Origin of the sequence: Mesorhizobium sp. WSM3859 (assembly GCF_002295065.1) — a bacterium.
GTDB lineage: Bacteria > Pseudomonadota > Alphaproteobacteria > Rhizobiales > Rhizobiaceae > Mesorhizobium.
Genome location: NZ_NSGG01000015.1, coordinates 1 through 115343, shown reverse-complemented (window position 1 = coordinate 115343; position 115343 = coordinate 1). Strand labels below are relative to the sequence as shown.

General features: G+C 59.2%; 94 protein-coding genes, 17 pseudogenes and 1 riboswitch. Of the genes and pseudogenes, 54 read left to right on the top strand and 57 right to left on the bottom strand.

Annotated elements, in window-relative coordinates:
* Nucleotides 1–261: 261 nt before the first annotated feature.
* Both CK230_RS26205 and CK230_RS26200 read right to left on the bottom strand, forming a co-directional pair.
* Nucleotides 262–390: pseudogene (locus tag CK230_RS26205) on the bottom strand (VapC toxin family PIN domain ribonuclease); the annotation flags it as partial.
* A complete protein-coding gene (locus CK230_RS26200; protein ID WP_095796071.1) occupies nt 387–686 on the bottom strand; it encodes a hypothetical protein in 300 nt (99 codons plus the stop codon). The pseudogene CK230_RS26205 and the gene CK230_RS26200, both read right to left, overlap by 4 nt.
* A gap of 441 nt (nt 687–1127) precedes the next feature.
* Here CK230_RS26200 and CK230_RS26195 point away from each other — a divergent pair.
* Nucleotides 1128–1385: pseudogene (locus tag CK230_RS26195) on the top strand (IS630 family transposase); the annotation flags it as partial.
* A gap of 75 nt (nt 1386–1460) precedes the next feature.
* On the opposite strand, the gene CK230_RS26190 reads toward CK230_RS26195, so the two are convergent.
* The 5 genes from CK230_RS26190 to CK230_RS26170 form a co-directional block, all read right to left on the bottom strand.
* A complete protein-coding gene (locus CK230_RS26190; protein ID WP_176480219.1) occupies nt 1461–2783 on the bottom strand; it encodes a CapA family protein in 1323 nt (440 codons plus the stop codon).
* Nucleotides 2784–2838: 55 nt separating this feature from the next.
* Nucleotides 2839–4275 (bottom strand): M20 family metallopeptidase, encoded by a 1437-nt coding sequence (locus CK230_RS26185; RefSeq protein ID WP_095796073.1) that lies wholly within the window; start codon nt 4273–4275, stop codon nt 2839–2841.
* A gap of 137 nt (nt 4276–4412) precedes the next feature.
* Entirely contained in the window at nt 4413–5156 is a 744-nt protein-coding gene (locus CK230_RS26180; protein ID WP_095796074.1) for an amino acid ABC transporter ATP-binding protein, read from the bottom strand.
* On the bottom strand, nt 5153–6127 hold the full coding sequence (locus CK230_RS26175) for an amino acid ABC transporter permease (protein WP_095796075.1): 975 nt from the start codon (nt 6125–6127) through the stop codon (nt 5153–5155). The genes CK230_RS26180 and CK230_RS26175 overlap by 4 nt, the downstream gene beginning before the upstream one ends.
* Nucleotides 6128–6182: 55 nt before the next feature.
* A complete protein-coding gene (locus CK230_RS26170; RefSeq protein ID WP_095796076.1) occupies nt 6183–7019 on the bottom strand; it encodes a transporter substrate-binding domain-containing protein in 837 nt (278 codons plus the stop codon).
* Between the two features lie 184 nt (nt 7020–7203).
* Between CK230_RS26170 and CK230_RS26165 the strand changes: the two genes are divergently transcribed.
* Both CK230_RS26165 and CK230_RS26160 read left to right on the top strand, forming a co-directional pair.
* On the top strand, nt 7204–8256 hold the full coding sequence (locus CK230_RS26165; protein ID WP_176480218.1) for a MurR/RpiR family transcriptional regulator: 1053 nt from the start codon (nt 7204–7206) through the stop codon (nt 8254–8256).
* Between the two features lie 107 nt (nt 8257–8363).
* Nucleotides 8364–9635, top strand: coding sequence for an ArgE/DapE family deacylase (locus CK230_RS26160; protein WP_095796078.1), 1272 nt, complete (start codon nt 8364–8366; stop codon nt 9633–9635).
* A gap of 109 nt (nt 9636–9744) precedes the next feature.
* Here the strand turns inward: CK230_RS26160 and CK230_RS26155 are convergent.
* Nucleotides 9745–10624, bottom strand: a pseudogene (locus tag CK230_RS26155) (IS481 family transposase); the annotation flags it as partial.
* A gap of 91 nt (nt 10625–10715) precedes the next feature.
* Between CK230_RS26155 and CK230_RS26150 the strand changes: the two are divergent.
* Together CK230_RS26150 and CK230_RS33460 are read left to right on the top strand one after the other, a co-directional pair.
* Nucleotides 10716–11756 (top strand): annotated as a pseudogene (locus CK230_RS26150) (IS110 family transposase).
* A gap of 608 nt (nt 11757–12364) precedes the next feature.
* Nucleotides 12365–12532, top strand: a pseudogene (locus tag CK230_RS33460) (CapA family protein); the annotation flags it as partial.
* A gap of 269 nt (nt 12533–12801) precedes the next feature.
* On the opposite strand, the gene CK230_RS26135 reads toward CK230_RS33460, so the two are convergent.
* A complete protein-coding gene (locus tag CK230_RS26135) occupies nt 12802–14220 on the bottom strand; it encodes an MATE family efflux transporter (RefSeq protein ID WP_095796080.1) in 1419 nt (472 codons plus the stop codon).
* Between the two features lie 474 nt (nt 14221–14694).
* Here CK230_RS26135 and CK230_RS26130 point away from each other — a divergent pair, with 474 nt between their 5' ends.
* Together CK230_RS26130 and CK230_RS26125 are read left to right on the top strand one after the other, a co-directional pair.
* A complete protein-coding gene (locus CK230_RS26130) occupies nt 14695–15918 on the top strand; it encodes an acetyl-CoA carboxylase biotin carboxylase subunit family protein (protein WP_095796081.1) in 1224 nt (407 codons plus the stop codon).
* Nucleotides 15919–16154: 236 nt separating this feature from the next.
* Nucleotides 16155–17030 carry a MurR/RpiR family transcriptional regulator gene (locus CK230_RS26125; protein WP_095796082.1) on the top strand — a complete coding sequence of 292 codons (876 nt, stop codon included), beginning with the start codon at nt 16155–16157 and terminating at the stop codon, nt 17028–17030.
* Nucleotides 17031–17160: 130 nt separating this feature from the next.
* Here the strand turns inward: CK230_RS26125 and argG are convergent, their stop codons facing one another.
* From argG to CK230_RS33695, 6 genes and pseudogenes are all read right to left on the bottom strand, one after another.
* Nucleotides 17161–18456 (bottom strand): argininosuccinate synthase, encoded by a 1296-nt coding sequence (gene argG, locus CK230_RS26120; RefSeq protein WP_095796083.1) that lies wholly within the window; start codon nt 18454–18456, stop codon nt 17161–17163.
* A 421-nt stretch (nt 18457–18877) separates the two neighbouring features.
* A pseudogene (locus CK230_RS34045) lies at nt 18878–19789 on the bottom strand (IS66 family transposase); the annotation flags it as partial.
* 67 nt (nt 19790–19856) lie between these two features.
* Nucleotides 19857–20165, bottom strand: coding sequence for an IS66 family insertion sequence element accessory protein TnpB (tnpB, locus tag CK230_RS26110; protein ID WP_095796084.1), 309 nt, complete (start codon nt 20163–20165; stop codon nt 19857–19859).
* A 46-nt stretch (nt 20166–20211) separates the two neighbouring features.
* Nucleotides 20212–20555 (bottom strand): annotated as a pseudogene (locus tag CK230_RS26105) (LLM class flavin-dependent oxidoreductase); the annotation flags it as partial.
* A 172-nt stretch (nt 20556–20727) separates the two neighbouring features.
* Complete coding sequence (locus CK230_RS33700; RefSeq protein WP_245330186.1) at nt 20728–20916, bottom strand: hypothetical protein; 189 nt, start codon at nt 20914–20916, stop codon at nt 20728–20730.
* Between the two features lie 178 nt (nt 20917–21094).
* Nucleotides 21095–21608 (bottom strand): annotated as a pseudogene (locus tag CK230_RS33695) (SDR family oxidoreductase).
* 93 nt (nt 21609–21701) lie between these two features.
* Between CK230_RS33695 and CK230_RS33690 the strand changes: the two are divergent.
* Entirely contained in the window at nt 21702–21899 is a 198-nt protein-coding gene (locus CK230_RS33690) for a hypothetical protein (RefSeq protein WP_245430068.1), read from the top strand.
* Nucleotides 21900–22149: 250 nt separating this feature from the next.
* Here the strand turns inward: CK230_RS33690 and CK230_RS26095 are convergent.
* The 5 genes and pseudogenes from CK230_RS26095 to CK230_RS33225 all read right to left on the bottom strand — a co-directional run bounded on the left by CK230_RS26095 (nt 22150) and on the right by CK230_RS33225 (nt 25888).
* Nucleotides 22150–22674: pseudogene (locus tag CK230_RS26095) on the bottom strand (nuclear transport factor 2 family protein).
* A 221-nt stretch (nt 22675–22895) separates the two neighbouring features.
* Complete coding sequence (locus tag CK230_RS26090; protein WP_095796085.1) at nt 22896–23141, bottom strand: ferredoxin; 246 nt, start codon at nt 23139–23141, stop codon at nt 22896–22898.
* A 43-nt stretch (nt 23142–23184) separates the two neighbouring features.
* Entirely contained in the window at nt 23185–24402 is a 1218-nt protein-coding gene (locus CK230_RS26085) for a cytochrome P450 (protein WP_095796086.1), read from the bottom strand.
* Between the two features lie 102 nt (nt 24403–24504).
* Nucleotides 24505–24885 (bottom strand): hypothetical protein, encoded by a 381-nt coding sequence (locus CK230_RS32690; protein ID WP_141246100.1) that lies wholly within the window; start codon nt 24883–24885, stop codon nt 24505–24507.
* 853 nt (nt 24886–25738) lie between these two features.
* A complete protein-coding gene (locus tag CK230_RS33225; RefSeq protein ID WP_176480215.1) occupies nt 25739–25888 on the bottom strand; it encodes a hypothetical protein in 150 nt (49 codons plus the stop codon).
* Between CK230_RS33225 and CK230_RS26075 the strand changes: the two genes are divergently transcribed.
* On the top strand, nt 25878–26423 hold the full coding sequence (locus tag CK230_RS26075; RefSeq protein WP_095796150.1) for a peroxiredoxin: 546 nt from the start codon (nt 25878–25880) through the stop codon (nt 26421–26423). The two genes, CK230_RS33225 and CK230_RS26075, sit on opposite strands and share 11 nt — an antisense overlap.
* Nucleotides 26424–26497: 74 nt before the next feature.
* Entirely contained in the window at nt 26498–27952 is a 1455-nt protein-coding gene (rpoN, locus tag CK230_RS26070) for an RNA polymerase factor sigma-54 (protein ID WP_095796087.1), read from the top strand.
* Here rpoN and CK230_RS26065 read toward each other — a convergent pair.
* From CK230_RS26065 to CK230_RS26050, 4 genes are all read right to left on the bottom strand, one after another.
* The gene (locus CK230_RS26065) at nt 27949–28602 is read right to left on the bottom strand and encodes a nitrogen fixation protein NifQ (RefSeq protein WP_095796088.1); all 654 of its coding nucleotides are present in this window, start codon (nt 28600–28602) and stop codon (nt 27949–27951) included. The two genes, rpoN and CK230_RS26065, sit on opposite strands and share 4 nt — an antisense overlap.
* A complete protein-coding gene (fdxB, locus tag CK230_RS26060) occupies nt 28599–28910 on the bottom strand; it encodes a ferredoxin III, nif-specific (RefSeq protein ID WP_095796089.1) in 312 nt (103 codons plus the stop codon). Before fdxB ends, CK230_RS26065 begins: the two co-directional genes overlap by 4 nt.
* Nucleotides 28907–29086: a CCE_0567 family metalloprotein gene (locus tag CK230_RS26055; protein ID WP_095796090.1), complete on the bottom strand. Its 180-nt coding sequence runs from the start codon at nt 29084–29086 to the stop codon at nt 28907–28909. Before CK230_RS26055 ends, fdxB begins: the two co-directional genes overlap by 4 nt.
* Nucleotides 29087–29638: 552 nt before the next feature.
* Entirely contained in the window at nt 29639–31534 is a 1896-nt protein-coding gene (locus CK230_RS26050; RefSeq protein ID WP_245330192.1) for an ABC transporter ATP-binding protein, read from the bottom strand.
* A 695-nt stretch (nt 31535–32229) separates the two neighbouring features.
* Between CK230_RS26050 and nifS the strand changes: the two are divergent.
* The 12 genes and pseudogenes from nifS to CK230_RS25990 all read left to right on the top strand — a co-directional run.
* Nucleotides 32230–33363, top strand: a pseudogene (gene nifS, locus CK230_RS26045) (cysteine desulfurase NifS); the annotation flags it as partial.
* Nucleotides 33340–33816, top strand: a complete 477-nt coding sequence (gene nifW, locus CK230_RS33685; protein WP_348629171.1) for a nitrogenase stabilizing/protective protein NifW — start codon at nt 33340–33342, stop codon at nt 33814–33816. The pseudogene nifS and the gene nifW, both read left to right, overlap by 24 nt.
* Before the next feature lie 182 nt (nt 33817–33998).
* Entirely contained in the window at nt 33999–34850 is an 852-nt protein-coding gene (locus tag CK230_RS26035) for an electron transfer flavoprotein subunit beta/FixA family protein (RefSeq protein ID WP_095796093.1), read from the top strand.
* Nucleotides 34851–34869: 19 nt separating this feature from the next.
* Nucleotides 34870–35976 (top strand): electron transfer flavoprotein subunit alpha/FixB family protein, encoded by a 1107-nt coding sequence (locus tag CK230_RS26030; RefSeq protein ID WP_095796094.1) that lies wholly within the window; start codon nt 34870–34872, stop codon nt 35974–35976.
* A gap of 11 nt (nt 35977–35987) precedes the next feature.
* Nucleotides 35988–37295: an FAD-dependent oxidoreductase gene (locus tag CK230_RS26025; protein WP_095783665.1), complete on the top strand. Its 1308-nt coding sequence runs from the start codon at nt 35988–35990 to the stop codon at nt 37293–37295.
* A 12-nt stretch (nt 37296–37307) separates the two neighbouring features.
* The gene (locus tag CK230_RS26020) at nt 37308–37607 is read left to right on the top strand and encodes a ferredoxin family protein (protein ID WP_067318654.1); all 300 of its coding nucleotides are present in this window, start codon (nt 37308–37310) and stop codon (nt 37605–37607) included.
* A gap of 143 nt (nt 37608–37750) precedes the next feature.
* On the top strand, nt 37751–39511 hold the full coding sequence (gene nifA, locus CK230_RS26015) for a nif-specific transcriptional activator NifA (RefSeq protein ID WP_095796095.1): 1761 nt from the start codon (nt 37751–37753) through the stop codon (nt 39509–39511).
* A gap of 256 nt (nt 39512–39767) precedes the next feature.
* Nucleotides 39768–41249, top strand: coding sequence for a nitrogenase cofactor biosynthesis protein NifB (gene nifB / locus CK230_RS26010; protein WP_095796096.1), 1482 nt, complete (start codon nt 39768–39770; stop codon nt 41247–41249).
* A gap of 32 nt (nt 41250–41281) precedes the next feature.
* On the top strand, nt 41282–41476 hold the full coding sequence (locus tag CK230_RS26005) for a 4Fe-4S binding protein (RefSeq protein ID WP_095783662.1): 195 nt from the start codon (nt 41282–41284) through the stop codon (nt 41474–41476).
* 90 nt (nt 41477–41566) lie between these two features.
* On the top strand, nt 41567–41893 hold the full coding sequence (locus CK230_RS26000; protein WP_095796097.1) for a nitrogen fixation protein NifZ: 327 nt from the start codon (nt 41567–41569) through the stop codon (nt 41891–41893).
* Nucleotides 41890–42102: a putative nitrogen fixation protein NifT gene (gene nifT / locus CK230_RS25995; RefSeq protein ID WP_067318665.1), complete on the top strand. Its 213-nt coding sequence runs from the start codon at nt 41890–41892 to the stop codon at nt 42100–42102. The genes CK230_RS26000 and nifT overlap by 4 nt, the downstream gene beginning before the upstream one ends.
* Nucleotides 42103–42142: 40 nt before the next feature.
* Entirely contained in the window at nt 42143–43054 is a 912-nt protein-coding gene (locus tag CK230_RS25990) for an SIR2 family protein (RefSeq protein WP_095796098.1), read from the top strand.
* Nucleotides 43055–43512: 458 nt separating this feature from the next.
* Here CK230_RS25990 and CK230_RS25985 read toward each other — a convergent pair whose 3' ends face one another.
* The 5 genes and pseudogenes from CK230_RS25985 to CK230_RS25965 form a co-directional block, all read right to left on the bottom strand.
* The gene (locus CK230_RS25985) at nt 43513–44466 is read right to left on the bottom strand and encodes a GDP-L-fucose synthase (protein ID WP_280952413.1); all 954 of its coding nucleotides are present in this window, start codon (nt 44464–44466) and stop codon (nt 43513–43515) included.
* Between the two features lie 86 nt (nt 44467–44552).
* Complete coding sequence (gmd, locus tag CK230_RS25980) at nt 44553–45653, bottom strand: GDP-mannose 4,6-dehydratase (RefSeq protein ID WP_095796099.1); 1101 nt, start codon at nt 45651–45653, stop codon at nt 44553–44555.
* 131 nt (nt 45654–45784) lie between these two features.
* The gene (locus tag CK230_RS25975) at nt 45785–46774 is read right to left on the bottom strand and encodes a nodulation protein NodZ (protein WP_095796100.1); all 990 of its coding nucleotides are present in this window, start codon (nt 46772–46774) and stop codon (nt 45785–45787) included.
* Between the two features lie 295 nt (nt 46775–47069).
* Nucleotides 47070–47212: pseudogene (locus tag CK230_RS25970) on the bottom strand (acyltransferase); the annotation flags it as partial.
* A gap of 191 nt (nt 47213–47403) precedes the next feature.
* Nucleotides 47404–47722: pseudogene (locus CK230_RS25965) on the bottom strand (transposase); the annotation flags it as partial.
* Between the two features lie 494 nt (nt 47723–48216).
* Between CK230_RS25965 and CK230_RS25960 the strand changes: the two are divergent.
* The 4 genes from CK230_RS25960 (at nt 48217) to CK230_RS25940 (ending at nt 52604) form a co-directional block, all read left to right on the top strand.
* Nucleotides 48217–48561, top strand: a complete 345-nt coding sequence (locus CK230_RS25960; protein ID WP_095796102.1) for a hypothetical protein — start codon at nt 48217–48219, stop codon at nt 48559–48561.
* Nucleotide 48562: 1 nt separating this feature from the next.
* Nucleotides 48563–49129, top strand: a complete 567-nt coding sequence (locus CK230_RS25955) for a DNA-binding protein (protein WP_095796103.1) — start codon at nt 48563–48565, stop codon at nt 49127–49129.
* A 586-nt stretch (nt 49130–49715) separates the two neighbouring features.
* Nucleotides 49716–51149, top strand: a complete 1434-nt coding sequence (locus tag CK230_RS25950; protein ID WP_095796104.1) for a dicarboxylate/amino acid:cation symporter — start codon at nt 49716–49718, stop codon at nt 51147–51149.
* A 423-nt stretch (nt 51150–51572) separates the two neighbouring features.
* Complete coding sequence (locus CK230_RS25940; RefSeq protein WP_095796105.1) at nt 51573–52604, top strand: LacI family DNA-binding transcriptional regulator; 1032 nt, start codon at nt 51573–51575, stop codon at nt 52602–52604.
* Here the strand turns inward: CK230_RS25940 and CK230_RS32685 are convergent.
* Entirely contained in the window at nt 52583–52909 is a 327-nt protein-coding gene (locus CK230_RS32685) for a hypothetical protein (RefSeq protein WP_141246098.1), read from the bottom strand. The two genes, CK230_RS25940 and CK230_RS32685, sit on opposite strands and share 22 nt — an antisense overlap.
* Nucleotides 52910–53163: 254 nt before the next feature.
* Here CK230_RS32685 and nifA (CK230_RS25935) point away from each other — a divergent pair, with 254 nt between their 5' ends.
* From nifA (CK230_RS25935) to panD, 6 genes and pseudogenes are all read left to right on the top strand, one after another.
* Nucleotides 53164–54978 (top strand): nif-specific transcriptional activator NifA, encoded by a 1815-nt coding sequence (gene nifA / locus CK230_RS25935; protein WP_245330188.1) that lies wholly within the window; start codon nt 53164–53166, stop codon nt 54976–54978.
* Nucleotides 54979–55364: 386 nt separating this feature from the next.
* On the top strand, nt 55365–56321 hold the full coding sequence (locus tag CK230_RS25930; protein ID WP_095796107.1) for a hypothetical protein: 957 nt from the start codon (nt 55365–55367) through the stop codon (nt 56319–56321).
* 62 nt (nt 56322–56383) lie between these two features.
* Entirely contained in the window at nt 56384–57358 is a 975-nt protein-coding gene (gene nadA / locus CK230_RS25925; RefSeq protein ID WP_095796108.1) for a quinolinate synthase NadA, read from the top strand.
* The gene (locus CK230_RS25920) at nt 57355–58896 is read left to right on the top strand and encodes an L-aspartate oxidase (protein WP_095796109.1); all 1542 of its coding nucleotides are present in this window, start codon (nt 57355–57357) and stop codon (nt 58894–58896) included. The genes nadA and CK230_RS25920 overlap by 4 nt, the downstream gene beginning before the upstream one ends.
* A gap of 24 nt (nt 58897–58920) precedes the next feature.
* Nucleotides 58921–59162: pseudogene (locus CK230_RS25915) on the top strand (3-oxoacyl-[acyl-carrier-protein] synthase III C-terminal domain-containing protein); the annotation flags it as partial.
* 44 nt (nt 59163–59206) lie between these two features.
* Nucleotides 59207–59659 carry an aspartate 1-decarboxylase gene (panD, locus tag CK230_RS25910; RefSeq protein WP_095796152.1) on the top strand — a complete coding sequence of 151 codons (453 nt, stop codon included), beginning with the start codon at nt 59207–59209 and terminating at the stop codon, nt 59657–59659.
* Nucleotides 59660–60019: 360 nt separating this feature from the next.
* Here panD and CK230_RS25905 read toward each other — a convergent pair whose 3' ends face one another.
* The 12 genes and pseudogenes from CK230_RS25905 to CK230_RS25855 form a co-directional block, all read right to left on the bottom strand.
* The gene (locus tag CK230_RS25905; RefSeq protein WP_095796110.1) at nt 60020–60610 is read right to left on the bottom strand and encodes a NodA family N-acyltransferase; all 591 of its coding nucleotides are present in this window, start codon (nt 60608–60610) and stop codon (nt 60020–60022) included.
* A 478-nt stretch (nt 60611–61088) separates the two neighbouring features.
* Nucleotides 61089–61826: a 3-oxoacyl-[acyl-carrier-protein] reductase gene (gene fabG, locus CK230_RS25900; protein WP_095783647.1), complete on the bottom strand. Its 738-nt coding sequence runs from the start codon at nt 61824–61826 to the stop codon at nt 61089–61091.
* Nucleotides 61827–62142: 316 nt separating this feature from the next.
* Nucleotides 62143–63351: a beta-ketoacyl-[acyl-carrier-protein] synthase family protein gene (locus CK230_RS25895; RefSeq protein WP_095796111.1), complete on the bottom strand. Its 1209-nt coding sequence runs from the start codon at nt 63349–63351 to the stop codon at nt 62143–62145.
* Nucleotides 63352–63630, bottom strand: coding sequence for an acyl carrier protein (locus CK230_RS25890; RefSeq protein ID WP_095796112.1), 279 nt, complete (start codon nt 63628–63630; stop codon nt 63352–63354). It abuts the gene before it with no gap.
* A gap of 1422 nt (nt 63631–65052) precedes the next feature.
* A complete protein-coding gene (gene queE / locus CK230_RS25885) occupies nt 65053–65787 on the bottom strand; it encodes a 7-carboxy-7-deazaguanine synthase QueE (protein WP_095796113.1) in 735 nt (244 codons plus the stop codon).
* Entirely contained in the window at nt 65784–66140 is a 357-nt protein-coding gene (gene queD, locus CK230_RS25880) for a 6-carboxytetrahydropterin synthase QueD (protein WP_067318701.1), read from the bottom strand. The genes queE and queD overlap by 4 nt, the downstream gene beginning before the upstream one ends.
* Nucleotides 66140–66838, bottom strand: a complete 699-nt coding sequence (queC, locus tag CK230_RS25875; RefSeq protein WP_095796114.1) for a 7-cyano-7-deazaguanine synthase QueC — start codon at nt 66836–66838, stop codon at nt 66140–66142. Before queC ends, queD begins: the two co-directional genes overlap by 1 nt.
* Nucleotides 66839–67364: 526 nt before the next feature.
* The gene (locus tag CK230_RS25870) at nt 67365–67613 is read right to left on the bottom strand and encodes a helix-turn-helix transcriptional regulator (RefSeq protein WP_095783641.1); all 249 of its coding nucleotides are present in this window, start codon (nt 67611–67613) and stop codon (nt 67365–67367) included.
* Nucleotides 67614–68070: 457 nt separating this feature from the next.
* Nucleotides 68071–68700: an acyl-homoserine-lactone synthase gene (locus CK230_RS25865; protein ID WP_095796115.1), complete on the bottom strand. Its 630-nt coding sequence runs from the start codon at nt 68698–68700 to the stop codon at nt 68071–68073.
* Between the two features lie 118 nt (nt 68701–68818).
* Nucleotides 68819–68989: a LuxR C-terminal-related transcriptional regulator gene (locus tag CK230_RS33680; RefSeq protein ID WP_245430067.1), complete on the bottom strand. Its 171-nt coding sequence runs from the start codon at nt 68987–68989 to the stop codon at nt 68819–68821.
* Nucleotides 68955–69509, bottom strand: a complete 555-nt coding sequence (locus CK230_RS25860) for an autoinducer binding domain-containing protein (RefSeq protein ID WP_245330189.1) — start codon at nt 69507–69509, stop codon at nt 68955–68957. The genes CK230_RS33680 and CK230_RS25860 overlap by 35 nt, the downstream gene beginning before the upstream one ends.
* A 163-nt stretch (nt 69510–69672) precedes the next feature.
* Nucleotides 69673–70067, bottom strand: a pseudogene (locus CK230_RS25855) (3-methyl-2-oxobutanoate hydroxymethyltransferase); the annotation flags it as partial.
* Nucleotides 70068–70244: 177 nt separating this feature from the next.
* Here CK230_RS25855 and CK230_RS25850 point away from each other — a divergent pair.
* From CK230_RS25850 to CK230_RS25765, 17 genes and pseudogenes are all read left to right on the top strand, one after another.
* Complete coding sequence (locus CK230_RS25850) at nt 70245–71213, top strand: hypothetical protein (RefSeq protein ID WP_095796116.1); 969 nt, start codon at nt 70245–70247, stop codon at nt 71211–71213.
* A gap of 168 nt (nt 71214–71381) precedes the next feature.
* Nucleotides 71382–72923 (top strand): L-aspartate oxidase, encoded by a 1542-nt coding sequence (locus CK230_RS25840; RefSeq protein WP_095796117.1) that lies wholly within the window; start codon nt 71382–71384, stop codon nt 72921–72923.
* 1 nt (nt 72924) lies between these two features.
* Nucleotides 72925–73803 carry a carboxylating nicotinate-nucleotide diphosphorylase gene (gene nadC, locus CK230_RS25835; protein WP_095783637.1) on the top strand — a complete coding sequence of 293 codons (879 nt, stop codon included), beginning with the start codon at nt 72925–72927 and terminating at the stop codon, nt 73801–73803.
* 204 nt (nt 73804–74007) lie between these two features.
* Complete coding sequence (gene bioB / locus CK230_RS25830) at nt 74008–74988, top strand: biotin synthase BioB (protein WP_095796118.1); 981 nt, start codon at nt 74008–74010, stop codon at nt 74986–74988.
* Nucleotides 74985–76124: an 8-amino-7-oxononanoate synthase gene (locus CK230_RS25825; RefSeq protein WP_095796119.1), complete on the top strand. Its 1140-nt coding sequence runs from the start codon at nt 74985–74987 to the stop codon at nt 76122–76124. Before bioB ends, CK230_RS25825 begins: the two co-directional genes overlap by 4 nt.
* A complete protein-coding gene (bioD, locus tag CK230_RS25820) occupies nt 76121–76756 on the top strand; it encodes a dethiobiotin synthase (RefSeq protein WP_095796120.1) in 636 nt (211 codons plus the stop codon). The genes CK230_RS25825 and bioD overlap by 4 nt, the downstream gene beginning before the upstream one ends.
* The gene (locus CK230_RS25815; RefSeq protein WP_095796153.1) at nt 76756–78021 is read left to right on the top strand and encodes an adenosylmethionine--8-amino-7-oxononanoate transaminase; all 1266 of its coding nucleotides are present in this window, start codon (nt 76756–76758) and stop codon (nt 78019–78021) included. The genes bioD and CK230_RS25815 overlap by 1 nt, the downstream gene beginning before the upstream one ends.
* Complete coding sequence (locus CK230_RS25810) at nt 78018–79001, top strand: beta-ketoacyl-ACP synthase III (RefSeq protein WP_095796121.1); 984 nt, start codon at nt 78018–78020, stop codon at nt 78999–79001. The genes CK230_RS25815 and CK230_RS25810 overlap by 4 nt, the downstream gene beginning before the upstream one ends.
* A 349-nt stretch (nt 79002–79350) precedes the next feature.
* On the top strand, nt 79351–80997 hold the full coding sequence (locus tag CK230_RS25805) for an MFS transporter (RefSeq protein ID WP_095796122.1): 1647 nt from the start codon (nt 79351–79353) through the stop codon (nt 80995–80997).
* Nucleotides 80998–81886: 889 nt separating this feature from the next.
* Nucleotides 81887–83047 carry a porin gene (locus CK230_RS25800; RefSeq protein ID WP_095796123.1) on the top strand — a complete coding sequence of 387 codons (1161 nt, stop codon included), beginning with the start codon at nt 81887–81889 and terminating at the stop codon, nt 83045–83047.
* Nucleotides 83048–83146: 99 nt separating this feature from the next.
* Entirely contained in the window at nt 83147–84424 is a 1278-nt protein-coding gene (locus CK230_RS25795; RefSeq protein ID WP_095796124.1) for an FAD-binding oxidoreductase, read from the top strand.
* 140 nt (nt 84425–84564) lie between these two features.
* Nucleotides 84565–84681, top strand: a riboswitch (TPP riboswitch).
* Nucleotides 84682–84784: 103 nt separating this feature from the next.
* Nucleotides 84785–86611 carry a phosphomethylpyrimidine synthase ThiC gene (gene thiC / locus CK230_RS25790; protein WP_095796154.1) on the top strand — a complete coding sequence of 609 codons (1827 nt, stop codon included), beginning with the start codon at nt 84785–84787 and terminating at the stop codon, nt 86609–86611.
* Nucleotides 86608–87608 (top strand): annotated as a pseudogene (thiO, locus tag CK230_RS25785) (glycine oxidase ThiO). Before thiC ends, thiO begins: the two are co-directional and overlap by 4 nt.
* Nucleotides 87577–87774 carry a sulfur carrier protein ThiS gene (thiS, locus tag CK230_RS25780; RefSeq protein WP_095796125.1) on the top strand — a complete coding sequence of 66 codons (198 nt, stop codon included), beginning with the start codon at nt 87577–87579 and terminating at the stop codon, nt 87772–87774. The pseudogene thiO and the gene thiS overlap by 32 nt, the downstream one beginning before the upstream one ends.
* 2 nt (nt 87775–87776) lie before the next feature.
* Nucleotides 87777–88550, top strand: a complete 774-nt coding sequence (locus CK230_RS25775) for a thiazole synthase (RefSeq protein ID WP_095796126.1) — start codon at nt 87777–87779, stop codon at nt 88548–88550.
* Nucleotides 88547–89152, top strand: coding sequence for a thiamine phosphate synthase (locus CK230_RS25770; protein ID WP_095796127.1), 606 nt, complete (start codon nt 88547–88549; stop codon nt 89150–89152). The genes CK230_RS25775 and CK230_RS25770 overlap by 4 nt, the downstream gene beginning before the upstream one ends.
* On the top strand, nt 89143–89958 hold the full coding sequence (locus CK230_RS25765) for a hydroxymethylpyrimidine/phosphomethylpyrimidine kinase (RefSeq protein WP_095796155.1): 816 nt from the start codon (nt 89143–89145) through the stop codon (nt 89956–89958). The genes CK230_RS25770 and CK230_RS25765 overlap by 10 nt, the downstream gene beginning before the upstream one ends.
* Before the next feature lie 591 nt (nt 89959–90549).
* Here CK230_RS25765 and CK230_RS25760 read toward each other — a convergent pair.
* Both CK230_RS25760 and CK230_RS33675 read right to left on the bottom strand, forming a co-directional pair.
* Complete coding sequence (locus CK230_RS25760) at nt 90550–92463, bottom strand: acyltransferase family protein (RefSeq protein ID WP_095796128.1); 1914 nt, start codon at nt 92461–92463, stop codon at nt 90550–90552.
* A gap of 307 nt (nt 92464–92770) precedes the next feature.
* Nucleotides 92771–92972 (bottom strand): annotated as a pseudogene (locus tag CK230_RS33675) (aldose 1-epimerase family protein); the annotation flags it as partial.
* A 1244-nt stretch (nt 92973–94216) separates the two neighbouring features.
* Here CK230_RS33675 and CK230_RS32680 point away from each other — a divergent pair.
* The 3 genes from CK230_RS32680 to CK230_RS25730 all read left to right on the top strand — a co-directional run bounded on the left by CK230_RS32680 (nt 94217) and on the right by CK230_RS25730 (nt 98274).
* On the top strand, nt 94217–94510 hold the full coding sequence (locus CK230_RS32680) for a hypothetical protein (RefSeq protein WP_141246097.1): 294 nt from the start codon (nt 94217–94219) through the stop codon (nt 94508–94510).
* A gap of 391 nt (nt 94511–94901) precedes the next feature.
* Entirely contained in the window at nt 94902–95654 is a 753-nt protein-coding gene (locus CK230_RS25735; RefSeq protein WP_095796129.1) for a carbonic anhydrase, read from the top strand.
* A gap of 103 nt (nt 95655–95757) precedes the next feature.
* Nucleotides 95758–98274 carry a two-component system VirA-like sensor kinase gene (locus tag CK230_RS25730; protein ID WP_095796130.1) on the top strand — a complete coding sequence of 839 codons (2517 nt, stop codon included), beginning with the start codon at nt 95758–95760 and terminating at the stop codon, nt 98272–98274.
* A 127-nt stretch (nt 98275–98401) separates the two neighbouring features.
* On the opposite strand, the gene virB11 is transcribed toward CK230_RS25730, so the two are convergent.
* From virB11 to CK230_RS32675, 12 genes are all read right to left on the bottom strand, one after another.
* Entirely contained in the window at nt 98402–99442 is a 1041-nt protein-coding gene (gene virB11 / locus CK230_RS25725) for a P-type DNA transfer ATPase VirB11 (RefSeq protein ID WP_095796131.1), read from the bottom strand.
* Nucleotides 99426–100577 carry a type IV secretion system protein VirB10 gene (gene virB10, locus CK230_RS25720; protein WP_095796132.1) on the bottom strand — a complete coding sequence of 384 codons (1152 nt, stop codon included), beginning with the start codon at nt 100575–100577 and terminating at the stop codon, nt 99426–99428. The genes virB11 and virB10 overlap by 17 nt, the downstream gene beginning before the upstream one ends.
* Nucleotides 100574–101446 (bottom strand): TrbG/VirB9 family P-type conjugative transfer protein, encoded by an 873-nt coding sequence (locus CK230_RS25715; protein ID WP_095796133.1) that lies wholly within the window; start codon nt 101444–101446, stop codon nt 100574–100576. The genes virB10 and CK230_RS25715 overlap by 4 nt, the downstream gene beginning before the upstream one ends.
* Nucleotides 101443–102156 (bottom strand): type IV secretion system protein VirB8, encoded by a 714-nt coding sequence (locus CK230_RS25710; RefSeq protein ID WP_095783620.1) that lies wholly within the window; start codon nt 102154–102156, stop codon nt 101443–101445. The genes CK230_RS25715 and CK230_RS25710 overlap by 4 nt, the downstream gene beginning before the upstream one ends.
* On the bottom strand, nt 102153–102311 hold the full coding sequence (locus tag CK230_RS25705; protein WP_095783619.1) for a type IV secretion system lipoprotein VirB7: 159 nt from the start codon (nt 102309–102311) through the stop codon (nt 102153–102155). Before CK230_RS25705 ends, CK230_RS25710 begins: the two co-directional genes overlap by 4 nt.
* A 26-nt stretch (nt 102312–102337) precedes the next feature.
* Entirely contained in the window at nt 102338–103225 is an 888-nt protein-coding gene (locus CK230_RS25700; RefSeq protein WP_095796134.1) for a type IV secretion system protein, read from the bottom strand.
* A 58-nt stretch (nt 103226–103283) separates the two neighbouring features.
* Nucleotides 103284–103967, bottom strand: a complete 684-nt coding sequence (locus CK230_RS25695) for a type IV secretion system protein VirB5 (RefSeq protein WP_095783617.1) — start codon at nt 103965–103967, stop codon at nt 103284–103286.
* Nucleotides 103968–103980: 13 nt separating this feature from the next.
* Entirely contained in the window at nt 103981–106350 is a 2370-nt protein-coding gene (locus tag CK230_RS25690; RefSeq protein WP_095783616.1) for a VirB4 family type IV secretion/conjugal transfer ATPase, read from the bottom strand.
* Entirely contained in the window at nt 106350–106676 is a 327-nt protein-coding gene (locus tag CK230_RS25685; RefSeq protein WP_095783615.1) for a type IV secretion system protein VirB3, read from the bottom strand. The genes CK230_RS25690 and CK230_RS25685 overlap by 1 nt, the downstream gene beginning before the upstream one ends.
* A complete protein-coding gene (gene virB2, locus CK230_RS25680) occupies nt 106676–106981 on the bottom strand; it encodes a pilin major subunit VirB2 (RefSeq protein ID WP_245330194.1) in 306 nt (101 codons plus the stop codon). Before virB2 ends, CK230_RS25685 begins: the two co-directional genes overlap by 1 nt.
* Nucleotides 106982–107055: 74 nt before the next feature.
* On the bottom strand, nt 107056–107841 hold the full coding sequence (locus CK230_RS25675; RefSeq protein ID WP_095796135.1) for a type IV secretion system lytic transglycosylase VirB1: 786 nt from the start codon (nt 107839–107841) through the stop codon (nt 107056–107058).
* A 107-nt stretch (nt 107842–107948) separates the two neighbouring features.
* Nucleotides 107949–108521, bottom strand: coding sequence for a hypothetical protein (locus CK230_RS32675; protein WP_141246096.1), 573 nt, complete (start codon nt 108519–108521; stop codon nt 107949–107951).
* Between the two features lie 412 nt (nt 108522–108933).
* Between CK230_RS32675 and CK230_RS25670 the strand changes: the two genes are divergently transcribed.
* Both CK230_RS25670 and CK230_RS33670 read left to right on the top strand, forming a co-directional pair.
* A complete protein-coding gene (locus CK230_RS25670; RefSeq protein ID WP_095783612.1) occupies nt 108934–109653 on the top strand; it encodes a response regulator in 720 nt (239 codons plus the stop codon).
* 27 nt (nt 109654–109680) lie between these two features.
* A pseudogene (locus CK230_RS33670) lies at nt 109681–110259 on the top strand (ISKra4 family transposase); the annotation flags it as partial.
* Between the two features lie 31 nt (nt 110260–110290).
* On the opposite strand, the gene CK230_RS25660 reads toward CK230_RS33670, so the two are convergent.
* The coding region (locus tag CK230_RS25660; RefSeq protein WP_245430066.1) for a Ulp1 family isopeptidase at nt 110291–115343 on the bottom strand (5053 nt) is incomplete at its 5' end.

Genomic DNA, 115343 nt, shown 5'->3' with positions numbered 1-115343 from the left:
AATGCCCGAACTCACTCCCAGCACCAAATCGCCCGCGCAATTCTGTCAGTGCGCCGGGTCTCTCGCATGACCTTCCAGATTTTGAGGATGAACTCGTCGCTGACACCTTCGAAACAGGTCGCTCATCGAATTTACAAAGATTCTCCGCGGTTTCTTCCATCCGCACGGAATGGCCAGCGCCTCGCACCAGGCCATTCCACAAGGTGCGCTTTCCCGTCTCCGGCATATTTTGCGATGCCCATGGCCTCAAGGCGGTCTTCCCGCAATCGTCAGCGAGGTGATGAACAGATCCTCGTCACGCTGTCTCGACAACCATGCCAGGAGCGATTCCGACGGCTGCCATTTGACGACATTGCTGATGATGTTGGTATCGAGGAGGTCGCGTGTCACAGGTCGATCTTCCGTCCCTCTTCATGGGGGCGAGAAAGATCGAGGTCAGCACCCACCAGCGGCGAACGATGCAATGCGACGAGGATCCCGCCAAGCTTGGGTGGCTCGCCGGCGATGGTCTGGCTGACGGCAGCGCGCAGGCTAGAGGCATCCGGTCCATCTTCGGCCGGGCGGCGGGCCAAAGATCGAATGAGGTCGCGATCGGCATCGCGGCCAAGCACTTCAAAGCGCGCCAAGCCGCGCTCGCTGAGGCGAGATCGATAGTTTTGAATGGCGCGTTTTTGCGAGCTGCCCATAGTTGCCTCCGACTTATTTCCAGTAATAACCAGAATGGTTGGTTTGATCAAGGTGCAGGGAGTCCGGGCGGTGCTCCCTTTTGGTTGGATGGCATCAGTCTGGGACACGTGATATATATTGCAGGACGGTACTTTTTGACCAGCGTCGAGCAGGCCGCCGGCCGACGCGAGGTGTAAAGATCATCCGATCTGGCGCCAATAGTTGGGCAAAACCTCAAAAATATCTTTCTGGCAATTTCCCCTTGAAATCAATAGCGTAACTTCTGACAGCCTCAGCGTCGGCTTTTTTCCGCTGACAGAGCAATATTCGAGCGGTTATGATTGCCCGACCAGGCATCTTTGGATGTTCTAGAGCGGTTCAAGATTTGACGGAATCGGAGGGGATCCCGATTTGTCGGATTTGTGATTCAAGATGCTGGCTGGAATGGAGGCTAGCATCTGATGACGCGACCTCTTTCAGACGATCTTCGCGACGGGGTTGTGGCGGCGGTTTTGAGTGGTGAGAGCCGCCGGTCAGCCGCCAAGCGGTTCGGCATTTCGGTTTCAGCGGCGGTGAAGTTGTTGCAGCGTCATCGGGCGACTGGCTCGGTTGCGCCTGGCAAGATGGGCGGACATCGCAAGAGGGTGCTGGAGCCGCACCGTGCTTTCATCGAGGGCCGTCTGCGTGAAACACCGCATCTGACGCTGCATGGTCTGAAGGCGCTTCACCACGCCCAGCAGGGCACAATCCACGCCTGAAACGAACTCAAAACTGGATAGAAACTGGGGGCAACGTCACTTGAGCACCAGATCAGCATACCTCTTGATTTTGGAGGCATACCCGTTCAGTGGGCTCGTGCTCCGATCACCTGTGTGATCTTCAAGCCTTTCAAGCCGCTTGAGTTTGACATCGCCGAAGTGGGACAAAAAGATGTTCTGGAAAACAGGGACAGCATCCATTCTTTCGATGTAGGTAACTTCTTTGCCGGCGTTCAAGCCCTTCGCAAGTTGCATGTTCAGAATGAGACCCAATGCGAAATGCGGGGCAGTATACCACCTGTACCCCAGTCCGCCGAGAGAGTAGGCTATCACTGCAATTCGGTTTTTGTCCCGTTTAGTGCGATAGAGCTCCACGGGTTGAATCACGTGCGGATGATGACCTAGAATGAGGTCAGCTCCTTCTTCGATCAAAGCATGTGCGACATCGATCTGACGCTTCCGCGGGAAAAATTCAGCCTCGTAACCCCAGTGAAGGGACGCGACTACGAAATCACAGTGCTGCGCTTTTGCGTCGGCAATTTGCCTCGTAAGTAATTCGATGTCGGGTGGCGCCCGTCGCGATGTAAGCTTCATCTTATGAATTCGGTGGGACGCCGCCTGAGGCAACTCAAAGCCGTTGAGATCTTGCGTTGCCGATGCGAACCCTATTTTGATTCCCTTTTCAAGAAATATCGTTGCTCGGCCATAATCGCCCGCCGCCGTCGGCGTGCCTACAGCCTTTATTCCATGCTCGTCGAACAATCTTGCCGTCGTATCCAATCCTTCAAGCCCTCGGTCTAACGCATGATTGTTGGCAAAGTTGAGAGCCTTGAAGTTGGTAGCCTTGTGCCCAGCGATAGCTGCAAATTCGGACGGCGTGAAACCCATCACGGGGGCGTCACCGCCCGTAAAACTTACTTCGACCTTCTGATTGGTGATGGGTGCCTCGAGATTGGCGAATGATAAATCAACGTTGAGCAAAACGTCAGCGACGTTCTCGTAGAATATATCCTTGGACAATTCCAACCCTTCGGCAGGCATCAAATCCCCTGCAGCCCCCATCGAAAGTGAGGACACGCGCTCGAAGTCGGTGGGCAGTTCCAATGCTGTTTGACTATCGTGAAACGCCGCCGCAGATACACCGGTTTCCGGCACCGTTATTGGATTGCGGTACTTGTAGTTGGAGTAAGCTTCATCAAGGAAGCCATACTCGTCAGAAGCCTCAGTGGCCTTGGCCCAAGGCTTCTGCCAGAATCCGAAAATCTGCGCACCAGAGTGGATTGCGGCCATCTTCAGGCGATAGCCTAATCCCGGCGACTTGAGAACATCTATGTATGTTGCGGGTAGGTGGTGCCGCATGCCTTTTCTCCCACTGTGTCTATTGCGCCGTGTCACGCTTCGGAAAATGAAGAAGTTACGCAGGCTTCTTGCGCAGATCTTCCGGCCCGACGTCCGGCGGAATAGGGCACACATAAGTCTGATTGCCAATGCGCTCCTTCAACTCCGCCTTTGCTCGGTCGATAATGGCCGGGTTTCGGAGGCACTCGGCTGCCGTGGCCGCAAGAGTTTGCGCCGCAAAAACCATGCCCTTATGGGCTGCTGGCATTTTTCCCTGTGTAACCATTTGCCAGGTATGGAAGGCTGTTCCCACAGCATAACACGCGACATAACACTGCGCAGTCGGCACGATCCAACTCACGTCACCCACATCGGTCGTCCCCATCTCGATCTCCTCCCGTGCCGGCAACGGTAGTACTGCATTGTGCAGGATCATCGATTTAAGCGAAGGGTCGCGGGGCGCGATACTGGCGAGTGTATCCTCGTCAGATATCGTCAAGTCCCGCAGTTTGCCTGCGAAATCATAATCGGCATCGTCGAACGCTGGCGCGCCGAGACGTTGCATGTTCTCTAGCATGACCTCTTGCAGCGTCCTGTTAGGCAAAACGTTTGCACTGCCGCCAGCGATTTGCATTTCGACCGAGGTTTCGGTCATCAACGCTGCGCCCTGTGCGATTTTCTTCACGCGCTCAAGGAGTCGTCGAGCATCGGCCAGATTCGGCGATCGTACAGAATAAATGGACTCAGCATAGGCTTGAACGACATTAGGAGCATCGCCGCCTGTGTTCGTAACAGCGTAGTGAACCCGAGCATCAGATGGCATGTGCTCGCGCATGTAATTGACGCCGACATTCATGAGCTCCACAGCGTCGAGTGCACTTCTTCCCACATGGGGCGAAGTTGCAGCATGTGTCGCTCTGCCCCTGAAGCGGAAGTAAATTCCAATGGCTGCCAGGGTGGACGTAGAATAGACTTCGCTGACGACATGAGGATGCCAGCATAGAGCGACGTCGACATCATCAAATACCCCCGCGCGCGTCATATAGGTCTTGCCACCGCCCGCCTCTTCTGCGGGGCAACCGTAGTAGCGAATCGTCCCTGAGATATGGTGAGTCGCCAACACCTCCTTTAGTGCCGCCGCAGCGAGCGCGGACCCAGCCCCAAGCAGATTGTGCCCACAACCGTGACCAGCTGCGCCTTTCTCAACCGGGGTCTGTTCCAAAACTCCGGACACCTGGGAAAGTGTAGGAAGAGCATCATACTCGCCAAGTATTCCTATAATCGGGCCGCCACTTCCATACTCCGCCAGAAAAGCGGTCGGAAGTCCTCCGACGTTCCTTGTGATGCGAAAGCCCTCGCGTTCTAACATTTCAATCTGCTCGGCCACTGAGCGATATTCCTCAAATGCCAACTCGGGGATGGCCCAAATGCGGTCGCTTAGAGCGCAGTAGCCCGGGGACCTAGCGCGCACCTGGCGGACAATCTCATCGAGGTTAAGGGGGTCATTTTGCATTCTAACAACTCCAAATCGAGGGGGATTTGCGCGTCCAGCTGACGCGCGTTACTGGCGCATTACCCATGGAACCCGGGGCACCCCTGCCTGAACATCCCAGCCAAATAGATCCCTAAAGACCAAAGTGGCCCTGGGATTCAATGCCTTAGAATTTGGCTCAGAAAGAGCTTCGTGCGCTCATGCCGCGGATTAGAGAAGAAGTCTTCTGGCCGACCTTCTTCTACAATGCGCCCGGCGTCCATGAAGATGACCCGATCCGCCACTGCTCGAGCAAAGCCCATTTCATGGGTGACACAGACCATTGTCATTCCTTCATGAGCGAGTGTCGTTATGGTTTCGAGCACCTCGGCGACCATTTCAGGGTCTAACGCCGATGTTGGCTCGTCAAAAAGCATTACCGTTGGCTGCATACTGAGCGATCGAGCGATTGCCACACGCTGCTGCTGGCCACCGGAGAGCTGAGCAGGGTATTTGTTCGCTTGTTCTGGAATTCGAACCTTCTCCAGATAATGCATGGCGCGCTCGCGCGCCTCTTCTTTCGAAACCCCCTTTATCCACATAGGACCAGCCATGCAGTTCATCAGAACCGTGATGTGCGGAAACAAATTGAAATGTTGAAAGACCATTCCTACGTTTCGGCGTACTTCAGCGATGTCACGCATCCTGTTGTGGAGGGAAATACCGTTTATGATAATATCGCCCTTTTGATGAGCTTCGAGTCGATTGAAACAACGAATGAGCGTTGACTTTCCTGATCCCGACGGGCCGCAAACGACTATGCGTTCGCCCTTGCGTACCGTGAGATTGACGTCATGCAGAACTTGAAACCCGCCAAACCATTTCGAGACGTTCTTGACTTCGATTGCGTTCTCTCCGCTCATCGAATTTTACTCCTGGCGTAATGGCGCTCGATACGGGCTTGGACGAACTCCATGCAGACTGAAAGAATCCAGTATATGAACGCGACGGCAATTAGCATTTCCATATGCTTGAACGTTGCTTGACCCAACGAGCGGGCGAGGAACATCAATTCCCACACACCGACAATCGATACGAGCGAGCTATCCTTCAACATGGAAATGAAGTTATTTCCGGTCGGGGGGATAATGACGGGCAGCGCCTGGGGAAGAATGATTTTTCGCATTGTCAGACCAAAGCCGAAGCCCATGGAGCGAGACGCTTCCCATTGCCCCCGATCGATGCTTTGAATTCCCGCACGAAAAATTTCGGTCATATAGGCGCCGTAGCAAAGCGAAAGCGCAAGCACCCCGGACGGCACGGCATCGAGAACGATGCCCAACTGCGGCAGCCCCAGATAAATCAGATAAAGCTGCATGAGGAGCGGCAGGCCGCGGAAGAACGACGTATAAAAACTCGAGATCGCGAACGCAAAACCATTCCCCGAAAGTTTTGCCACCGCTCCGAAAACTGCAAGAATGCACGCGAAGAAAATTGATACCGCGGCCACGTAGATGGTGGTGAACAGCCCCTGCGACAGCAGGATCGGCAACTTCTCCCAGATGAATGGCAGGCTGAGGTCAAACGCATTGAAAAACGCAAGGAACAGACTGAGAAGCTCAACCCATACCACAGCTACTTGCACTTTGAATTGAGCGAAGCCGATCAGCACAATATTCAGACAAAACAGAACGGCAAGCACTAAGCCTGTCGCGAAGCGACCGTAAAGCCCACTTGCCTGCGGATCGCCAATCACGGGACGCATTAGTTCGCCCAGCGTGGTATCCGTCAGGTTGAACATCAAGGATAGGGCTAACACAAGGGCGAAGATGATCCCCACAAACCAAGGTTTGTGCACCAGGACCTCGGACTCGACGGTATCGATATACAACATCAGATAACATCCAGGAAACGGCGGACCGGCCGGCCGATCCGCCTAGGGACAACACTTACTTTACAGTCGTAATGTCTCGTCCAAACCACTTGATCGAAAGCTCGGTCAGCTTTCCGCTTGCCTGCAGGTCTTTGATAGCCGCGGCGATCTTTTGGTCGAACTCAGGATCACCCGGCAAAGTCGCGATGACCCCTGGACCATAAACCAACGCTCCGCCCAATTGCCGAATGGGATACCCAGCCTTGATGGCGCCAAGGATCACTGAATCGTCGCCGACAAAAGCGTCCAGCCGCTTTCCATCCCCGATGCGCAGATCGTCCAAGGCGTTATTTGAAGACTCATAGGTTTTTATCTGCCCGGCATTGATCTGGTATTCGAATGGCGGGACACCGATCAGCTCGTCTTTCTTTATGGTGCGACCAACATAGTCATAGGACATCGAACCAGCCAGCGTCCCTATTACCTTTCCGTCCAGGTCTGAGAGCTTGGTTGCCTTGCTGTCCTTGTGGACGGCAGCAATGATTGCGCCATAAGCATAGATTGCCGGAAAATCAAAAATTTTCGCTCGATCTTTCGTGGGCCCCATTTGCGCCACGACTACGTCCCAGCGGCCTTTCCACTTACCTGACGTAATGATGTCCCATGCCGGTGTTTCGTATTTCACATCTACACCGATATGGTCAGCCACCTGCTTCGCCACGTCCACATCGAAGCCAACGAGTTCCCCCTTCTCGTTGAGAAACGAACTAGGCGGATAATTGGGGGAAACGGCTACCGTGAGCGTCTTCGTGGAGAGAATGCGATCGAGCACCTCTCCTGCGTTTGCACTAGATCCCACCAGCGTGCCGAACAGGGTGGCCGCGACCGCCAGTTTTCCGAACATCGTACCCATAATGCTATTCCCCTTTTGGTGATGGATTGCGCATAGCGAGTTGACCACGTCTGACGTCCCAATAGGCGTCGGCCAAGTTAGGCCGCGATGGCACTGTATGTTATGAATTTTTCGTAAAAACCTGTCAATGCATTTTGCTGGATATTTTTTTCCGGCAGCTGGTGCCGGCCGAATGGAGACTGCATTGAACGTAGAAACGGGGCGGCATAGGGCAATCGCTCCGTATCTTTGGGATTCGCTCTTGGTGTTTAAATTCCAGCCTTTGCAGATTGACCAGAATCTGAAAAATACATTACACAGGAGATGCCTCGGTGACAAACCTGCTCATCAGGGGTCGCTTGGCACGAAAGGCAAGAAAATGGCGAATTCTCAGACGTTGATCGCTGATCGGATTACGGCCGCGATGGGTTCGATGACGAGTTCGGAGAAACGTGCTGCTAGGATGCTCCTGGCCAGGTATCCGGCCATTGGGCTTGAAAGCGTGACGGCTTTCGCTGAGCAGGCGGAGGTTAGTGCACCAACGGTGCTGCGCTTTATCACCAAGCTTGGCTTTGGCGGATATCCGGACTTTCGCCGCGCACTTAGAGACGAGATCGACGAAAGCAGAAAGTTCCCACTAACAAGGCCGCGCTCCGAGAACCTGGACGCAGGAAGTGATTTTGGAAACGAACTTCTTGAGGTAGTGCGAGCGACCTTGGCGGAACTCGACACTGGCCTGGTTGAACAAGTCATCGAGTTATTCTCCGATGAGCGCCGGACCGTCAACATCCTTGGGGGGGATTTAACGACCACAGTCGCCGGTCACCTTCTGTACCATTTGCGAAAAATGAGACGTTCCGTGTTCGAATTGCCGGAAATGGTTCAAGAGCGCTCCGACCGCCTCATTGACCTTGGCAAAAAGGATATCGTCGTACTTTTCGACGTTCGCCGCTATCAAGAGGACGTCGTAACCACTGCTCGCATCGCTGCTCAACGTGGGTGCACAATTGTCCTCTTCACCGACCAGTGGATGTCGGAAGCGTCTGAAGTTGCCACTCATGTTTTTCGGGCAAAGATCGAGACGTCGTCGCCCTGGGACAGCTTGTTGGGTTTAACCGCGATCGTAGAAGCGATAGCGCGTGAATTGGACCGCCGCCTATGGTCGGTCGTGAGGCCGAGGCTCGAGGCTGTCGAGCGATACAAGCTGAATTTATTGGCACAGAAAGAAGCCGACCCTTCTAGCGAACGGCATCGCTGACCGCGAAGAGCATATAGCGCGAAATCAACTCGCGCCCTCGCTTGAAGCATAGCGCTCGGAAATTGTTTGCTCCGCGAAAAAAACACATTCAGAAAATTGAGGCGACCATGACCGGAATTAAGAAGGAAATTCTCGCAAATATCTCTCGACGCGAGGCAGAAATGGTCGAATTTCTGCGCAGCCTGATCCAAGCGCGCTCGCCTAATCCGCCGGGAGACACGAGGGCCGCTATGGAGCTAGTTTCGGGATTTCTGTCGGCGCGCAATATAAGCTATGAAATCGTAGAACCGAATCCAGGGATGCCTAACCTTATTGCTAAATTCAAGGGATCGAGCGACGGCCCGAAGCTCGTTCTCAATGGCCATCTCGATGTCTTTCCCGCCGGGGATCTGGATCAATGGGCCCATGATCCGTGGGCTGCCAACGAGGTTGATGGCTGTATATACGGTCGGGGCGCATGTGATATGAAGTCAGGCACGACAGCACTGCTTTTTGCTTTTGCTGAACTCTTCGAAATACGACATTATCTCAAGGGATCTGTCGTTTTAACAGTAGTCTCTGATGAGGAGACCTTTGGTCCATGGGGCGCGCGATATCTTGTTGAGCACAGAAAGGACGTGCTCGGCGATTGTCTGCTCAGCGGGGAACCCACGAGCCCCCATGCACTACGGTTCGGTGAAAAAGGCCGTCTGTGGATTCGGATCCATGTGCGCACGCCTGGCGCCCACGGTGCATACGTTCACATGAGCCGAAATCCGATCACAATCGCGGCGGACCTGATTGCTAGCCTCCATGCACTTGAAGACATACGAAGCCCCGCTGAAACGCCGCTGACGCTAACCCTGGAAAAAAGTGCCGCAACCATCGACAAGGCATATGGCAATGGGGCTGCAGATATCATCTCGTCCACAACACTCAATGTTGGAGCGATCAAGGGAGGCCTAAAAATCAATATCGTCCCATCGGACTGCGTTTTTGACATTGACGTTCGGACTCCACCTGATGTGCCCCATGCCGCCGTGATGGAGCGGTTCGAGGAAATAATCGCTGCTTATCCAGAAGCAAGCTTCGAAGTTCTCGATCAAGATGCTGCGAGCACCTCGCCGCCGGATCATCCGATGGTTAGGGCTTTGATACACAACTCTAAGGAACTCTCAGGTATAGAGCCGGAGCCAATTATTGCGCTCGGAGGCTGCGACGCCCGACTCTGGCGATACGCCGGAATTCCTGCCTTCGTATATGGACCATCACCAACTGGAATGGGAACCGCGAATGAGTTGGTGCGTGTCGACGAATTCTTACACATCGCAAAGACGCACACACTGGCCGCTTTCGACTATCTGTCCGGGCTTGACCCTCCAAGGGAACTGACCATTTGAAGATTGAACAATATATCATCAAGTCGAGTGCTGATCCTGACGCCGTACATCTGTCTCAGATCTCGACATATTCCAGCATCTTCAGCCCGACGGCCCTTGACCTGAGACCCTAATTGTTTGGTCCCGGCATTTGATGGGCTGGGTCGAGTCGGAAGCGTTTGGGCTCTTTTTCCCAGATTTTGCAGATGAACTCGTAGGGCGTGAGGCCTTTGAGGGTCTTGAGCCGGCGAGCGAAGTTGTAGGCCGAGAGGAAGTCGGCGAGGTGTCGGCGCAGTTGATCGTGATCGTCATAGTGGAAGCGCGTGACGGTCGCGTCCTTGATGGTTCGGTTCATCCGCTCGACCTGGCCGTTGGTCCATGGATGATTGATCTTGGTAAGCCGGTGCTCGATGCCATGGTCGGCGCAGACGTTGTCGAAGACATGCCTGGGGCATGGCGGTCGCAGCTGCGATTGGTGAACTGGATGTTGTCGGTCAGAATGGTATGGATGACATAGGGCACGGCTGCGATCAGATCCCGAAGGAACTGAGCCATCGTCATCTTGTCGGCAGTCGCGTGCAGTTGCGCAAAGGCGAATTTGGACGTCCGATCGATGGCAACGAACAGACGCAGCTTGCCCTCGGCGGTCTGCACCTCGGCGATGTCGATATGGAATAGCCGATCGGATAGGCTCTGAACTTCTGCTTGGTCGGCTTGTCGGCGCCCGTCTGCGGCAACCGTGAAATGCCCTGGCGTTGAAGGCATCGATGCAATGACGAACGCGTCAGATGCGGGATCGTCGGCTGTAGGGCATAGAGGCAATCATCGAGCGGCAGTAGCGTGTGCTTGCGAAAGGCGACGATGGCTGCCTCCTCTTCAAGCGACAACACCGTCGAGCGCGGGTCTCTGGGGCCGGTCGGAAGATCGGCGGTCGAGGTCCGGCCCTTCCACTTGATAACTGTCTTCTGATTGATCTCGTAACGCTTGGCGAGCGCCCTTAGGCTCTCTTGATGGGGTGGACGGCGCCCGCAACGGCATCATCCTCCTGAGAGGCGCGCCAAGATGGCTGCTGTCTAGCACTCATCTGAAGGAGCACCGTCCATGGAAAAGACTACCACCGATCTCGATGCTGTCGCCACCATCGGCCTCGATCTGGCCAAGCATGTCTTCCAGGTCCACGCCGTCGACGCCGCAGGCCGCGTCGTCGCCACCCGGGCGCTGCGGCGCAAAGATGTGCTGGCATTTTTCGAACGTCTGCCGTCGTGCCTTGTGGGCATGGAGGCATGCGGTTCGGCCCATCATTGGGCTCGCCAGTTGATGAGCCTTGGCCATGATGTGCGTCTGATGCCACCGGCCTACGTGAAGGCCTATGTCCGTCGCCAAAAGCATGACGCCGCGGATGCAGCGGCCATCTGCGAGGCGGTGACGCGGCCCTCCATGCGTTTTGTACCCGTGCGGTCGATCGAGAACCAGGCTGCACTCATGCATCACAAGGTGCGCGAACTTCTGGTGGCACAGCGCACGCAGATTCTTAACGCGCTGCGCAGTCATCTGGCCGAGATCGGAATCATCGCCGCGCAGGGGCCCAACAACGCCCGGGCTTTGGCGGTTCTCATCGCGGAAGGCAACTAGATGATCCCGGCCATCGTGCGCTCGGCGCTGTTGCCTGTGATGCGTTAGCTGAATGAACTCGATCAGGAGATCGCGCAAAGCGATCGGGCCATTCTGGCTCTCGCCAAAGCCAATGAGACGGCACGCCGTCTGATGAGCGTTCCTGGCATCGGTCCCGTCACAGCCTCCGCGCTTGCCGCAAGCATCCAGGACATCTCCGCGTTCTCGGGCCCGCGTGAGTTTGCTGCCTTCCTCGGGCTCACCCCGCGGCAGAGTTCATCCGGCGGCAAGGAACGGCTGGGGCGCGTCTCCAAGATGGGCAATCGTTATCTGCGCAAGCTGCTCGTCGTCGGCGCGCACGCGATTCTCTTCCATCGCAAACGCTGCAGCGACGCTCTGAGAAAATGGGCCGATCATCTGATGGAGACCAAGCCCTTCAAGCTCGCTGCCGTGGCGACCGCCAACAAGCTTGCCCGCATTGCGTTCGCGCTGATGCGCGACGAGGCACACTATGTCAGCACACCGGCGTAACAGAAGCAGCGGCTGAAGCCGGAACCTAAATCAAGGGTGACAGCGACGTGATGGGAACAGACAAGGACAGATCCTGAAAGCCTGCAACATAGTCGGAGCTCCGAGCTCGTTCTCTTGATCAGGCCAACGGACCGGCGGACACCATCAGGGCCAGCGGTCAAAGTATCGCAGCAGCAGGCCGGAGACATGACCGCATCCGCGATCGTTCCATCGCCGAAAACAACCCTTGATCAGCGGGCGCCGTCCAGACATGACTATTTTGTATTGCTCGACGGATTGCCTCTGTCGTCGTGGCGCGGCCGTGCAGAACTTGTCCCATAGTGCATCCTTCCATTCGGCGGAAAAGATCGCACCATTAAAGCCAGGGATCAAACACCTAATCTCCTCCGGCTTGAGGGGAGAATCCTAGTTTCGTTTATGGCCTCATGCGGCCTGTTTTTCCAGCGTGGATTTCATCGCGAACTCAACCGGCGGCATGTTGCCGAGGGCCGAGTGTGGTCTGTGGTGATTGTAATCCTCCTTCCATGAGGTGACTGCGTTGCGGGCCTCGGACATCGTCGAGAACAGCGTGTCGTTGAGGCACTCGTCCCTGAGGTGTCGCTCATGCCTTAGTCGAAGAAGGCGTAGACCTAATTCTTGGGCATCACCCGCATATTGTCCAACCGATCGAGCACTATCGCACGAGACGGGGTGAAAATCGAATAGCAGTTGTCGCGTATTCGCTGGGCGGATTGGAATACAGGCGGTCACCGCACCGCATTTTGCTCTGGGTTTGATCCTCAATATGAGGTTGGCAAAAGGAATAACTGGCGGTAATAGGAGACCCTACATCGAGTTTGCAACGCCGGTTCCAGTGTTTCAGAATATGTTTCTCTTATACTTCGGGGAAATGAGGATAAAGCGAATCGAAAAGTTGGAGGATCATCTGAAGGTGGAAGAGCCTCTTATGCGTCCAGATACGTTTCTATGCAGACCTTATGCTTCAGGAGTGAAGTCGCTTTCTACGACGGATCCATGACCAACGTCCCTGATCATCGGTAAAATATCAGGTCTGGGGAGCAAATCTACCCGCTAGAAGGTGGAACCGTAGGACGAGAAGCGACGCACAGGCTGCCGTTCCAACGGATATTCCAATCCAGATACCAAGGGGGCCGAAGCCGATCTTCAGGCCGAACACATAACCGAGGGGGAATCCGATCAGCCAATAGCAGAACGCGACGAGCACGAGCGGGACCTGCGTGTCGTTCAGCCCGCGCAAGCTTCCGGAAGCAATGCTGCGAATAGCGTCGGTGATGAAGAACGTCGCGCCAACCAACTGGAGATCCGCAGCGAGTCCCAGCGTCGCGCCAGCGTCGGCGGCCGCTCCCTTCAGAAACAACTCCGCGATTTGAAAACGCGCGCCGATCATCACAAGGGCTAATAGAGCGGAGGTCACGATCCCTAGGAGTAACGCAACCAGACCCGCCCGCTTAATGCCGGAGCTGTCGTTGCGGCCGACGGCATGGCCAACGCGCACGGCAACAGCCATGCTGATGCCGGAAGGGATCATAAACAGGATGTCGGCGACCTGGGCCGCGATCTGGTGGGCGGCAAGCGCCCCGGTGCCGATCATGCCCATCAGGAGCGCCACGGCAGAAAACATTCCGTATTCCATCAGAAAGCCGATCGAGATTGGCGTTCCCACCACTATCAGCTGCCGCATCGAGCGCCGATCGAAACGCCAGAGATGTGCAAGCACATAGTAATTACGGTAGGGGGCTCGCATCGTGGCGAACCAAACGCCGGCCAAAAACATCGCACAGTTTACCAAGGTAGTAGCAAGCCCTACCCCGGATAACTCGAGCTGCGGCAAGCCAAGCTTCCCGAAGGCCAGCAGATAAACCAGCAATCCGTTGACGGGGACGGCCGCAACCGTGATCCACAAAGCCGGCTGCGGCCGGTTGACCGCCCCCAAGAAACTTCGGATGGCCAGAAACCCCATCGCCGGACCCACGCCCCAAGCCAGTCCGAACAGATAACACTCGGCGAGCCGCGCCGCGTCTGGCGGCTGGCCAAGGGTGATTAGTATTTGCTCGCCGCGCAGCGCAAACGCTATGATGGGGATCGACAACACCAGTGCCGCCCAGAGGCCCATGCGCAATAAGCATCGTAGGACGGTCAGATTATTTGCTCCAAACGCTTGTGCTCCAAGCGGTGCAATCGCCGCCATCAGGCCCGTGCAGAAGGTGATGCTAACGAGATAGACCCTGGTTCCCAAGGCTGCTGCTGCGATCGCCTCAGTGCCGATTCGCCCAATGAAGGCAAGATCGGTCGTCATCATGGCGATCTGCCCGAGCTGCGTCAGCACCATCGGCAATGCGAGTCTTGCCGTTTCCTTGAGTTCCACGCCGAGATGGCCAGCCGCCCATCTCGTCGGTCGGCGTCCCGAAGTCGATTTCAGCTCTGTTTCAGCCTTCTTACCCATGAAGCTTTGCTACCGCGAACTTTGACTAGGCGAGCGTGACATCACCACGCAAGGCTCGTGCCAACGACGAGAGCTTGAGGTAAGGCCAAGCATGTACGACCTCCGCCGGTGAGCCCCGTGAGGCGCCCGCGTCCGAGGCGGTCCGACCCGATCCTCAACCGCTCCAGGGAGCCGTACGGACGGCCCGGATACGAATTGGGAAGCCTCGCTTTGGCAGCGGCCTGGACGCTCCGCCCATTTATCCGTAGGTCGGCCGGCAGCGGCAGCGTGTCGGAACCCGTACATTCGGGCCATTTTTCATACAGGCTCCAAAACATCGGACGATAGGAGGTGGGCTATCACACTGTTTGGAATAGGTTTTATTCCTTTGGCACGATACATGCTCGGATATCGCAATCGCTTCGCGGACTGAAGCGAAGGGCCGCCTTTTCATACCGCGAGGCCCGGGCAACACATCAGACGGAGCAACAGTAGATGGCAAGAGGAGGAGTGTTCATCCTGATAGAGGGTCACGCCGTTAATGGCCTGCTATATGTCCGAGCGGCCCAGCGCCTTGGCTTGCATCCAATTACTCTGTCAGCTAATCCAGCCCGCTACGACTACATTGCGACCGAACGGCTTCACGCAATCTGTGTCGATACGAATGATCTCGATGCGCTGATCAACGAATGTTCCCGGCTAAATGCGGTCGACGGCATTGCCGGCATAACGGGCGCCTTGGACTCGGTTTATGCGACAGTTTCCAAGCTCTGCCGGCATTTCGATCTACCCGGACCGGACCCCGTTTCAATTGAACGATGCTATGACAAGTTCGCTCAACGTCAGCTTCTCGCGCAGGCCGGCATACCGGTGCCTTTTTTTCGCACGGCGACCAGCGCTGCCGACGTACAAAGCTCGGCTGCGGAGATCGGGCTGCCGGTGATTCTCAAGCCGGTCATGGGCAGCGGCAGCAGCGGTGTCCGATTGTGTCACAGTGTCGAGGCGTTGGCCGAGCATACATCTTACCTGTTGGGCGGCACCCACAGATGGAGGTGTACTCCGAGGATCTTGATCGAAGAATTCGCACAAGGCCCCTATTATAGCGCTGAGATGATGGCAACAGAGTTCGTTGGGATTGCCGCCGCTGACTTCCGCCCCCCGCCGTATTTTGTCTTTCGTGAGTGGAAATTTCCGGCCGTGCTGACTTATGATGAGCATGAGCGTATCGCTGATCTATCGCTGAACTGCTTGCGAGCTCTGGACCTTGGCTGGGGGCCAACGAACATTGAATTCCGTTGGACGAAGAGCGGCCCAGTGGTCATAGAAGTCAATCCGCGTCTTGGCGGCGCGCCCGATCCTCAACTAATTCAGCTAGCTTATGGTGTAGATCTTATAACCGCGCACATAAAGCTTGCCATCGGCGAGAAATGTGATTTGCGCAGAAAGCATTCCGATACTGCAGCCGCGCGTATGCTAGTTCCTGATCACGATGGTTTTCTCGATTGGATCGGTGGCATCACTCTGGCAACTGCCGTACCAGGCATTACAGAGGTCAAAATGTACGTTACACCCGAGACGTCGATCGTCAAGAAGGGCGATGATCGAGATTACATCGGACATGTCATCGCTGCGTCACCCGACCTCGACCGAACTGGGGAGATACTTCAGCACGCCGTCAACCTAATCGAGTGGACCATCACGCCTTTTTCGGGAGTATAGCGGGTGACGCCACATAGCGTGGATCGTATCGGAGAACCTTCAAATGGGCCCACGGTATCTCGCCTTTGGTCATCCCCCGAGGCTACAAGGGCGACTAGCATTCCGGCACAGGCGCCCCGGACCCTCATTGTGCCAAGGTTGAGGCCACCACCGTCGTTCATGCCTTGAACGAGATGCTCGAAGAACTTGGATGCCCGCCGCCCGTCCGCATCGCGTAGACCGAGGGGGCAAATCTGATGGGGAGCTCGAATATTTGGGTAGCTGATCGCATCACCGCGGCTATGAGTTCAATGACCCGCTTGGAAAAACGAGTTGCACGGGTGCTGCTCGCGAGATATCCAGCGGCCGGCTTGGCAAGCGTTACCGCATTCGCTGAGCAGGCTGAGGTCAGCGCGCCCACTGTCCTGCGCTTTATCGCCAAGCTTGGTTTCGCTCGATATCCGGATTTTCGCCGCGCATTGCGTGATGAGATAGATGACAATATGACGCACCCACCAACGAAACCACGCACTAAAGGCCCCTACTCCGCTGGCGACGACCTCAGTGAACTGCTGGACGTTGTTCGGTCGACGCTGGCCGACCTGGATGTGGCGGTGGTTGAAGCGGTCATAGAGCTATTTGCCGACGAACGGCGCAGTATCAATGTTTTAGGCGGTGATTTGACCACGACCGTCGCCGGTCATCTTCTGTACCATCTGCGCAAGATGAGACGGTCGGTGTTCGAGTTGCCGCCCACCATTCAAGAGCGCGCTGACCGGTTCATCGATCTCGGGAAGAAAGACATCGTGGTCCTGTTTGACATCCGCCATTCCCAAACTGACGTGGTGACAACAGCCCGTATAGCCGCTCAGCGAGGGTGCACAGTTGTCCTGTTCACCGACCAGACCATGTCTGAAGCGTCCGAAGTGGCCAAGCAAATCCTCTGCGCAAAAGCCGAGACGTCTTCGCCCTGGGACAGTTTGTTGGGCCTGACCGCTGTTGTCGAGACCATCGCGCTGGCTATGGATCGACGACTTGGGTTGGCTGCTCGACCACGGGTCGAAGCAGCAGAGCGGTATAGGCGAAATCTTCTGAAAAACGAACAGGAAGGACGCGGCTCATCCGGCCGGTAGTTGAGCGGCGTTCGGGGTACTCGCATGCGGGCCTACGGACATGCGGAATCTAGTCGGACGGCTGGCCCTTGTACTTCCATCGACATTACCCTGGCCACCCATGATCAGACGCAATGTTTCACAAGTTCTATCACACGGTTCTCGATGCTATTTCATGATTCCTGAGCGCTTGCCGCATAGGTTCGTCCATTAACTCGATCGCTGGAGCAACCAAATCCTGATTATAGCGAACATTCTGACTTTCCCCGTACATAGACCGAAAGTCTAATCCATAAACCGGCTTTATCGAGTTCGTAAAATACTGCCCGGCCGTGATCTTGAACGTCACTTCGCCCGTAACTCGCCGATTGGCGACGTTCGCGAACTCGTCAATACAGTATACGACAGGATCTGCTCTACCGGACACCATAGACTGGACCCACCGCGTCTCAAGGTATCGTTTTGTAGATAGCTCAATCGGGGTCAACGAAGCATGTTCGAGAATTTTGTGTGCCCTGATGATCAACGTCGCAGCAGGAGATTCATGAAGTTCCCGGACCTTGACGCCTGAGGCTCGCTCTTCCAGATGGTCATGTAGGCCGATGCCATAAGCGCCTGCGAAGGTGTTTAGCCTCATGATTGCCTGCACAATGTCCGTGAATTCAGCTGTCCCATTCTCGTCACCAAGTTCGATACGCGTCGGAAGACCCGCGTCGAATTCAATAAACACGCGGCCTTGCCCGCTTGCCAAAGGCGGAAGCTTCACCCATGCGAGAGCCTCAGAAGGGAGCGTAAAGCTCAAGTCGTCGAGCGAACCCGCCTCAATCTCCCTTCCCCACATATTTTCATCGACACTGTAAGGGCTCTTTCGAGTTGCGGAAACGGGAATGTTATGTCTATGCGCGAACTCAAGCTCCCGATTTCGATCGAGTTGATTGTTGCGGATAGGCGCGAGGATCTTTACACCTTCCAGGCGTGACAAAAGCGCATTATCGAACCGAAATGAATCATTGCCTCGGCCTGTCGCCCCGTGCGCGATGATCCTCAAGTTTCTCTGCTTCGCGATTTCCACCGCGCAGTCGCTGACAATCTGTCGGCTCAACGAAGATGCCAAAGGATGACCATCGAAATAGCACGCGTTAAGCCGGATCGCTTTTGATATATATTTAGCAAAAAAATCCGACTTTACGTCTTTGAATATATATTCAGCTCCAAGAGAAACTGCCTTACTGCGAATGTCATCAAAGTTTTCATCTTGGCCGACGTCGCAAGTTAATGCCAATACGGACCCCTTGAGCTCGTCGTGAATATATTTTATGCAGCATGAGGTATCAAGCCCGCCAGAGTAGAGTAGGAGATAGGTGGTGCCCTCAGGTGCGTCTCCTGGCTTTAGGACGTAATCTGCTAAGTACGCTCCAGGACTAGCCAAAACAAAACCACTATCCATATTGATATCTCCGATTAACTAATAGCCATGCACCTGGCGCACTCATGGGAAGAGAGAAACCCTACTCCGCAAAACTCACAACGCTATTTGGTATGAGGTTCGTGCGAGCTGCGGGTTTTTGTTCAATGGGTGCTTTCTCCCGGGATGATCGCTGCCGTTTCCCACAATGCGACCTCCACCAACAGGGAAGGGTTTCAAAACTTGTGCCAATTTGGCGGAGCGATTGAAGCGGAGACTTTGTGTTTTCTTTTCAGACATTTAGTCTTAGCGAAACAGAGAATGCTAGATAACCATGCGTCGCGAACGTCAAAAACCCGACACAAGGTCGGAGGATGCTAACAATCAGCCAATCGAGATTTTAGAATGATCCAGCTTGGGGACAGTCACTGCGCGCCTCGTTGGGTGCGCATAGTCACGGGCAACGACGCTGCTCCGCCGATCGTCCACGGATGTCGTCTTCGATGCGATAAGGTTCGGCGACCCGTCTCAGCGCCTCGCCGGCGATCGGCGCGGGACCGGCCGCGGCGAGTTCATAGAAGCGCCTGCGCACGTGCGCCCAGCAGAAGGCGAGCGTCACGTCGCTCTTGTCGGCGAGCAGACGATAGCCGCCATCCCCGTCGACCTGTTGGATTCCTGTGAAGCCCGCCAGATGAACGATCCGACGCTAGGCCTTTCGGTCGGCGCATAGAGATAAGCGACGCCCGGCGGGTCGCTCCCCTGCCATGGCCGATCATCACGCGCATAGGCCCAGAGCTGGCCTGTCCTGGTCTTGCCGCGACCGGGATCGACTACCGGCGCGGTGGCCTCTTCGGCGAACAGCTTCGGCGAGGCTTTCAGCTTCTCCAGCAGCCGCTCGTTGACTTGGACGTAGGTGCCAGGCGGCGGGCCAATCCAGTCGGCGAGTGTAGAGCGATCAAAATTGATGCCCCGCCGGGCCTAGATCTGCGTTTGGCGATAGAGTGGCAGGGTGATCGGCATATTTGGAGACCAGCACCTGCGCGACGGTGGCCTCGGTCGGCAGCCCGCCTTCGATCAGCCGGGCGGGCGCCGGAGCCTGAACGACCACATCCTCGCAGGCGCGGCAGGCATATTTGGGCCGGCGCACGCCGATCACACGCAGCTGCGCCGGCACGATATCGAGCCGCTCGCACCACGCCTACCCGTGTTGCCGAAGCGGTTTGACCGGATCGGCGAGGACGTGAGCGGTCGGCCGAAGCGGTGGCGCTGCAATTCCTTGATGATCTGGATCGGTCGCAGTCTCGGCATCACGCGCCAAGACCATCGCCTTCAGCGCGTCTGGATCGTCAGGAAGCTGGTCCGCCGCCATCGCCATGAGCGGATCAGACCATATTCCCCGACAGCCCGCGACAGCGGAATCCAGACTGATTCACCGTCGCGGGTCAGCCGGCCTGGGTTGGAACACGGGTCCGCTGCGCCTCACGGACGCGCCCCCAGTCGAGCACTTCGAGCAGCGCCGAGAACTGCGCGGCTGTCAGTCGCATCACGCCGTCCTGAACCTTTGGCCAGCGGAACTCCCCATCCTCCAGGCGCTTGGCATAGAGGCAGACGCCGGTGGCGTCCCAGAAGATCAGCTTGATCCGGTCCGTGCGTTTGGCGCGGAAGACGTAGATCGCGCCGCTGCACGGATCGGCGCCCATCGTCTCGCGCATCAGGGCGGCCAAGCCCTCCGCGGGCTTCGTCGTGACCATGACCTTGACCGCACCCCGTCGGCCCGATCACGACGTCGCCTTCAGCGCGCTCGAACTCGAACTGCTGGTATTTCTGAGCCGACGCCGAGTTCCGGGCGGCCGTTCGAAACGATATCGGCAAAGCCGATCTCGGAGAGCAGGCGCTGCGGTTGATATAGCGGCAGCACACAGACGCCTGTGCCAAGGCGCATGGTGCTCGTAAGGCCAGCACAGTGCCACCATCCATCAAGGGCGAGGGAACCAGGCTGTAATTGTTGTGTGGTGCTCGGCGAACCAAGCGGTGTTGAAGCCGGCCTGCTCCGAAGCGATTGCCTGTTCTATGGAGTTACCGATGACGCTGTCGCACGATTGGTGGCGCTGGGCCGCCAAGATGAATGTCGCGAATTCCATGTGTTTCCTTGTTTACACAAAGTGGCCAATCGGGCCTTCGTCTTGTGCCGGTTGCGGGTGGGCCTCGGTATTGATCCGGTGGCGACGTAGTCGACCATCTGGCAGAGCTGCAAATCGTTCGGCGGCCGCAGGCAACCGGCAAGTGTTTCAACCCCTGATGATGAGATTTCCGTCATCGAGGAAGACGATCACTGGCAAGCCGCGCTTCGGACATGCCATGCAGCCGCAGTCTCACTTCTGGAACCTCATCGGCTTCAACGAACCGCAGCCCGTCGCGGCGAACGTTCTGTTGGATCAAGGTGCCGGTGAGATTGACGTCCAGCACCTGCTCGATCTGTTCCGGGATTTCGATCCCTCGCACAAACGTATTGGCAACCGCAGCACAGTTGAGGAGGGCCTCGATACGACCGAAACGCCCCGTACTTCCTCGAATAGCGCCACCACCTCGCTCTCGACCGCCACGTCGACGGATTTCGCCACGTGTCTGCTGCCCAGCAAACCAGCGAGTTCTGCCGCCCCAGCACCATCTTTATCGGAAATCACGACTGTGTCGGAGTTCCGAAGCGGCGAACGACGGCGGCGCCTATACCGTTCACGCCTCCCGTTACGACCACTGTGCGGGCATCGGTTCGTTCGGCCGGCCGGAAGAGTTCGGCTCGAGGCGTCTCGTCCACGGGCGGGTGCGCATCGCCCGGCTGGTTGAACGACATCCAACCGCCGTCGACCGTCAGCACCGATCCGGTGATATAGCCCGTCTGTGCGCTGGCCAAAAAACGCACGGCCCGAGCGATCTCGTCGGGGCGCGCCATTCGACCCATCGGCACACGGCCGCGAGGTCCATCTTGCCCGCGCGTTCCAGTTCCGCCAGCACCGGCGTGCGCACGTATCCTGGCGCCATCCGCCGTTACGCGGATGCCGCGCGAGGCCACGCGCATGCAAGCGACTCGTGAGAGCGATCAAGCCTGCTTTCGAGCTGGCATAGGCATTGCGCTTGGGATTGCCGAGCACGCCCGCCAGCGAAGCGACGTTGACAATGGCAGCGCCGGGCCGCATGCGCCTCGCCGCTCGCCGGCCATGATGAAAGGCCCGATCAGATTTGTTGCCAGCACGCGTCGGAAGGCCTCGAAACCGGTGTCGACAGCAGCCATGGCCGGTTCTATCGCCGCGTTGTCTCGCGAGAAGAGGACATTATCGCGCTATACGGCCGCGTCGAAGCGTAGTTTGCGCCATCGCATTCGAAGCCCAGATGCGGATGGCCGAGACCGCCGGCCGGTTCAAGAACGCCGCTGCCATGAAGTCCACCGCAACGAGGATGTCTCCATCGGCGGCATCGATATCGACTAGCGCACGGCCGCTCCCGCCTGCCGCTCCCGTCATGATGACGACGGGTCCTGCCTGCTTCATATGAACCTCTCCGCAGCCAGCGTCAGCAATCTGGACGCGAGCCAGCCGCAAGACCGGTCGCGGCATTGCAAGGCGTCCTGGTGACTGCAAGTTTCCATACCCGGTAGACGTGTTGCCTTCCGGGACCGCTCCCTCGATGCGGCTCCCGTTTGGGAGCTTGGAAGGGATTGTGGTGACATGCATTGCATTTTCAGTTTGATGACGAGCTGCGGCGCTTTCTGAGCGCGTAAACCGGGTCATTGGGATGCGCTGCTCCGATCGGTTGCCGTAGGCCGAACCGTTCTGCCTCGGGGACCGCTGGTGGGGTCTGCTCTTCGAACTAATCGCAAACCACGGTCCGTTCGGCGATGCGCCACGCCCCCTCCCTCTTCTGAAACAGATCGCAGTAACGGCCGCAGAGGAGCACCTGACGTGCTTCTCCGTCGTTGTCTGGTCCGCGTTGCAGCGCGGTGAAATAGCTTTCGACCAAGGCCTCCGTCGGGTCGATGAATTCGATCAATACGTTCGTGATCTGGTGGATTAAGCGCGGTCCGGTCTTGAAGACACCAAGCGCAAACTCGATGAAGCCCTCGGCTGAGCCACAATAGGCGCCGTGATTGTCATGCGCATCGGGCCAATACGCACTGCGCAGCGCAGCCTCATCGGCGCGGTCTATGCCGCGGCAATACCGATAAAGGCAGTCGCGGATCGCCTCGCGGTCGCCCAGTTCGGTGATTTTTGCCTAGCCCATCGCTCTGTCGCAAATTCTGAGATTGGAAGAGGCGTTTCGTCCCTCTAGATGCGTGCAAGGACGAACCGATCGGCAACTGAATACGCCAGAACGGAGACGAACTTCACGTGTAGCAAGCGAGTCATGGAGGTCTCGATGCCGGAGAGGAGGTAGGCAGGCAAGCGGCCGGACACCTTGCTTTGCGGTGTGAGCCTCGTCGATGCCACCTAAGCTTCCCCAGCTTTTGGTTGAATGGCGGCTGGATCGAACCGGGCGGCCGATGGGCTATCGACTTCCAGCGCACGTTCGGGGCAGGATCGCACGGCCCGTGACGCGAGCAGTTCGTCCCCTTGCGCGACATTGATATCGCCAGGCAGGACGTATCCCTCATCATCTAGCGTGAAAATGCTTGGCGCTTGCGCCGAGCATCGCGCGTGACCCTGGCATTTGGCATTGTGGACGATAATGCGCATAGCGCTGCCTCCATTGTCTTGCCATGCCTCGGGACGGCCATGGTCATGACCAGTCCAGGATCAGATTTTCGATTCCGAACACATGGCCGCCACAGGTGATGGGCGCTGTACCTTCCTTGATCCGGAAGGTCGGGAGGCGCGCCAGCCACTCCTCCAGGCCAATGACAATCTCGCGCCGGGCAAGGTGTGATCCAAGGCAACGATGGGGACCATAGCCAAAGGCGGCGTGGCGGTTGTGCTCTCGCGCCAGATCGACCGTGTTGGGGGATTCGAATTCCTCCGGGTCGCGATTTGCAATCATCGTGGCGCAGGAAACATAGTCCCCCTTTCGGATCGGCGCGCCTTCGAAGTCGATATCTTTCGTAGCCACGCGGATCAACTGAATGGGCGGATAGGCCCGCAGCAATTCTTCGGTTGCGAGCACGATGCGGTCCGGTTCGCTGCGCAGCAGTTCCTGATCCTTGAGGTTGCGCGCTAGATAAGCCAGATCAAAGCCTATAGCTGCTGCGACGGTGTCAAGTCCCGCGACGAAGACAAGCACGCCGATGCCACGGACTTCGTCGTCGGTTAGCCGGCGGCCCTCAACCTGTGCCTGCACGATGAAGGTCATGAGATCGTCGACCGGATCCTTGCGGCGATTGTTTGCAAGTTCATCGATGAAAGCCACGATCTTGCGGGCAGCCACAGGTCGTTCCACATCGTCGCCGTGGAGCAGATTTTTCGCCCAGCCGACAAATGTATCGAGTCCCTGATCCGGCAATCCCAGAAAGCGAAGGAAGATGCCGACAGTGAACGGAAAGGCAAAATCCTTCATGACGTCGCAGCTCGTGCCTGATGCGGTGATTCCGTCGATCAGGGCGATCGCTCGCTCACGGACAGCCGGTTCCAGTGCCGTCACCCGCTTGGGCGAAAGCAGCGGACTAAGTAGCGAGCGAAAGACGCCATGGGCCGGTGGATCGAGCTCAAGCGGGATCGTCGGCCAGGTTTCGCCCAGTACGGAGGAGAAGATGCTGCGATGGCTGGAAAAAGTTTGAGCGTCCTGCAGCACCTTACGCTGGTCTGCGGCGCGGGTGATGACCCAGGTGCCCCGGCCATCTTGCGTGTTGTAGGGGGAATAGAAGATCGGAGGCCCGTCATGTGCGCAAGCTACCGCTGCGTGTGGATCCCCGTTGGGCGTTGGTGGCATGCCTGGCGACGTGAACAGGCTGAAGTCCCTCACCATTTCGGGCGGGACATGATCTGGAACCGGGTTGATCGCCATTGGACTTCTCCTACCGTCTAACCACTGACTAAGGCGGCGCGGAATGGCATCTTGGCCATCCGGCAAGCTTGTAACCGTCTTGGCCAGACCGCTGCCTGCCCGCTAAAGAGCGACGAGCGAAATCGTCGGAGACGCGGCATTTTCCAGCTTCGAACGGCGAGCCGGAAATGAAGCTCTTCCCCACAACGGCTTCAGGCCGGTCATCTCTTCAGGATGTCCGTAGCGCGGCACGCGAGAGGCCGTACCCGTCGACATCGCTTTCGCCGATTTCCGCGAGCGCACGCGATGTGAGCATGAGCAAACATGCCGGTCGAATCTCATGCCCTGTTCGATCGATGGCCGTTGGCCGGTGCCAGGCGAACTGCTGGTGTCCACGCCAGCCACGCCGGTCGGGCTTTCACAGGCAGTGCCTTTGGACAGATCGGCTCGACGCGGACCCGACATCTTGTCTTCCTTGGCTGCATTGATCGCGATGGTACCCACAACATGAACCCCAGGCGGTAGCTGCCGCCGCCTCACGAGAGAGCTTCAAAAGTCGTGCCAGCGGCGCGGAAAGAGCCCTGCAGAAGATTTCTACATGTCATTCAACAGTTTGATCGAATGCGCAGCCGCAAGCCTGGCGGCGCGCAGCCGTGTCGCGGACCTGACAAAGCCGACAGCAAAGTCGCGGCAGATTCAAAATGCTGCGCGAGTGCAAAGCGGTTTCCCGTCACCTCGGCACCGTGCCCGCCTCACGCAGTCGCAGTTCAGGAAGATGCCCATGGCGAGCTTGCTAATGGACGTGCTGGCTTTTTTGTACCCACTGCCGATTTCGAAGCTGTCTGGAGGGCGTCGATAGGGCGAAGCGCGTAAGGCCCGTCTCAATCCTCGGGAACGAAGGCCACAGGGACTCTCGTCAGGTTAGCCCCGATCGACTCCTGTCCCTCCTCCCGACTATGAGCCCAGATTCTCGCTGCGAATTCGAGCCACCTATGCTCTGTGCGATCCGGCGACCCTCCGGTCCGACTTCCGACATTTTTGTCCAGCTTCGGACAAAGAGGTTCGCGGCTTGGAACGCAAAAAGGCGATGCCCTTCTACCCAGAGCTCACGATCAGGTGATTATGGGCGCGCTCGGTCTCGGCGAAGGCAGGATACTGGCCGCTCAGGCAAAGAGTTGTCGCAGCACAACACAGTGTGAACCCCAGCCTAAAATCAAATGGCATGGCGCTTGCGTCGTACTCGGCAGAACCCATCACAAGGTGGCCAGGAGCAAGACCATTGCTGACATCGCGACGCCCCGTACAAGCGCGTAGTGAAACCGTTCTCGTTGCCGCCGCAAATCGAGATCTCGTTTCTTCAAACGCGCTCGCGAGCGGTTTTGCCCATGGCTGATCCAATGCCGTGGCGGCGCTCGGCGGAATTCCCGGCCGAGGTCGATGCCGCGTCAGTCTCAAGCGAAAAAGCAGCGCACCAGTTTTCCTCCAGGAGCACATTGATGACCGTCAAGAAAAAAGTTCCCGTCGTCACCTTTCACACGCGTGTTCGCGATGAGTCCATCGAGGGGCCAAACCCGTACCGCTGGGAAGACAAGACATCCGACGATTGTTTCAGCGGCAAGCGCGTCGTCCTGTTCTCGCTGCCCGGTGCCTTCACGCCTACCTGCTCGACCTTCCAGTTGCCCGATTTCGAAACGCTCTACGAGGAGTTCGAGAAGGAGGGAATTGACGCGATCTACTGCGTTTCCGTCAACGATGCCTTCGTCATGAATGCCTGGGGCAAGGGCCTGGGGCTGCAGAAAGTCCAACTCATCCCAGACGGCTCGGGCGAGTTCACCCGCAAGATGGGCATGCTGGTTGCAAAGGACAATCTCGGCTTCGGCATGCGCTCCTGGCGCTACGCTGCCGTGATCAACAATGGCGTGGTGGAGCAGTGGTTTGAGGAGGACGGTTTCTGCGACAACTGCGAGACCGACCCCTATGGCGTATCGTCGCCGCAGAACGTCCTTGAAGCGCTGAAAGCCAAAGCCGCGACGGCTGCATGAGCTAGAGGAGTCAACGTCTCCCACATCCCCTTGCATAAGCCCAGGGTCGCTCGGAGAGGAGTTTCACGCTAACCATGGAGTCCTCAGCAAGCCTGCTTCAGCGTCAGAAGCAATCGTTGGTTTTGACGCCGCAAATGATGGAATCCATTCGCCTGTTGCAACTGGCGCATCCCGAACTGCATCAGTTCGTCGAGCAGGAAATCGAGAAGAACCCCTTTCTGGAACGGGCATCAAACCGGGCGCCGAAGGATATTCCCTCGATTTCGGCCGGGAACCCGCGCATCGGGCCGACCACGGGCGGTATGTCCGATCGGGCCTCGCAGTGGAAATCAATCCGCGGCAAAAACAATGTCGCACCGGGGGGAAACCATTCTTTCGAAGATTACTGCTCGTCCATCGAAACATTGCACGACCATGTCGCTCGTCAGATCGCTCTCAGCGCATTCGCGCCGCTGGAGCGGCGAATAGCTGGCGAGCTTGCCGGTCATCTGGAAGACACCGGATACCTTCCGGTGAACCTTTCGGAACTGGCCCGCAGCCTGAATGTCCGGGAGGCTGTTGTGGAACGGGTTCTCGGAACCTTGCAGCAGTTCGATCCACCGGGTATTTTTGCGCGAACTCTCAGTGAATGCCTTGAGATCCAGTTGCGGCAGCTAGACAGGTTCGACCCGGCGATGGCAGCGCTGGTCGCCAATCTTGAAGCGCTAGCGCGACGCGATTTTCAAACATTGAAGCGCCATTGCGGTGTCGATGAAGACGACCTTCTCGACATGTTGCACGAAATCCGCGCGCTCGATCCCAAGCCTGGAAACCGATTCCAATCCGGAGGGCCTGAATCGATCATACCTGACGTCTTGGTCCATCCCTCTCCCGGAGGTGGGTGGCAAATCGAACTCAATCCAGACACGCTGCCCAAAGTGCTGATGAACCAAAACTATTTTGCCGAGGTCTCCCGCCTAAGCGCCCAAAATTCGAAAGATCAGTCATTTCTCAACGAATGCCTCCAAAACGCGAACTGGCTAATCCGCAGTCTTGATCAGCGCGCCAAGACGATCCTCAAGGTAGCGGCTGAAATCATCCGCCAGCAGGACGCCTTTTTTGAACATGGGGTTGCCCACCTGCGGCCTCTCAATCTCAGGACTGTCGCGGATGCGATCAACGTGCACCAGTCGACGGTAAGCCGGGTGACGTCGAACAAGTACATGCTGACCCCGCGCGGCGTGTTCGAACTGAAGTATTTTTTCACCGTCGCGATCGGCTCCTGCGAAGGCGGCGACGCGTACTCCGCCGAAGCTGTCCGCCATCAAATCAAGGCGATGGTTGCCGTGGAATCGCCCGACGAGGTGCTTTCCGACGACGACATCGCCACCCGGCTCAAGGACACCGGGATCGACATTGCTCGCCGCACCGTTGCGAAATATCGTGAGGCGCTGAACATCCCGTCCTCCGCGCGACGTCGCCGGGAAAAGCGCGTGCGGCTTCGATGCCAATCAAGCCCAGGCGGTGGCGGCGACGAAGACGGCTCTTAATCCAAAGCGAACCCGTTCTTGATCCGTGCCAAGTGGCTTTCGCCTTCCTCCGGGCCAAAACAGCTTTCGAAATCGGGGCATTCCTGACAACTGGGCGCGGTGCATAGCGAAAAGCCTTCGGCCTCGCAGAGCTTACGATAGAAAAACTTCTTCCATTTCATGTTTTTGGTGTTGCCGGCCGCCAGCGCCGGGAAATGCCTGGCGATCAAGCGGCTGAGTTCGGCCCGATTGAAAAGGCCAAGGTCCTGCCACAGATGGTGATTGCGCAAACTACGCCTGGCGATGATCTTGGCGAAGAGGGTGCTCACCGGATCGCCTGGCCTGGCATGCCCAATGAGCAGGCCGCGCAGAAGCTCTTCCTCCATATCCGGCTCAGGATCGGTCAGCTTTTCCAGCGCGAAGGCGTTGACGGGCACAGCCGGGAAATAGCGTGTCATGACATCTCGCAGGTCGGCACGCGAAAGGCCGGTTGCTTCGGTCGCGGTCGCCTTGCCGGCGACCACCTCCTCGAACGCGAGGTAGGCAACACAGGCAAGCGCATGCCGGTCGAACGCCGCCCCCAGGTCTGTCGGCGGCCATTGGCTTGTACTGAAACAACGACGGTGATCGGCGAATGTGGCGCCGTTCTCCTGGTCTTGTCCCCAGCTCATGCAGCAAGCTTGTCGGCCGCAAGGTGGGTCTGGCAGTTCTTCGGGCAGACGCGACCGCAGGCGCCGCAGCCGATGCAGCGGCCGGCATGGTCGACAACCATGACCATGCGGTTGAGCTCGCCGTCGAAATCGTCATCGTCGCCCGCGCAGATGCCGAGGATTTCGCCTGCGTCATCGACGCCATGAAGGTGCATGACCTCGCGCGAGCAGACCTTGAAGCAGCGGCCGCACCCGATGCAGGTCGCGCCATCGATCGCCGTCAGATAGTGCGGCGTCCAGGGAGAGCCGTCGCGGGTGACGCCCGTCATTGTGAATTCTCCAACGCCGCGAGTTGTTCCTTTGCCGCATCCAACTCGGCAAAAATCTCGAAGGCGACCGCCTTAATCTCGGTCCAGTTGACCGCCAGGTCCTCGGCAAGGTCGTGCAAGTCCATCTTGGCGTCTCCGGCGCGCGCCTGCAGCTTGCGGAGCTTCTTCTGCAACATCTCCAGCTCTTACATGATCCCTTCCTCGCAAGCCGATTTTCTTACGCCCGCGCCATCTCGGGACGCGCTTCGATGGCCGTGACCGCATCGCCGGCGTGCCGGCCTCGGCGATTTTCCGGAACGTCTCGAGTTCGGGATAAAAGCGGTGGGTCGCAGCCGACATTCAAGATCTTGTGCCCGATGTCGACGCGGGCGGTGAGCGATCGCTGGGAGGGCGTCGATTTTGGCGACAGTCTCTATGCCACAGAACGCGTATCTGGCGCGGACGCGACGCGTTGCTTTCCTTCGCTCCATTGATCGCATCAACCAGAATCTAAATGATTGCGCGGCTGCCGCCTCAGGAGGAAGACTCAAGCTCCGCGACGGGAACGCAGGACGAAGCTCATAAAAAATTGTCTGCATCCCATTCATCGGTTTACCCGAGAGCACGGCAGGAGAAAGGTCGGCCCCAGGCGTGTCGTGGATTCGAAAAGTCCGACGACAGGTTGCGGCCGCCTTTTCAGCAATGGCCCGACAGGATTGCTGGGGAGGCAAGCTGAATTCACGCCGCGTTCAACCGCGTTGCACATTGGTCTCATCCCACCCCTTTGTCAGCTCCAAGGCCTGCCGTTCGAACAGGCGGCGGTAGATGCCGTCGCGACGGATCAGCGTGGCATGGTCGCCCTGCTCGGTGATGCAACCACGGTCGAAGACAAGCAGCCGGTCAAGTTCGCGCACCGTGGAGAGCCGGTGCGCAATGACGAGCGTGGTGCGCCCGACCATGAGCCGCTCCATCGCCTTCTGGATCAGCACCTCCGATTCCGAGTCGAGGCTCGACGTCGCCTCGTCCAGAATCAGGATCGGGGCATCGGCGAGGAAGGCGCGCGCTATCGCTACACGCTGGCGCTCGCCGCCTGAAAGCTTCACGCCGCGTTCGCCGACCAGCGTACCGTAGCCGTTCGGCAGGCGCGAAATGAAGTCATGCGCGCTGGCGAGCCGCGCCGCCTGCTCGATGTCGGACCGAGAAGCACCCGGCCGCCCATAGGCTATGTTCTCGGCCAGCGAGCGATGGAACAGGAGGGGCTCCTGCTGCACGATCGCGATCTGCGAGCGCAGCGAGGCCTGCGTCACCCGCGAGATGTCCTGCCCATCGATCAAGATTCGTCCAGCATCCAGGTCGTAAAGCCGCTGGATGAGCTTGACGAAGGTGGTCTTGCCGGAGCCAGAGGGGCCGACCAGACCCACCCGTGCGCCGGCCTCAATCGAAATCGACAAGTCGCTGTAGAATGGCGACCAATGATTGCCGTAGTGGAAATGGACGCTCTCAAAATCGATGTGACCCTTCGTGATCCGGATCGGCTTGGCGCCCGGAACATCGGCTACGTCGGGCGGCTGGCTGTAGGTCTGGACCAGTTCCTCCATCTCATTTACAGAGCGCTGGATGTTGCGCACGTGCATGGAAACATCACGCAAGTAGCCATACAGGACGGTGAAAGACGCGAGCACCAAGGCGATGTCGCCTGGGGTAGCCTGGCCGCGCGACCACATAAACAAGGCATAGCCGATCAAAGCCGCTCTCATCGCAAGAAGCATGATCCCCTGGAATGCAGCACTGATCGTCCCGCGCACCCAAGTCCGGCGGGTGCGGTGCAGCCACTTGGAGATGACCTTCGCGAGGCGATGATCTTCCCGCGCTTCGGCGCCGAAGCCTTTGACCACCGCGTTACAGCTGATGGCGTCCGCAAGCGAGCCGCCAAGCCTCGTATCCCAGTTGTTGGCAAGGCTTGCCGCTGGCGCCACATAGCCGAGCGACAGGATAATGATCAGCGCCACATAGCCAACCGAGCCGCAGGCGATGATCAGCCCCATCATCGGCCAGTACCAGCCGAGCAGAACGCTCGAGCCTACGAGCATGATGAGCGAGGGAAACAACGCGAGAACGATCGTGTCATTGAAGAGGCAGAGCGCCCACATGCCGCGCGTGATCTTGCGCACTGTCGAGCCGGCGAAGGTTTTCGCATGCCAATCGGTCGAAAAGCGCTGGACCCGATGGAACGCGTCGCTGGCGATGTCGGACATCATCTTCAGAATGAAGTCGTTGATGGCAATGAAGGCGATGTTGCGCATGACGACGGCGCCGAGTGTGAGCGCAATCAACATTGAAAAGGCGGCAAGAGCCGCATCCCATACGACGGTGTCGGCTGCCGCTCCTTGGGCGACCGCGTCTACGAGCCGTCCGGAATAGAGCGGCGTCAGGACGTCGAGGAGCGTTGCGACAAGCACCGCGATCATAATGATTGCGAGCCGGACCGGCTGCCTGCTCCAGTGGCGTATGGTGAAGGCGAAAACGTCGCAAAAGGCGGCGCCGCGCAGATCGATGTGGAAACGACGCCTGGCTTTGTACGAGCGCAGCAGGACGCTCGGTCTCAAGAAAGCTGAAATGGAAGGTCTGCCTGAGGACGAAAACATCGCTCGGAACGCGGGCAGCCGATCTGGACCTGACATGTTGCTTTCTTTCCTTCGTTCCATCGATCGCGATGTCACCAGCGAGATGAATATTCGGCCGCGGGCACGCGCTGCCTTACGAGGAGTGAACCGCAATAGCCGTGCCAAAGGCTCAGAAAGAAGCCCAGAAGAATTTTCTGCATATTCTTCAATGACAACGAGAGCTCAGCAGGCAGCGGGGCGGACAGCGCCGCGTCGCGCACTCGACAAACCCGACACGACGGATCGGTGACGCGGGCATCCTTGGCGGACGGCCGACGGATTGCTCCTCACGCGAAGCGGAATTCACACCCAATCCAACGGCGTTCACCGTCGAACATGCCCGCCGATGTCGGACAGGCGACATAGCAGTGTTGGAGCCATCTTATTGTTTCGAAATGATCTCCTTGTTTGGCACGGTCCATGCGTAGCTGTTCGAGAACGCCTCCCGGCCTGAAGGAGAAACGGTCCACGCCCCAGCGCACCGAAACCCGCCGTGGCCTAAAGACCGCGCCTTCCCAGGCCGGCGCAGGGCTGGCGCATTAAGTCGAGGCGAGCGGCCGCGCCGGCCCCAAGAAGCGCGGGCCGAATATGGCCGCGGCAACTCCTTCGGCTAGCCATCATCATGACAGACCGGGCGTGCGCTTTGCGTGATTGCCCTCAGGAGAAGGATCACATCCATGAGGCCTGTTTATCTGGACAACAACGCAACGACACGGGTCGATCCTGAAGTCGTTCAAGCAATGCTGCCGTTTTTTACCGAGCAATTCGGCAACCCTTCGTCGAGCCACGATTTTGGCGCTTCCGCCGGGGCGGCGGTGAGAAAGGCGCGCCTGCAGGTGCAAACGCTTATCGGCGCGGAGTTCGACGACGAGATCACCTTCACCTCGGGCGGGACGGAAAGCGACAACGCCGCGATCCTTTCGGCGCTCGAGTTGACGCCTGAGCGCACTGAGATCGTGACTTCCGCAGTCGAGCATTCGGCCGTGCTGACGCTTTGTGCCCACCTTGGGAAGACGCGCGGCATCAAGGTGCATAGGATTCCGGTGGATCGCCACGGCCGGCTCGACCTCGACACCTATAGGGCCGCCCTCACCCCGCGCGTGGCGATCGTCTCGATCATGTGGGCGAACAACGAGACCGGAACGATCTTCCCGGTGGTCGAGCTTGCTGAGTTAGCCAAAGACGTCGGCGCCCTTTTCCATACCGACGCGGTGCAAGCGGTGGGCAAGCTTGCGATCGACTTGAAATCGACCGCAATCGATATGCTGTCTCTCTCCGGTCACAAATTACACGGACCGAAAGGGGTCGGCGCACTTTATGTAAAGCGCGGCGTGCACTTCTGTCCGCTGATCAAGGGGGGGAGCCAGGAGGGCAATCGCCGCGCGGGCACGCAGAACACGCCAGGCATCGTCGCCCTCGGCGTGGCAGCCGATCTTGCCTTGAAATTCATGGACGACGCGAACACACGGGTAAAGGCATTGCGAGACCGCCTCGAGAAAGAACTTCTCCAGCGCATCCCAGACGCCTTCGTGGCCGGCGATTTACGAGCGCGGTTGCCGAACACTGCAAATATCGCCTTTGGACACATCGAAGGTGAGGGCATACTGCATTTCCTCAATCGCGAGGGCATCGCCTGCTCCTCTGGCTCTGCATGCGCCTCCGGTTCGCTGGAGCCGAGCCATGTTTTGGTGGCGATGAATATCCCCGATAGCGCGGCACACGGCGCAATCCGTTTCTCCTTCTCGCGCAACAACGGCGAGGAGGACGTCGACCGGGTGCTCGAGGTCATGCCCGGGATCGTTAAGAAGCTGTGTGACCTTTCCCCGTCTTCGCCAGCGACGATGCAACCCCGACCGCCGTTTCAGGCCAAGGAAAATGCACTGCGCAGCTGTTTTGCTGAAAGCCGTGCCATCAATGTCACCGACATCCTCGCACGGCTGAAGAGCCTGTCGGCTGCGGAGGAGTTCTTCGAAGTCCTTGGCATCTCTTATGATCCGAAGGTGCTCAATGTCTCGCGGCTCCATATCATGAAGCGCATGGGCCAGTACCTCGCTGAAGAGGATTTCGCCGGTCTTCCCGACGGGGTGATCGCCGCGCGGGCGCGTGCGACGTTGGAACGCGCTTATGAGGATTTCGCGACATCCTCGCCACTCACGCAACGGGTCTTCAAGGTGCTCAAAGAGCACGATCCGGACAAACCCGCCACTCGGGACCGCGCCTTTGTCCCGTTCGATTCGATCCTGAGGCGGTTCGGGACAGAATGAGCGCGACAAAGTCGACACGACGATGACGAAAAGCCGACAAAACCGGTCATCACGACGGCACCTTTGGGAGACAGCAAACCGATCTCAAAGAGAACAGAGCAGCGCAGAACGGTTGGCACGAATGATGCTGCTTAGGAGATGAACGCCAGGGCGGCTTGCGGACTAGAGCCGAGAGGGAAGCAATGCACATTGTAATCTGTATCAAGCAGGTGCCGGATTCCGCGCAGATACGTGTCCACCCGGTGACGAACACGATCATGCGCCAGGGCGTGCCAACGATCATCAACCCTTACGACCTGTTCGCCCTCGAAGAGGCACTCAGATTGCGTGGCGCCCATGGTGGCGAGGTCACCGTGCTTACCATGGGTCCGCCGATGGCAGAAGATGCGCTGCGCAAGGCGCTCACCTATGGCGCCGACCGCGCGGTACTCTTGACCGACCGCTGCTTTGCCGGCTCGGACACGCTGGCGACCTCCTTTGCGCTTTCTCGGGCAATCGTGAGAATTGGCGAGACCTTCGGCGCTCCAGACATCGTCTTCGCCGGCAAGCAGACGATTGACGGCGATACCGCCCAAGTTGGGCCCGGCATCGCCAAGCGCCTCGGCCTCCTGCAGTTCACCTATGTGGCGAAGATCGCCGCTATCGATCTCGACGCGCGCGAGATCACCGTCAAGCGCCGTTCGGAAGGCGGTACGCAGATGCTGAAAAGCAGGCTGCCTTGCCTCATCACAATGCTGGAAGGCACCAACGAAATCCGCAGGGGCTCGCTCGACGACGCCCTGCGCGCCGCACGCAGCCAAATCGTGAAGTGGAGCGCGGCCGAAGCTGGCATTGAGGACCTCACCAAATGCGGCCTGCGCGGCTCGCCGACGGTCGTCAAGCGCGTTTTCGCCCCTACCACGCGGGCGGAAAAGGCGACGCAGATCGACATGACCGACAAGACGCAGCATGGCGTCGCTGACGAACTGATCGCCGCAATCTTCACCCGCCAGCCAGCGCTGGAACACGAACTCGCCTTCGACGGCGGCCAGTGACGGGATGGCAAGGAGAGAGATGTTGAAGGCGAAACGCGAAGCCCCTCCTGCCGCAGGCCGTGGCGGCATCAAGAAGGAATTGCCTGAGCACTTTAAGGACTATCGGCACGTCTGGGTTTTCATCGAACTGGAACGCGGCGAGGTCCATCCCGTCTCCTTCGAACTGCTCGGCGAAGGCCGCAAGCTCGCCGACAAGCTTGGCATCCAGCTTGCGGGGATCGTGCTCGGACCGCCGGGTGATGCCACCCAGCATGCCGTTGCCGAGGCATTCGCTTACGGCGCCGACCTTGTCTACCTCGTCGAGGCACCGCTGCTTGCTGACTATCGCAACGAGCCTTTCACCAAGGCAATGACGGATCTGGTCAATGCCCACAAACCGGAGATCCTGCTTCTCGGTGCGACCACGCTCGGCAGGGACCTCGCCGGCTCAGTAGCGACGACCTTGCTGACAGGGCTCACAGCCGACTGTACCGAACTCGATGTGGATGTCGACGGGTCGCTCGCCGCGACCCGTCCGACTTTCGGCGGTTCCTTGCTATGCACGATCTATACGCTCAACTACCGGCCGCAGATGGCCACCGTACGACCGAGGGTCATGGCCATGCCACCGCGGACTGATAAACCGGTTGGGCACGTCATCCGGCACAAGCTGTCGATGACGGAGGAAGAGATCATCACCAAAGTCCTTGGCTTCAACCTCGATCGCCAATCGGCAAAGGCAAATCTCGCCTACGCCGACATCGTGGTTGCCGGAGGCCTCGGCCTCGGCTCAGCGGAGAATTTGCAGCTTGTGACGAATTTAGCGCGCGCAATCGGCGCCGAATATGGCTGTTCGCGCCCGCTGGTCCAGAAGGGCTGGATGCCGGCCGATCGGCAGATTGGCCAAACGGGCAAGACCATCCGGCCAAAGCTTTACATAGCGGCCGGGATTTCGGGCGCCATTCAGCATCGGGTTGGCGTGGAGGGGGCTGATTTGATCGTAGCCATCAACACCGACCCGAATGCCCCGATCTTCGACTTTGCCCACCTCGGCATCGTCACCGATGCGATCCGTTTCCTGCCGGCATTGACGGAAGCTTTCACCCGGCGGCTGTCGCCGCACAGCCACGACAAGCTTGCGAGCTAAGGAAGACGGCCATGATCGAGGAAGAATTCGACGCCATCGTCGTCGGCGCCGGTATGTCCGGAAACGCGGCCGCCTACACTATGGCAAGACAGGGCCTGACGGTGCTGCAGTTGGAGCGCGGCGAGTATCCGGGCTCCAAGAATGTCCAGGGCGCCATCATGTACGCCGACATGTTGGAGCAAATCATCCCGGATTTCCGGAATGATGCGCCTCTCGAGCGGCATCTGGTCGAGCAGCGATTCTGGTTGATGGACGACACCTCCCACACCGGGATGCAGTATCGATCGGATGATTTCAACGAGGCGAAGCCCAATCGCTACACGATCATCCGCGCCCAGTTCGACAAGTGGTTTTCGCGCAAGGTGCGCGAGGCCGGCGCGACGGTTCTGTGCGAGACGACAGTGACCGACCTCGTCCGCAATGCCAAAGGTAAGGTGATCGGCGTGCGCACCGACCGGGCTGGCGGGCCGATCTACGCGGACGTCGTCGTGCTCGCAGAAGGCGTCAACGGACTGCTCGGTACACGGGCCGGCCTGCGCAAGATGCTGAAGCCACAAAGCGTGGCGCTCGCTGTCAAGGAGATGCATTTCCTACCCGATGAGGTCATTGAGCAGCGGTTCGGCCTCCAAGGGGACGAAGGCTGCGTGATCGAAGCGGCGGGCACGATCTCCCGCAGCATGGCTGGACTTGCGTTCCTCTACACCAACAAGGAGTCGATCTCTCTGGGTATCGGCTGCCTCGTCTCCGATTTCGCCAAGACAATGGAGAGCCCATACGTCCTCCTCGATGCCTTTAAAAACCATCCTTCGATCCGGCCGCTGATCGCGGGCTCGGAAGTCAAGGAGTATTCCGCGCATCTCATTCCCGAAGGTGGCTACAAGGCAATTCCGCAGCTCTTCGGCGACGGTTGGGTCGCGGTCGGCGATGCCGCCCAACTGAACAACGCTATTCACCGCGAGGGTTCGAACCTTGCCATGACTTCCGGTCGCATCGCGGGCGAGGCGATCATTGAGATCAAGGGCCGCAACCAGCCGATGATCAGGAGGAACCTAGCCCTCTACAAGACCATGCTGGACAAGTCTTTCGTAGTCAAAGACCTGAGGAAATATAAGGACATGCCGGCCCTGATACACACCAACTCCCGCAATTTCTTCATGACTTACCCGCAGTTGATGTCGCAGGCCGCGCAGAACTTCATGCGCGTCGACGGCACTCCGAAAATCGAGAAGGAAAAGGCGACCACTGCTGCCTTCATCAAGGCGCGTTCGCGCTGGGGGCTGATCAGCGATGTGGTCCGCCTGGCACTCGCATGGCGCTGAAGGAGAAACAGCATGACGATCGCTGTGACTAAGTTACGCGTCGAGGAGAAGCTTTATCAGAATCGCTATCTAGTCGATCCGGGCCGCCCGCATATCAAAGTGCAGCCGCACGAGAGGCCGAGCGCGAACCTTCTCGCGCTGACACACATCTGCCCGGCCAAGTGCTATGAGTTGAACGACAAGGGCCAGGTGGAGACCACTTCCGACGGCTGCATGGAATGCGGCACGTGTCGCGTGCTGTGCGAGGCCAGCGGTGAGATCGTGTGGAATTACCCGCGCGGCGGGTTCGGCGTTCTCTTCAAGTTCGGATGACTGGCGCACAGTGCGAGAAACGAAAGGTTCGCAATTGCGGTCAAGACCGTCAATATTGTTCGCAATTATCTACTATGTTTCTAGAACTCAAAATACAAAAAAGGGCTCGGGAGGGACACCTTAGACAACCTTGAGGTGTTCGCATGGCTCACATGCCTCCAGATCAGGTCGGTGAAATTGCATCACGAAACACTCCGCCTGAACCTGCGGTCGAAGCGGTGCGCGATGCGGACAGCTTGCTCAGGGGAATCTACGAGATATCGAAGGTTCTGACTGCCCCGGCCCGGCTGGAGATTACGCTTGCCAATGTCGCGAATGTCCTCTCCTCGTTTATGCATATGCGTCATGGTGCAATCGTAGTCCTGGGCGCTGAAGGACACCCGCAGATTAGCGCAACTAGCGGCGGCACTGTGCCTCAATCAGGCGCCGGCAGCGTCGTACCCCAGGCCGTAATAGACAAAATCGTCGCTACTGGAGGGCCGATCGTCATACAAGACACAAGCTCGTCTGACCTATTCCAGGCTGACCCTCAATCTAGCAGCGATACGATCGCAACTGCCTTTATCGGTGTCCCGCTAAAGGCTGAGGAAAAGATCTTCGGGACACTGTCGATCGACCGCGTCAAGAACGGTCCTACCAGGTTCCGCTGCGAGGAGGACCTACGCTTCCTGGCCATGGTCGCCAATCTGGTCGCTCGGACCATCCGCCTCCATCGCACTTTGAGCACAGCTCGTCAGTCACTTATCGAAAAGCAACCGAGACCAGAGCAGTCGCTCGACGAGGACGGGACCCATCCGGCCCGGCATCCCCATGTCAAGATCGACGGAATCGTCGGAGAAAGTCCCGCGCTCAAGCAGGTGCTCGAGATCGTCTCGGTCGTGGCCAGGACCAATTCCACCGTGCTTCTGCGAGGCGAAAGCGGTACCGGAAAGGAGTTCTTTGCACAGGCCATCCATAAGCTTTCGCATAGGAGGGAGAAATCCTTCGTCAAATTGAACTGCGCCGCACTGCCCGAAAGCGTTTTGGAATCGGAGCTCTTTGGCCACGAGAAGGGCGCCTTCACCGGGGCTATCCTGCAGCGCGCCGGCCGGTTCGAATTGGCTAATGGCGGAACCCTGCTGCTTGATGAAATCGGCGAGATTTCGCCTGCCTTTCAAGCCAAGCTGTTGCGCGTCTTGCAGGAAGGAGAACTGGAGCGAGTGGGCGGCACCAGGACCCTAAAGGTTGACGTGCGGCTCATATGCGCCACCAACAAGGACCTCGAGACGGCTGTCCGGAATGGAGAGTTCAGAGCCGACCTTTATTACCGCATCAATGTGGTGCCAATAGTCCTGCCTCCCCTCAGAGAACGCCCGGACGATATTCCACGCCTTGCGAAATCTCTCCTCGACCGATTCAACAAGGAGAACCGTCGCGACCTTGTCTTCACGCCGTCGGCGCTTGATCTGATCTCGCAATGCTATTTCCCTGGCAACGTGCGTGAGTTGGAGAATTGTGTGCGACGGACGGCCACACTTGCGCGTTCAACGACAATAACTCCGGCGGATTTCGCTTGCCAGAACAGCCAGTGCCTTTCTTCGCTTCTGTGGAAAGGAGACGGCCGTTCGCAAGGCGGCTATGCCGTCGACGAGTTCGCACGTGGCAATATGATGCCGGTTGGATCGCCGCTGCCTGCCATGCGTAGCGGCGCTTCCCACAATGATGCATCGCCCGGCAAGACCTGCGACCCCAACCATCCCGCTTGCCCTGCAATGAACCCGCGTCTGACGGAACGCGACCGACTAATCGATGCGATGGAGAAAGCCGGCTGGGTTCAGGCCAAGGCGGCTCGTTTCCTCGGTCTCACGCCGCGGCAGGTTAGCTATGCTTTGCGCCGGCATCGTATCGGCGTGAAGAAGTTCTAAAACGTCATTGATGACACCACATTGGGGGCACGGCTGCTCCCCGCAATAGGTGAAACTGAGACAAACACGGGTACGTTTCGCGACCACGTTTTGTCCGTCGTCGGGGGCCCGACATAACCGTGTCGCAGCAAAACGGACACAGTGGGGCACAAAGGCCGACGTAAAAGCCAACATTGACGGACAAAAACCGCTTTTGGAGTTGGCATATCTCTTGCGCTTTGACGTGCGAAGTTCACACCACGCACGGAGCCCTTGAATGTCCGCACCGATGATTTCGCTGGAGGGCCTTTCCGGCACGACAGCCTTCGATCAGTTGCCGGCGAGAGCGAGGTCCGCTGGCTGCGCATCTTCATCCTGCGGCTCCTCCGCAAAGCCGCACGAGATCGACACAGCTGTCTGGGAGAAGATCAAAGATCATCCTTGCTTTTCAGAGGAAGCGCACCACTATTTCGCGCGCATGCATGTGGCGGTGGCCCCGGCCTGCAATATCCAGTGCAACTACTGCAATCGCAAATATGACTGCGCCAACGAAAGCCGGCCCGGGGTCGTCTCGGAGAGGCTGACGCCCGACCAGGCGCTGCGCAAGGTGATCGAGGTCGCCAACGAAGTGCCGCAGCTTTCCGTACTTGGCATCGCCGGACCGGGCGATGCCTGTTACGACTGGAAGAACACGAAGGCGACAATTGAACTGGTCGCCAAGGAAATCCCCGACATCAAGCTGTGCATCTCCACCAACGGACTCGCGCTTCCAGACCACGTGGCCGAGCTTGCCGAAATGAATGTCGATCACGTGACGATCACCATCAACATGGTCGACCCGCAGATCGGTGCCAAGATCTACCCATGGATCTTTTATGATCACCGCCGTTATACCGGCCTCGAGGCAGCCACGATCCTGCACGAACGACAGATGTCGGGGCTGGAGATGCTGACGGCGCGCGGCATCCTCACCAAGATCAATTCGGTCATGATCCCCGGCGTTAACGACGAGCACCTGATCGAGGTGAATAAGTGGGTCAAGGAGCGCGGCGCATTCCTGCACAATGTCATGCCGCTGATTTCCGACCCGGCACACGGTACGCACTACGGCCTGAGCGGGCAGTGCGGCCCCACGGCAATGGAGCTGAAGACCCTTCAGGATCGTCTCGAAGGCGGCGCCAAGCTCATGCGCCACTGCCGGCAGTGCCGGGCCGATGCTGTCGGCCTGCTCGGCGAGGATCGTGGCCAGGAATTCACGCTCGACCGGCTTCCCGACAAGGTCACCTACGACGCCAGCAAGCGCGAGGCCTATCGCACGGTGGTCGCGCGCGAGCGGGGCGATCGCACGGCGGCCAAGAGCGAGGCGCTCGGGATGGTCAAGACCGCGGGCTCCGGCAAGTCGCTTCTGGTCGCGGTAGCGACCAAGGGTGGCGGCCGCATCAACGAGCATTTCGGCCATGCGAAGGAATTCCAGGTTTACGAGGCCTCGCCGAAAGGCATCAGCTTCGTCGGTCATCGTAAGGTCGAGCAGTATTGCCTCGGCGGCCGGGCCGAGGACACGAGCCTCGACGGCGTCATTTCTACGCTCGAAGGCGTAGACATCGTGCTGTGCGCGAGAATTGGAAATTGCCCCGAGGATCGACTCAAGGAAGGCGGTATCCGAGCAACGGATGCTTACGGGTATGACTACATCGAGACCGCCATCGGCGCGCTTTACGCCGCTGAGTTTGGGGGTGAACTACTGGCTGCGACGGCCTGAGCCGTCTCGTTCCAGCCGAACCGGAGTTGAAAATGGCCTATAAGATCATCGCTTCCCAATGTACCCAGTGTGGCGCCTGCGAGTTCGAATGCCCTTCCGGCGCGATCAAGTTCAAGAGCGAGAGCTACGTGATCGATCCAAAAAAGTGCACCGAATGCGAGGGGGCCTTCGAAACGCAGCAATGCGCCTCGGTATGTCCGGTGTCGAAGACTTGCGTTCCCGCCTGACCTCCATTTCGGCAACCGACAGGGTCGAGGCGCACTCCGAAGGACCATCACCTCCTGTTGGAAAGCTGCAGCCGAGAGAAAGGAACGGCCATGAGCCTCGGACGCGAACAGGACATCGAAATCCGTACACCCCCACGATTCATGCCGGGTGAGCGGGTCCGCGCCACACGCCACATAAAAAATGACGGCACCTATCCCGGCAAGGAGATCGGTGAAAACCTGGTGCGCAAAGGCGACGAGGGCTATGTGCGCGACATCGGCACCTTTCTCCAGCAATTCTACATCTATGCGGTCGAATGGGTCGATCGCGGCACCATTGTCGGCATGCGTGCGCGTGAACTCATGAGCCTTGAGACGGCCGTGATGCCTTGCACTGCCGAAATCGGTGCTGGGTTTGACGAAGGAACGCCCGGATGAGGGTAATGATCCGCAGGACCGGTGCTGGTTTGTCGGCATATATTCCCAAAAAGGATCTCGAAGAGCCGATCATCAAGGTCGACAACGAACACTTGTGGGGTGGGGCTGTGACGCTGAAGAACGGCTGGCGGTTAGTCTTGCCCGACCTTCCGCGGGATACGGCTTTGCCGATTACCGTGGAGGCAAGAAAGATTTCCGACGAGGACTGACCGTCGGGTTGGCACAAGAGAGCGGCAAAGGGATACGAGCATGAACACAATGACCTCGGGCCACCTCGTGGTCGTTCGGGACAGTTTTGCCGAAAGGCAGCTTGACCTTTTGAAGAAAGCGCTCGCGGCCGACGAGGTCATCCCCTATCTCGGCCCAGGTCTGCTTGAGATCCGCTCCGCGGGACCGCCCGTACCGCATACCCCCGAAGCCGTTGCCGCAGCGCTCAACAAGCGCACGCCAGCCCCTTCGAAGATTCGCACCAACATGTGGTCGGTAGCGCAGTATATCGAACAGCGCCGCCACCGCCGGACCCTTCAAGTTTGGATGGCCGAAATATTCGCGGCCCCGGTGGTGCCGACCATCTTGCATGCCTGGCTTGCAACGCTGCCGCTCTCCGTGATCGTCGACAGCTGGTACGACGGTGCCATGCGCGCGGCTCTAATCCAGGCCCGCCGAACGGACGTCGTCGAAATACAGGGCGTGACACGGGCGCACGAGATCGGTGACATTTGGACGAAAGCCTACGATTTGTCCGGGATATTACTCGAATCCGCTCCAGCGGCGAAGACGGTTCTCTACGCCCCTCACGGCGGTGCCAGGCCGGCCGCAAACTTCCTCGTCGCAGATTCCGACTACGTTGAAGTGCTGAGCGAAATCGACATCCAAACGCCGATCCCTGACCTGGTGAAGGAACGGCGAGCCAGCCGTGGTCTTTTCTTCCTCGGCTGCCGCTTCAACGATCAGATGCTGCGCACCTATGCCCGACAGATTATGAAGCGCTCCCATGGCCCACATTTTGCGGCAATCGATACAGCAACGCTGACCAGGAACGAGCGGCGCTTCCTTGCAGAAAGGGCAATCACGGTCATTGACATGCCTACGGGTCAAGCGGCGGCCCGTCTGGTCGGACTGGGCAAGACATTGCATGAATGCAAAAGTGCAATCGCTTGATCCATTCCCAGACGGAGAGCACGGCGACCAAAGCCGTCCGCTACACCACCTAGGGGGACCCGATCCCGCCTGCGGCTGCGAGCAGCATACATCCACGTCCGCCATTGCCGCATGTACCGCCTTGCGATAAGGTCTGCCCGAGGCATGGCGGGCCCCGGTTGGCGTTCGTACCGATGGCAGGTTCCTAAGCTGCGGCAGCAGTTCTAACTGGCGGCTTGAGTCGACTGCGCTCACGCACAGCCTCCAGGTGCGGCCGGTAATGCGGCCTCCCCATTTGGGCAAGGTTCCGACTGATCCTCTGCGCATCGCCGGCCGCAGAGAGGTCCGGTTTGCACCGTTAGCGCAGGCCAATATTGTGGCCGCCTAGGCATGTATGCGTCCCTCTCTTCTGTTTGGCCTGACTGAACAAGCTTGCACCCGCTCGGCCACGCAGTCCAACCAGGATGCGCGCATCATCATCAAGCCGCATGAACGCGGAGAAAATCCTCATACATCGCTCGTAACCCGGCACCGAGGGACGTTTTGGCTTTCCAGCCAAGGCCACGCATGCGCGTTACGTCCAGTAACTTGCGCGGAGTACCGTCTGGCTTCGTCGTGTCGAAAACCAAGTTGCCCTCCCAGCCGACCGCCGCCTTGACGAGTTCCGCCACCTCGCGAATTGTGACGTCCTCGCCAACGCCAACATTGATCAGGGGCGCAGTGTCGGGAGCCGTCAAGACGTCAAAATCTGAATCTGGCAGGCCAAGCAGGAATGCTATGGCATCGCCTACATCCGACGAATACATGAACTCTCGCCGAGGGTTTCCGGATCCCCAGACCTCAACCGAGGAGTCGCCGTTCATTTTAGCTTGATGAAAACGGCGTATCAGAGCAGGCAGAACGTGGCAATTTTTGGGGTCATAGTTATCGCCGGGACCATATAAGCTGGTCGGCATCAACGTGAGATAGCGTGTCTGGTACTGCCGGTTAAAAGACCAGCATGACTCGATTCCTGCGATTTTTGCCAAAGCGTAGGGACGATTCGTCGCTTCAAGCGGACCGGTTAGAAGGTATTCCTCACGTATCGGCTGCGGGCAGTCGCGTGGATAGATACACGAGGAGCCAAGAAAAATCATCCGTTCGACGCCGGAAGCGTAAGCGGCATCAAAAACACTGAGTTGAATCGCCAAGTTGTTATGAAGGAAATCGACGGGGGAGCTGGCGTTCGCCAGTATACCACCAACCTTTGCGGCGCACATAACGACGTAATCAGGTCTCCGCGACATGAAGAAGCTGCGCGTCTCGCTCCGATCAAATAGATCCAGTTCGCCGTGAGTGCGTGTTATTATCTCATAGGATCCCAACGCCTCGAGGGCTCTCATCGTGGCGGACCCAACAAGGCCGCGGTGGCCTGCTACATAGACTTTCTTCATCTTTATACTTTCCATTGATAGCGCTCTGCGCGCTCTTAAGAAGGCCACCATAGCACTCGACAACAAGCCCGCATGGCGCGCGGTTGTCAGCATAACTCTCGTGGACTGTGTGAATGATAACCTTGCTTCATCAGCACTGCGTCACGCTCTGCCATGCGCAAATCTTCCCGAACCATCTCCCTAACCAATTCGCTGAAGGAAATTTTTGGCTCCCACCCGAGTTTTTCTTTGGCCTTGCGCGCATCGCCGAGAAGTGTCTCGACTTCCGCAGGACGAAAGTAACGGGGATCTATCTTTACGATCAGAGCGCCCGTCTTTGCATCGTACCCCTCTTCGTCGACCCCTTCCCCCACCCAACGAGTATCCATGCCGAGTTCAGCGGCCGCGACGGTGACGAATTCGCGCACCGAATGTTGCTCACCGCTAGCGATCACAAAGTCTTCAGCTTGCTCCTGCTGAAGCATCAACCACTGCATCTGGACGTAGTCTCGAGCGTGCCCCCAATCACGACGCGCATTAAGGTTGCCCAAGAAGAGGCTCCGCTGCATTCCAAGCTTAATCCGAGCCAAGCCGCGCGTGACTTTGCGCGTTACAAATGTTTCTCCGCGCGCCGGTGATTCATGATTGAATAAAATACCGTTACATGCATACAACCCGTAAGCTTCTCGATAGTTCACGGTCATCCAGTGAGCATACAATTTGGCCACGGCGTAGGGGGACCGGGGATAAAACGGTGTGGTCTCGGTCTGTGGCGTTTCCCGCACCAGCCCGTAAAGCTCGGAGGTCGAGGCCTGATAGTAGCGCGTATGATTGACAAGCCCCAGGATCCGAATTGCCTCGAGGATACGCAGCGCCCCCAAGGCATCGGAGTTGGCGGTGTATTCTGGTTCTTCAAAGGAGACTGCAACATGGCTCTGAGCGGCCAAATTGTAAATCTCGTCCGGCTGAACAAGTTGGATCACGCGCGTAAGGCTGGACGAGTCTGTCAAATCACCGTGGTGAAGTGTAAGATCAACGCCACTTTCATGAGAGTCATGATAGAGATGGTCAATGCGATCCGTATTGAAAAGGGACGAGCGTCTCTTTATCCCATGCACAGAATAGCCTTTTCCTAAAAGCAGTTCTGCGAGGTAGGAACCATCCTGTCCCGTGACCCCGGTGATTAAAGCTACTTTTCTCTGCGACAAGCTTGAATCCTTTTTGATTTTGAGGCGCCCAAGAACCTACTTGCCTGCGGCGGGGTTGCGCGGCGAGAAGGGCAAGGCGAACGACGACGCTGCGCTAAGGCAGCGAGAGTTTGAGCGGGATGCCAACGCTTTCATGGAGCCGGGGAGCGTTCGAAGGCGTTCTCACTCGAGATCAAACGACGTGGGTCATTCAAATCGAATTCAATAATGCGCGGCACGACGAGGCGGGCATAGCGGCTGAAGGCGCTAGTCGGAGGAAAGCGAATTACAGTGTCACAACGACCAAGGAGATACATTTCAACGAGAGCGGAAAAGCCCCCTTCCGCGCCCAGTGCTGCACTGTGTAACGGGCCGGCCTGATCCGCCTGGAAGCGTTTTGGGACAGTGAAAAGTTCGGGAAATGCGCCCGACAAGTGATCCACAACCTTGGCGCTGTCTGTGCACAAGAACACCCTAACAGGCCTTGGATGCGGTTGCGCTTTGGCCATACGAATGGCAGTGCATACCTGCTCTAATGCGACCTTTTGATCAGCCCAGTAAGGGGTGTGATCCATAATATTCTCGCCGTTGCCGTGGCGGACATGGACTCCAATTATGCTATGACCCGCAAAGTGTTCTTGGTAAAGCGCTTCAATCCGATCCTCGATTTCGGCCCTCGGCGTGATGCTCCGAAATATCGTTCGCTCGGCTTGCTCATCGCAACGCCACATCAAACAAGCATCACAAACTACGGTGTTGGCTTCACAATCATCCTGGGCCCGGAAGAGATCGCTAAGCTCGTCACGTTCTTGGAAAATCTGTTCATCCGGACGGTACACGCAGTCAATGGATGGCTTGTTCCACCACGACGGGAAGAACGGTCCGGGGAATGAGACGTGGTTGATCTGGTCATCGCAAATGACCGGTACACCACCGATCTCCTCAATTGGCTTGAAGAAAACCGGAAAGGCATTCGCAAAAGGGTCGTCAAGGTAGCAAGAGCCGCGCCAATCTATTGCTAAAGCTCGGCCCGTCCGATGTGCGTATTCCCACGCCGATGCGAGAGACCACAGGCAATCACCGAGACCCTCGCGCCGTCGAGAAACAACGTACCGACCAATTCTTGAGCCAGTAACACGCATCTACATTGTCTCCTTCAGAACACCGTAGGCATTAAGAAGCTTGAATATGTCGCCCCCGCACACACCAACCGCCAACGATCGTAGTCGTTGCCAATTTCATTGGTATAATGTTCGTATCATTGTCTTGAACTGGCCAAGCCATAGACGCTGCTATCCTTCGGCCCTTGGCCGCTGTGTTGATGGATGCGAGCAGGAACGCAGCACTGCTTCCGCAATTGCCCCCGCTCCTTTGCGAGAACTTCACGCCTGGTCTGCCGGCGTCGTTCAGTTGAGCAGGTCTGCTAGCATGGTTTCACCGGACCTCCGGCCCTGCACCGGTGCAACTTCGAGAGCCTTCGAACGGTTGTGCGTTGAAGACCCCGGTCGGCTCGCAGGTGTTCTCAAGAACTCAGAGAGTTCGAGATGTTCGGCAAGCTGCAACTCATTTTCCCAGCACAACCTCCACCCATGTCAGAGCGTATGCGAAGACTTCCTCTTTTTCGGATTCGTTTGTGCACCTCACGCGATAGAGCAGCAGCGGTGCATGTCAGTTAGCCGGTCTATGAATGACAGGCTCGGATTGGTAAAATCGATTGTTTAGATCGCGAGCATCCAGCCTATGGATAAGTGACAGACTGCTCGTCGAAGTCGGCAAACGGCCCGCGAAGCGGGCGCTCGGCAAAGGTCTTCAGGCTCTCATCCAGCCGCTTGTTGATGGCCACGCTCGATGAGGCCCAGGACGCATGGCCGCACAGCTCAGCCATGATCGCCCTGACTTTCCTGGTCGACACCCCTGCACATACATCTCCGCTAGGGTGGCCACCGAGGCGCTTCGAACACTCGGTGGAGAAACGGCCGGTGTGATCCTGGGGAACCCGCAGCTCAAGCACTGGGGACGGGGGTGCGGCCATATATCACTGAGAGATAGCCCGGCCGCTCCTGTGTGCGTTCTCCATCAGATGCCCCGGCGCTCGCCATTGGCGGTCCAGGAGGCGTTGTTGACCGGCATCAGTCGGCGGGCCTTGCCTCAGCTCGCAGCGAGAGGATCGGATATCTTCGCGCCTTTCGGGAAGCGGCGGGATGCGGAGCGTCAATACATTCGCTGGAAGGCGCCCTTTGCCAATGCTTCTTTTGCCATCGCATTCTCTGGTTCAACGATCCATGTGGGAGTTGGGTAAGCGCGACCACCGCTTACACCGAGTAGTGTTCTGCCGGGCCGCTCGGCCGAGGTGAAAACTCACGCTGCGAGCTTGGCCCGGGAGCGCCTACCGACCTGGTGTTCCGAGTAGACCAGCCGTCGGATCGGTTGGAGCCGTGACGTTCCCCCCTTTTGGATAGCTTCAGCAAAGCAACCTCCGGGCGGCCAACAACCGCCTTTTATTTCGGGGTATTTGAAAAATTCGACCTTGCCTGCTATGTTGTCTAAAATCGAATTTTGTTGAACGGACCTGTGAGGAACCCCGATGACGAAGACTGCTGTACGTATCCGTCGCGGCCGAGGGTCCGTGGGCAAGCGGACGAGAACCCTTCCCAAACTGGCTGAGAAATTGCAGGTCCGCCGCTTGGCCAGGATTAAGGCCGTCCTGCAGAGGGCGGAAGAATCCGGCCTGCGCGCTGAGAAGGACGGCAGGATTGCGGGGCGGGTGAGTGTTGATCTAATCAAGAAGGCCAAAGCTCGAACCGGATTGACGTCTGATACCGAACTCGTCGAATTTGCGTTGGCTAATGTGGCTCTGGAAGACAACTTCGCCGAGACCTTCAGGAAAACACGGGGAACTGTGGATCCGACGCTGAAGCTCGGATTCTGAATTGGCCGATTTCGACTTTGGTGCGGCCGTAACATGGTCGCGATTTGATCCCCAAAAAACCTTAAGCCGCCGCCCGGACATGGAGCTGCCTATCATCGGCAACCTCGTCGGGGCGGGGCAAGAACTGCTGCTGGACACCTGCGTCTACATCGACGGTTTGCAAGGCCGGGCGCCTGAAGCAGTCGCCGACCTCCTCGAGGTCAGGCAGGTCAACCATTCCACCGTAGCGATCCAAGAGCTGATGCACACCGTCGGTGTCCTTGACCCGAAACATTCGGGCACGGGCAAGGCGATCAAGCAGATCGGGACCATGATCAAGGATATGCCTCCCCATCGGGTTTTTGCGCCAGATCCCGATGTCTTGGGCCGAGCCGCCCTTCTGTCTGGAATGCTGTGTCGCCTCCAAGGCTACAAGCATGATTCAAGGCTTCGGGCACTTCAGGACTGCGTGTTGTTCCTGCATGCGCAGAAATTGGGGTTTACCGTTCTAACGGGCAACATCAGCGACTTCGACTATCTACTGCAGCTAATCCCGACGGGTCGGGTTTTGATGTATCGGCCAATCTGAATATAGCCCCCCTCAGCGGTTCTAAATTATAATTTGGCGATCTTTGCTACCTCTTATGACTATGGCCAAGTTAATGCATGATGTTTTTTCAGCCCCATATCCTTGCCATAGGTTTGTTGCCGTTGATGGGGGACAGCACGGGGACGGGATGGGCCTCGATACGACGGTTGATGCAGCTCTTATCCGCGGGTCGTTACCGCATTTTTTCCGCAATTCGTCTTGGGCTTTCCTCGTCTAATGTCGGCCGTTGTGGCGATGCTCCAGCCACGTACCGCTGTCATCTCCCGTAGAGAACGGCCGTCCAGGCTCTCCCTTTAAAAACCAAAGAATGATCCAAACCCAGGCTGGAATCGAGGGAAATTAGCCGATTGCAAGCGGGCTGGTTCGGAACTTTGGGTCTCCCGCCGAGCGAACCACACAATCTTGCTCTGCAATTGTAGCAAATACCTGAGACCCGGGGATTTCTTGGCTTGGCACGACTGTTGCGACTGGCATTGAAGCAGCGTTCGACCGGAGCGCCGCAATGGGAGAAGCGCGGGAAGGGAGGAAGAGCCCGCCCCAAACCGGTCAGGGAGAGAAAACTTACATGTTGACCCCACTGGCCCCCAGCGAAAATCGCGCATCCCGCAAGACTCTTTGTGCCAAGCCTTACGTGCAGGTGCTTGTCGCAATCATCCTTGGAGTTGCAGTTGGCCATTTTTATCCGCAAATCGGAGAACACATGAAGCCGCTCGGCGATGCCTTCATCAAGCTCGTCAAGATGATCATCGCGCCCGTTATTTTTCTGACCGTGGCGACCGGAATTGCCGGCATGAGCGATCTTCAGAAGGTCGGCCGTGTTGCCGGCAAGGCGATGGTTTATTTCGTCACCTTCTCGACGCTCGCGCTTCTCGTCGGCCTCATCGTCGGCAATGTCATTCAGCCTGGCGCCGGCCTCAACATCGATCCGACCTTGCTCGACGTCCAGGCCGTCAATGGCTATGCCGCAAAGGCCCATGAGCAGTCCGTCGCCGGCTTCCTGATGAACATGATCCCGAGCACGATTGTCGGCGCCTTCGTGGAAGGCGACATTCTCCAGGTGTTGTTCTTCTCTGTCCTCTTCGGCATCGCGCTGGCGATGGTCGGAGAATCGGGCAAATCGGTTCTTTCCTTCCTTCAGGACCTAACTGCACCCGTTTTCAAATTGGTCAGCATCCTCATGAAAGCCGCGCCGTTCGGCGCTTTCGGAGCAATGGCCTTCACAATTGGCAGATATGGCATCGCTTCGGTGGCCAACCTTGCGATGCTGGTCGGGACCTTCTATCTCACGGCCTTTCTCTTCGTGTTCGGGGTTCTCGGTGCAGTCTGCCGTTACAACGGCTTCTCGATCTTTTCTCTTATCCGCTACATCAAGGAAGAGCTGCTGCTGGTTTTCGGAACGTCCTCCTCCGAGGCCGCGCTGCCCTCTCTCATGGAGAAAATGGAAAAGGCCGGGGCCAAGCGCTCGGTCGTGGGCCTGGTCATCCCGACCGGATATTCCTTCAATCTGGATGGCACCAATATCTATATGACCCTGGCGGCCCTTTTCATCGCGCAGGCGACGAATACGGATTTGTCAGTTAGCGATCAGGTCCTCCTGTTGCTCGTCGCGATGCTTTCCTCGAAGGGGGCAGCAGGTGTCACAGGTGCCGGCTTCATCACGTTGGCCGCTACGCTGTCCGTAGTGCCGTCTGTTCCCGTTGCTGGAATGGCGCTGATCCTTGGCGTCGACCGCTTCATGTCGGAATGCAGGGCACTCACCAATTTGATCGGTAACGCGGTGGCATCGCTCGTCGTCGCCCGCTGGGAAGGCGAATTGGATCAGGCGCAATTGCAAGCTGCCTTCTGCGGCCACCAGCCTGCCGAGACATCAACCGGCCAGCCACTGACAGCGCCCGCGCCGTGCAAGGCGGGAGCATCGCTACCGGTTGAACCGCCTGGCTGGTCGCAAACGCCCGACAATCGAGCCGCGGGGTCCAAACGGCCTCGCGCCGGCCGATGAAATCAAGAATCCCGAAATGCAGTGAGTGCAAAATCTGTGCGCCTTGCGAAGGTCCCCGCACTGGTCACGACACACAAGCCATCGACGATGCGCTTGATGCTTACGAAGATTGCGACGGTTCGTGGAACCGGGCGCGGAGCTCAACCGGGGCCCCGCGGTCAGCTCTCGTCGAGGCACGGCTGAACAATTCGCCCACGCTCTACGCAACGAAAGCGACCTTGGCATAGAGGGATCAATGATCTATGGGCATCGATGATGTCGAAGACGGTCGGAAGGCGCGTCGTTCACGTTTCGGCTTCTGCCTCGCACCACGCCACGACAAGAGTTCCGGTAGCGAACAGGATCAATGCAGGAATGACAGATTTTACTGAATCTTACCTCTACCGGGTTTCTTCCTGATGTCCTTTTAATCAGACTCGGACCATGGCGAAGCGACCCACAATTGCTGATATCGCCCGGGAAGCCGGGCTCAGTGTTGCCACCGTTGATCGAGTTCTGAATGCCCGTCATCCGGTGCGGGAGGAGACTGCGCAGCGGGTCTTAGCGGCGGCACAGGCCATCGGATATCACGCCGCAGGTCTTATCAAGCAGCGCCTGCAGCGGGACCTGCCGCAATATCGGCTTGGCTTCATCCTGAGAAAACCGACTCACCACTTTTACCAGCGCCTCGCGCGTGAGGTTGAAGCGGCGGTCAACGCGGCGAAGTGCTTCCATGGCACTTCGCTCATCGAATTCGCGCCGTCGCACATGCCGTGCGACCTTGTTCCACTGCTCAAGGAATTCGGCGCGCGCTGCCACGCGATCGCCATGGTGGCGCCGGACCATCCGGCGATCACGGCAGCCGTCCAAGAACTCAAGGCAAAAGGCATCCCCGTTTTCTCGCTGCTTTCCGATTTCGCCGAAGGTGTTCGTGAGGGCTATATCGGCCTCGACAACCGCAAGGTAGGGCGGACGACAGCGTGGATGCTTTCAAAGGTTGCAAGACGGCCGGGCAAGGTGGCGATTTTTGTCGGCAGCCACCGTTTTCAGGGGCAGGAGCTGCGGGAGGTCGGCTTTCGCTCCTATTTTCGCGAGAATGCACCGACATTCGAGCTGCTCGATCCGCTCGTGAACCTCGAGGCACGGCAGATCACCTACGAGGCCACGCTGGATCTCATGCAACGGGAACCCGAACTCACCGGCTTCTATGTGGCCGGCGGAGGTATGGAGGGAGCGATCTCCGCGCTCCGTGACGAAGGCGAAAGCCGCGGTCTCATCGCGATCGTCAACGAGATCACGCCGGAGTCGCGGGCAGCACTCGCAGATGGCATAATCACGATGTCGGTCGCCACGCCCCAGCGCCTGCTTTGCCAGGAACTGATGACGCTGATGGCCCAGGCCATCAAGGTCGGCACTTCGGAGACGCTGGGGCAGACTTTTCTGCCGTTTGAGATCTATCTGCCGGAAAACATCTGAAAGACTGATAAAATACTATCATGAGAGCCTAATTTCCTTTCATCGATGAAAGAAAAGCAGCGGGAGTTTGGTTGACTCACCTCCGTCATTCCGGTCTCGTTTAACAACGGATAATTGCTGCGCGACGGAAGCCAGTCAGCCGAGAACGACGACCCGCACTTCATGGAAGAGAAAGGAAAGCCATGCGTCAAGCATCGCTCCGCTTTGCGATCGACCGCATGACGCCGCCCCAACTTGCCAGGGCCGCACTTGCCCGCGGCCCCGGCCTGACCGGCATCGACATTAACGATCATCTCGGCGGCCATCTAATTGGTCACGAAAAGCCGGCTGCAGACGTCCGTCTCGCTGACGGATCAATCGTCAAGACTACCTTCGTCAACGCCTTTTCGTGCTTCAATGAATTCCCGCGTGCCAGGCCGAGGCGAGCAAACCCGTCGATTGTGCAGCGGCCTGCAGAGCGAAGACGCCCACGAATGCGATTGGCCAAGGAAATCCGCGCGCCGGACAATAGGCGCACTTGCCTCGAGCGTCGATTTCACGGCGCGAGATGGATGATCACATGCAGCACGATGCTCGCACCTGCGTGCAAAGTGCCAGGCAGATCTGGTCACGCGGCATATCGCTTCCAGAAATGAAAACGCCTAATTCAAAGTCCGAGACGAATCACGTGGTGTCTCTTGTGCCGCTGCACGAGAGGGCGCCAGATATCTTCGAAACATCGAAAGCACTCACCGCCCCCGCTGCGCTCGAAGCCACGTTGGCCAACGTCGTCGATCTCCTGCCATCGTTGGTGCAGGTGCGGCACGGTATCATCTCGCTCTTCAACGGTGCCGGCACACCGGACATGATCGTCGGCGCCGGCTCGAGCGAAGGCAGCGATGAGCACCACCGGAAGCATCTGCCACGGACGGCGATCGACCAGATCATAACGACGGGCATGGCGCTCGTCGCCGAGAACATAGCGGTGGATCCGGCCTTCAACGCCGCCGACAAGGACGTGCTCGGGGCGTCCGACAACATGAAAGTGTCGTTCATCGGCGTACCCATTCGCGTCGATGCGAACGTCGTGGGCACGCTGACCATCGACCGCATCCTGGACAACAAATCAGCCTCCCTCCTCGATTACGACCTCCGCCTCCTCACCACGATCGCCAATCTGGTTGGGCAGACAGTGAAGCTGCATCGCCTGTTCGCGTCCGACCGCGAGCGACTGATGGCCGAGAAAATCCGGATGCAAAAGCAATTCGGCGAGCTCAAGCAGCCTCGGCATGAGGGCAAAAGGGCTCATGTCAAGGGGATCATTGGCGACAGCCCGGCGCTGCGCGGGCTGCTTGAGAAGGTCGCGTTAGTAGCCAAGTCCAACAGTACCGTTTTGCTGCGCGGGGAATCCGGGACCGGCAAGGAGCTGGTCGCCAAGGCCGTTCACGAGCTGTCGGGGCGCGCCAAGCGGCCGTTCATCAAGCTCAATTGCGCAGCGCTCCCTGAGACAGTCCTGGAATCCGAACTGTTCGGTCACGAAAAGGGTGCCTTTACCAGTGCATTCAACTCGCGCAAGGGGCGCTTTGAGCTCGCCGACAAGGGAACGTTGTTTCTGGACGAGATCGGCGAGATTTCGGCCTCGTTCCAGGCAAAGCTGCTGCGCGTGCTGCAGGAGCAGGAGTTCGAACGGGTCGGCAGCAACCAGACGATTAAGGTCGACGTTCGCGTGATTGCTGCCACGAACAGGAACCTGGAACACGCTGTTGCAAGGAACGAGTTTCGCGCCGACCTTTATTATCGCATCAGCGTTGTTCCCTTGCTGGTGCCGCCATTGCGCGAACGGCGCAGTGATATTCCGCTCCTTGCCGCTGAGTTTCTCAAGAATTTCAACAGCGAGAACGGCCGTACCCTGGTCTTCGATGCGAGTGCGACTGAAGTGCTGATGAACTGTGCTTTTCCCGGAAATGTCCGCGAGCTTGAAAATTGCGTGCAGCGGACAGCGACCCTGTCAGCGGGAGCGTCAATCGTCAGAAGCGACTTTGATTGCTGCCACGGCCGATGCCTTTCCGCGATGCTCTGGAAGCACGCATCGACGGAGGCTGCGCCGAAATCGGAGCCGATCGCACCATCGCCACTGAACCCGGCCATGCAATCGTCTGGTGCTGTTGCTTCGGCCGCCTTTGGGGCCCCGCCTGTTTACAGCGATCAGGCACTGCCAGCGCCTGTTCGGGTGGCCCTCGTAAGCGACGCGAAGATGACCGATCGCGAGCGTCTCATCGCGGCCATGGAAAGATCCGGCTGGGTACAGGCAAAGGCAGCGCGCCTGCTTGGACTGACGCCGCGCCAGATTGGTTACGCGCTGAGGAAATACGGTATCGAGATCAAGTGTCTCTGAACCGGCTGTCGGACTTCCGACATGTCGGGGCCGCGACATACCGAGCGGGGCGAATAGCTGAGACAAATCAAGCGTTGGTTGGTTCGGCTCGGACTCGGTGAGGCGGTGCAGCCTTCCTGTCGGCGCCGGCTGCTATCAAGAACGGCCCGCTTCCGGCGAGCTTTGGCGCCGCCACGCGCTGCCGGCCGACAGCCTGAGATCGCTCAATCCACGTCTCTCCTCACCCGGCGTCACCCACGGCGAGTGTCGCGTTTGGCATATTTTTGTCCAGGTGCGAAGAGGTAAAATCGCCAGAGCGCGTGGTGTTGGCGCGACGAGTGGTATGATAAAAGAACAGAGCTAAATCGGTTTAGGCAGGCGGAGCTCTGCCAAGTAGGCCAGGAACCATGGATCAGGCAAAGGGACCGAGGAAAGGCAGAGCTATAGGCAAGACCAACGACGTCAACGCGGACCTGATCGCAGTCGTCGTCGCCGTGAACGACGCTGGACCATGTGTTCTGACCATCGAACAGGGGGCCGCACTTCCCTCGGGCCCGTTTGAGCTCGCTCATCGTTCGCTCCAGTCGAGCCTCAGGGCATGGGTGGAACTGCAGACCGGCCAGCCTCTCGGTTACATCGAGCAGCTCTACACCTTCGCCGATCGCGATCGGACCGGCGGCAATGAGCGCGTGATCTCGATCAGCTATCTCGCACTCACCCGCGAAGAAGATGCGGGCGCCTCGGGCAGGCCCAGCTGGACGAGCTGGTACGACTATTTCCCTTGGGAGGATCATCGCTCCGGCAGGCCCCCGATGCTGGAAGAATTGTGGCCGCGCCTTATCGAATGGGCGCAAGGCGCGGACGACGGCGCGACGCGCTTCGATCGCCGGCGGCGAGCAGCGGTCGCCTTTGCCATGGACGACCGGGCATGGAACGAAGAGCTCGCGCTGCAGCGCTACGAGCTGCTCTACGAAGCCGCCCTGGTGGAGGAAGCAAAGCGCGGCGGCGATTCTGCCATCCTCGCTCCGGTGCCGGGCAGATCGATGAGCGCCGATCATCGCCGCATTCTGGCAACGGCTATTGCGCGGCTGCGCTCCAAGATCAAATACCGGCCTGTTGTGTTCGAACTGATGCCGCCGCTCTTCACGCTTTTACAGCTACAGCGAACCGTGGAGGCGCTCTCCGGCAGGCTCATCAACAAGCCGAACTTTCGCCGGCTCATAGGGCAGCAGGAGCTGGTTGAGAAGACCGGAACGACGACCGCCGAGACCGGCGGCCGGCCGGCGCAGCTCTACCGCTTCCACCATGCCATTCTAGACGAGAGGCCTGTGGCCGGCACAAAATTGCCGCTCGCACGGGCTTGACACCACTTATAGTCACAACGATTATAGGCCTTATAATCGCGTTGACTATAACTGGAGGCTCGATGAGCGCCGTCCTGCCTTCGAGCGCCTCCCTATACGACCGCGTTCGGCGCGTTATCCCACCGATCGAGTGGCCGGTCTTCGTTGACGACATCGACGCGATCCTGAAACTGAAGCGACAGCGCAACGCGGTCATCCTGGCGCATAACTACCAGACGCCGGAGATTTTTCACTGCGTGGCTGACATCGTCGGCGACAGCCTGGCGCTGGCCCGCAAGGCGATGACAGTCGACGCCGATGTGATCGTACTAGCCGGCGTGCATTTTATGGCTGAAACAGCCAAGCTTCTCAATCCGGACAAGACCGTGCTCATCCCGGATCTCGCCGCCGGCTGCTCGCTGGCCGACTCGATCACGGCCGAAGACGTACGCCTGATGCGGCAGCGTTATCCCGGTGTTCCGGTCATCACCTACGTCAACACCTCCGCCGCGGTGAAAGCTGAGTCAGACATCTGCTGCACCTCAGGCAACGCGCTCGCAGTGGTGAAGTCCCTCCGGGTGCCGCGCGTGATCATGCTGCCCGACGAATATCTGGCGAAGAACATCGCGGCACAGACGAAGGTTGAGATTATCGTCTGGAAGGGGCATTGCGAGGTGCATGAACGCTTTGAAGCGGCCGACATCCGCGAGCTGCGTGAGGCCCATCCCGGCATCAGCGTACTTGCCCATCCCGAATGTCCGCCCGCGGTCGTGGCCGAAGCCGACTTCGCCGGCTCGACGGCGGCGATGTCCGAGTATGTCGCGCGGCATAGGCCGGCGCGTGTGGTGCTGATGACGGAATGTTCGATGAGCGACAATGTCGCGGTCGAGCATCCGGACGTGGATTTCGTGCGTCCATGCAATCTGTGCCCGCACATGAAACGCATCACGCTCGCCAACATCCGCACCGCGCTCGAGGAGAATCGTCACGTCGTCACCATCGATCCGCACGTCACTGAACGGGCCCGCTGGGCTGTGGAACGCATGCTCTTTGTATGACACCCGACATCCATGACATTGGCGGGGCGCCGGTCATCATCGGCGCTGGCCTCGCCGGCCTGCTGACGGCGCTTCATCTGGCGCCCCAACCGGTCGTTCTTCTCTCTAGAACCCCGCTCGGAACCGAAGCCTCAAGCACGCTTGCCCAGGGCGGGCTCGCAGCCAGCCTCGGCGAGGACGATACCCCGGAACTCCACCTCACCGATACGCTTGCTGCCGGCGACGGACACTGCGACGAACAGATGGCCAGGCGGGTGATTGAGGCCGCACCCAAAGCCATCGAGAATCTCATCCGTCTCGGCGTTCCCTTCGACCGCTCACTCGACGGGAGGCTGCGGCTCGGCCTGGAAGCGGCGCATTCGCGTCGCCGCATCGTCCACGCCGCCGGCGACGCAACCGGCCGCGAGTTGTTTCGGGCGCTGCTCGGCGTGGCGCGGCGAACCCATTCGATCACGATCATGGAAGGCATGACAGCGCTTCGCTTGGTTGTGTCGGAGGGCAGCATTGTGGGCTTGCTGGCTGTCTTGCACGGCGGCGTGTTCGCATTGCCCACACGCCGCGTGGTGCTGGCGACCGGTGGGATAGGCGGGCTGTTTTGCGACACAACGAACCCGCTCTCCTCATTCGGGCATGGTCTTGCGCTTGCCGCCTGTGCTGGAGCGGAGCTCGCCGATCTCGAATTTGTGCAGTTCCACCCGACCGCGCTCGATGGTCCGTGCCGGCCAATGCCGCTTGTCAGCGAAGCGGTACGAGGCGAAGGCGCGGTGGTGATCGATGAAGACGGCCATCGCTTCCTGGCCGACACACCGGGGGCAGAACTCGCATCGCGCGATGTGGTAGCGAGGGCGATCTCGGATCAGCTCGCTGTCGGGCATCGGGTCTATCTCGATGCCCGACATTGCCTCGGGCAGAAATTCGCAAGACGCTTTCCGGCGATCGACGCTATTTGCAAGCAGGCCGGCATCGATCCGGCCGTGGAGCCTATCCCCGTGCGTCCCGCTGCTCACTATCACATGGGCGGAGTGGCCGTTGACGCCGAAGGGCGTAGTTCCGTTAGCGGCCTGTGGGCGTGCGGCGAAGTCGCATGCACGGGACTGCATGGCGCCAACCGGCTTGCCAGCAACTCTCTCGCGGAAGCTGTTGCGACAGCAGTCTGGGTCGCGGCAAGCGTGGCTGGATCTTGCGCGGGTTGGCAGTGGCCCAGGCTGCCGGCAGTCTTTCCATTGCGACCCGACCCTTCACCTGTACGCCAACTTGTCTCTAATGCGCTTGGCATTGTTCGGAATGGCAAAGCTCTGCGCGAGGCGATCCCGACCCTTCTGCCGATTGCCGTTGGCGAGACCGCCACGGCCGACCCGGCCCTGGTTGCGCTGTTGATCGCGATCGCGGCATTGCGCCGCGAGGAGAGCCGCGGTTCGCACTACCGGTCCGATTTTCCTTGTCGCGAAGCCGCCGCCCTCCCCTCGCGACTGACGCTCTGCACAGCCTTTGAGAGTGCCGTCGCGCTCAGCTGGCAGAGATCCGAACGGAGCCGTTGATATGACTTCACCTGCACCGCTTACCTCGATTGGTTCGTGCAGCATCAGGCCAATGGTCGATTTTTCGTCGCGGTCGGGAGGAACCTCGGCATAGCCGATCGCGCAATCGTCAAGACGAACGCCCACTATGGCAACTCTTCCGCCGCGACGATCCGATCTCGCTCTCGCTCGCCCATCGGGCGCAGCCATTTTGGCCAGGCGAGAAAATTCTTTTGGAGGCGGCGGGCGCGGGTCTCAGCGGCGGTGCGCTCGCCGTTGTAATTTAGCCGGGCGTTGCCAAGATTCACCTTGTATGCTGATGAGGACAACAATGCGAAAAATAGTGGCCGGCAAGCTGCACGGCATCCACGTCACCGAAGCGAACCTCAACTACCACGGTTCGATAACGCTCGACCCCGACCACTGCGAGGCAGCCGGGATCCTGCCGATGGAATTCGTGGAGATATGGAATAGGAATTCCGGTGCGCGGATTTCGACCTATGTCATCCTCGGCGAGCGCGGTTCACGCTGTTGCATCCTCAACGGAGCGGCGGCTCGTACCTGTCAGCCCGATGACCCGATTATTGTCTGCAACTCCATCTACCTGGACGAAGCGCATATCACCTCGCTGAAGCCGCGGATCGTCACGTTCGACCAGGATAACTACATACTCGACCGCCTGAGCTACTCCGTCGATCTTGACACAGATGGCCGGTACAGTTTCTCCATTCTTGACGAGGCGAATGAGCCTTTGATCATTCCTGCCCTTGTCTCCGGGGCGTGAGCCGCGCTCCACAGATATGCGAGCCTCTTCGCCCCGTTGCAACCTGCTCGGTGCCGAAGAGCGTCTAAGACTCGACGAAGTTGCTGACGCTCAGCTTCGAAAGGCCGACCCCCAGCGCTTTCGGCACGGCGGGCCTTCGTGGGATGGGGCAATGTCGCATCTGGTGGCGGCCATTCAGGTCCGGAACGTCTGTGCGCGCGGAACCCGCGCCCGGATCGATTTGATGCGCAGATCTTGCAAGTTAATTCAGCCTTGATTACCCACAGCTAACGTGAATGGGAACGCGTATTCAGCCGAGCAGCTCTGGAAAAACCCGCCGCTGCGGTGCCTTAGCGCGATCACCCGGCACTTCAAGATGTTTCAAAGCTCCGGACCGTTCCGAACGATCAGGGTGCCGGATGGCCACTCGCTCATCGAGCGTCCAATCGGCACAACCACGACGAGCACGTCCTCGACGCGCGTGGGCGGCAGGTCCAGATACACATGTGGGAGAGTGGACCGCACACGAACGCCCGACACAATCGCCGCCAGGCCGTCTCTGCAGAACCTCTCCATATGGTTCCGCATCGCGCGCCGAACGGTGCCGAAAGCGAATGGAACCCCAAGCTGCCGCAATACCGGATATAGAACGCGCATCGAATGACCGATCCCTTGTCCCTCAAGATCCGGACGCACCCCGTACAACCCCAGGTCGGCCACCAGGACCTCGACCTCGTCAACCTTGATGAAGCGGCGGAGTATGCCGATATGAGCCGCTACGCCGTGCGCGTCGTAGCTGATGGCGCGGAGCTCCGGCCTCGCACCGGCCCAGCTACGGCCGCCTTCGAATGGCTCTGAGTTGAAGGCGCCAGTCGGTCCGTAGGTCTTTTGGAAGAACTCGGAGAGTTCGACATGGTCGGTATGTTGCAAGTCACTTTCCCAGCACAACCTCCACCGCACGTCAGAGCACATGGAAAAAACCTCATCTTTGTTGCTGTTTTGTTGGGAAGCGCCTAGCAGGGGTCTTGTCGCATCAAGCCGGCTCGAGGTAGCTTGCGCAGGTCACCAAAGAAACTAGCCGCAATGACAATGCGACTCCGTTGTGTTGCGAGCACACCGGAAGGTGTACGCCGGAAAAATACTGCTCGGAGCCAGTACAAACATGGATAATTGCCCTTTGGCTTGCATCTTTGAAATCTTGCTAAGCGACGTTCTGCAGAATTGGCAAATCGTTTGTTTCGAATGAATGCATCCACGCTATGGATAGGATAGCATGCGCTTCAAAGAGCTTGATCTAAGCCTCCGCCCAAGGCGGCCTTGATCACGAGGCTCGACCTCGCCAGTTGCCGACCAAACCGGCTCGTCAGTTGCCAGACCAACCGACTGCTATCTGGGTGGGAACCTTCCTCCACTGTTGATACGCGTCATCGGGGCGCACTGAACTTTTAGGCTAAATCATTGCTATGCCGCCGTTGACATGAATGGTTTGGCCGGTGATGTAGGCGGCCTCCTTCGAGGCTAGGTAGACCACAGCCGAGGCGACTTCCAAGCCGGTGCCCATGCGCTTGGCCGGAATGGCGGCCATAATCGCTTCTTTCTGCCTGTCGTTCAGCTTGTCGGTCATGGCCGATTCGATGAAGCCCGGCGCCACGCAGTTCACCGTCACGCCGCGTGTCGCAATCTCCTGCGCCAGCGATTTCGACATGCCGATCATGCCGGCCTTTGAGGCGCAATAGTTCGCCTGGCCGGGATTGCCGGTTACGCCGGACACGGAGGTGATGTTGATGATGCGGCCGTTGCGGCGGCGCATCATTGGATGGGTCAGTTCGCGTGTGAGCCGGAACACGGCGGTCAGGTTGACCTCGAGCACCGCGTCCCAGTCCGCGTCCGACATGCGGACAAAAAGCCCGTCCTTGGTGATGCCGGCATTGTTGACCAGTATGTCGACGCCTTCGAGTTCGGCTTCCGCGTTTGCGCCCAGGGCCTTGACCTCGTCGCGGTTCGAGAGGTTTGCCGGAAACAGTTTTGTCCGCCCGCCAAGTTCGGCAGCCAACCCCTCGAGCTTTTCGACACGCGTGCCGTGCAGGCCGACGGTTGCGCCCTGCGCGTGCAGCGCCCGCGCCACTGCCTCGCCGATTCCACCGCTTGCTCCGGTGACGAGCGCCTTGCGGCCGGTCAGATCGAACATTTATCGATTCCCTTTCTAAGGACCGGCTTGGCACGGAAGCGGTCACTGGCGGCCCTGCGCCCTCCAGACTTTATCGGGTACAGCTTTGGACAGGCCCTCGACGCGAACTCGGCGGGCCCCGCTTAACCGTCCGATAGCGGTACGACCAAATCGCTTCAACAGTTGAGAATTTTGCAAAAACGGGCCGCGGTTCGTCGAGGTTGCGCCGCCACTTGGCGCATTCACCAAGCGGTCCAAGGCGATGTCCTTTACGATCGTGATCTGGCAAGCAGTTGAATACCAGAGAAAGAGTTACTGGAGGCATTTCGCATGGGTTCTACACCTGCTTGAACGCCAGAACTGCGTTCATGCCGCCCATGGCGAAGGCGTTGCTCAGTGCCACGCGTACCTTGCGCTCGCGCGCCACATTGGGCGTGACGTCGAGATCGCAATCGGGGTCTGGCTCGCGATAATTGGCGGTCGGCGGCACGACGCCCTCCTGGATCGCCATCACGCAGGCGATCATTTCAAGTGCGCTCGCCGCGCCGAGGCAATGCGCGTGCACGGATTTGGTAGACGAGACAGACATCGAATAGGCATAGTCTCCGAAGACGCGCTTGATCGCCGCCGTCTCTGTCTGATCGTTGGCCTTGGTGCCGGTGCCGTGGGCGTTGAGGTAGTCCACGTCCTCGGCATTCAGCCCGGAGTCGGCAAGGCAAGCGCGCATCGCGGCCTCCGGCCCTTCGACGGACGGCGCGACGACGTGGAAGGCATCGCCGGACAGGCCGATGCCTGCGATCTCGGCAAGCATTGTGGCACCGCGCGCCGCGGCATGCTCATAGCTTTCCAGCACGGCCATGCCCGCACCCTCGCCGATCACCACTCCCTTCCTGTCGGCGGAGAAGGGCCGGCAAGTATCCGGAGCGAGGGCGCGCATTGCTTCCCATGCCTTCAGCTGAACGCATACGAGTGGCGCTTCTGCGCCTCCGGCAAGCATCACGTCGGCCCGGCCGAGCCTGATCTGATCCGCTGCCGAAGCAATCGCATGATTGGCTGATGCGCATGCAGACGCGATGGCAAAGACCGGGCCGCGCAGGCCGAGGCTCATGCTGACCTGGCTGGCAGCGGCGCTCGGCAATCCCTTTGGTGCAGTATAGAGGCCAGTACGCTTCGCGCCGTCCAAAAACAGAGCGCGGTAGGTTTCTTCGACCGTTCCCCAGCCCCAGCCGCAGACCCCCACTGTCGCGCCGAAGCGATACGGATTTCCCTCGTCGCAGGAAAGCCCGGCGTTTTGCACGGCTTCGCGTGCTGCAAGCACTGCGAGCAAGCTGAGGCGGTCCATGGAGACGAGCCGGTTGCGGCCGATGTCGTGCTTGGGCAGCTCCTTGATCTCGGTACCGACAGTGCCCTTCATCTCATGAAGCTCGGAAGTGACCATCGGGCGGATGGCGGAGCGGCCTTCGCGCATCTCTTTCCAGATAGAAGCGGCGCTGTTGCCTAGGCCGCAAAGCCCGCCCATCCCAGTAATGACGACTCGCCTGTCCAATCAGACCTCCCTCGCGAGCAAACCGCGGACGACTTCCACCATGTCGCCGACATTCTTGAGATTCGACCAGGCGTCGGCCGAGTTCATATCGATCTTGATGTCGTGGGCCTGCTCCACATCCCACAGGAGATCCGCCAAACCCAGGGAATCGACTCCGAGCGAGGTCAGTTCCGTGGCAGTCGTTATTTCGCCGATGTCGGACCCACTTCCCTCGCCGTTTTCCAATTCGATGCGCTTCTTGATCGTGGCAATGATTTCCGTTGCGAGTTGATCGGCCATTCTGTTCCTTTCCGTAGTAATGCCTTTTGACGTGGGCGCGGCGCCATGCCTCTGCCAGCCATGTCGCGACAATCGTCCCTGACTAGGCCCGTGCCACTCACGAGTACCAATTGATGATAGAGATGGTCTGCGGCGTGGGGGTCGATGACGAAGAGCGTTGCCGCTACCCCATTAGCACCGGCACACCGAGCATCTCGGATGTGCAAGTGGACCGTCGCCAAGCGGCTCGGCCGCCTTCGAATGGGTTTGCGTGAAGACCCCAGTCAGTCCATAGGTCCTCCGCAAGAAGTCGGAGTTCGAAAGGGTCGGGGAGCTACAACTTATGTTCCCAGCACAACTTCCGTCGCACGTCTGAGCTCATGATTGATTTTCCTTTCCGGCTCCTTTTCGCAGTCGTCACACGATAGTGGTAGCGGGTGGTCAGTGTGTGTGAGGTTGCTGTCTTAAAATGCGAGATTCCGGAGGATTTATAAAATCGTTTGTTTCGATGAGACCCATCTGCGCCGTGGATACATTTCAGGATCTGGTAAGCCCTCTGGTTGCGGGAGATAATGCTACAGATGCATCCCGCATGGGCACACGCAAAAGCTCGGCACGTCTCGGGCGCTGCTACATGCTCAGCGCCTCCCATTCGCTCTCCGGTTTCGACGAAGCGGGGCGGATAGCACAAGGCACAAAGGTCACCGATCCGCAGGGCGGTTCATCCTGTGGGTCGGGCTTGCGAACACCATCGATCCGCTCGAACTTTCAGGCCTGCACCGCAAGGACATCGTGATCGCCCAAGGAAGATGTTCAGCGCCATGAACTACTTTCGCCACCTCATCCGTCTTGGCCGGGGGGCGAATTGGGCAAAGCTACGTGGACGCGTCCGCCATCCCGTATCGGCGCAAGGCGGACGCGCTGGAGAGAGGTGGCCGACAGCAGCACAGCCAACCAGATATGGATCGGTGGAGTGGTCGAGACGGTCGAAAACCATAGCCTCGGAAGCATCAGGCTCGCGCGCATCGCGGATCGTTCGGCTCAAAGCATTGTTCCGTTCGTGGTAACGAACACCCTTCCCGGAGCGGCGTTGAGTCTGACATTCTCGGCCTGCTGCAACTCACCCTAGGACAGTTTCCAGCCACGTCTGAGCTCATGCGGAAGATTATCCCCTTCCGGGTCCCTTTTTCACGCGACAGAGGCAGCGGATGGTCGATGCGGTCCGGTGCAGGATCAATGCGAGATACCGGGCAGTTAATAAAATCGTTTGTTTCGATGAAGCGCAGCGGCCACCATACACCGGAGCGGCAGCCTAGCCGCTACGGTGTGCGCTCACTTTCGAAGCGTCCAACACCATCTCGGCCTCAAGTACCCGGCAGCGCCGCCAGATGGGCCGACCCGTCGAACCGAAGATCCGCAGGCGCATTTCCCGCACAGGCGAGACTAGACGCCTCTCTTGTTTCCCCAGAGCATAACGTGCAGCTGCGGCAACACGCGCGCTTCGAACCACCTGTCGCGTGTCACCTTTTCCACAAGCCACTCCATGCGTTTGATTATTCCGTCCAGGTCCACAGGTGTGTCTTCATTGCCAGGCCGCGGTGGCGTGTGATTGCCGGGTTGCAGATAGACCGGAAGGCGCGGAAATCGCGCGGCGGCGTCTTTGGCGTAGGCGTAGTCATTCTCATCAAAAACAACGAGCTTGAGCACGGTCTGCGGCTTCTCTTGCGCCGCTTCTATGCACGCCTCGAATGCAGCCCAATCCGTCCTCATCTCGCTTGACGGCGGCTTTGGGCTGAGAACCAGCACGTCAAGATCCGCAAACCAGTCCCTGGCCACCGAACCTTGGGTTTCCAGTGCAAAACGGTAGCCTTCACCATGGCCAAGCTTGATCAGCGTACCGAACGGCTGAATCGCCGGATTTCCGCCCGACAGCGACACCATCACTGGCCAGCCACCGGAAAGCCCAACGACGCTTTGCCACACCATATCGATCGGCATCATCTCCCATTCGCGGCGGAATTGGTTGTCCACCGCATGGAGGCTGTCGCACCAGGAACACCGGTAGTCACACCCGCCGGTTCTGATGAAGACTGTAGGCAAACCAATGAGCACGCCCTCGCCCTGGACCGTGGGCCCAAATATCTCGCTCACACGAATTGCGGGACGCGTGTCCGTCACGGCCGGTATTCTGCCCAGGTTTTCGGGGTTTCGCTCACCCGCACGGCCGCGGTTTCCGGCAGACGTGCCTTGCACCATTCATAGAAATGTCTGGCCAAGTATTCCGCCGTGACTTGCTCATGTCCCAGCACTTCGTTGAGGTGCCGATGGTCGAGGCTGTCGTCTATATAGCGTTTGAGCGGCGCCAGATCGTGATAGTCACGCACGAAGCCGTGCGCGTCCAGGTCCTTCGCCGATAGCTCCACTTCGACGATGTAGTTATGCCCGTGCAGGCGCGCACACTGATGATCGGGTGGCAAGGAGGTTAGTTGATGCGAGGCCGAGAAGTGGAATTCCTTGGTGATGCGGAACATCAGGCGCTCCTCCTCCGCAGCGCCTCGAGCCAGAAGTCGGCGTCTTCGTAGTCGGTTGGATCAGCGTGCCTCGCGAGATGAAACGCCTCGCGCCGCTCCACGCAGGTCCCGCACCGTCCGCAGTGAAGCTCGCCGCCCTTGTAACAGGACCAGGTCTCCGCAAATGGAGTTCCGTGTCTTGCTCCATCCCCGACGATGTCGCCCTTCGTGAGGTTGACGTAGGGGGTATGAAGGCGAATCTCCGCGTAGCCGTCGAGCGCGCGGTCTTGCATCACCTGGAAAGCTTCGATGAAGGCCGGACGGCAATCTGGATAGATGAAATGGTCCCCACCATGTACGGCCATCGCCACCGCTTCGGCCTTGTGCGCGGCGGCCAGACCGAAGGCGATCGCCAACATGATGGCGTTCCGGTTCGGCACCACCGTGATCTTCATCGTGTCTTCGGCATAGTGTCCGTCCGGCACTTCGACATCATCGGTCAGCGCTGAACCGGAAAGGCCGCGGCCAATTTTGGGGATGTTGATGATCTGGTGCAAAGTGTTCAGTCGCTCCGCGCAGAGAGCGGCAAAGCCCAATTCTTTCCTGTGCCGTTGGCCGTAATCGAAAGACAGGAGGCCGGCGAGTTCGTGCTCCGCTGCCACGCTGTAAGCAAGGGCAACGGAGTCCAATCCGCCGGAGCAGATAACGAGAGTCTTCATTGTGGGATCCTTGTTTTGACCGGGTAAGGCTGCGACCGGAGATTTCTCTGCGCTCCTCCTACCTCAGCGAGTCAATGTTGTGAACCCGGTGTGAGTCTGATGCGCTATGCGCTGACGTGCCGTGGTGCAGAAGGTGGTGCAGCAGGGTTCCGACAGCGGGGCTGAGCCTCGTTCCTGGATTTCCAAGCCCAAGCGTATGCTCAGTCGGAAAAGCGCAATCGGCGCGCGCCCGAACTCTGCGCAAATGACACACCCCAATCCGCGTGCCGCCGCTTTAGAGCGGCGCGTCGCAAGCCTGGAGGTTGACCGCTCGCGCAACTCCTCGGGGCAAGGCCGGCGCTTCGGCGAAAGCGCCATTACCGTGGCTGCACCGTCGTCTAAAATTGACAGATCAGCAGTGATAGCTTGGGAGGGAAAGATGCATCGGTGGTTCCGTTCCGTTATTATCCTGCCGCCCCCGGAACACCAATTCAGTTGGTTCGTACGCGACCTGCTCCCACAGACCTAACGGGCACTCTTCCAATGATTAGGCCGCGTCCAGTATGTCCGCCTCAAGAATTCCCACGGGTAGGGACAGCGATTTCGCGATCCGATCTCGATAACCCTTGTTGTATCTCAGACCGGACTCAATGTTCACGATTTCCTCAGCGGCCAGGCCGCACGCCACCGCCAGGTCGTCGACGGAATATCCAAGGTGCTCACGATAAGCACGGATGATGTGGGTTCCCCCCAACATAGCCTTCAAGACTGGCTCGGGAATGCGCGGATCTTTCATATATCACCTCGAAGGAGAGCAGAGGCGCCTGACAGCTCGGGAGAGTTCCACCCGAGTTGGCGCTCGTAGCAAGTCGAATAAATGGACATCAATTCGACCGGTTCGGTCTCGTCCACGGGCCACCTGACTGGCGGCCGGACCGGTATATGGCGGTTCAACTGGTTCTGATCAAGTCCGAAGAACCTGCATGCCTAAGATGGCCTGATCGGCTGTACCAGTCGCTGCGCGATACCGGCGGCTGCTCATCTCCGAACCTCTTGAGGAGGAATTCGACGCTTGCTGAGCGCTGAATCCAAGGCCGGCGTGACAGCTCCCTGGCCATGTCGGAGCCACCATTCACCGGTCGATGAATTGACCGGAAGGTCGTAACCTTCGCAACTACGCCAGTCTGGTCAGCATATCGACAGGTCGTAGCGCCCGCGGCCAGGAGCGTTGGTCCGGCTGAGCATCGTTAGGCCTATGCCGACAGGCCGAAAACCGGTTGCCATAACACCGGTCCGTTCAGACGTCCCTTCCAGCGGATGCGCAAGAGGCTAGCGTGGGAAATCTCGAGAAAGCCGGCGACGGCCTCCGTGTTACCGACCGGGTTTGGCTGTCCGATACGCGACAACGGCCACGTTGCAAGACGAAGGATCCGTTCCATGCGTGTATCGGTCACTGTCACAATCCGGGTGAGATTGTTCGCCAAGCCAAATTCGATCATGCCGGCGAAGAGCTCGTAGGTCGCTTGCGCCAGTCCACCAGCCTTAGGCGCCGATGGAGGGAGATCGAGTGCGAAACGACTGCTCTCCCAAATGTCGGCACTCGCGGGCGCGGCACTCTCACCCAGCAGCATCGGAAAGCTGTCGCGCAACATTGTCGGTCCGGTAGTCGGCAGAAGACGGACGCAACCGCAAATCCGCCAGTCGGATCCCTTGAGAAGCAGATAGACGGGGTTCAGGCTGTCAAATGCGTCTGTTTCCATCTCGCTTTCGGTCTCAACTTCCCAATCCAGCCTTTCCTTGAAGACCCGATGCCTCAGCCCATGCATTTCTTTGAGCTCGTTTGGAAACTCGCCGTAGAGTTCAGGTGTTACCAGCTGCATCATTTGTCGCCTCCGCGCAGGATGTGTTCCCGCCATCGAAGAACAAAGCCGACATTGATGCAGCCTGTAGACCTTTACAGCTATCCGACAAAGAGTCAGGGTCTCCACTGACGGGAAGCAGTCAGCCGCGCCACGCCCTGGTTGATGGTTCGCACGCCAAGCTTTGCCTTGGCGTTTTCCAGATGGAACGTCGCGGTGCGTTTAGAGACTGGCTGATATCCCAGGCCGACTTACCGCGCGCCGCCCATTTCAGCGATTCAAACTCCCGCGGCGTCAGCGTTATGCAATCCACCACGCGATCTTCGGCTAGCCTGCGCCGGGCATGTGTATGAAAGCTGATTGCGACAAGTTGCAATGCTTTTTCGTAGCGTGTGAGTGAGCACAAAAGAGGCGGACGGGACTGGTCGGAAGCGAAGGTCAGCGCCGCAAACCGGCCGCGATGGATCATGCACTGACATGGTCAATCCGCCGCGAATGCCAAAGTGAGCTGCCTTTTCCAGAATTTCTTGCTGCGAGGCCGGCAGACACCGGCGGGGTCGATCCACGCCCCAATCAAAAGTATCCCAGCCTTGCAGCCCGCGAAGGATCACCGGATCGTGGTTGTGGTAGCGCAGTTGGAGATACTGTGATGTCCAGGATGAAGGATAATTTGAAATCAATCGCGGCCTCTGGCCGGAGGCGGACGGGTAACTGAAATAAGCGAAGAGCGGAAAATCGAACCCGGCTGCAGCGGACGCCATTACATCATGGAGATCGACAGTATCGACACTTGCAGAGAGTTGCTCGACGAAGTTTTCAAACACGCGATACATCTGTCCTTTGCGCAACCTCCTCAAATGTTGCTCGATGACAGGCGGAGACCTGGCTCTAAACGACCACCGCACCGACGCGACGGGGGCGACTTCGCTATCATCGCCGGCATTACTTTGCTGTTTCCGGTTGAAGCGAACACCGCGAACCTGGCTCCTTGCCAGCGGCGAGAAAGCGAATCGTATCGGCCGTGGTCTGGCCGCCCTCGAGCTTCACCGCCGCACATCCGGTCTCTGCGATAAGGCGGGCCGCGTTCCGCAAGGCCTGCTGGGGCCCCTTTTCGTAGGAACCAAACGGCAGGTCGACGACCATCAGCGCCTGTTGCAGGCCGCGGCGCACGGCTTGGTCGTGCATGATCATCATCTCGAGGCTGACCCCCTGCGTCGACGACAGCCCGTGCATTATCTGCCGACGCTGTCCCCGACGAGAACAATGTCGCAGTGTCGATCGGCCATCCTGGCGACCGGGGTTGTATAGGCAGTGAGGCAGACGAGTGGGGCCTGGCCTTTCCGCGAGCGGATATCCGGTGGCGTAATTGCCTTCGCATTACCTGCGCTCAATCTAAGCCTCCTTCCGTTGCGTCACCACACGCCGGAGTCGCGTTTGGCATATTTTGTGCAGGTGCGAAGACATAAAAAAATGCCGTCAGCTGTGCGGTGTTGACGTGCGGGCTGTCACGCTTAAACTAAATCGATTAGAAGAGCTCGCCGAGCTCGGGGCCGACCACGTTTGCGAATATGGAAGATCAACGAACACGAACCGGGAAAGACAGAGCCGACGATAGGGCCGACGAAGCCAAAGTGGACCTGATCGCGGTGGTCGTCGCCGTAAATCACGGGGAGCCCTGTCTTCTCACAATCGGTCAGGCGGACACCTTGCCCTCCGGACCATTTGCGCTCGAGCACCGATCGCCGCAATCCGGTTTGCGGGGGTGGGTCGAACATCAAACCGGCCATCCTCTTGGGTACATCGAGCAACTCTACACGTTCGCCGATCGGGACCGTGTCGGCCCCGAGCGCCAGCAGCGCGTCATCTCGATCAGCTATCTCGCACTCACCCGGAAGGAACAGGCAACGGCCTCATCCACGTGCGGCTGGCAAAGCTGGTACGAATATTTTCCATGGGAGGACCACCGCTCCGGCACGCCGCCGGTGGGCCTGGATATCCTGCGAGCGCGCTTGATTGAATGGGTAGACGGCGCCGGCGATCCGGCCAGGCAGCGCGAACGCCGGCAGAGGGTGGCGATCGCCTTCGGCTTAGACGACCGCCATTGGAACGAGGAGCTCACGCTCCAACGCTATGAGTTGCTCTACGAAGCAGGATTGGTCGAAGAGGCCAGCGGCGGCAAAGCTGCGCCTCCGCCTGCGGCCGTCTCAGGCAAGGCGATGGTTGCTGACCATCGCCGCATCCTGGCGACAGGCGTTACGCGGCTGCGCTCCAAGATCAAATACCGGCCAGTCGTTTTCGAACTAATGAGACCGACTTTCACGCTGCTCCAGCTGCAGCGAACCGTGGAAGCATTGGCTGGCAGACTGATCGACAAGCCGAACTTCCGCAGGCTTGTTGAGCAGCAAGAGCTCGTCGAGGAGACTGGCGACACTTCAGTCGACACGGGGGGGCGGCCTGCAAAGCTCTATCGCTTCCGCCGTGCCGTGCTCGATGAAAGGGCGTTCGCCGGGACAAAATTGCCAATGTCTCGGGCTTGACATACCTTATAGTCAAGGTAGAAATATTCCCTTATTGTCAGATCGAATATAATCGGAGGCGCTGATGACTGGGGCGTTACCTACGGCCGCGTCCCTATATGAGCGCGTCCGGCGGGTGATCCCGCCAGTCGAATGGTCGGCTCTGGCGGTCGAGCGCATGCTTTCGATATGAGCTGCGACATTCACGACATCGGCGGGGCACCGATCATCATAGGCGCTGGCGTGGCAGGCCTGATGACGGCGCTTCACTTGGCGCCGGAGCCGGTCGTGCTTTTGTCCAATGCGCCGCTCGGAACCGGAGCCTGCAGTGCGCTCGCCCAAGGCGGTCTTGCGGCAAGTCTCGGCGGCGAGGACGGCCCTGAATTTCATCTTTGCGACACACTTGGAGCCGGTGATGGGCTCTGCGACGAGGCGACGGTGCGGCGAGTTGTCCGAGCTGCGCCCAAAGCGATCAAGGCCCTCGAAGACTTCGGCCTCGCCTTCGACCGCTACTCTGACGGGCAGTTGCGGCTAGGGCTCGAGGCTGCGCACTCGCATCGGCGGATCGTTCATGCTGACGGCGACGCCACGGGTCGCGAGCTGGTCCGCGCGCTCATCGCCGCGGTGCGGTGCACAGCCTCGATCACCGTCCTGGAAAATATGGAGGCTCGCCGGCTCGTCGTGGAAGACGGGGCAATCATCGCCGTGCTTGCAATTTCGCGCACCGGCACAGTCGTCTTGCCCACACGCCGGGCGGTGCTGGCAACCGGCGGCATCGGCGGCCTGTATTGCGATACCACGAATCCGCCTGGCTCATGCGGGCACGGGCTGGCGCTCGCCGCCTGGGCCGGGGCGGAGTTCGCCGACTTGGAATTCGTGCAGTTCCACCCGACCGCGCTCGAGGGTCCGCGCCGACCGATGCCGCTGGTGAGCGAGGCGGTTCGCGGCGAAGGCGCAGTGCTCATCGACGAAACAGGAGAACGCTTCCTGGCTGAAACGCCGGGGGGCGAGCTTGCACCTCGCGACGTGGTCGCGCGTGCGGTGTGGCAACAGATAACTGGCGGGCACCGCGTGTTCCTGGACGCCCGGCAATGCCTCGGCCCGAGATTTGGCAGTCGCTTTCCGGCCATAGCCCGTTTGTGCCGCGAGGCAGACGTCGATCCCTCCGTCGATCCGATCCCGGTACGCCCGGCAGCCCATTATCACATGGGCGGCGTTGCTGTTGACGCGGCCGGCCGCTGCTCCGTCGAGGGATTGTGGGCATGCGGCGAGGTCGCATGCACCGGCCTGCACGGCGCTAACCGCCTCGCCAGCAATTCGCTCACCGAAGCGGTGGTCACCGCGAGCTGGGTTGCTGAAAGCGTTGCCGGCACATCTCACGCCAAACGGCGGCGCGTATGTTCCACGTTTGTGCCTACGCGGCCAGATCCTTCCTGCATCCGCCCGATCGTCTCCACCGCACTGGGCATCATTCGGGACGGCGACTCGCTGCGCGAGGCGGTAGCGAACTTGCTGCCGATCGCCGCTGGCAACGAGGCCGCATCCGATCCGGCGTTGGTCGCGCTTATGATCGCCATGGCGGCGTTGAGGCGCCAAGAGAGCCGTGGTTCGCACTTCCGCACTGATTTCCCCTGGCGCGATGCAGAGGCGTGCGCCGCCCGGCTGACACTGCGCGGCGCAATGCAGGGCGCGCTCGCACTTGGGTGGCAGGCACGGACACGGAGCACCTGACATGAAACCATTCGCACCCCTTCCCTCGGCCGTGATTGAACCGATCGTGCGCGGTGCCCTCCTGGAAGACCTGGGCAGATGCGGCGACCTGACCAGCGATGCGGTGATCCCGCATGATTGCACGGCCACTTTGATGCTCAAGTCGCGTGAGACGGGAATAGTTGCCGGCCTCGATCTGGTTGCGTTCGCCCTGCTGCTCGTCGAGCCTGCGATCCAAATGCAAATCTGGCGCCCGGACGGCAGCGAAGTCGCGGCCGGCGAGATCATCGCCAAGCTGTGCGGACCGGCGCGTGGCCTGCTCACGGCCGAGCGCACGGCGCTTAACTTCCTTTGCCGCCTGAGCGGCATAGCCACCGCGACAGCCGCGATGGTCGAGGCTGTGCGTGGCCATAAGGCAAAGATCGTATGCACAAGAAAAACGACGCCCGGTTTGCGCGCCCTGGAGAAATACGCCGTACGTGTCGGCGGCGGCGCCAATCACCGTTTCGGGCTCGATGACGCCGTGCTGATCAAGGACAACCACATCGCCATCGCCGGCGACATTCGCACGGCAATAGAGCGAGCGCGCGCCGCCGCGGGCCATATGGTGAAGATCGAGGTCGAGGTCGACACGCTGGAGCAGCTCGATATAGCGCTCGCGCTGGGAATCGACGCAGTGCTGCTCGACAATATGTCGGTTGAAGATCTTGCGCGCGCCGTGGCGACGGTCGATGGCCGCGTCATCACCGAGGCTTCCGGTCGGGTGACACCGATCACGGCCCCGGCGATCGCGGCGACCGGAGTAGATCTCATCTCCGTCGGATGGCTGACACACAGCGCGCCGATCCTCGACATCGGCCTGGATATGCCGGCCCACGGGTACGGCTGCAGCCTGAACTGATGGAAACGAAAAACGAAGAGCTAGCAGCCTCGGAGCTGAAGGCGCAGACAAGGTGCTGCAGGAGCCTGCACCCCGTTGGGCCCGCGCGCATTGCGCTGATCGATGGCTCATGTGGTAACAGGCTCGCCGGCCGACAGACTGCGGCATGCGTTCGTGGACCAGAAACAAAGAATTTTTGACGATGACGATTGGGAAGAAGTGGGGATGAACAAAGCCCTGGAACCGATGGACGGAGTGCTGGCGCGATGGAACCGCAAAGAGGCCGAGGCTATCTACGGCATGCCGTTCAACGACCTGCTCTTCCTGGCCCAGACCATCCATCGGCAGAACTTCGATCGAAACCGTGTGCAGCTCAGCCGGCTGCTGAGCATCAAGACCGGCGGCTGTCCGGAGGATTGCGGCTATTGCAGCCAGTCTGCGCATCACGGAACTGGCCTGAGAGCGTCGAAGCTGATGGAGGTCGAGCGTGTCATCGCCGAGGCGGCCAAGGCGCGTGAGGCCGGAGCCACACGCTACTGCATGGGCGCTGCCTGGCGAAACCCCAAGGCGCGCGACATGGATGCGGTCGTGGCGATGGTCGAGGGGGTCAAGGCGCTCGGCATGGAGACCTGCATGACTCTCGGCATGCTCGATCTTGAGCAGGCCACACGTCTAAAACAGGCAGGCCTCGACTACTACAACCACAACATCGACACCTCCGAGCGCCATTACGGTGGGGTCGTCTCGACCAGGACCTTCGCCGACCGGCTGGAAACGCTTGAGCACGTGCGCGAGGCCGGCATGAAGGTCTGCTGTGGAGGCATTGTCGGGATGGGAGAGGAAAAGGCCGACCGCATCGACATGCTGATCACGCTCGCAAATCTGCCTGAGCCGCCCGAAAGCGTGCCGATCAACATGCTGATCCCGATCGATGGCACGCCGCTCGGCCAGTCCAAACCCATCGATCCGATCGAGTTCGTCCGTACCATTGCGCTCGCCCGCATTTTGATGCCGAAGTCCTATGTAAGGCTCTCCGCCGGTCGCACCGGCATGACCGACGAGATGCAGGCGCTGTGCTTTTTTGCCGGCGCCAACTCGATCTTCGTCGGGGACACGCTGTTGACGGCGGACAATCCCGGCGAGGACAAGGACAGGCTTTTATTTCAGCGTCTCGGCATCGAGCCGATGGAATGCGAGGCCAAATGAACGAGCCGCCGCTTGATCGCTTTGAGGCGACCTTGCAGGGGTTGGCGCGCAAGGATCGGCTGCGGACGCTTTCGCCCCGCACCGGGGTCGATTTCTCCTCGAACGACTATCTCGGACTTGCCGCCTCCAGGAGACTTGGCGATGCTGTCGCGGGGGCGATCGGACGGGGTACTCCGGTCGGCGCTACCGGATCGCGGCTATTGCGCGGCAATGCACCCGAACACGAGGCACTGGAGGCGGACGCGGCGGCATTCTTCGGGACCGAACGCGCGTTGTTCTTCGGCAGTGGCTACATCGCCAACTTTGCACTGCTGAGCACACTGCCGCAGAAGGGCGATCTGTTGATCCTCGACGAGCTCGCCCATGCCAGCATGCATGAGGGCGCGCAGGCCGGACGCGCCGAGGTCAAGCTGGCCGCACACAACGACGTCAACGCCGTCGAGGATGCGATCACCAGTTGGCGCTCCGAAGGCGGCATGGGGCGCGTCTGGATCGCGGTCGAAAGCCTCTACAGCATGGATGGCGACCGTGTGCCGATGGAGAGCCTCGTCGACCTTGCCGATCGGCACGAGACATTCCTTATTGTCGACGAGGCGCATGCCACCGGCGTCTGGGGGCCAGATGGCCGGGGGCTGGCCGCCGCGTTCGAGGGCCGCGACAACATTGTCGCGCTCCACACATGCGGCAAAGCACTCGGCGCGTACGGCGCGCTCGTCACAGGACCGCGAACGCTGTGCGACTATCTCATCAACCGGTGCCGGCCATTCATCTACGCCACTGCACCGTCGCCCCTGATGGCGGTCGCGACGCGCGAAGCGCTCGCCATCCTGTCAGACGAGCCCACGCGCCGCGCTCAGTTGCGCGAGCGCATTTCCTTCGCGGGTCGGCAATTGGCCGAGCAGTGCGGCGTGACGCCCAGCGGCTCGCAGATCCAGCCGTTTGTCATCGGCGATGTCAGGCGCACCATGGCGGTGGCGGCGGCACTGCAGGCCCGCGGTTTCGACATACGCGGCATTCGTCCGCCGACCGTGCCCGAGGGTACATCGCGCCTGCGCATTTCGCTGACGCTCAACGTCGGGGAAGCCGACATTTGCGCCATGGTCGAGGCGCTCGTCGAGGTGTTGGCGACGGCATGACCAAGCGCCTCGTCGTCACCGGAACAGGCACCGGAATAGGTAAGACGGTGTTTTCGGCGGGAATCGCCGGCTTGCTTGACGGCTTCTACTGGAAGCCGGTGCAATCGGGCCTCGACGAGGAGACGGACAGCGAGGTCATTGCCCGGCTTTCCGGCTTGCCCGCGGGGCGCGTCCTGCCGGAGGCCTATCGCCTGAAAAGCCCGCTCTCGCCGCATCGCTCGGCCGAGATCGATGGTGTCGCCATCGAAGCGGCGGATCTTGCCTTTCCGGTTTTACCGACACCGCTCGTAATCGAGGGCGCCGGCGGGCTGATGGTGCCGCTCAATCGACAGACAATGTTCATCGATATATTCGCGCAGTGGGGGCTGCCGGTCATACTGTGCGCCGGCACCGCGCTCGGAACGATCAACCACACCTTGCTCTCGATAGAAGCGCTGCGGGCCCGTTCCATCCCGCTCCTCGGTATCGCCTTCATCGGCGAAGAGGTGGCCGATACCCAAAGGACAATCGTGGAGTTGGGGGGCGTGCAACAGCTCGGCAGGCTGCCACACCTCCATCCACTGACGGGTGAAACGCTGAGAGACGCGATGGTTGCCAGCTTCGACGTTGCCCTGATCGCCGGAGGCGAATGATGCTGCGGTCCCATGTCTGGCATCCGTTCACCCAGCACGCGCTTGAAACAGCCATCCCTGAAATCGTGCTGACGGAAGGCGCCTATCTCCACAAGGCCGACGGCGCGCGCATCCTGGATGCCATTTCCTCTTGGTGGGTCGTCACCCATGGCCACCGTCATCCTCGCATCATGAAGGCTATCGAGACGACCGCGTCTGCCCTTGATCAGATCATCTTTGCCGGCTTCACCCACGAGCCGGCCGAACGACTGGCCGAGGCGCTTGTCGGCCTCACTCCCCCCGGCCTCGACTGGGTGTTCTATTCCGACAGCGGCTCGACCGCCGTCGAAGTCGCTTTGAAGATGGCGCTTGGCTATTTCCGCAACCTCGGCGCACCGCGTTCGCGCATCGTCGTCATGGAGCACAGCTACCACGGCGACACGATCGGCACGATGAGCGTCGGTGCCCGCGGCGTGTTCAACGCCGCCTACGAGCCCTTGCTGTTTGAGGTCGACACCATCCCGTTCCCCGTCGCCGGGCGGGAGCAAGAGACGCTTGATCGGTTCGAGGCAGTCTCCCGCGACCGGCACGCCGCCGCGCTGATCGTCGAGCCGCTCGTGCTTGGCGCCGGCGGCATGCTAATGTACCCGGCCTGGGTTCTCAGCGAATTGAAGAGGATCGCCGAGGCCTCCGGCACGCTGCTGATCGCCGACGAGGTGATGACCGGCTGGGGACGCACCGGAACCATGTTTGCCTGCGAGCAGGCGAACATCTCTCCTGATATCCTGTGCACCTCGAAGGGCTTGACCGGCGGCGTGATCCCTTTGGCGGCCTCGCTTGCCACCGACGCCATCTTCCAGGCTCACTATTCCGAGGACCGGAGGAAGACCTTCTTTCATTCGAGCTCCTACACCGCCAATCCGATTGCCTGCGCGGCCGCACTCGCCAATGTCGAGATCTGGCGCGACGAGCCGGTGGCCGAGCGCATTGCGACCTTGAGCGCGAGGCAGGCTGCCGGACTTCAACGCTTTCGGCCCAATCCCTACTTCACCGACAGCCGGGTGACCGGCACGATCGCGGCCCTCGATCTGCGCACCGGCTCGGCCGGCTATCTGGCCGAGATCGGGCCAAAACTGCGTGCATTCTTCCTCGAGCGCGGCATGCTCGTGCGCCCGCTCGGCAATGTCCTCTATCTTCTGCCGCCCTATTGCATCACCGGCGACGAGCTCGACGGGCTCTACAACGCCATCGAGGAGGCCGGCGAACGTTTCGGGGCGAGGTCATGAGCAGATCGTCGTGCATTCTCGGGTTCGGTCACCATGCGCCGGCGCGTAAGGTGGAGAACCCGGAAATCGAAGACCGTCTCGGACTAGAACCCGGCTGGATCGAGCGCCGTACCGGGATACGGTCGCGCTTCTGGGCAGCGGACGAAGACACGCTGTCGGGACTTGCCGCCCTTGCCGGCGACATGGCGCTGGCGAACGCCGGCATCGACCGGAGAGAGATCGGCCTGCTGTTGCTCGCCACCTCGACACCCGATCACCTTCTGCCACCAAGCGCGCCGCTGGTCGCACACCGGCTTGAGCTCGGGCGATCCGGCGCGATCGACCTGACCGGCGCCTGCGCCGGCTTCATCTATGCGCTGGTGTTCGCCGACGGCTTCACTCGCCTGCACGGCAAAGCGAGCCTTGTCATCGCCGCCAACATCCTCAGTCGCCGCATCAATCCCGCCGAGCGCGCCAGCGCCGTGCTGTTTGCCGATGCCGCCGGCGCCGTGGTGATTGGTCCGTGCGACGACCCCGACCGGGGCATTCTCGGCGCATCGGTGGATTCGGACGGCTCGCGCTACGGGCTGATCCAGATTCCCGCCGGCGGAAGCAACACGCCGTTCCATGGCGACCTCGACCTTGAGCAGACACGGATGACGATCACCGACGGCCGTGAAGTGTTTGCGAAGGCGGTGGAGATGATGACCGCATGCTCGCAGGACGCACTCACTGCTGCCCGAATGCGTCCGCAGGACATCGATCGGTTCGTGCCACATCAGGCCAATGCCCGCATTTTCGATGCCGTCGGACGGAACCTCAACATAGCAGGCCACGCAATCGTCAAGACGATCGCCGAATATGGCAACTCTTCCGCCGCGACGATCCCGCTGTCTCTGTCGCTGGCTCATCAAACGGAACCGTTTCGGCAGGGCGAGAAAATGCTTTTGGCGGCAGCGGGTGCCGGCCTCACCGGAGGCGCCCTCATCCTCGGAATTTAGCGGTACGACGGCCATGAACAGGATTGGTCACGAATGACACTAGCAACACGGGCCCAATGCGAAAAATTACTCGCCGGCAAGTTACATGGGCGCTGGCTAGGTGAACAAGAGCGATCACCCTGCAGACGATTCTTGTCGAGCAGCGACGATCGGAGGCTTCCTTGCTGGGCGAGACGTGGTTGGCGCCAGTCCAGGAAAGCGGAGTTATCCGAGCTCATGCGCACCCTCCTCATTGCGATGAAGTCATCCTAATCGATATGTCGGCCCTTCTGATCCACTGATCAACATCGTAACGGCAGTAGTGGCAGACGTGAATTGAATAAGCGGCCGCTGGAAGGCGTCAATTGTCATGCAGTCCGAAAAAAATGCTCATCTGCCTATCTCAACAACGCTCGCTCCATTTCGAAACCAGGTGTTTCGCTCGATCTGGACGGCCACGCAAATATCCAGCCTCGGGTGGCTCGTGCAAACGGTCGCCATCAGTTGGCTAATGGCCACGATTTCCGCTTCGGATCTGATGGTTGCACTTGTGCAGGCCGCATCGACGTTGCCGGTGTTCTTTCTCTCGATCTTGGCCGGAGCCATCGCCGACAACTTCAGCCGCCGATGGGTGATGTTTGCGGGGCACTGCCTGATAGCATTGGCGTCAACGACGCTGATGATTTCCGTGGGCCTGGGATTTGCAGGTCCCTGGTTAATTCTCGGATTAGGCTTCCTGGCAGGCTGCGGCTTTGCCTTGAATGATCCGGCCTGGCACGCTTCTGTTGGCGATATACTTCACAAGCGCGATATCCCGGCCGCGGTGACGCTTATGTCTGTCGGATACAACATTGTGCGCAGCGTTGGTCCGGCTTTGGGTGGCGTGGTCTTGGCATTCTTTGGACCGCTGGCCGCTTTCGGGTTGGCAGCGCTGAGTGATCTGGCGCCGCTAACCGCAATATGGCGCACCACATGGGATGTTCGCACGTCACCTCTCCCGCGTGAGCGAATGACGATGGCAATTCATGATGGAGTCCGCTTCACGCTCATGTCGTTGGAAATCAGGGCAGCGATTGCCCGTGCAGCCCTTTTCGGGTTGGCAAGCATCTCCATCCTTGCGCTGCTCCCTCTAGTGGTCCGGGATCAGCTGAAAAGCGGCCCAATCATCTATGGCATCTTGCTGGCGGGCTTCGGCATGGGTGCTTTCATCGCCGGCATGAGCAATAGCTTTCTAAGGCGGATCACGTCTCAAGACAGGCTGGTGTCGTTCGCCTCTGTTGCTTGTTCAGCATGTTGCCTTTCCCTTGCCCTCACATCGTCAGTCGCTGTCGCGGCCATTTCGCTGGCACTTGGTGGCGCGGGTTGGCTTATCATCTGGACGGGCATTGACGTGTCGGTTCAGCTGGCAAGCCCAAGGTGGGTGGTTGGCCGCACACTGTCGATCTACTACGCCTTGAGCGCAGGCGGGATGGCGGCCGGCAGCTGGATCTGGGGTACTGTCGCACAGATCTACTCCTTAGGCTGGGCTTTGGAGGGTGCCGCGGGCGCTCTGTTGCTCGTTGCAGCTGCGGGAATTGTGTTGCCGGTCCGTCCATGGGAAGAAACGGATCAGGAGAGTTCGGGTTTTCATCCGCCGGAGCTGGCACTCGAGTTGAAGCCCAGGAGTGGTCCCATAGTGGTCAAGGTCGAGTATCTTATATCCGAAGAGAATATCGAGGCCTTTCTGGGTTACATGCGCGCAAGGCGCCATGTTCAGAGCCGTGCCGGGGCGCGAAACTGGACACTCCAGCGCAATCTTCAAGCGCCTTCGATTTGGACAGAGACATTCCGCACGCCAACCTGGATGGACTTTCTTCGCCTGAATCATCGGCTCACGGCAGCGGATAAGGAAGTCAGCCAGCGTCTCTTGGCACTGCATGATGGAGAGCGTCCTCCGCAAACAGTGCTTTCGATCGAACGAACGACTGAGGCAGCTCGAACCCGTGCCTCGACAATCGTTTCTCGTCCTCCGAGGTGACGTGATCACCAAGACGGCCGCATCGTGCATTGGGAGCTGCCGCGAGCAGCGCGAAGGCCGCATCACCAGCAGACGAGGCTATGCGTAAGTCGCTCTCTCGCGAATACCATGCCGCGGCGGGCCTCGAGGCGCAGGAACGGTCTGTGCTGGGCTAGCTTCGAGGCGGCGCTTGACATGGGTCTCCGCGCTGGTGCGCCGCCTGCGCACAAGACGATCAGCATCACCGTCGAGCGTGCCCTTCAGTCAGCGCGTTGCGGCTCAGAGACCTGCGCCGAGAATTGGTCTGCGCCGCTGCAAACGGGCCGTGCTTGGCACCATTCAGATGCGGCAGCGGGGCTCCCGCCTGACAGCCGAGCGGCGGACGCAGCATGGTATCTCGACCCGAGGCTTCACAGCGAACAAAATGCTGACGGTATCGAACGAAAGTGTCACATATCGAACATACGAAGCGTGTCCGAAACCGCAGCTTTCGTGCTCTGCCTGACCCCCAAAAGCAAAAGAAGAGACGAAGTTGCCGGGCATTTAAGTGTCCCGCGAGCTACCTCTTCAGTATGGCACGTCCCTTGCTGCTCTGCATCTAACCCGGCCGGCAACCCACAAATAGCAGAGATAAATAATAGCTTCGTTCAGAAGTGCTGACTCCTAAATGAATGTGTTTGGCTGAGCTGCTGGAAGCAAGGCAACAGGCGTTCTGTCTTCCCTTGAGCCTGACATAGGCCGAGTCTCACCTTGTATGGCAGTTGGCGACCAAGCACAGTTGTTTATTTCATAAATCTATCGTCGTTAGCGATTCTTATTTCGAATTAAATGTTGCAAACGGCCACTTTCTAACTTCAACACGCAGGAAGTACCTTTTGTGCCACATTTAGACTTTAAACATAGATCAGAAATGAAGGTAAGCAGCCTTCTTTTTGGCTCAGTTGCAGGCCTGATCTCCGCTTCCGTCGCTTGCGCGGCGGAAGAAATCTCTGCGTCGGACCCGACCGAATACGTCAAGATCTGCGACGTCTACGGTTCGGGTTACTTCCATATCCCCGACACTGAGATCTGCCTGCGCATCGGGGGCTACATCCGTTACGACGTCGGCCTCGGCGATGTCCGATCGTATGACGGGGCAAGAACCACCGATGTGAGAACTGGCGAGGCTCAGGGCACCTGGCGAAACAAGACGCGTTTCACGTTCAAAACTTGGACGCGCCAGGAGACCGAACTCGGCGCACTGAAGACCTACACTGAAAACGGCGTGAATTTCGGCAACCGCAACGCTTATCCAGGCCCGGACACCCCTCAGAACTATGGCTTCAACAGCGGCGTCAAATTGACTTCCGCCTGGATCCAGCTTGGTGGCCTGCGAGTTGGTAAGGATCATTCGGCCTTCGACACGCTTACAGGCTACGCCGGGAACGTCCTCAATAACGCACTCGTTCCGTACGGCGACTTCGATACCAACGTGGCCCAGTATTACTTCGATGCTGATAATGGCTTTTCGGCTCTGGTTTCACTTGAACAAGGGTCGGGTGTAGTCGGTACTATCGACAGCCATGTTCCGCACGTCGTCTTCGGCGTAAAACAAACGCAGGGCTGGGGCGCGATCACCAGCGTAATCGCTCGAGACAGCAACCACGATGCTTTGGCCGGCAAGATCCGCGTCGATGTCAACGTCACGGATGACCTGTCGCTATTCGGAATGTTCGGCTATGGCTCCATCGGCGTTATCAACGATGATCCAACCAATGCAATCGGCGCTCACGGTCGCGGCTTCTATAAAACTTGGAGCGGCAACTGGGCTTTCTGGGCCGGCTCCACTTACACACTCGACGAGAAAACTTCGTTCAACCTTCAGGTCTCGGGCGGTCAGTTCAAGAACTATGGTGTGGCCGCAAACGTCGTCTACACGCTCGTTGCCGGTTTCACGGCGACGGCCGAAATCGATTACGGCCACTACGGCAATTTCGGCATCGGCATGGTCGACCCTTCGAACGTGAATTGGACGAAGGCTGACAAAAAAGATTGCGTCGGCGGCATCCTCAGTTTCCAACGCTCATTCTAATGGAATGAAACTCTCTCGGTGGTCGATTGCGCGACTAGTCCCGATCATCACGAGGTGCCAAGCGCAATCTGTCACCGTTTTGCTCACGGTTGCTCGGTCATGATTGAAATGGCGAACCGTCCGATTATAGTGGTCGGCGCAGGGGTTGTTGGCCTCTGTGTCGCCTACGATGCCACAAAACGCGGAGCTAACGTCACGATCGTGGATCGCGATCCGGTAGGCGATAAAGCGTCTTGTGGCAATGCTGGATGTATCGCTGTTACCGAGGTACTTCCAGCGTCTGTGCCCGGTTTATGGAAAAGAGTGCCCAGGTGGATACTTGATCCCCTTGGCCCATTGTCATTGAGGATGACTCATATCCCGCGGCTGCTCCCATGGCTGTGGAACTTCGCGCGGGCTGGATCGCCGGCAGAGGTGCAGCGGATTTCGCGAGCCCTTGCAGCGCTGAACCATCGGGTTTACCGCGACCTTGTTCCTCTGCTTGCAGATATTGGATTGAGCGGGCACCTCCATCGGAAGGGCGCTCTCACAGTTTACGAAAGCGAAAGAGGCTGGCATGCCGCCACGCCCGGGTGGGAAGCAAAGCAAAGGCTTGGTATCGAGGTTCGTCACCTATCGGGAGACCAGGCCAGGGAACTGGAGCCGGCGCTAGGCCCACTGGTCAAGAGCGCGATTTTAACACCTCAGTGGTCGCACGTCTCCGACCCAAAGCGGGTGGTCGATTGTCTGCGCTCCTGGCTAACGGCCAATGGTGCGAGAGTCCTTGCGGCCCAAGTCTCTCGTATCGCATCAAGTCCCGAGGGCGGCACGGTTACCCTGGCCGACAGCTCTGTTTTGAACGCATCCAAAATTGTCGTAGCCGCCGGCGCATGGTCGGCAGAACTTTCTCGCCAGCTTGGCGACAATGCCCTGCTCGAAAGCGAGCGCGGCTACAACACCACAATCGCTGCACCCCAGATCGCACTCAACCGGACGATGATCTTTGCAGAGCGCAACTTCGTGGCAACACCTCTCTCTATCGGTTTACGCATCGGCGGTGCGGCCGAGTTCGGAGGATTGCGAGCCAGCCCGAATTTTGCTCGCTCGAAAGGCTTGGTTGAGCTTGCAAAGGCTTACCTCCCGGCCCTGGATGGCCACGGCGGCATGGTGTGGAGCGGCCACCGGCCCGCGACCCCGGATACCTTGCCGGTCATCAGCCGCTCCGCGACCCATGCTCACATTCTGTATGCGTTCGGGCACGGTCACCTCGGCCTCACACAAGGCCCAACCACGGGCAAACTGGTTGGCGATCTGCTGTCCGGGCGTGACCCGCCAATATCACTCGAACCCTATACAATCGAGCGCTTCAGTGCCGCCGGGCGGACAACTAGTCTTTGAGCCAGGCGATCCGGAATGTCGCGATGCATTTTGCCTAAGCGGGCTTTGGTGACGATTGGAAGCGTTGATGATCGATGAGGTTAAGTGTGCCGATTCCTCTTCACTGCGCTTGACAAGATAGGGCCCGCCTGCCCAACTGAGGCATTCACCAGGGGAGTCCCGGCAAGGGACTGAGATACTGCTGGCTTTCGCGGCGCAGTGACCCGTTGAACCTGATCCAGTTCATACTGGCGTAGGGACGGTGCAAGCGGTTCGCGGGAGTCTATGCCCGAGGTCCTGTTTCGGCAGGGCGACCGAAGCGTCTTTTCATCCTTCCGGCACAGAACTGGGTCTCCAATGCATGAGCAAAGGAGCCTCACGATGTATGCCCTCACCCCCGCCGTGTCGACGGGACCACTGCCCGCCTCGCGGAAAATCCACAAGCCCGGTGCCATCCACCCGCAGATCAGGGTGCCGATGCGCGAAATCTCCGTCCATCCGACGGCCGGCGAGCCCCCCGTCGCCGTCTACGATCCGTCCGGCCCCTACACCGACCCGACCGTCGAAACCAGTATCGAAACCGGTCTTGCCCGACTTCGGCACGAATGGATCACGGCGCGCGGCGATGTCGAGACCTATGACGGCCGCCACGTCCGGCCGGAAGACAACGGATTCGCGACAGGCGAGCGGCTGACGCCGGAATTTCCCAGCCGCAACCGGCCGCTCAGGGCCAAGGCAGGCAAGGCGGTGACCCAGCTTGCCTATGCGCGCGCCGGCATCATCACGCCAGAAATGGAGTTCGTCGCCATCCGCGAAAACCTTGGCCGCGAGACCCTGCGCGGCAAGCTTGAGCGCGACGGCGAAGCCTTCGGCGCCGCGATCCCGGATTTCGTCACCCCGGAATTCGTGCGCGACGAGGTGGCGCGCGGCCGCGCCATCATCCCTTCCAACATCAACCATCCCGAGAGCGAGCCGATGATCATCGGCCGCAATTTCCTGGTGAAGATCAACGCCAATATCGGCAATTCAGCAGTCACCTCATCGATGGGGGAGGAGGTCGAGAAGATGGTGTGGGCGATCCGCTGGGGCGCCGACACGGTGATGGATCTCTCGACCGGGCGCAACATCCACAATATCCGCGACTGGATCGTGCGCAACGCGCCGGTGCCGATCGGCACGGTGCCGATCTACCAGGCGCTGGAGAAAGTCGGCGGGATCGCCGAGGCGCTGACCTGGGAGGTCTATCGCGATACGCTGATCGAGCAGGCCGAGCAGGGTGTGGATTATTTCACGATCCATGCCGGCGTGCGCCTGCCCTACATTCCGCTCACCGTCGACCGCGTCACCGGCATCGTGTCGCGCGGCGGCTCGATCATGGCCAAGTGGTGCCTGCATCACCACAAGGAGAGCTTCCTATACGAGCATTTCGAGGAAATCTGCGACATCTGCCGCACTTACGACGTGGCGTTCTCGCTCGGCGATGGCCTTCGCCCCGGCTCGATCGCCGACGCCAACGACGCGGCCCAGTTCGCCGAATTGGAAACGCTCGGAGAGCTCACCAGAATCGCCTGGGCAAAGGACTGCCAGGTGATGATCGAGGGCCGCGGCCACGTGCCGATGCACAAGATCAAGCAGAACATGGACAAGCAGCTCGCGGTCTGCGGCGAAGCACCGTTCTATACGCTGGGACCGCTCACCACGGACATCGCGCCGGGCTACGACCACATCACATCAGGCATAGGCGCGGCGATGATCGGCTGGTTCGGAACGGCAATGCTTTGCTACGTCACGCCAAAGGAGCATCTCGGCCTCCCCGACCGCGACGACGTCAAGACCGGCGTCATCACCTACAAGATCGCCGCCCACGCCGCCGACCTCGCCAAGGGCCATCCGGCGGCGAAGGTCAGGGACGACGCGCTGTCGCGGGCGCGCTTCGAGTTCCGCTGGGAAGACCAGTTCAACCTGTCGCTCGACCCCGAAACCGCGCGGTCCTTCCACGACCGGACCTTGCCCAAGGAAGCGCACAAGCTGGCGCATTTCTGCTCTATGTGCGGGCCGAAGTTCTGCTCCATGCGTATCTCCCACGACATCCGCGCCGAAGCGCAGAAAGAGGGGATGGCGGCGATGGCGGCGAAATACCGCGAGGGCGGCGATCTCTACATGCCCGCGGACAAGACCGGCATTCCGCTTACGGCAGAAGCGTCATGAGGGTGCTGATCCAAGGGGCCGGCATCGCCGGCCTCACCGCAGCCTTCGAACTCGCCACCCGCGGCGCCGCGGTGGCCGTCGCGGAGACAAGGCATGATCTGGGCGGCAACGCGTCGTGGTTCGCCGGCGGCATGCTGGCGCCATGGTGCGAGCGTAAACGCGCCGAACAGCCGGTGCTGGATCTCGGACGCGGAGCCGCCGACTGGTGGGATCTGGCGACGCCTGGCCAGGTGACACGGGCCGGAACACTGGTCGTGGCCGCGCCGCGCGATGCGGGCGAGCTCGACCGCTTCGCCAGCCGCACGACGGGTCACCGGCGTGTCGATCAAGACGAAATCGTGCGCTTGGAGTCCGACCTCGCCGGCCGTTTCCGCCGTGGACTGGTCTTTGCCGACGAGGCCCATCTCGACCCCCGGCAGGCCATGGCGGCTCTTCATGAGAAGCTCATAGCCATGGGGTCGAATTCCGTTTCGGCACCGACGCTCAAGCTGTTTCCGGTTTCGACCATCAGATCGACTGCACGGGAAGCGCGGCGGCCGACGGCAGACTGCGCGGCGTGCGCGGCGAGATGCTGATCCTGCGCACACCCGATGTCTCGCTGTCGCGCCCGGTCCGGTTGCTTCATCCGCGCTTTCCGCTCTACGTCGTGCCGCGCGCCGACCACCATTTCATGGTTGGCGCGACGATGATCGAAAGCCAGTCCGGGGGACCGATCACGGTCCGTTCGACGATGGAGTTGCTCGGCGCGGCCTGCGCGCTCCATCCGGCGTTCGGCGAGGCCGAGATCCTTGAAACCGGTGTCGGGGTCCGTCCGGCTTTTCCCGACAATCTGCCGCGCGTCGAAACGAGCGGAGGCACCGTCGCGATCAACGGGCTTTATCGCCATGGGTTTCTCCTTGCGCCCGCCATGGCGCGGCAAGCAGCCGAATTTGTCTTCAGACACGACGAACCCGTGGAGTCTACCCATGAAACTGATCGTCAACGGCGAAGCGCATGAGGTTGCCGCCACCACGCTGGCGGAACTGCTTGCCGCGCTCGACTACGAGGGCGATTGGCTGGCAACGGCCGTCAACAGCGACCTCGTGCACAAAGCCCATCGGGCGGAGTTCCAGTTGAGCGACGGCGACCGGATCGAAATCCTCTCGCCCATGCAGGGAGGCTAGCGATGCTGGAGCTTTTCGGGACGACGCTTCCCTCTCGCCTGCTACTCGGAACGGCGCAATATCCGTCGCCAGCCATCCTCGCCGATGCGGTTAAGGCGTCGGGCACGTCGGTGGTGACCGTCTCGCTGCGCCGTGAGATGGCAGGCGGCAGGGCCGGGGAAAACTTCTGGTCGCTGATCCGCGCGTTGGGCATGAGGGTCCTGCCCAATACCGCCGGTTGCCACTCCGTCAAGGAAGCGGTCACGACCGCGAAGATGGCGCGCGAAGTGTTCGGCACGACCTGGATCAAGCTCGAAGTGATCGGCAATCACGACACGCTGCAGCCGGACGTGTTCGGCCTGGTCGAAGCCGCGCGCATCCTGTGCGAGGACGACTTTGCGGTGTTCCCCTACACGACCGACGACCTCGTCGTCGCCGAGCGGCTCCTGGAGGCGGGCTGCAGGGTGTTGATGCCGTGGTGCGCACCGATCGGTTCCGCCCTCGGACCGATCAACATGACGGCGCTGCGCTCGATGCGGGCGCATTTCCCTGACGTCCCACTGATTGTCGATGCAGGGCTCGGAAGGCCATCGCATGCGGCAACAGTCATGGAACACGGCTTTGACGCCGTGCTGCTGAACACGGCGGTCGCCAAGGCGGCCGACCCCATCGGCATGGCGCGCGCATTCGGCAAGGCGGTCGAAGCCGGTCGCGAAGCCGTTCGCTCGGGAATGCTCGAGCCGCGCGAGGTCGGGATGCCGTCGACGCCGACAATCGGCAAGGCCGCTTTCTCATGAAGCTCGATCCCTTCTACCTGATCGTCGACAGCGCCGCGTGGATCGAGCGGCTGGTGCCGCTCGGCGTCAAGCTGGTTCAGTTGCGCATCAAGGCTATGGGCGAAGCCGGGTTACGAGCGGAAATCCGCAAGGCGAAAGCCTTATGCGCCGAGCACCAATGCCGGCTCATCGTCAACGACCATTGGCAGCTGGCCATCGAGGAAGGCTGCGACTTCGTCCATCTCGGTCAGGAGGACCTGCAGAGCGCCGACCTCGGGCGGATACGCGCAGCCGGTATCAGGCTCGGGCTCAGCACGCATGATCATGCCGAACTGGAAACGGGGATGGCCGCCGGGCCCGACTATGTCGCGCTCGGACCGATCTACCCGACCATCCTCAAGGCGATGAAATGGGCTCCGCAAGGCCTTGAACGGATCGGCGAGTGGAAGCGCTGGGTCGCGCCGATCCCTCTGATCGCCATCGGCGGCCTCAATCCTGACCGGCTCGACGGTGTTTTTGCAGCCGGCGCCGACAGCGCCGCGGTGGTCACCGACATAACGTTGAATTCCGATCCCGAGACGCGGACCCGGGAATGGATCGCAAGGACGGAGCGATGGCGCTGAGACGGGAACCCCACGTCCTTGTCGTTGCTGGATCGGACCCAAGCGGGGGTGCTGGACTTGCCCGGGATATCGAGACGATCTCTTCCATTGGCGTGCGCACCTGCCTGGCCGTCACCGCGCTGACGGTGCAGACGCACGAGGGCGTTGCAGAAATACACTGTTCGTCGCCAAGCCTGGTGGCCGGCCAGATGCGCGCCGCGCTGCAGGCCAACGACGTGGCGGCCGTCAAGATCGGCATGCTGGCGACGGCCGGGACTGTGGCTGCCGTAGCCGCCGTGCTGCACGAGAATCATCACGTGCCGGCGGTGCTCGACCCGGTGCTGGCCTCGACCTCGGGCCGGGCGCTGCTGAACGCCGATGCCATTAGCGTCATGGAGCGTGATCTGATGCCGCTTTGCCGCCTGGTCACCCCCAATCTCATCGAGCTGGCGCTGCTTGTCGGCACCGAACCGGCAGCGGGCGAGGACGGCGTGCTGGAACAAGGACAAAGACTGCTGGCCGCCAGGCCCCAGGCCGTGCTGATCAAGGGGGGCCACGCTTCCGGACCGCGATCAACCGACATCCTGTTGCGCTCCGATCACGAGCCAATCCGTTTCGACGCACCGCGCCTTGTCGCATCGATGCGAGGAACAGGGTGCATGCTGGCCAGCGCGGTGGCGGCGCATCTGGCGAAGGCGAAGCCGCTTGAGGATAGTGTGCGCGAAGGCAAGCTGTTTGTTTTCGAGAAGCTGCAGAAGAAGACGGCCACTCGTGACAGCGCCTCACTGGCCCAGGCCTGTGTGAACGTCGTTCGCGACCGGAGGTAGCGGTGCTGACGCCCAAAACGTGGTTCCTGACGGATCAGGCGCGAGCTGCGCGTTCGCGCTTCAAGGTCGGCGAGGGCTACACGTACTGACCTCGCTCAGACCGACGCTCCGCGCGGCGCTGCCGCGGCGCAATTGGCCGCTGCCCGTGAGCAGGCCCTGGTGACCGTGGCGACCTATCGTCAGATCGTCGGGGCAGGAGCCGGGGGGCGCCCCTGCTCGGATCGATGGAGTACATCTGCAAAGTTAGACGCCTTAAGGAAGCGAGATCGTCTGACCACCCGCGTTTGCAGTAGGTGCTTGAAGCTTTGAGCCTTGAGAAGCTTCCGTTTACCCATCGCCCGACTCCGTGCACGACCAAGGGGCCGGGAGCTTTGTCGAGTCGGGCGGATGAATGAGATCGCGCAAACCAATCTCGGCCCGCCGAAGGCGCCAAATCCAACCAATGACGGTAACCCGCTGAAACCACCCACTTCTTTTTGGATCGGACAGATATGGTAACAATTAGACCCCAAGTTGCGGGCAAATTGGGAGCATTCCGATGTCTGAATGCTGAAAAGATAGTCTTGAAAAGGTATTCATTACGGAAATGGTCTAACGAGCAGCCCTGACCAGCCTCTCAGCAAGTCTTGTCTTTCGAGCGATGATCTCTGATCCTTCATAGGAAAGGTGGCCGCTGTCTCGGTAGAGAGATTTGCCGTCAATCTCGGTTCTGCATTTTGTATCGTCGCAGAGAAAGTCGTGGTAAGAGACAACCTCTACGTCCGCTTTCACAGCCACTTGGTTCAAGAGCTCAAGAGTGCGGGATCGCATCCGGCGATAATCGGTGACATAGATTTGGCAATCACTGTGCCGCCCGAGCATAAGATTTCCTCTCACCTTTCGCTCAAGGCAATCGCCGATATCGAAACCTGCGACTGGCGGGGGAGCAAGTACGACCACTCGCCTGCCCAAAGCGCGAACGGCCTCGATGAGAGACTTGATACCCTCAACGGCTCCATCTACCGAAGTGTCAACTTCCGTGAATGTCCGGTCACGCCTCTTCAGCAGCATGAAGTCTTTGGAGTCAGGGGCGTCAAATGGGCTCGAAATGACAACGGTCTTTATCCCCGGCCGATTTTTCAGGATACCCAAAACATTGTCATTGAAGCGAATACAGTCCTCGGCGAAGGAGGGAGACGCTACGCGCTTGAACGCAGCAACGCCGATGGCGGGGAAGCACCCGCTCATCGTGAGTTGAGCCAGACCGGCCTCTCCGATCGTCTTGGCCAAGCCGGGAACCAGTGCCATGGCAAATGAATCGCCCCAGACCAGCAATTCGGGCCTGTTCGTCGTCTGGCAGGCCTCCGGAATGGCCAGGGGAGGCGATCCAGATGTGAAATCACATTGCCTTGCCAGGCCGTAATTGATCCGTCGGCTCTCGGAAAAGCCAACCCTACTTTCGGCTGCGCCAATGTCGACTGACGATGCGAAGCCGAGAAGAACCGTTGCGGCAAGGAGCCCTGAGGCCATCCGTCCACGAGATGCGAAGAATCCCTGCCGGAACGGCTTTTCCACGAAACGGTGAAGAACTAAGCTTGCTACAACTGAGAAGGCAACTGCCGCATAGATCGCAAGCGCGGGAGGCTCTGCCAGCCAAGCAGCCCGCACATATACAAGCACCGGCCAATGGACCAGATAGAGCGAGTACGAAATATCCCCGATCTTCGCCATGCTTCGAACCGCCACATTATCCCTGCTGGGCGACAGCAGGAGGATTAGGGTTGCCAAGCAGACCAAAGCGGCATCCACGATCAGGTTCTGCGAACCAAGTCCAATGGGAATAAGGAGGATAAGCACGAGCGCCGGGAGGCGCAGCGCCGCAAACTTGGCCGCCACGCGAGCGCTGGCGGGAAGCAATGCCCCGAGCGAACCAATCGCTATTTCCCAAAAGCGGGTCGGCATAAGGTAAAATGCAGCGTATGGGTGACGAATGGCCACGTAGAGACACAGTGCGAGGCTGGCAACCAGGAGCAAACTAACCGCTGTAAGCCGCCATCTCTTGGGAGCCAAGGCCAAGAAAGCGGGAAGCAGCAGATAATACTGTTCTTCGACAGCGAGCGACCAGAAATGCAGGAGAGGCTTCGTTTCGGCCGATTCGCCGAAATAGTCCGCCTGATTCCAGAGAACGATATTGCCGGTGAATGTGAGCGCCCCAAGGACTTGACTTCGGAAGTCTCCCAGACCCACATCTGATAGGAAGAAGGGTGCAGCGATCGTCGTGAGCGCAATGACCACATAGGCCGTGGGCAACAGGCGCTTCGCACGACGATAATAGAATTCCCAAAAGCTGAACCGTGACTGCTCAAGCTGGGTCGCGATGAGGCCGGTGATCAGAAAGCCTGAAATTACGAAGAAAATATCCACGCCGAGATAACCAAACGGCGCGATTTGGGTATGATAAAGGACAACCAGCAGGACAGATAGACCCCGCAAGGCCTGGACATCGGCTCGAGAGTCTCGCGGCATAGAAGACCTGATGAAATTCAATGTGCCCGTGTACAATCATCCGCTGGATCGATAGCGGTCATCTGCCGGCACTCGCCCCACATATAACTAAGAAGCTGCCGGCTGCAGGTGTCGGAGATACTTGGTTCCATTATTGTTGTCTTTCTAATGGAGCATGCCCGCTACTTCGTATAATCGATTGTTTGAATGCCATACTTCCAGGCTATGGATCGCTCGCACACGCCTTTGGCTCGACGCTTTGACGGAGGGAAAAAACTTACGGTGACGCAACAGTCGGCAACCTCCCCAACGGCAAGAATGCGCCGGCCTTGTCGCGCGCGAAGTCGTGCTGCGTCATCGGATAGGTCTGCCCGCGGTGACGCAGTCGATCGCCTATAGCCGGCCGACAGTCGGAAACAGCACCCAGATTGGCGCCGCCAGGCCGGCCCGGCCTGCCACAGGAACTCAAATCTGTGCGCACCCTGCAGCGAAACCAGTTCGGCACCCTGCCCGACTACAACAGACGAGATGCCATCGCCATGAAGGGTTGGCGGTCTTGTGCCACATGTCCTCGCGGGCCGCTGTTGAAGGCCGGTGCTGTGGCCGCGCCAGTCCGGCCCATTGCGCGACAGGCGGACGCATCAGGCAATGCAGGGCGCCCACATGGCCGGTGCACAGATCGTCGACCAGGCGTTCGAAACCACGACGCTCCACAGCGCCGCTTGCGCTTCGTCCCAGATCCTCGTCGATCACCTCTGCTTTGCGGAACCCCCAAGCGCCGCCCGACATCGACAAGCTCATACTAGCATGCCCATGCCGAGAGCAGCGGCCGGAAGCCGCGAGGGCAGCATCGGGTGCATCAAACACCACGGCAGGCGCGTCACCTCTCGACCGGAGGCAGACGAGCGACTGATACAGTCACATGAACGATGCTTTCCGAAAGCCCTTCTTCGACATTCTCGGGCTGATCTCGCTCCAGCACGAGCTTAGACGCCTAAACCACGCTGCATGAACCGTCGTGTACGGAACCGTACGCACGGTGGTGTGGGAGCAGGGAGACCGCAAGGCGCCCAGCCGACGGTGGCTCAAGGTTGAGCTGGACCTGCGCCTGAGTGGACTGACGCTCATAAACGATGGCTTTGCGCCTGAGCAGGGCAATCGGAATGAGATTACCGCTCGTCATCGCAGCTCTCCTCCTCCGTTGCGACGCCGGCGACCATCAGTACGTTGGCGAGCCGGGCTGTCACTATCGTCGGTTGCGCTGAACTCAGCCCGTTCAGCTTCTGCGAGTCGAGTGGCAAGCTGAGTTGGCGAACGACGACGAGAGATCGTGTCGAGGGTGCAGGGTTCTCATGTTGCGCCTTTGTGATGGTGAAACCATCTGGAGAGCCTCGCCGGAAACCGCGTTCGATCAAGAGATTGTTAAGCTCAAGCAGCGCGGCAAGCGATACGCGCGGGGAGCCAAGGTCCATCGCCGCGCAAGCCACGGGACTCGACCACCAGGCCGGAGCGGTAACGAAATGCCTGGGCGCTACGAGATGAATGATCCGGCCGCACCGACAGTCCGCCCGCGACAGACGAATCAAGGCTGATTCACTTCGTCGCAGGTCAGCCTGCCTGAACCGGAACGCGGGTCCTGCGCGCCTCGTGGACCCGCCGGTAGTCGAGACCTTCGAGCCGCGCCTACAACTGCGCGGCCGTCTGCGGCAAGCCATTGAGCGATTCCTTTTTCCGTCGTGCGAGCGCAGAAGTGCGGCCACCCGAATAGATCGGTATGATCAATGCCGCACCGATGCTGGCTGAGCTAGTCGTGCCGTCCTACTGGCTGACGATAGGCGAAGTGTTGCAACAGGCGCTCAAGACGCCACAAGTGGAAAATGTGGCAGAAGCGCACCTTCGGCCGGTTTCGGTGCCGCGTGGACCAGATGCTCCGAGCCGAGGGTTGGCAGGGTGCTCGCTTGATGCGGTCACGGAAGCCGCATTAGACTCGCCGGCAACAGCTTCGACACGGGGCGGCCCTGAGCTGCTTGAGGAGGGCGAACGGTTCAATAGCGACCCGCCGAAGTGAGGCGCGGAGTGCCGCGGATTGCGCGTGAATGCATCCAAAACGTGAATGTTCTTAATTGAAGCAATCGATTTCTCTAGTCGACGGATGATGAATATGAAGGCGTCACGAGGACGAGGATGCGATCTGGGACACCCACTCGGCGCAGATAGCTCGGACCATCTACCCGGTGAGAATGGCCGCCACCAACCGCATACCGTCGGTGAGGACAATGACAAGCTCACCGGCGGTCCCGACGAGAATGTCGTCTATGCGCCGACGTGAAGGCCTGCGTGATGCGCTGGTCGTATGCCGAGTTGTTCGGCGTAGTTGCGATGTTACCACATCACACCACAGTTCCCGTCATGGCAACCGCAAATCACAAACTCAGTTCACGTCGAGGAGCGAAAGCAATATGCATCGTCGTAGTCTGATCAAAGGGTTCGTTGCACTCGGCGCATGTCCCATTTGCGCTGAGGCCGCCGCGGCGGCGGGCACCCATTGGGGATACGCCGGCCCAGCCGGGCCCGAACACTGGGGCGATCTGGATAAGACAAATTTCGTCTGCTCGGCGGGCACACAGCAGTCGCCGGTCGATATCAAGGGCGCGGTCAAAGCGGATATTCCGCACATCGCCATAGGTTGGCACAAGGGCGGCGGCAGGATGGTGAACAACGGCCACACCATTCAGATCAACCTGCCGCAAGGCAGCACGCTCACTCGAGGGGATCGTGTCTATGAGCTGCTCCAGTTCCATTTCCATGCGCCAAGCGAGCACCACGTCGCGGGCAAGAGCTTCCCGATGGAAGCGCATTTTGTCCATAAGGACACCGACAGCGACACTCTGGGTGTGCTGGGCGTGTTTCTAGCGTCAGGCGCCACAAATGCCAGCTTTGCCATGCTTGCTGCAGCATTCCCCGCAACATCAGGCGAAGAGGCAGCCGTCGACGAGGTCGACCCGAACGGGCTTCTGCCGGCTTCGCTTGGCTACTGGACATATGAAGGATCTTTGACGACGCCGCCGTGCACCGAAAACGTCGACTGGATGGTGGCGACGGAACCGGTTGAGGTCGACCCAGCGGACATCAAGCGGTTTACCTTGCTCTATCCCCGGAATGCGCGGCCTATCCGATCAGCCAATCGGCGCTTCATCCTGGGCCTCCGCTGAGGCACCTGCCGCCGCTCCGGGTCGCGGAGGCGCCTCTTGGGCGCTCATTCTGATCCTGGAGCGGACCAAGACAAATTTAAGCCGTCCAAGGAGAGAGGTAGGCGTGGCTTTCCTGTTCCAGCAGCATCCGGCCGCATACCAAACCCAGGTGGCGCTGGAATTCACGTCGGACCTTCGCCAGGCGTACACCACGGATCAAACGCCGCTTCCTTGGGAAACATGGCTCAGTTCCGACAAGGCAATTCTAATTGCGCTAGCCGCCTCGATTGCGCTCTTGGTCGGGACGCAGTGGCAGGCTCCCGAGATCAACGACGCCGTCCTAAGCGAGCTGCGAACCATTCAGATCAACGATGCATTGCTCCAGCGGGACGTCGCCCGTGCGCGAACCGATATGGCATTGGACTTCCGTTCGGTTGCGTCTACCGGACAGGCGCTGCAAAGCAACGTCGAAAACTTGCAACACCATCTCGAGATTTCGCCCGATGAGAGCTCCGGGGAATCCGCACTGCTCGCGCAGCTTAAAAATTCGATCAAAAACACTGAGGCTGCCATCTCAGCCTGGGTCAAGCAAAATCAGCTCATGAAAAGCTCTGTCGCAGACCTTGCTCGCTCGATTTTTCACCCTGGAGAGGCACCGTCGGGCAGGTTTGAACTTTCCAAGCTAGTGGTGTGGCTCAACCTCGCATCGCACATGGATCAGCCTCTCGAGCGATTTGCCAGGCAGGCCCGGGCTGCCGCGGATGTTTTGGGCAAGGCCGGCGCTGCCGTGTCTTCCTTATGGAGGTTGGACCAAGCTGCCAATCAGATCGCATCCCTCGACACGTCCTCCAAGGCCGCTGAACTGGAGCGGGAGCATCTGAAAGGCTACAGCCTGGCCAGCGCGCAAGCGCAACGTGCGCGACTTTTGTTTGGCTTGCTGTCCATATGCATCTGCTTGTTTGCGATCATTCGATCCTCCAGACAGCATCTGCGGACGAACCGACTGAAAAGGCGGTTGGAGCTTGAAGAGGCGATGAGCGAGATCGAAGCTCGCTTCAACGACAGTACAGCAAAGAACGACGCGGCGCGCTTTTCCACCGAAGCAGCGCTTAGACTCGTTCAACGCGTTTTCGATGCGGATCAATGCGCGCTTGCTCTGGTTGATCCGAGCCTCAGCAGGCATACTGAGTGCTTTGCGGCAAACACGTGCACACCCGTCTGGAACGTCGCCCTTATTGATGAAGTCGTTTCACTTGTCCGCGCCGGACGGCCAGTGTTTCGCGTATTTCCTGCGGCCGAAGTGGTTCGGACCGCCATAGGCACTTCCGGTGTTTGTCAAATTGTTGCTTGCAGGGCCGCCGATCAGCCGGCTGCGGTTTGCATCCTTGTTTTTGAACGAGATCGCTCACTCCCCTCAGCTGACGACCTCCCGGTTCTTGCCAGTGCTATCGTGCGTTTGAGCCACCATCTTGAGATGCAACGTGTAAATGCCGAACGCGACCTTCTGGTGAGTCGATGGGAGCATTTGGAAAGGTTAAGGACCGTCGGCACGATCGCAAGCGGCGCCACACATGAGTTCAACAATATTTTAGGGGCAATAATCGGATATTCAGAGGTTGCCCAAGGTCTTGTACGTCGTCCGTCTAAAATTCGGAACCACATCGACCAAATCATCTTAGCTGGACACCGAGCCAAGCTGATCGTTGACCAGATCTTGTCACTCAGCCGAAATCGAAAGCGCGTGGCAGTACCTATCAGCGTCTCCGAGATTGTTATGGATCTTGCGCCATTGCTGCGGGTTACAGTTCGTGCGGGTGTTCAGTTGAACTTCAAGATCAACGAGTGGCGAACGGTGGTCGAGGGCAGCCCGACCGAGATACAGCAGATCCTCATGAATCTGTGCAAGAACGCGTCGGAGGCTGTCTTGAACCAGGGCCGTGTCGAGATTAGCGTTTCTCGCGCCCAGGTGTGCCAAACAAAGCCGCTGGCTCAGGGCACCTTGAGACCTGGAGATTACGTTCTCCTCTCCATCAGCGACGATGGCCCAGGAATTGCAAGTTCGATACTTCCGCATGTCTTTGAGCCCTTTTTTACCACCCGCTCTCGCCTGGGCGGGACCGGGCTGGGTCTTGCCGCGGTTGACAGGCACGTGAGCGCGCTCGCAGGATGCCTTGACGTCACCTCGGTTGTTGGCCGAGGTACCCGCTTCGATATCTACTTACCGGCCTCCGAAGAGGAGCCAGTCAGCGCTGACATCGCTGTCGGCCCATACGACGGATCACTTGGCAACGGAGAAATCATTGCAGTCGTGGAGCCCGACCCAGCAGAGTTGGAGACCTACAAGAAGAAAATCGCCGCGCTGGGTTATAAGCCGGTCGGCTTCGCGACCTTCGAAAGCCTTTGCGGCTGGATCGAGAGTGGGAAGGCAGCCGACCTGCTGATTTTGGGTAAAGCGCCTTTCTTCGAGCGAGGACGAGCCGAACCCATATGCCCCACCCTCATGGCGGTGCCTGTCATAGTCGTCGGTGAGATCGACCCCATGCCGGTCACATTTGATAATCAGGCCTTCGTCTTTTGGTTATCGAAGCCGGTCTCATCCCGGACAATGGAGCATGCGGTCCGTACCATGATGATGGCATGATGCCGCCGACTCGCTCAGGCTACCCAAGCAATCTGAGAAGGCCCGTCAAAACGTCAAAAGGACATCGACGCAGAACAAAATGACGCGTCTGGTCACCGACTTATGGATCCCGAGACGTTATTCCAGCTTAGTGCTTGTTGAGAAGGTCGGCTACTGTCTCTCCCCGTCGCCGGGCATCGGCGGCGAGCCATACCTCTCCCACCTCATACACGTCGCCTTGGGTACGGAACGGGACAATGACGTCAATGGCAGCCGACAGCATGTCGAGAAGCGTGCGGTCTTCCACAGCGGCTCCTTGCGCGCTGCTCTTGACGAGTGAAAAGAGCTTTTTAAAACCTTGGACCGGATCCGCCCCATGAATCGTTGATATCGATCCCGCATGGCCGGAGACGACTTCGCTAAGGTAGGCCCAAGCGGCATCATCGCGCATCTCGCCAAGCAATATTCGATCAGGGCGCATGCGCAAGCTGGCTTGCAGCAGTTGCTCGGCTGTCACCGTCCCAACGCCTGCTCGGTCCTTCGGATAGAGTAACCGAACATGGTTCTCGTGCGGGATTGCAAGTTCGAGCGTGTCCTCGATACTGATCAACCTCTCTTGGGGGGGTATAGCGTCGATCAAAGTCTTGCTCATCGTCGTTTTGCCGCTTCCAGTAGGTCCGCAAAGCAGCATCGTAAGTCGCCCGCAAACGCAGGCCCGCAGAAATTCCTCCAAATCACCACGGTCGTAGTGCTGAAGAATCGTTTCGTCCTGCCGCTCCTGGCGCTCTTTTCTTGACCGCCACTGATTCCAACGGGAGTATTCGTAGCGAGAACAAACTTCCTTGAGTTCGGTCACACGACTTGAGGGACGCCGTATCGTCAGGCTTATTGTTCCTGAGGGTACAGCGGGCGGCAAACAGATCTGCAGCCGCTCTCCGTTCGGCAACTCAGTCGCACACAGGGGGCTTTGCGGTCCGACATCTTGCTTGCGCAACGCTCCAGCGAGTATCGCGATGTCCTCCAGATCGTCATAAGATAGCGGTAGCGGATGTTTCGTGAAAACGCCGGCCTGTCGGACAAAGGCTTCCCCCGGCCGGTTGATAGCGACCTCTTCGGTTCTTGGCTCCTCAAGCCATTTTAGAACGGGCTCGAGTAGCAAACGCAACTGAGGATCAGCCTCCGATCGCATTGTTGTCTCTCCTGCGTTCGCGATGTCGGGGGCTTGGCGCCGCGGCAGTCGCTCTAAGATCGTATACATCTGAGAAATCGAGGTCCCGAGCCACAAAGATGGACACAGCATCTCCCTGGTTTTTCTTCAGGGTAGGCGGAATGTTGACCGTCGCTCTCAGTGTCGTCTCGACGGCTTGTCCACCATTGCTCTGGAAGCTGTTGATGCCGCTTCCTCCGCCAGAGCTGGCCGCGTATTGACCGGCCGCCTGAAACGCGCCTTGGATGACGCTCATGAGAATCGCGCCGCCAAAGCGTTCCCGGAAGTGCTCGTCCACCATGCCAGGCATTCCGGAGCGGCCGAGCTCGTCAGCGCCCGGCGACGCTATCGAAACGAGGGCATGGTCTGGTGTTTCGATGCGCGTCCAGAGCACGAAGACACGCGCATCCCCCTGCTGGAGACCACGCTGGATTTCGCCAATCACGGTCGTCCCGCGGTCCAAGAGCACGACATTGTTGGTTGTGCCGCGGATGTCTTTAGGTAAGACGCACTTCACATAGCCGGGTAAATTTGTGTCGATTGCCGTCTGCAAAATGCAGGGAATGATCGTTCCTTGAGTAACCACGAGATCAGGGTGCTGCAAAAGCGTGGCCCGGCTCGGCTCCTGTATATCGGACTTCAATCGGCCTGAAAGATCGCCATCGATTGAACTCTCATCCTGGGTCGTGGGAGCATCCTTATGGTTGTCTTCGCTCCGCTGACCGTCATTGGGCATTTGACTGCTGCTAATATAGGCGAAAATTGGTGTTTCCTCCGGCGGCGCATCAGCTGGCGCCGTTGGGGGCGGCGTGGATGGTGCAGGATCTGCCGCCTGCGCCGCCTGCGCCGCCTGCGCGGGTGCTGGAGGTTCGGGAGCAATCTCCATTGGCACGGGGCGGAATGGCTCGGCGTTGGCGACAATTGCCGGTTTTGGCTGAGATGGCTCGTCTTGTGTGCTGGAACGACCTCCGAGCCAGATGAGCGATAGAGATGAAATCAGAACAAGAGCAGCGACGGCCAACTTCTGCGATCCCGAAACATGCCGGCGGGTCGGCTCGGTGACCATCGATCCCGATGCATGGACATCATGTGCCGCCTGTGGGCTGGTTTCCTTCATCGGCCCGAGCCTTTCAAAACGCGCCACACGTCGGGTGTCACTGTACCGGTCCCTGGCGCTCTTCCTAAAGGATCATAAGCCCTGTTGAAAATGGACAAAACCGTATTGCCATCTCTCAGACGCCATTCCCGGGCGACTGCGGATACTTCAACATAGTCCCCTTTGACCGTGTAATTGGCAGCGGCTTCCTTGCCGTCGGGATTGATAACGTAGAGGGAGGGTATGCGGGAATTGCTTGCGAAGCCAAATACGGTCGTAAAGCCATTATCGAAAACTTCCAGCGGCGCCAGCGATCGATCGCCCTTTGCGACGTAGTGAAAATTGCTTTCGGCCGTTGCCGCAGGCCGATTGAACAAATCCTGAACTCTCTGTTGCTGCAGCACTTTCGCGCGGGCCTGACCAAGAACCGAGCGCCTTTCTGCTTCCTTTCTCTTATCAGCAGCCTCATCATCAGGATAGGTGAACTGCACACTGTAGTATAGGTCAGGTTGCTTCTCGTCCAGTTTTGGCATCGCTCTCGTTGAAATACTGAAGACGTATCTCCGTGTACCCGACTCACTCTCGGCCAGCACGATGACCGGTTGCGGCGCGAGCATCCGGCTAGCCTTAAAAAAGAGGTAGTTGGCACGTGGGAGCGCAGCCAGGTCTTTGCTATTGGACACGGCCACGGCTGCGACGGTTTCGTTGGCAGCGAATGTGACAACCAGCGTTGCCCCCACTGCGGTCGACAGGTGCACCACTTCGTCAGCGCGGTAGGCAAGGTAGCGCATCCGCGCATCATGCTTGCCGGCAAGTGGTGTGTCTTCCGCGCACGCCTCCATCGTCAGGAAGAGTGAACAAGCCACCGCGAGAAACGCTCTTTTTTTCATGGCTGCACATTGCCCAGGTTGGATACGGTATCTTCCGAGGCTTGATAGGACGTGACGAGTAGACCTCCCGGATTGGTGAGCCTCGATTGGCCAGGCAGACCCGTCAAGCGCTCGTAGCGGATGGTAGCTGTCCAGGTGGTCACCATCGGCATCTGCCCATCGACAACAAGCGTACGTTTGTAACGGATCTGTTGAACGTCCGGACTGATGTCGTTTGAGGAAATATGCCCAACCTCGAGCTTGCCGCGCTTGCCGACCGTGACTTGCGGCGAAGTGGGATTCGGATAGTTGAAGAAATCTTGATATTGCTGTTGCACGGCCGGTGCGCTGAAACTAGATACGAGGTCATAGGCGTATTGGGCCGTATCTGCCGTGTAGCCCTCGCGCAGGCGTACATACTCCCATAGCGAAGCATTTATGACGGCTCGGTCTTGGGTTGCAGGCAGTTTTGAGATTGACACTTGGCTGTCAACGGTCCCGTCCGGCCGTACCCAGAGGAACACAGGTACGAGCTTGGCCAACGGGACCATGGCAGCGATGGTAAATGCTTGGGCAACGTTTCCTAGAACCGCCGCCGCCGCAAAGGCTATAAGGGCCTTTGACAGGCGCCGCGCAGACTTCGCTCGTGAAGTTTGAAACGCTTCCACCTCCTTGTAGTGGGCGGCTAGCCTTTCTCTGTCCACCAGAAGGGCATGTTCAGGAAACTTCACTTGGGCTCTTCCGCGCAATCGACCTGAAGATCCTTAGGCGTGGTTTCCCATTGTCCCACGTTGAGTTGGAATGGCGCACCCGCGCAGGTCGCAAGCCGATCGGTCGTCTTGCAGGCGGCCAAAGCTAGGATTGATAAGATTAGACAATATTTCATTTTTTAGCACCGCGCTTTTCGATTGATTAACCGCCCGCCGTTTTGGCAAAGTGGCGACTGAGGCTGTTAGGCGGTCGGTTCGCACCGGCCAAAGAGCCGCCGGCGATGCTGCTGGCGATCGCCGGAAGTGCGACGATCAAAGCGTCGCCAGCTAGGAAAAGCATGTCGAGTTCGTAAAGCCCGATGATCTTGGCTGCTGTTGTACCGGAGGCTTTGATCACCACAAGCATGATTCCCAGCGATACTGCTTCGGCCGCAATAACTATGGTGGCAACGATGTTGAGGAGGAGAAGCAGCAGCCCATACGAGAGCAGTTGGCCGATCCATTTGGCAGCCATGTCTCGAGTATGATCAAAAAGGTAGCCTACAAGAACCAGCGGGCCGATTGCCAAGAGCACCTTCGTCAGAATTCCGACGGCATCATAGATCTCAAATGCTGTCCACAGCGCACCGTAGAAAACCCATTGCGCCCCCTCGAAAGCAAGTATGTCCTGTCCATTCATAGGGCCTATCTCGGAAGCAATGCCTTGAATTGCATACTGAGTTGCAGAAAACATGAAGTCGAGCTTCTGGGGGATACTTGTAAAAGGCAAGTCGCTGCCACTGATTTGATGAGCAAGCCTTGGAATCGTGTCGTCGAAGACCGATTCAATGTACTTCTGGTAGTTGTCCTGCTCTAAGATAAGAGCAACGACGATCGATACCATGATTACGCGCGAGATACCCCCGCGCGCGTCGACTTGACCACGCATGACCAGACAGCCTTGGATTATTATCCAAAGCGTCACACACGCAACCAGAGGCGCACTGACCGCCGCTTGGACGTTTTCAACGACGTTTTGCAGGCCTAACGTAAAGGCCTGATCAAAGATCGTGTGTATCGTCGTGAATGGCGCGGGAATTTTGAAATTCATGGCCTGAGCCTGATTTGTCCCTGATCAGCGCAACTGAGCCCGATGAACTCTGCGTCGTTCACGGGAGGATGCTAAACATCTTGGCGGTGTCCTGGCGTTCGCGACGCTGCGTTGCGGCCTCCTCCGCGGCGTGAAGGCTCCCTTGTGCGGTGGCCATCGTCAGCAGACTGGTGGCCTGGACATTTTGGATGATCGCATCGTGAATCTGCTTGAGGACCAGACCGTTGGTCACTGTGGCCTGCACAATATTTCGCGAGCGGGAAAGCTGACCAAGCGTGTCGCTGTTGTTCTTAAGGCGCTTGTCCATTACGTCCAGAGTGTCGGCTGCAAGAGCTGCGGCATTGGCCGCACCAGTGATTTGCCCGTTTAACAGTTTCCCTTCCGCATCGGTGCCGGTGACTATCCTAGTTGGGTCCTGCGAAATGTTACGCGCCATGGTCGAAACTGGCGCCCGAGCATCAAACATCTGCCCCTCCAGCTTATTGCCCGACGGGTAGTGATTTCCTTGGTTCAGGGCGCCCAGCAGTCCCGTGACAGCAAATGACGACTTCAGCATCTCCACCATTTCGATCGTGGTAGCGAGCGTCTCGACTGACTTTACAAGGATCGCCGCAGTGGAACTCGCTGTTAGGGCCGATTGTATTTCTGTTGCCGGGTCGCTGACAATAAATTGGGACCGGGCCTGTGTGCTCAGCAGAAAGGAAGCAGCAAGCGTTGTTACTGCGAGCTTGGCAAATCTCATGAATATTCCTCCGTCAGTCTTGAACTTCGTGGTAACGAGCCATGAACTTATCGAGCCACGCACTTGGGGCATCGCCGTGCTGGTCACGAAGCTGGTCGGCAAAGCGCACGGTGTTGGCCCGCCCCGAGAGCACGGCTACATATTCGCGCATCTGGCCAAGATCGAATTCGCAAACAACACTCCCGCTGTCGCGCTTGAGCAAAAACTTGCGGCTGCCAATTGCCATTCCCTGGCGGATTGCCTCGAACTCTTGCGTGGTGCACTTCAAGCCATCGACATACGCAGCCCGGTCCGCCGTCGGTGATGGATAGAAAATCTTCGTCATGCATTGTGCAACGAGACTGGCTCCGAGGGGCGATTCAAGCACGTGTTCAGGCTGCTGCGTTGCGAGTATCAACATTCCGTTGTTCTTGCGAACAGTGAGCAAGAACTTGTCGATAACAGCCGAGAATTGGGGGTTGAGCAGATAGAAGCGAAATTCGTCGCAGCTCATGACGAACCGTCGGCCATCGACAACAGCGCCCACGCGGTGCAGAAGATATGCGGCGGCCGGCGCACAGACCTCCTCAAATTCCAGGAGCTGTGTCATGTCGAAGCCCGTAATGGAGGCATCCAGCCTTACTTCGTCGACATCGCCGTCAAAGGCCCATCCAAGCGCATTCCCTCTACACCACCGCTGCAGCCGCGCTCCTGCGCCCTCGGAGGCGCCGTGCAGCAGGAATTCGCGCAGGCCCGCAATTGAGCGCATGACGGGTTCGAACGAAAGTTGACGAACAATGCCACGTTCCAGTCGACGGCTTTCCTCCGGCGAGATCGGGCCACGGCCGTCGCTCTCGATTAAAGCCACCAGCCATTCGCGCAGAAAGTCCAACGAGGCGGAGGTATTGTCCAGTCCACGCAGAGGGGCCAAGCCGCTCGGAGCGCCTCTGCGCAACGCTAGATATGTCCCTCCGGTGGCTCGCACCAGCAGTTCACCACCCCGGTCCTTATCGAAAAAGACGATGGCACCATCGCGATCGACCACGCTTTGCTCAAGCATCGCGAGGATAAAGGTCATCAGCGTCGTCTTGCCTTTGCCGACAGGCCCGAATATCGCTGTCATGCCGACGTCATTCTCATGGGGGATGTAGTCGAAAGACGTTCCACCGTTCGTGCGAAAGCGCGCAACAGCTTTGCCCCAGTGGCCGGAAATGGAACCACTTGGGAAGTTCTCAAAAGAGACAAGCCCGGCAAAATTGTGCGAGGTGATCGCGCCGGGGCGCGTGCGCCACTTGTTGTTCCCCGGAAGTTGGGACCAGTACGCGGCCTCCATGCCGATACCCTCTTGGACGATAACGGCGCCCGCGTCGGCCAGCCTTGCGCGGGCATTTGCTGCCCGATCTGCAAGGCTGTGGAGGCTGTCCGCATAGACGCACAGACTCAGATGATGCGAACCCATGACGAACTCGTTGCTTGCCAGTGCGTCCTCTGCCTCGGCAAGTTCATTGATCTGGGTGAGAGCCTTGTCGCCAGCGCTCGTCATCTGGCTGGACTTAAGGCTAAGCTTCGCATGAGCTTGTGGCCGAGTGAGGAAGGAAAAGCTCTGGCTGAGGACAAGCGGGAAGTTGGCGGACAGCAAGGGATTTAGCATGCCTGGGCGCGTCGTCGCCGGATACTCACGGAACGAAAACAATGATCCCACGGAGCTACCGCGGGGTCTTCGAATCTCAAGCGCCCGCTTTCCGCAGATGACCTGGTCAGTGTAGATCGAGGCGCCAAGTGAGCCGGTAACCATCGGAACCGGAAGAAACCGGCAAGTCATTATCAGCCGAAGCGCCTCACCGATTTCCGTGAACAGCACGTCACCTTTCTCACGAATACCCAACCGGCGCAGACCGTAACCGCCGAGTGACCCAGCAATGATCTGCCAGAGGTCCTCCAGGCTTCGCATTTGTGTGGCCAGATCGTTGTCATTCCGCCTGGGGGATTTGGCAATGCGCCAGCCGATCTTGCCGATTGCGGTGCGGGGGAACACGACGACAGTGAGGAAGTGATCGTTGCGAAAGAGCTTGCCCGACAGCACACGGCTCTCGTAGGCCTCGCTCAGACTGCCAGCGAATGCACTTTGAAACTGGCGCGATGCCGGCTCCGCCACATCGTTGTTTCGCACAAGATGAGCGTATAGCGTGACATTGTCATCGGCGATGTTGCGCAAGAGAGTGTTGAACGCGCGGCAGCGCGAGTTGCGCATCTCAGCGTCTTCCAAATCAAACGGCAGCCCGTTGACGTGTGCCATGGCCATGATCGATCCGTCTTCCAGAAGGACAACCTGGTCGCTTAGATGACCGACATATGGAAGATAGATCTCGCCAGATCTCTCGGTCCGGCCACTGGCGCCAAACATCACACCATTCCTCTTCCGCGTTTCGGCACCCTGATCGGATTGGCGCTTACGCTCGCGCCGCCCCAGACCGGCCCGTCGACGCTTCTGCCGGCCGTCTGCAAATAGAGGAACGCGACGCTTGCGGCGTTATAGTCACGCTCAACAATCAGCCGTGCTCCGAACCAGAGTGGCACGAGCACGACTTCATAAAGTGGGTTCTTTAGGATAATGATGACGAGCCCCGCCAACATCATGAGCAATCCGGCCAGCGTCAGCGGCACCCCCAAAAACAGTGCGGGGCGTGTCGCCGCCACATAGAGGGTGCTCACTTCCAATCGGTCGCTCATCAGCCACCGCCTATGAGCGCCTTGCCCAGGAAACTGGCGCCAAACATGATGACGATTCCTCCAACGACACCCGCAACCAGGCCAAGTGAGGCACGACCGAACATCCAGGAGATACCGATGGCCACCAGTCCGAGCACGGCCAGTGATTGTCCGAAGGGACCAAGTATGAAGGTGCAGATATTCTGGACCATCTTGGCAGGATCCGTCCCTCCGGTCACCTGGGCCGCGGCTGGCCCGCTGGAGAAGACCGCCCACGCCACGCCTGCAGCAGCGGCCGGTACATATTCAGCCGTCATGCGCAGCATGGAAAAAGGCGAAGGAACACGCGTTTTAAGCGCACGAAGTATCTTGAGTGGCTTCATCATTGTATCTCCATGATTCAATCGAATACGAGTTTGTTCGGGGTCGAGGGTTCCCGCTCTTCCGCAGCCTGGCTGCCGGTCGGACCGGATGGATCGGCCCCGGAGCGGTCTGGCTGATAGGAGCCCCAGATATCCCAGGAATTTTGGTTGGGCTGCTTTCTATTGGCCTGTTGGCTCTGTTGGAGCAGAGGCGGCACAGCTTTTCGACCGGGTGCTTCAACATGTAGTGCATCTCGAGCGGTCGGCTCCATCGTTCGCTCAAGGTGACTTGAGATGTCCTTTGCGGCCGACTCGACCTTGCGTACATAACCGTTGGCGAAACCACGCGTGACGTCGCCCGTGTTATAGGCCGAGATGGCACGGCGAAGCGCCAGTTGCTGCGCCGGAGCAGTCGTGCCGCCGGCATACCGGCTTTCAAGCAAGTGGGCGGCAGCCGAAAGGGAGGCGCAGGGCTCGAAAGCCTTTTCCGGCGTGAGACTGAGCATGGGAAAGTTCTTGCTGTTTATCTGCATCAATCCAACATCGACAGAATGTTGTGCTTCGAGCCGGTCCTTGATGCCCCGCGTGGCTTCCAAGTGGTCCATCCAGCGAAGCTGCTCGCCTGTGGTGTTGTCATGAGCCACCAGCGTCTCAAAGCCACTTTCAATCTTGGCAATCGCGGCCAGGGTAGACGGCGCAACCCAGGGAGCGCATTTGCGCGATAGGCGGTGGAACTCACGGGGCGAAAGTGGCGCGGGCTCGGCTGGGAGTGACAACATGGATGTCAACAGGACAATAGCCAGTGGCCAAACTGCAATAAACATTCCCTATCACCCACCTTTCAAGCCGCCGGACGGGTTCTGGCCCTGTCCGGCACGCGCTTATCGGGGAGGTTTGTTACTGTGTGATGTTCAAGTTGAGCTTTTCGGTTTCAATTGAAACAAAGACATTTCTTCAGGGAGAAAAGACGCGGTCCGAGCTGGCGCAGGAGTCTGATGTGCATGCGCACTAGATCACGGATTGGAGAAAGCCGATTCTGTAAGGAGCCGCGAACGCATTTCGGCGCGGCGGAAAAATCGGAGCCGAGGTGGACATGAAGGCCGTCCATGCCCAAGGTCGGAGAATGACGCCGGCGAACCTGGTTCAGCTGTTCGGCCGCGCACTGGATGAGTTGATCATACAGTCCCATCGGGAGAAAACCGCAGGCCCTTGACGGAATCCGACGGCTACCGCCGGGCACAATCACGAGATCGATTCTGGCGCTGTCGAGCTTTTTGAGGTGCTGCCCGTGACGTGACAGGCTCAATGTGGAGGTCTCGCGTAAGCTGAGAAATGTTAGGTCGGAGGGTAACCGTCCTCTGCCAAAACAAGATGCGATGCCGCCCGCCATCTCGGAAGGACCCGGCTTGGCAGGCGACATGCTATTTGGCACAAAACCGCTGTAGCGAATCACGTTTGTCCTTTCGCCGACACCTTTCAGGGACTCAAACGCGGCGCTGCTCAACCACGTCGGGCTCCCACGAGTCTGACGATATCGAGATGATCCAGGCCGCAAGCGCCAGATAACGTCACGAGGGCAACCACATTGGAGGCGACTCGGCATCCATGCCGAAAGAATCCGAATGTGTGAGCAGGCCCGCGTCAAAACTGACAAAACGGGAATCATGATCCGGAAAAGCGAAAGACCTCACGGCAGGTCATGTTAGCGCTTGAACCTGTCTGGTCTCACGGCTAGATGCATGCCGCCAATTCGCGATCGACAAGGTCCAGCTTTCTACCGATTCTGGACGACCCAGGCCCTCGTTACTGGCCGCCTGCAGCGGCGGGTGGGACCAAGGGGCAGCTGTTCTATATCCGTGCCCTAGAATTGCTCGGCAACAGCTTAGACAAGGCGATTCGAAATTGAAGGTGAGCCGTTGAAACATGTTCTTGTCATCGATGATGATGCCGCAATGCGGCGCCTCATCGCCGAGTACCTCACGATGCATGCCTTGAAGGTAACCGTAGTCCACGATACCAAGCAGTTTGACTATGTTCTTTCACACGAGCCAGTCGATCTCGTGATTGTTGACCTTAATCTAGGCCGGGAGGATGGACTTGCGATCGTCCGCAATCTGGCGACAAAGTCGGACGTTCCGATCATAGTGATCAGCGGCGACCGGCTCGAGGAGGCGGAAAAAGTGGTTGCACTGGAACTCGGCGCAACCGATTTCATTGCCAAGCCTTTCGGGATGCGCGAATTCTTGGCCCGCATTCGGGTGGCGTTACGCGAGCGCATTCCGCGAACCAGAGATCAGCGCTCATTTCGCTTTGGGGCCTGGAAGCTTAGCGTCAAGCAGCGGCGACTGATCTGTGAGGTGCGTGGCGAGGTCAAGCTTACCGCATGTGAGTTCAATCTCTTGATCGCGTTCCTGGAGAACCCACGCAACGTGTTATCCAGAGAACGGCTTTTGCTCGCGAGCCGTGTCCGTGGAGAAGAGGTCTATGATCGAAGTGTGGATGTCCTGATCATGCGCCTGCGCCGAAAGCTGGAGGTTGATGCGGCCAATCCTCGGCTAGTCAAAACATCCCGTGGTGCAGGGTACTTCTTCAACGCTGACGTAGATGTCAGCTACGGAGGCACCTCGGCCGCTTGACCGCACGCTATTCTGGAGTTTCCCGAGTACATCCGCCACCGTGCCGACCGGAAGAAAAATCGAGCTGATCGCAGGCCGCTCGCGGCCTGAAGACGGCGCTCCGCGCTACATCGGTTCGTACACGGCGATGATCGCGAACTGCAACGGCGCATTCTCGACCATCTCAAGAAGCAGGGCGTCCAGGCCAATCAGGATTTACCTTCATCAACGACGGTGGGGAAAGAAGTCCGCCCTCGCTCGCGGAAACGATAGCGCCGGCGGCGAGAGCATGTCCTCGACTGGTTCCATATCGCCATGCGCATCCGGTCCTTCGCCAGTGCGTGCAAGGGCTCGAAAACCACGACCAGCAGGCCGGACAGGACCTGCTTGAAAGCTTGCGCAGAATCAAATGGCATCTCTGACATCGTAACGTCTATCGTGACCGTGACGAAATCGCCGACCTGCAGTTCGACGCGGAAGGTCTCGAAACAGGCTAGCGGAACATGCGCAAGTTCATGGCCGCCGTCGGCGGGTTCCAAGCCTACATCGCCTTCCAACAGTGCCAGCCTGATCAATTACGGCGAGAGCTACCGGTCTGGAGATCGCATCAGCGCCTCTGTCCTCAAAAGAGCTGTTCTGCTTGGCCCAGCCATGGAGCTCAACGTCCCGCGTCGGAGCGCTCTCTGCTTCTGGAGGAAGCCATCAGGTCCGCTCGGGCTTGATCGGAGTCTTGCCTGATGGACGATGTATTTGCTTCGCTCGCTTGCCGCCTCGTGGCGAGGGTTTGCGGACTGTCAGTCCTCTGCCTCTTCGCCGGTCTCAACAGCGCTGTGTAATGTTCAGTGTTGATGATGACGCCCCCGCTGTTCACGCGGTTGCTCCTGTCAAGTGTACTCGTCAGCTCGTCCTTGCCCAAGCGCCGTTCAAACGGCGCTGGCGCGACTTGTCGGGCTTGCTGCTCTTGCAACACGGCGCGTTGAACCTGCGACCCGGCTGCTCCAACAGCTTCCGCGGGGATTGCGGCAAGCTCGTGCGGCAAGCGCCCCTGCCTCAGTCGGTTTTGCAGCGCCTGCCGATCGGCGACGAGGTTGTCGAGGTGCAGCGGCCGCTGCCGTTCCGGCCACTCTTGGTTCGCCAATCTCTGAACCAGCGCGCGCGTTCCGTCCACCACGAAGACGCCGCAATCAACAGCGTTGTTCTGCTGCGCCATGTCGGGTGTCACCACGGTGGTCGCGTGCAGTCTTGCTGCGAGCTCTCGTGCAGGCGCGTCATTGTATCCCCGTCCATCGCGCTGATGGATGGAGTCGTAGTGATAGGCGACCGCTCTTTCCGGGTCGCGGCGATCAACGAGCAGCAGCGACCAATGCTCATTGTGTCCCTCATTCTCCACCGTAGCCAAAGGATTGCCACTGTTCACTGGCAGGAACACGAAGTCGGCTGGGATGTCGCTGTGATGATAGATGGACAGCAATGTAAGTTGCGGGTCCCGGTCGTGACGGCGCAGTTGCTGGGAGACCAAGGGATCGACCAGCCGCGTTCGGGCGGCTAGCACTGGGTGGGCCGCCTGCAGGTTCTGCTCCAGCAACTGGTAATCCCTGCTGATATGGGCGTCATCCAGCAGGTCGGGGCCGAGCACCGCCCCCCGGGGGAGGTTGGACGGGCCTGACGGAAAAGCTCCGATCCGAGCATCGGAGGAGGTGGTCAGATCGACCAACGGAACACCGCGATAGGTGTCTGACAGCCTGGCGGTCGCTGGCGAGGCGGGCCCTGGAGCCCTTGCCGGTACTGCTGCCGCTGTACCTTCACCCATCGGACCCGGATCGACGAGCCAAAAGTCGTTGCGCCCTTCCGGCCTTTCGGCGGTGTAGCCGTGGCCTTTAATCTCGTAGTTCCATTCCGGCTTTTCCGCATCCGGCAAGAGGCCATGGCGGTCCAAGAAAGGGAGCATCGCGTCTGGCACGCGTTGGGTCCCATGGGAGAAGCCTTTGGGGACGGCGAATGAAACGTTTATAGAGTGCTCGATCGCAGCGGGGAGGTCAGACCATGCGGAGGGCGCGGCCTGCGCATACAGCCTTCCGAAGTGTTCGGACCCTGTCCCTTGAACGGGTACCCCTTCCAATGGCAATCTACCCAACTGCTGCATGGGGAGCTCCATCGGCATGCGGCCGCCTGAATTGCCGAGTTGGCTCAGCTGCTGCTGGATGGCGGCTTGCGGCGTATCCAGAGCCCTCTGCCTCTCCGCTGGCCGCAACAGCGCTGTGGAATGTTCATTGTTGATGATGACCCACTCGGTTGGCAGGTGGTCGCCCTGGCCCGCATCCGGTGAGGGCCGGATCTGCTGTTGGCTCGCAGCTAACGCTGGCGGGGCGGCGGCCTCAACCTCGGCGTGCCTAGAGCCGGCCGCTGCGAAAGCGTCCGCCACGCTTCTGTCTGACGCGGACTCCGCATCGCGAACCCGTTCCAGCGCCAACCGGAGATAATGGTTGCCTGGAAATAATGTCTCGGCGAGTTCGATCCGCGAATTATGATCCAGCCCAGAGATCGTCTGGCCCCGACTCTCAAGCGCCTCAGAAAACCTGCGAAGACTACGACTGTAGACAACACGGGTGCTTGAGGCCAAGCTGCTGTCACCTGTCACTTGTTCTATGACGCGCGCGTCTGCCTTTGACGGCACTGTCACTGGCCACCGGCCAGCCGCTGAATAGCCCGGCTCATGATATGCACGCAGGACTTTCAACGCCGTCCTCATGTCAACGTTTTTCGGAAAGAAAGCATCGACGTGATCGACCAGGGATTGGTGATTTTTTAGATCAGTCGCTTGGCCGCGAGAGCCGAGATCATTCGCCAATCGGCGAAGCGCATTCGAGTATATTCGGAGCGTCGGCGCGCTATGGTGTTGCTGAGCCGCAGCGTGGCCGATCGCCTTATCAATAACGTCCCGGTGTTCGTCGGACAGATGGGAATAGCGGGTAGCAGGGGCGCCGACGGTGGCTGAATAGCCCGGCTCATGATACGCACGCAGGACATTCAAAACCCGCTTCATTTCATCGTTTTTCGGAAAGAAAGCGTCGACGTGATCGACCAGGAATTGGTGATTACTTAGATCAGTCGCTTGGCCGCGAGCGCCGAGATCATTCCCCAATCGGCGAAGTGCACACGTGTATTTTCGAACCGTGCTCTCGCTATATTTTTGCTGAGCCGCAACGTGAGTGATCGCTTTATCAATAAGGTCCCGGTGTTCGTCGGAGAGATGGGGATAGCGGGCATCACGGGCGCCACTCGCGACAGGTTCGCCTCGGCGCGGGTCGGCCACGCGCTGCTCAAAGCTTGCTTGCGGGGCCTGGCCCGCATCCGGCAAGGGGCCATGGCGGTCCAAGAAAGGGAGCATCGCGTCTGGGACGCGTTGGGTCCCAAGGGGGAAGCCTTTGGGGACGGCGAATGAGACTTTTATGGAGTTCTCGACGGCAGCGGCGGGCTCAACCCTTGCGGAGGGCGCGGCCTCCGCATGCAGCCTTCCGATGTGTTCGGACCCTGTCCGTTGAACGGGTACCCCTTCCAATGGCAATTCACCTGACTGCTGTCTGGGGGGCTGCATCGGCACGCGGCCGCCTGAATTGCCAAGTTCGCTCAGCTGCTGCTGGATGGCGGCTTGAGGCGTATTCAGGACTCTCTGCCTCTCCGCCGAATGTTCAGTGTTGATGATGACGCCCCCGCTGTTCACGCGGTTGCTCCTGTCAAGTGTACTCGTCAGCTCGTCCTTGCCCAAGCGCCGTTCAAACGGCGCTGGCGCGACTTGTCGGGCTTGCTGCTCTTGCAACACGGCGCGTTGAACCTGCGACCCGGCTGCTCCAACAGCTTCCGCGGGGATTGCGGCAAGCTCGTGCGGCAAGCGCCCCTGCCTCAGTCGGTTTTGCAGCGCCTGCCGATCGGCGACGAGGTTGTCGAGGTGCAGCGGCCGCTGCCGTTCCGGCCACTCTTGGTTCGCCAATCTCTGAACCAGCGCGCGCGTTCCGTCCACCACGAAGACGCCGCAATCAACAGCGTTGTTCTGCTGCGCCATGTCGGGTGTCACCACGGTGGTCGCGTGCAGTCTTGCTGCGAGCTCTCGTGCAGGCGCGTCATTGTATCCCCGTCCATCGCGCTGATGGATGGAGTCGTAGTGATAGGCGACCGCTCTTTCCGGGTCGCGGCGATCAACGAGCAGCAGCGACCAATGCTCATTGTGTCCCTCATTCTCCACCGTAGCCAAAGGATTGCCACTGTTCACTGGCAGGAACACGAAGTCGGCTGGGATGTCGCTGTGATGATAGATGGACAGCAATGTAAGTTGCGGGTCCCGGTCGTGACGGCGCAGTTGCTGGGAGACCAAGGGATCGACCAGCCGCGTTCGGGCGGCTAGCACTGGGTGGGCCGCCTGCAGGTTCTGCTCCAGCAACTGGTAATCCCTGCTGATATGGGCGTCATCCAGCAGGTCGGGGCCGAGCACCGCCCCCCGGGGGAGGTTGGACGGGCCTGACGGAAAAGCTCCGATCCGAGCATCGGAGGAGGTGGTCAGATCGACCAACGGAACACCGCGATAGGTGTCTGACAGCCTGGCGGTCGCTGGCGAGGCGGGCCCTGGAGCCCTTGCCGGTACTGCTGCCGCTGTACCTTCACCCATCGGACCCGGATCGACGAGCCAAAAGTCGTTGCGCCCTTCCGGCCTTTCGGCGGTGTAGCCGTGGCCTTTAATCTCGTAGTTCCATTCCGGCTTTTCCGCATCCGGCAAGAGGCCATGGCGGTCCAAGAAAGGGAGCATCGCGTCTGGCACGCGTTGGGTCCCATGGGAGAAGCCTTTGGGGACGGCGAATGAAACGTTTATAGAGTGCTCGATCGCAGCGGGGAGGTCAGACCATGCGGAGGGCGCGGCCTGCGCATACAGCCTTCCGAAGTGTTCGGACCCTGTCCCTTGAACGGGTACCCCTTCCAATGGCAATCTACCCAACTGCTGCATGGGGAGCTCCATCGGCATGCGGCCGCCTGAATTGCCGAGTTGGCTCAGCTGCTGCTGGATGGCGGCTTGCGGCGTATCCAGGGCCCTCTGCCTCTCCGCTGGCCGCAACAGCGCTGTGGAATGTTCATTGTTGATGATGACCCACTCGGTTGGCAGGTGGTCGCCCTGGCCCGCATCCGGTGAGGGCCGGATCTGCTGTTGGCTCGCAGCTAACGCTGGCGGGGCAGCGGCCTCAACCTCGGCGTGCCTAGAGCCGGCCGCTGCGAAAGCGTCCGCCACGCTTCTGTCTGACGCGGACTCCGCATCGCGAACCCGTTGCAGCGCGGAGAGGAGATTGCCGTTGCCTGGAAACAATCTCTCCGCGAATTCGATCCGCGAATCGTGATCCAGCCCAGAGATCGTCTGGCCCCGACTCTCAAGCGCCTCAGAAAATCTGCGAAGAGTACGACTGTAGACAACACGGGTGCTTGAGGCCAAGCTGCTGTCACCTGTCACTTGTTCTATGACGCGCGCGTCTGCCTTTGACGGCACTGTCACTGGCCACCGGCCAGCCGCTGAATAGCCCGGCTCATGATATGCACGCAGGACTTTCAACGCCGTCCTCATGTCAACGTTTTTCGGAAAGAAAGCATCGACGTGATCGACCAGGGATTGGTGATTTTTTAGATCAGTCGCTTGGCCGCGAGAGCCGAGATCATTCGCCAATCGGCGAAGCGCA

Coding starts and splice junctions, on each gene's coding strand:
- CK230_RS26200 (WP_095796071.1), bottom strand. CDS start 686: ATGGGCAGCTCGCAAAAACGCGCCATTCAAAACTATCGATCTCGCCTC.
- CK230_RS26190 (WP_176480219.1), bottom strand. CDS start 2,783: ATGCGGCACCACCTACCCGCAACATACATAGATGTTCTCAAGTCGCCG.
- CK230_RS26185 (WP_095796073.1), bottom strand. CDS start 4,275: ATGCAAAATGACCCCCTTAACCTCGATGAGATTGTCCGCCAGGTGCGC.
- CK230_RS26180 (WP_095796074.1), bottom strand. CDS start 5,156: ATGAGCGGAGAGAACGCAATCGAAGTCAAGAACGTCTCGAAATGGTTT.
- CK230_RS26175 (WP_095796075.1), bottom strand. CDS start 6,127: ATGTTGTATATCGATACCGTCGAGTCCGAGGTCCTGGTGCACAAACCT.
- CK230_RS26170 (WP_095796076.1), bottom strand. CDS start 7,019: ATGGGTACGATGTTCGGAAAACTGGCGGTCGCGGCCACCCTGTTCGGC.
- CK230_RS26160 (WP_095796078.1), top strand. CDS start 8,364: ATGACCGGAATTAAGAAGGAAATTCTCGCAAATATCTCTCGACGCGAG.
- CK230_RS26135 (WP_095796080.1), bottom strand. CDS start 14,220: ATGGGTAAGAAGGCTGAAACAGAGCTGAAATCGACTTCGGGACGCCGA.
- CK230_RS26130 (WP_095796081.1), top strand. CDS start 14,695: ATGGCAAGAGGAGGAGTGTTCATCCTGATAGAGGGTCACGCCGTTAAT.
- CK230_RS26125 (WP_095796082.1), top strand. CDS start 16,155: ATGGGGAGCTCGAATATTTGGGTAGCTGATCGCATCACCGCGGCTATG.
- argG (WP_095796083.1), bottom strand. CDS start 18,456: ATGGATAGTGGTTTTGTTTTGGCTAGTCCTGGAGCGTACTTAGCAGAT.
- tnpB (WP_095796084.1), bottom strand. CDS start 20,165: ATGGTCACGACGAAGCCCGCGGAGGGCTTGGCCGCCCTGATGCGCGAG.
- CK230_RS33690 (WP_245430068.1), top strand. CDS start 21,702: ATGGCCGGTTCTATCGCCGCGTTGTCTCGCGAGAAGAGGACATTATCG.
- CK230_RS26090 (WP_095796085.1), bottom strand. CDS start 23,141: ATGCGCATTATCGTCCACAATGCCAAATGCCAGGGTCACGCGCGATGC.
- CK230_RS26085 (WP_095796086.1), bottom strand. CDS start 24,402: ATGGCGATCAACCCGGTTCCAGATCATGTCCCGCCCGAAATGGTGAGG.
- CK230_RS26075 (WP_095796150.1), top strand. CDS start 25,878: ATGACCGTCAAGAAAAAAGTTCCCGTCGTCACCTTTCACACGCGTGTT.
- rpoN (WP_095796087.1), top strand. CDS start 26,498: ATGGAGTCCTCAGCAAGCCTGCTTCAGCGTCAGAAGCAATCGTTGGTT.
- CK230_RS26065 (WP_095796088.1), bottom strand. CDS start 28,602: ATGAGCTGGGGACAAGACCAGGAGAACGGCGCCACATTCGCCGATCAC.
- fdxB (WP_095796089.1), bottom strand. CDS start 28,910: ATGACGGGCGTCACCCGCGACGGCTCTCCCTGGACGCCGCACTATCTG.
- CK230_RS26055 (WP_095796090.1), bottom strand. CDS start 29,086: ATGTTGCAGAAGAAGCTCCGCAAGCTGCAGGCGCGCGCCGGAGACGCC.
- CK230_RS26050 (WP_245330192.1), bottom strand. CDS start 31,534: ATGTTTTCGTCCTCAGGCAGACCTTCCATTTCAGCTTTCTTGAGACCG.
- nifW (WP_348629171.1), top strand. CDS start 33,340: ATGCCCGGGATCGTTAAGAAGCTGTGTGACCTTTCCCCGTCTTCGCCA.
- CK230_RS26035 (WP_095796093.1), top strand. CDS start 33,999: ATGCACATTGTAATCTGTATCAAGCAGGTGCCGGATTCCGCGCAGATA.
- CK230_RS26030 (WP_095796094.1), top strand. CDS start 34,870: ATGTTGAAGGCGAAACGCGAAGCCCCTCCTGCCGCAGGCCGTGGCGGC.
- CK230_RS26025 (WP_095783665.1), top strand. CDS start 35,988: ATGATCGAGGAAGAATTCGACGCCATCGTCGTCGGCGCCGGTATGTCC.
- CK230_RS26020 (WP_067318654.1), top strand. CDS start 37,308: ATGACGATCGCTGTGACTAAGTTACGCGTCGAGGAGAAGCTTTATCAG.
- nifA (WP_095796095.1), top strand. CDS start 37,751: ATGGCTCACATGCCTCCAGATCAGGTCGGTGAAATTGCATCACGAAAC.
- nifB (WP_095796096.1), top strand. CDS start 39,768: ATGTCCGCACCGATGATTTCGCTGGAGGGCCTTTCCGGCACGACAGCC.
- CK230_RS26005 (WP_095783662.1), top strand. CDS start 41,282: ATGGCCTATAAGATCATCGCTTCCCAATGTACCCAGTGTGGCGCCTGC.
- CK230_RS26000 (WP_095796097.1), top strand. CDS start 41,567: ATGAGCCTCGGACGCGAACAGGACATCGAAATCCGTACACCCCCACGA.
- nifT (WP_067318665.1), top strand. CDS start 41,890: ATGAGGGTAATGATCCGCAGGACCGGTGCTGGTTTGTCGGCATATATT.
- CK230_RS25990 (WP_095796098.1), top strand. CDS start 42,143: ATGAACACAATGACCTCGGGCCACCTCGTGGTCGTTCGGGACAGTTTT.
- CK230_RS25985 (WP_280952413.1), bottom strand. CDS start 44,466: ATGAAGAAAGTCTATGTAGCAGGCCACCGCGGCCTTGTTGGGTCCGCC.
- CK230_RS25975 (WP_095796100.1), bottom strand. CDS start 46,774: ATGCGTGTTACTGGCTCAAGAATTGGTCGGTACGTTGTTTCTCGACGG.
- CK230_RS25960 (WP_095796102.1), top strand. CDS start 48,217: ATGACGAAGACTGCTGTACGTATCCGTCGCGGCCGAGGGTCCGTGGGC.
- CK230_RS25950 (WP_095796104.1), top strand. CDS start 49,716: ATGTTGACCCCACTGGCCCCCAGCGAAAATCGCGCATCCCGCAAGACT.
- CK230_RS25940 (WP_095796105.1), top strand. CDS start 51,573: ATGGCGAAGCGACCCACAATTGCTGATATCGCCCGGGAAGCCGGGCTC.
- CK230_RS32685 (WP_141246098.1), bottom strand. CDS start 52,909: ATGGCCGCCGAGATGATCGTTAATGTCGATGCCGGTCAGGCCGGGGCC.
- nifA (WP_245330188.1), top strand. CDS start 53,164: ATGCAGCACGATGCTCGCACCTGCGTGCAAAGTGCCAGGCAGATCTGG.
- CK230_RS25930 (WP_095796107.1), top strand. CDS start 55,365: ATGGATCAGGCAAAGGGACCGAGGAAAGGCAGAGCTATAGGCAAGACC.
- nadA (WP_095796108.1), top strand. CDS start 56,384: ATGAGCGCCGTCCTGCCTTCGAGCGCCTCCCTATACGACCGCGTTCGG.
- CK230_RS25920 (WP_095796109.1), top strand. CDS start 57,355: ATGACACCCGACATCCATGACATTGGCGGGGCGCCGGTCATCATCGGC.
- panD (WP_095796152.1), top strand. CDS start 59,207: ATGCGAAAAATAGTGGCCGGCAAGCTGCACGGCATCCACGTCACCGAA.
- CK230_RS25905 (WP_095796110.1), bottom strand. CDS start 60,610: ATGTGCTCTGACGTGCGGTGGAGGTTGTGCTGGGAAAGTGACTTGCAA.
- fabG (WP_095783647.1), bottom strand. CDS start 61,826: ATGTTCGATCTGACCGGCCGCAAGGCGCTCGTCACCGGAGCAAGCGGT.
- CK230_RS25890 (WP_095796112.1), bottom strand. CDS start 63,630: ATGGCCGATCAACTCGCAACGGAAATCATTGCCACGATCAAGAAGCGC.
- queD (WP_067318701.1), bottom strand. CDS start 66,140: ATGTTCCGCATCACCAAGGAATTCCACTTCTCGGCCTCGCATCAACTA.
- queC (WP_095796114.1), bottom strand. CDS start 66,838: ATGAAGACTCTCGTTATCTGCTCCGGCGGATTGGACTCCGTTGCCCTT.
- CK230_RS25870 (WP_095783641.1), bottom strand. CDS start 67,613: ATGAAAGATCCGCGCATTCCCGAGCCAGTCTTGAAGGCTATGTTGGGG.
- CK230_RS25865 (WP_095796115.1), bottom strand. CDS start 68,700: ATGATGCAGCTGGTAACACCTGAACTCTACGGCGAGTTTCCAAACGAG.
- CK230_RS25860 (WP_245330189.1), bottom strand. CDS start 69,509: ATGTATCGCGTGTTTGAAAACTTCGTCGAGCAACTCTCTGCAAGTGTC.
- CK230_RS25850 (WP_095796116.1), top strand. CDS start 70,245: ATGGAAGATCAACGAACACGAACCGGGAAAGACAGAGCCGACGATAGG.
- CK230_RS25840 (WP_095796117.1), top strand. CDS start 71,382: ATGAGCTGCGACATTCACGACATCGGCGGGGCACCGATCATCATAGGC.
- nadC (WP_095783637.1), top strand. CDS start 72,925: ATGAAACCATTCGCACCCCTTCCCTCGGCCGTGATTGAACCGATCGTG.
- bioB (WP_095796118.1), top strand. CDS start 74,008: ATGAACAAAGCCCTGGAACCGATGGACGGAGTGCTGGCGCGATGGAAC.
- CK230_RS25825 (WP_095796119.1), top strand. CDS start 74,985: ATGAACGAGCCGCCGCTTGATCGCTTTGAGGCGACCTTGCAGGGGTTG.
- bioD (WP_095796120.1), top strand. CDS start 76,121: ATGACCAAGCGCCTCGTCGTCACCGGAACAGGCACCGGAATAGGTAAG.
- CK230_RS25815 (WP_095796153.1), top strand. CDS start 76,756: ATGCTGCGGTCCCATGTCTGGCATCCGTTCACCCAGCACGCGCTTGAA.
- CK230_RS25810 (WP_095796121.1), top strand. CDS start 78,018: ATGAGCAGATCGTCGTGCATTCTCGGGTTCGGTCACCATGCGCCGGCG.
- CK230_RS25805 (WP_095796122.1), top strand. CDS start 79,351: ATGCAGTCCGAAAAAAATGCTCATCTGCCTATCTCAACAACGCTCGCT.
- CK230_RS25800 (WP_095796123.1), top strand. CDS start 81,887: ATGAAGGTAAGCAGCCTTCTTTTTGGCTCAGTTGCAGGCCTGATCTCC.
- CK230_RS25795 (WP_095796124.1), top strand. CDS start 83,147: ATGATTGAAATGGCGAACCGTCCGATTATAGTGGTCGGCGCAGGGGTT.
- thiC (WP_095796154.1), top strand. CDS start 84,785: ATGTATGCCCTCACCCCCGCCGTGTCGACGGGACCACTGCCCGCCTCG.
- thiS (WP_095796125.1), top strand. CDS start 87,577: ATGAAACTGATCGTCAACGGCGAAGCGCATGAGGTTGCCGCCACCACG.
- CK230_RS25775 (WP_095796126.1), top strand. CDS start 87,777: ATGCTGGAGCTTTTCGGGACGACGCTTCCCTCTCGCCTGCTACTCGGA.
- CK230_RS25770 (WP_095796127.1), top strand. CDS start 88,547: ATGAAGCTCGATCCCTTCTACCTGATCGTCGACAGCGCCGCGTGGATC.
- CK230_RS25765 (WP_095796155.1), top strand. CDS start 89,143: ATGGCGCTGAGACGGGAACCCCACGTCCTTGTCGTTGCTGGATCGGAC.
- CK230_RS25760 (WP_095796128.1), bottom strand. CDS start 92,463: ATGCCGCGAGACTCTCGAGCCGATGTCCAGGCCTTGCGGGGTCTATCT.
- CK230_RS32680 (WP_141246097.1), top strand. CDS start 94,217: ATGATCAATGCCGCACCGATGCTGGCTGAGCTAGTCGTGCCGTCCTAC.
- CK230_RS25735 (WP_095796129.1), top strand. CDS start 94,902: ATGCATCGTCGTAGTCTGATCAAAGGGTTCGTTGCACTCGGCGCATGT.
- virB11 (WP_095796131.1), bottom strand. CDS start 99,442: ATGCGATCGGAGGCTGATCCTCAGTTGCGTTTGCTACTCGAGCCCGTT.
- virB10 (WP_095796132.1), bottom strand. CDS start 100,577: ATGAAGGAAACCAGCCCACAGGCGGCACATGATGTCCATGCATCGGGA.
- CK230_RS25715 (WP_095796133.1), bottom strand. CDS start 101,446: ATGAAAAAAAGAGCGTTTCTCGCGGTGGCTTGTTCACTCTTCCTGACG.
- CK230_RS25705 (WP_095783619.1), bottom strand. CDS start 102,311: ATGAAATATTGTCTAATCTTATCAATCCTAGCTTTGGCCGCCTGCAAG.
- CK230_RS25700 (WP_095796134.1), bottom strand. CDS start 103,225: ATGAATTTCAAAATTCCCGCGCCATTCACGACGATACACACGATCTTT.
- CK230_RS25695 (WP_095783617.1), bottom strand. CDS start 103,967: ATGAGATTTGCCAAGCTCGCAGTAACAACGCTTGCTGCTTCCTTTCTG.
- CK230_RS25690 (WP_095783616.1), bottom strand. CDS start 106,350: ATGTTTGGCGCCAGTGGCCGGACCGAGAGATCTGGCGAGATCTATCTT.
- CK230_RS25685 (WP_095783615.1), bottom strand. CDS start 106,676: ATGAGCGACCGATTGGAAGTGAGCACCCTCTATGTGGCGGCGACACGC.
- virB2 (WP_245330194.1), bottom strand. CDS start 106,981: ATGCTGCGCATGACGGCTGAATATGTACCGGCCGCTGCTGCAGGCGTG.
- CK230_RS25675 (WP_095796135.1), bottom strand. CDS start 107,841: ATGTTTATTGCAGTTTGGCCACTGGCTATTGTCCTGTTGACATCCATG.